We start from the raw sequence: 115,343 nt of genomic DNA, 5'->3' as shown, positions 1-115,343 counted from the left end.
TGTGCCTTAGAACCGCCCTGAAGGTATTTAAGCCTATAAAAACCTTTCGTGTTTTCAACGAAAAGGACCTTTATAGGAATATTTACGAACTGGATTGGCCAAGTATTTTTGATATAGGAAAAACATTTGCGATAGATAGTATTGCGAACTCTCCTGTTTTTGATAATACCATGTTTGTTTCTTTAAAGACCAAGGATGCCATCGTGGACAAGTTTAGGGATATAATGCAGGATCGCCCGAATGTGAAGACCCAGGACCCTGATATTAGGATCAACATACACATTTATAAAAATATATGTACGGTATCCTTGGATAGTTCTGGTAGTTCCCTGCATCAGCGAGGGTATCGGATTTCAACGAACATTGCACCAATCAACGAGGTTTTGGCCGCAGGCTTGCTCTTGCAAAGTGGATGGGACGGTCAAACGGATTTTTTTGACCCTATGTGCGGGAGTGGTACGTTTTTGATCGAGGCGGCGATGATCGCTTGTAATATTCCCGCAAACATTAATCGGGAATCCTATGCTTTTATGAACTGGAAGGATTATGATGCCGAGCTTCACGACAAAATTGTTGATGCCAGTTTAAAAAAGGTGAGGGAATTCCATCATAAAATAATAGGGTACGACAAAGCACCTTCAGCTGTTCGAAAAACCCAAGAGAATGTAGATCATGCCAATTTAACCGAGTATATAAGTGTAAACCGTAAAGACTTTTTTAGGGAGGATAAACCTGTAGAAGGAAAACTGCACATGGTTTTTAATCCCCCTTATGGGGAACGGTTACCCATTGAAATGGAAATTTTCTACGGAAAAATAGGGGATACCCTAAAACAGGTATACGCAGGAACCGAAGCGTGGTTGATCACCTCAAATATGGAGGCATTAAAACATGTAGGTCTAAAACCATCAAGAAAGATAAAAACATTTAACGGTAAATTGGAGGCCCGATTGGTTAAGTATGAAATTTACGAGGGGAGCAAAAAAGCCAAAAAACAAAAAATCGACTAAAGTGCCCATGGGTATAGTATTCTGATTCGTTTCTTTTTTTTAATTGAACGAGTCTGTCGTAGTATTCGCAAAGAGTGGTTGATAAGGTCACTGGTCGGACCAAATCGCAAGTTCGTTGCCCGATGGATCGAAAAAATGGAATCTTCTCCCACCAGGGAATTCAAATATCTCTTTGGAGATGGTGCCGCCTGCCGCAGTAATCTTATTTTGGATGGTTTCCAAATCCTCATGGTAGAGCACGATCAATGCGCCATTGATTATAGGTTGGTCCGTGAGTTCAAAACCACCTGAAATTCCACTTTCGGAGAACGACGTGTAACTGGGGCCATAATCGGTAAACTGCCAACCCAAAGTATCTTTGTAAAAAGTCTTGGTCTTTACCAAATCCAAGGCTTTAAACTCCACATAATCAATTTGGACCTTATTCATCCGATTGTTTTTTTTGTGCCTTTTTTTGTTTGGCCTTTTTGTACAATGGGATAAAGTAGGAAATGGAATAGTTGTAACTTACCCCAAAATTACTGCCTTCGGTAACTTTGTTAAACCCAGGGATCCATAGATTGGGAAACTCTTCGTTTTCTGTATTGGTTATTAAAAACCCCATACGGGCACTCATACCTACAAAAATATTGGCGAACAGTTCAACTTTTGCGCCGGCAACAAACTCCAACCACGTAGCGGAAAGCCCATCAAACTCTCGATTGGGATTTTCTCCGGGCAAAAATTCTGGATTAAAAAATTGATCGGTCTCGTAAAGACTATAATCGTTCAAAGTTTGACTGAAACTTGAAAAGGCCACACGACCTCCTATGGTAATGGCATTGTTCATGCCGTACCAGTTGTCGTAAGTATTTATGTCGATTCCTGCTTTAATATAACTTCCAGATGTTTCGTAATCGTAGAGTAGAGTATTGTTCAGGTTTTCGTCTTGTCTTTTGGTTTCGTTCCCTATTTCTGCGGCCAGATACAATTTGCGGGTAAGCCTAAAATCTCCGACCAGTTCCAATCCGGTGTAATCCTCATCAACAAAAGATAGCACCAATTTGCTCAGGTCCGCACCTACACGGAGGCCATAGGGGTCTTTGTACTGTACGGTGTCCTTTTGCGATAGATCTATCGTTTCACTTTGGGCCAGTGATAAAAATGGCAATAGACCAATAAAAATACTAATGCAATATTTTAACATGGATGTTATCTGTATTTTCTACGTTCGGTTGTACAACGCTGATATCCTGGACCCAGTTGTCGCTGTCCTCGGTCAAGCTAACCTCAATATTGTTATAGTTCACCACAAAGCCACATGCTCGGGAAACAAAAGCCTCACTAAGTTCATAGGTGATTGTTAAAGTATCTATATTTCCCGTTTCCAATTCGGTTTCCGCATCGTCATCAGAATTGGAGATGAGTTGGTACATTGTGGTAACGGCGGTACTTCTTAAAGGTACCGATAGGGAGTCGGGCGAATCCGATCTGTCGTTAAAACTGTCGTTATCCAATATACTGTCTATATCGATGTTTTTTATTCGAATGGATGTTACTTGTTTTGCTTCGGTGGTATCTTCAGCATCAAAAAAACCAATGACCAACAAAGGGGTATCACCTTCTACACAGATATCGTCCTTTTCACACGAGGAAACATAGAAGAGTAAAGATGCAATAAGCAGGATGGGGATTATTTTCTTCATTCCGGTTTTCAATGGATTTTAATTCTGGTGCTAAATCCGTTTTTCCAAAAGTACAACATTTTCAACGTGGTGTGTTTGCGGGAACATATCAACTGGCTGCACTTGTGTGACGGCATACTGTTCTTTCATTAGAGCCAGATCACGTGCTTGGGTTGCGCTATTACAGCTTACGTATACAATTTTTAATGGTGCCACATTCAATAGCTGTTCCACCACCTGTTTATGCATACCGTCACGAGGAGGGTCGGTTATGATCACATCAGGTTGCCCGTGTGCTGCAATAAAATCATCGTTGAACACATTCTTCATATCGCCCACAAAGAAATCCACATTGGATATGTTATTGTGCAGGGCGTTTGCCTTGGCGTCTTCAATAGCCTCTGGTACGGATTCCACACCGACTACTTTTTTTGCATTTTTGGCAACAAACTGTGCAATGGTCCCAGTTCCGGTATATAAATCGTAAACTAGTTCATTACCTGTTAATCCAGCAAAATCCCTTGTAACTTTATAGAGTTCGTATGCTTGCTCCGAGTTGGTCTGATAAAATGACTTGGCATTGATCTTAAATTGTAGGCCTTCCATTTCCTCAAAAATATGATCTCGGCCCGCATAGCAGATCACTTCTTGGTCATAAATAGTGTCGTTGCCTTTGGAATTGATTACGTATTGAAGTGAAGTAATTTCCGGAAACTTATCCTTTAAGTGATCGAGCAATAATACTATGTTTGCTTTATCTTCCTGGAAAAACTGAACAAGAACCATTATTTCACCTGTAGATGATGTTCTGATCATTAATGTTCTTAAAAGGCCTTGCTGTTTTCTTGGATTAAAAAATTCTAGACCATGGGCATTGGCAAAATTCTTCGCCTCCAACCGAATGGCATTGGACGGGTCTCGTTGTAAATGACATTTTTTAATATCCAGAATCTTGTCCCACATGCCCGGAATATGGAATCCCAATGCATTTCTATTTTCGATTTCATTGTCGGAACTGATTTCCTCTTGAGTCAACCAACGACTATCGGAAAATGAGAATTCCATTTTATTGCGATAAAAATATTGCTCTTTGGAGCCCAATATTGGCGATGATACGGGGAGTTCCAAATTCCCAATGCGCTTTAGGTTGTTCTCTACCTCCTTTTGTTTAAAAAACAGCTGATGTTCGTAGCCCATGTGTTGCCATTTACAGCCTCCACAAGTACCGAAATGCTGGCAAACAGGTTCTGTTCTTTTATCGGATAGGGTGTGGAAATTGGTGGCAACTCCCTCAAAATAGGCTTTTCGTTTCTTGGTCGTCATCACGTCCACCACATCTCCGGGAACGGCATTGGTAAGGAAAATCACCCGTCCGTCCGGGGCTTTGCCTACTGATTTTCCTTTTGCTCCCGCATCTACTACCTCTACGTTTTCAAACGTTTTTCTCCTTCTATTTTTACGCATGTCGCAAAAGTAAGCCCTTTTTGGAATTTCACAGAACACTGTATCTTAAATTGCAGGTAAACTTTTGGAGTAACCAGAAATGGACAACCTAATGTCCAAGCAGAGTTTTGCCCAATAATTTGTATTTTGCACCAACTCTCAGGGATGATTTCTCTCCCACGCTGCTTTTTCGAGACTTCGAAAGAATAAAGGTACAGTAGGAATGGTTATTTTATCAATTTTAATCATTTAATGAAATGGCTGTTTTAGAGCATTTAACATCGCAGCAAGCGATAGATTTGGAAAACAAGTACGGGGCACACAATTATCACCCCCTTCCAGTGGTATTGAGCAAAGGGGATGGTGTATATGTGTGGGATGTTGAAGGGAAAAAATATTACGATTTCCTTTCTGCATACTCTGCCGTAAACCAAGGGCACTGTCACCCTAAAATTGTTGGGGCCATGGTGGATCAGGCAAAAACATTGACCTTGACATCCAGGGCATTTTACAACGATATGTTGGGGAAATACGAAAAATATGCGACAGAAACCTTTGGTTTTGACAAGCTATTGCCAATGAACACTGGAGCGGAAGCTGTGGAGACTGCCTTAAAAATTTGTAGAAGATGGGCATACCAGAAGAAAGGTATCCCGGAAAACCAAGCAACCATTGTTGTTTGCGAGAACAATTTTCACGGAAGAACCACAACGATCATCTCATTTTCCAACGACGAGGTGGCCCGTAACGACTACGGTCCGTACACAGAAGGGTTCATAAAGATTGAATATGACAACTTATCCGCATTGGAACAAGCATTGGAAAACAATCCCAATGTTGCGGGCTTTTTAGTGGAGCCTATACAAGGGGAGGCAGGGGTTTATGTGCCTTCCGAAGGATATTTAAAGGAAGCCAAGGCACTTTGTGAAAAATACAACGTACTTTTTATTGCAGATGAAGTTCAAACAGGTATTGCCAGAACAGGAAGGTTGTTGGCAACCTGCGGTAATTGTTCCTGTCCGGACAAGAATTGTAGTGGAACACCGGAAGTAAAACCGGATATTTTGATTTTGGGAAAAGCCTTATCGGGCGGTGTTTATCCTGTTTCGGCAGTTTTGGCCAACGACAGTATAATGGAAGTGATCACCCCGGGAAGCCACGGAAGTACCTTTGGGGGCAACCCTGTTGCTGCAGCCGTGAGTATGGCGGCCTTAGAAGTGGTCAGGGAAGAGAATTTAGCGCAGAATGCCGATGAACTAGGTGAATTGTTCCGTGAAGAGCTGAACAAATTTATCTCCACTTGCGATCTGGTTGTAAAAGTTAGGGGAAAGGGATTGCTCAACGCCATTGTGATCAATGATACAGAAGAGAGTTCCACCGCTTGGGACATTTGTATGGCACTTAAGGAAAATGGCCTGTTGGCCAAACCGACCCATGGGAACATCATCCGGTTCGCACCACCTTTGGTGATGAACAGGGAACAGTTGATGGACTGTGTATCCATTATTATAAAAACGCTGAAAGAATTTTCTAAATAAATCTTATAAATAAAAAAGGGCGGTGATTTCACCGCCCTTTTTATTATGGTAAGTAATTATTATAAAAACTTGTATCCAACGCCAAGGGTCAGGTAATTTCCTCTAACCTTGATGTCTTCACTTCCCGTATAGGAATTATTGATTTGAAACGTATATCTGGCTTCCAGAAAAAAGTCTTCATCAATATCATATCCGATACCACCGGCTAGATCAAATTCAACACTGCTGAAATCGTCCGGAGTGTCCTCAAGAGAGAAAACCAATTGTGGTCCTGCTTGAATATTGAATTTTTCAGAGATTGCAAATTTACCTAGAATAGGAAGAATGATGCCATCAGCTTCATCAACGTTGGCATAAAGAAGTTCGGGCTGAATATTGAAATTTTCAGAAATTTCGAAATCAGCTACTGCACCCAAATAAAATCCGGAATTAGAATCGGATACGGTGATCCCATCTACTTTAACACTCCCTCTGGCGTTAAGGTAGCCAGCTGTAGCACCAAACCTAACTTCTTGAGCTTGGGATGCATAAGTAAATCCAAGTACGGTAATTGCAACTAATAATAGTTTTTTCATGTTTAATTAATGATTATAGTTAAGGCGTAAAGATAGAAATCTTAACCATCGTTAACGCCCATTTGTTATGGAATTAATCCAAAATTTGAAAGGAACTATTTTTAAATATTGAGTACTAACTATTTAGGATACCGCTATTTCTTCCAAACGAATTTGTTTTTTGGATGCGTTAAAGTAGGCTTTGGTGCCAATGGGCAATGTGAAATTTTGTGGTACATGGCCAAAACTCAGACCATAGGCTGCAGGTATGCCCAAAGGTGCGATTCTATCCATTATTACTTCCCTGAGTGTAAAATTGTCCGTGGTTCTTTTACGGTCGCAGCCATTACAAACTCCAAAAACAATGCCTTTGGCCTTTAAAAAGGAATCCACTTGTGTGAGCTGGGTCAGCATTCGGTCCATTCGGTATGGAGCTTCCTCTACATCTTCCAGAAACACAAGTTTGTCGGTAAAGTCTATTTCGTAAGGTGTGCCGATCATGGCAGCGACCAACGATAAGCTTCCGCCCACAAGATCTCCTTCTGCCGTTCCATTGGTTATCGTGTATCGGTAATATTCGCTGTTGCGATATTGTTTTGGGTCTTTTAGAATGGCATTTTTTATAGGTAGGACCTCCTGTGGTTCCATTAGGACCTTTTTCATATAATTTTGGCTGTATTCGTCATCGATCGTGGTCCCGACAGGGCCGTGAAAACATACAAGGCCTGTTTTGTTGTAAATGGTATTGATCAAGGCCGTAATATCACTAAAACCGATTAAAATTTTTGGATTGTTGCGGATAAGGTCGTAATCCAACATATCCAAGATTCGAGTGCAGCCATAGCCGCCCCTTGCGCAAAGTATGGCATCCACGTCCGGGTTGGCAAACATTTCGTTTACATCGTTGGCACGTTCTTCATCGGTGTCGCTAAAATAACCATGGTTACCTTTGATTCTTTCAGTGTAAAAAGTCTTGAAACCCATTTTCTCCAAGACTTCCAATGTAAGGTAAAGTTTTTCGGGTTTCACCGCAAAACCTGGAGCAACAAGCCCGATGGTATCGCCAATTTTTAGTTTTTTGGGTTTTATTTTGGGCAATACAGTAGTTGGTCTCGGCTTACTTGCCCAACTCGTTTGGGGCAGAAGCGAAACGGCTCCTAATGCTGTTACGGACTTTAAAAAGTTTCTTCGTTTGGACATTTTGAATGGGTTATGCTATGTTTTAACAAAAATGAAGAAATTTTGGAAGAAATGTAACAATTATTCGCTGTTTCTTTCGGCCCTGCGTAATTGTCGCTGTATTTTCCTAATGGCGGATTCAATGGATTTTTCGGGTTCTATAATATTATATTCTCCCCAAAAATTTGGATCGGAAAAGCCCGAGGCCTCATCACTGAGTATAATTGATTTTTTAATTCTTTCACGGTACCTTGGTGTTTTTCCCGTTAGGTTATTTTCCCAATCGGTAATGGCCATTTCCGCCATCATGCTGTACATGGAATTAAACCACTTATCTTCCCAGTCTACTTTAAATTCCATAAAAACGCTACCATAGCCATAGTACCATTTGCCATCTTTTTCGCGATAGTCCACACGATAGGAGACCTCGGTGGGCCAAACATCGACTTTTGCCGGTTTTCTGCGCACAAAAAGTTGGGCAGCCTTGTTCCGGTCTGTAATATTCAAAGAAAAAATTGCACTTGTAAGTACTTTGTTTTCAACATCTATGTAAAGTTCACCCTGGTAAAGGGGCTCGGAGATTCCTGGGTGCTGGTCAAATCGAATCACATAGATCACTTTGTCATTTATTCTTGTGGAGCGATCAAATGTAAACTTGTAGTTGGACAGTGCTTCTTCCGAAAAGATATATTGGGGATATTTCATCATATCCACATATAATGTGTTGTATGGCCCACCTTGTAATTTTAGTGCCACGGTGTCCAGTTTACTGTAATCCGTACTTTTTCTGGCTTTATAGAGTTCAACGGCGTCTTCTTTAAAAGAACTGTATGGGGTTTTATAAATATTGACCACAGCTTCAGCCAAAGAAACATTTCTTCTTCTTCGTTTTATGGTTTCCCTATAAAAAGCTGTCATTAAGGTGGGGTCATCAAAATATCGGTTGTCACGGTTTTTAAGTGTTTCTTTTACAAGGGCCAGGGCATCTTTTGGGGCATTAATGTTGATTTCCGAAAGCTGGGTAACCGAAATTTCGAGGGAGATTTCATTTTTTTCTGGCGCCAGATCGGCAATCGGTACTTTTTTGGTTTTATACCCCAAGAACGAAACCACCACATTTTTATCGATGAACTCTTTGGGAACTTTTAAAAGGAAATTTCCCTCTGTATTGGTTATGGTGCTTATGTTGGTGCCCTCTATGGCAAGTGTTGCAAAAACCAACGATTTATTACTGGATTTGTCTTTAACCTCTCCACTGTACTGGTTAAAGTCCATGGTTTGTTGGTTCCCTTGGAAAGCAAAAGAAACCAATGGGGCCAAGAGTGCCAGTGTACAAAGTGCGGAGCACAAGAAAGCGCTGATTTTCTTGCAGATTGCGAGATTCGATGGTTTTAACGGCATAGCTATCTTCTTTTGTATTAAAAATACAAAATTTTAAAGATATGCTCACATAGTTTTTGTCCCTGAATGTGGATGTTCTATGCCGGTAAAAAGCTTGGTTTAATCTACCATGAAGAGGGCATTGGCAAAAAATAGCTTTCCATTTTCCCAGAATCCTCGGAACAACGGATTGTCCACCATATAAATTACTTGTCCACGGCCGTAATTTTCTACGCCATAAATCAAGGTTTCTGAGATTTTTTGCTGCGCTTCTATTCCGGCAAAGCCAGAAAACGGATCTGTATTTTTTTCCAAATAGACCGCATTTCCTCCATCGAGATATTCGTATGCACTGCTTCCTAATTTTAAAGAAAAGTATTCGGACCCATAGCCATACGCCAATGGATTGGAATTGTCCACTTTGGTTTTAAAAATTGCTCCGGTAATGGCTCCTTTCATTCGCTCTCTTTCCCAATCTTTGTAAGGTTGTGGTTCATTTTCGCTTGAGTCTTTCTCAAACTTTTTCTTGGTTACACCAAATCCTTTATCACCATCTAGCGCATCTATGGAGCCACCCATGGCAATGATCTTTCCTCCGTTGCGGACCCAGTTTTTAAGTTTGGATAGTTGGTCCTCACTAAAATGGTTGCCGTAGCGTCCATCGGGCAAGATCAGGATACTATATTCGTCCAGATCCACTCGGTTGGCATATTCATCATCCAGAACGGTAAGTGGGTAATGCAGCTGTTGCTCAAAAAAGTGCCATATTTCACCGAATCGTAGCGTAGATGTCGGACCGCCCGACAATACTGCAATCTTAGGTTTGGTAATCATTTGGATGTATGATGATCCAAAATCTTTTCCAGAATCAACAAAGCCAGTTGAAGCGGCTGTGTATGGTTTTTGATAGTCGGTGATGATGCCCGACATGGATGCCTGAAAATTTGAATCATGCTGATTGTCTCCTTTAGTAACGATCAAAGTTCCCCTATCATAAGATTTACCTTCCAAACTGAAGGGGTGGTCGGCTTTTCGTACTCGGATGCCCTTTTTTAACAAAGCGGACAAGAACCGTGCATCTTTCATACTGTTCCAATCAAAAAGATAAGCGTAGGCATTGGCAGGAGCTCCTATTGTTACGTTCTGAACCACATCGCTTGCCGTATTGCCGGAGACCAATGAGGTGGAGGCAATTGCGTCCAATCCATATGCATACGGTAGGGACCATGCCGTAATATCGTAGGTGAGCGAATCCGATAATTTGGCATCGGGCTCGAACAATACTTTTACCATGGTACCTTTGGGTTGATTTGTGGAAACTACCATGCCATTGTTGTTGATGGCCATGTTTCCGCTTCTTCCCGTTTTGTAATGGTGTCCTTTGTAGGAACCACTGGATACATTGCCATATTCGATTTCGTGTTTGTCCAAAAGGGATTTAAGGGCTTCAAGCTTGTCCTTGTCTCCTTTTAGTACATAACTTTTATACTTAAAATCCTTGTTTTGATAGAACTTTTTGAATTCTTGGTTTAGTTTCTCTGCATTTTGAGAAGAAACCTCAATGGTGGATAGTCCCGTGGTGTGGTGGTGCGCAATTCTGTCCTTTAGGGTAAGGGTGTCGCCAATTGCGGTGACAATTCCAAGTCCGGCCCTTCCACTTCCACCTTGTTCGTAAGTCATCCCAATAGAACCGTTGTACATGGGGTAGGTGTCGCCATAGCTTGGATATAATAGATCAAATACTTCTTTGGTAAAATAGAACCAACCATTGGCATCAAAGTATTTGGCGTGGTTTCTGCCTATGGTCGTCTGAAAATCACGTTGAAAATCGGTAATTACCTCATGGTAGGGTTCTGCTGCTGGTGCAAAATAATACGGACTATTTACGCCTTGTTCGTGAAAATCCACATGAACATGAGGCAACCATTGGTTGAACTTTTTTAATCGCTGTTGGCTCTCTACTTGGGTAAGCCAGGCCCAATCACGGTTAAGGTCGAACATATAGTGGTTACTGCGTCCACTCCACCAACCTTCGTGGTGTTCCTTGCTGTTGGGATCTACTTGGAAAGGGGTGTTTTTATATTGGTTGTACCAGTTGGTGTATCTGTCGCGGCCATCTGGGTTAATACAGGGGTCCATAATAACCACTGTGTTTTCCAAATAATTGCTTTTTTTTGTTAAAAGCTCATAAATCGTCTTCATGGAGGCTTCGGTACTCACACTTTCATTGCCATGAACATTATAGCTCAACCAAACAATGGCTTTGGACGAATTTCCCGAACCTTCTGTATTTTTTAAATGTTCTTTTCTAATGGTTTCCAAGTTGGAAATGTTTTCCGCAGAGGACACATAAGCCAAAATAAGGGGCCTACGTTCGTTGGTTTTTCCATATACTGTGAGCTTGACTCGGTCCGGTTCCGATTCGGCCAAGTACTCGTAGTAATCCACCACTTCGTGATGGCGGGTAAACTGGGTTCCAAGTTCGTACCCCAAAAATTCTGATGGAGACTTTAATTGCTGTGCGGAAACCGAAATGGATACTAAAAGAAGGAGAGAAAATAAAAATCGGATCATGTTTGGGTTAATTAGTTCTCTCAAATCTAATAATAAATTGGTGCAGAATCCTAATTTTATCAATTTGAGCCGACTAAATCTTGTATAAAATTCAATTAACGTATTTTTAGGACGAGTAAAAAAGAAGAGACTTATCTTTGATCACCTCATTTCAGTTTTAATGGAAGTAGAATGTATACCCTTTAAGGAAACCGGTTATTTTTCCCAATTAATTTGTGATTACCTAGAGCAAAAAAAAGAATTAGCACCTTACTACAATAGATTTCCCTTACCCGGTAACTTTAGTGATCAGATTAAAGAAAAATCTGCCAACTACCCAAAAGCCCACAGAAAAGTTTTGGTCGGATCTTTAAACGAGCAATACAAAAATGTGGAGGTTTCCGGCGCAACAAAAAAAAATATCCTAGCTCTCGAAAAGGAAAATTCCTTTACCGTGGTAACCGGTCACCAGTTAAATTTATTTACTGGTCCTTTGTACTTCCTGTATAAAATTGTATCGACGATAAATCTGGCCAAAAAGCTAAATGCACAGTTTCCCGATCATCAATTTGTGCCGGTGTATTGGATGGCAACGGAGGATCACGATTTTGATGAGATCAATTATTTTAATCTACACGGGAAAAAGGTGCTTTGGAACAAAAATGTTTCCGGTGGGGTAGGTAGATTGTCCACAGATGGTCTGGATGAGGTATTCGAGATATTTGCTTCCGAACTTGGTAATTTAGGTTATACGGATAAATTAAAAGAGCTATTCCAAAAGGCTTACCTTGAAAACCAAACCCTGGCCCAAGCTACAAGATACCTCGCCAATGCCTTGTTCGGAGATGAAGGTCTTGTAATTGTGGATGGTGACGATAAAAATTTGAAGAGGTTATTGGTGCCTTATGTCCAAAAGGACATTTTTCAGCATACGCCCTACGAAAAAGTTACCAAGACGATAAAAAACTTGGAGAAAATTTCAGCGGACTACACAATTCAAGTAAACCCGAGGGAAATCAACTATTTTTATCTAAAGGACGATCTTCGGGAACGAATTGTTCTAAAAAAAGGGAAATACCATGTGCTCAATACCCAGTTGGATTTTACCCCAGAGGAGATTTTAAAAGAACTTGAAGAATATCCAGAGCGTTTTTCGCCCAACGTGGTCACTCGTCCATTATATCAGGAGGTTATCCTACCCAACCTTTGTTATATCGGAGGAGGGGGAGAATTGGCTTATTGGTTGGAATTTAAATCCTATTTTGATGAACTGGGAGTGACCTTTCCTATGTTGATGCTGCGGAATTCAGTATTGTTGATAAAAGAAAAACAGTCGGACAAGATTGAAAAGATGGGACTCACGGTAGCTCATTTATTTATGAAACAGCACAGCCTTATCAACAAAAAAATACGAGATATCTCCAATATCGATGTTGATTTTTCGCCGCAAAAAAAGGTGCTGGAGGAACAATTTAAACAAATGTACGAGCTTGCCAACAAAACGGACAAGAGCTTTTTGGGAGCCGTAAAAGCACAGGAGGTAAAACAAAAAAAGGGTTTGGACAAGCTGGAAAAGCGACTTTTACGCGCCCAAAAACGAAAATTAAAAGATCACGTAACGCGATTAACGGAGTTGCAGAATGAGTTATTTCCAAATCAATCGTTGCAAGAAAGGCAGCTCAATTTTTCCGAGATCTATTTAGAAATGGGAGAGGAGCTCATCCTGATGCTACTGAATACTTTAGATCCTTTTTCTCAGAATTTCACCATAATTAAAAACAAGTAATAGCCCTAAATATCTTCCGCGGTAGAACAAAAGCCAATCTTTTTCAAAAAAAGTTTTACGGATCAGGTAGGGTATTTGTCCGGTAGGTTGTTCCTTACATATAAATAGCTATGAAAATTTAAATTTTGAGTTGGTTAACTCATATGTTTAGGTTGGTTTTGATTTTATTGAAAAGCCCCGGAGTGGTTCCCGGGGCTTTTTACATTCTTTATGTTTGGTTCCGATTCAGAACAAATCTTTAAAATGTGATTTTACCTCAAAAAGAGTGGCCTCTTTCATGGTGTCGAATCGAACGTCCGCATGTCCGACACGCTCTTCAGGACCAATGCCAACGCTATAAAAATTACTGGCTTTTGCAGCATCGATACCCTTTTCGGCATCTTCAAAAACAATACACCTTTCCGGCGATAGGCCCATTTTTTCGGAGGCGTACAAGAAAATGTCGGGAGCTGGTTTGCTTCTGGATACACTATTGCCATCACCGATCACATCAAAATAATGGGTAGCATTTAGTTGTTTCAATACCTTTTCTGCATTTTTACTTGCACTGCCGAGGGCAACGCTAAACCCTTCGGACCTAAGGTGTGTTAAAAGTTCTTTGGCACCCGGTAGATAGTCCTCGGGGGTCATGTGATCCAAACTTTCCACGTAAATATCGTTCTTTTGGGTAGCCAGTTCCATAATAGTTTCTTCTTTGAGCGAAACATTGTTGTGGTCCATGATCACTTTAATGGAATCCATTCTGGATATCCCTCTCAATTTTTCGTTGAGATCGCGATCAAATTGCCAATCCATGTCGTCCGACAATTTTTTCCAAGCGGCAAAATGCAGTTCTGCTGTATCCGTGATTACGCCATCCAAATCAAAAATGAATCCCTTAATCATAATCAGTTCTTTTTTACATCGCAAAGAAATAATGAAATCAATTAAGAAAAAAACTATATAAGACTTTGTTTTGTGCAGGAAAAAGCTGGACTGGCGATCAAAGCAGACGGGGTGTTGATAACCCGTTGGAATTACTTCTTTAAAAAACTTGTGGCAAATATCCATTAAAAGATACTTTTGCAACTAAAGCAAATTGCTATTTTTGCCCATGCATAACAACGTACTCATCCTAGACTTTGGTTCCCAGTACACACAATTGATCGCAAGACGCGTCAGGGAACTCAACATTTACTCAGAAATTAAACCGTATAACAAGGTGCCCGAAGATCTGTCGGATTACAAAGCGGTAATATTGTCCGGTTCACCGTCCTCGGTTCGCTCCGAACAGGCCCCTCATCCCGATCTATCGGGAATTAAAGGAAAAAAACCTCTTTTGGGCATTTGCTACGGCGCCCAATATCTGTCCCATTTTCATGGGGGTAACGTGGCCCCTTCCGCTACCCGTGAATATGGGCGGGCCAATTTGTCCTTTATTAAATCCGACGATGATTTTTTGAAAGGAATTGAAGAAGGTAGCCAAGTATGGATGAGCCACTCGGATACCATTAAGGAACTGCCCGAGGGAGCAGTACTTTTGGCCAGCACCCACGATGTGGAAAATGCGGCTTACAAGATTGTAGGGGAGAGCACTTACGGGATACAGTTTCACCCGGAAGTGTACCATTCAACAGATGGAAAAAAGCTATTGGAAAACTTTTTGGTAAATATAGCTGGTCTAAAACAGGACTGGACTCCGGATGCCTTTGTGGAAACCACTGTGGATGAACTAAAGGAGGAAATCGGGGACGAAAAAGTAATATTGGGACTATCCGGCGGTGTAGATTCCAGTGTGGCGGCCATGTTGCTCCACAAGGCCATCGGAGATCATCTATACTGTATATTCGTGAACAATGGCCTCTTGCGTAAAAATGAGTTCGAAAGTGTTTTGGACCAGTACAAGCACATGGGCTTAAATGTAAAGGGAGTGGATGCTTCGGCACGTTTTTTGGATGCTCTTAAGGGCGAGTCGGACCCTGAAAAGAAGAGAAAGATCATCGGAAGGGTCTTTATCGAGGTCTTTGATGATGAATCCCACAAAGTGGAAAATGCAAAATGGTTGGCGCAGGGTACTATTTATCCTGACAGAATTGAATCTGTTTCGGCAAGTGGAGGCCCATCAGCTGTGATCAAAAGCCACCACAATGTTGGAGGATTGCCCGATTATATGAAATTAAAAGTAGTTGAACCCTTAAAAATGTTGTTCAAGGACGAAGTGAGAAGAGTTGGGGCGAGTATGGGAATGTCCAAAGAAATTTTGGGAAGACACCCTTTCCCGGGTCCTGGCTTGGGAATACGTATCTTGGGGGATATTACACCGGAGAAAGTGGCTATTTTACAAGAGGTCGACGCTATTTTTATCGATGGATTAAAAAAATGGGGACTTTATGACAAGGTTTGGCAGGCCGGAGCCATGCTTTTGCCCGTAGATAGTGTAGGGGTCATGGGAGATGAGCGTACCTACGAAAAATGTGTGGCGCTCAGAGCGGTGGAAAGCACCGATGGGATGACCGCCGATTGGGTAAATTTGCCCTACGAATTTTTGCAAAAGACCTCTAACGATATAATAAACAAGGTTAAAGGCGTTAATAGAGTGGTGTACGACATTAGTTCCAAACCACCTGCAACTATAGAATGGGAATGAAAAAATATATGTTACAACTGGTTTTTACCATGGTCCTTTTGTTGGCCATGGTGCCGGTTTCCGCACAAAATTATACCACGCACGCTGTAAAGGATGGAGAGACTCTAAAGAGCATTTCCCAAAAATATCGGGTAACGCCCTATAGTATTTTACAGGCCAATAAAGAAATCAAGAGTGCTTCCGATGTTAAGGAAAACACGATTCTTATTATACCCTTGAACGGAAAAGCGGAAGACACTAAAAACGAGGCCAAACCAGATAAGCCAAAACAAGAAGAGCTGAAGCCGATTCGATTTACACGACACAGGGTAAGAAGAAAGGAAACCCTTTTTGGTCTGACCCAAAAGTATGAGATCACCGAAGAACAATTAAAAAGATATAACACAAGGCTGTATTCGGAAACATTGGACAAGGGAATGGTGCTTCAAATTCCTGTTTTTCCAGAAGTGGACCCCAATGAGGAAAAAGAACTGGATTTCGAAATATACACCGTTCAACCTAAAGAGACACGTTGGAGCATTGCCCACAAATACGGAATTAGTGTCGATAGTTTGTTGGTCTTAAACCCGGAATTGGATAAGAACACCAATTATTTGGCAGCAGGAGAAGAGTTGAAACTGCCGCGCCCCAAAGGGGATAGCCTAAAGGAACAGAAAACAGAGGTTTTTACTTCTTACACGGTACCTCCAAAAATGACACTTTATAGTCTTGGAAGGGAATATGGTATCCCAACGGATTCTATTGTACGCTTGAATCCGGAAATAATGAAAGCCGGAGGCCTAAAAGAGGGAATGGTAGTGCGTTTGCCCAAAAAGAAGTCTCAGGCCGGTATAGTGAACACCGACAACTTTGTTTTTTATGAGGTAAAACCCAAACAGAATATATTTAGAATTACTCAGAACCTTAAGATTACCAGAGAAGAACTGTTCCGTTTGAACCCAGCTTTGGAAAATGGCCTTAAAGCGGGAATGGTACTAAAGTTGCCCAAAGAAAAAGCAGAAGGACTAGAAGTGAAAAATGCCCTAGTGCTGGATAAGATCAATTTGGTGGACAGCATAAATGTGGAAAATAAACCACAGCTGGTTTTTATGCTTCCCTTTCGTTTGGACAAGGTAAACTTGAACGACACCCAAAGAGCGGAAGAATTGATCAAAAACCGAAGGGACCTGGCATTGAGCCTTGGTTTTTACACAGGGGCCATGGTCGCTTTGGATTCCATTAAAAAACTTGGAGTATCGGTCAACGTAAAAACTTACGATACCCAGTTGGACCAAGCTAAAGTAAAAGAAATACTTTTCCGTGAATCCTTAACAGGGGTAGATGCTGTGATAGGACCACTGGCCGCCGGACCTTTGGACGAGGTTGCCGTGCAGGCAAAAACCAAGAATATTCCCGTAGTGGCCCCTATTGCATCGGACAGTAAACTCAGTCACAGCAATGTTTTTTTCTCCGTTCCCAGAGATGCAGTCCTTAGGGATAAAATGCTGGCATATATGGAGAAAATCCATACTGATGAGAATGTGGTCATAATTGCGGACTCTACCCATCAAGTGGCACACGATTCTATTTTGAGCAAGTTTCCTGCTGCCCAAATCGCAAAGGTGATCGATAATAAATCGTTGCACTTGGATAGGTTTTTGATCCAATTGTCCAACGAAAAGGAGAACTGGGTATTTTTGGAAACCGATCAACCCAATATGGTGGCGAGTGTAACATCCATTCTAAACTCTGCCAATACCTCTTCGGTTACAGCAACAAACAACCCGCAAGAAAAGGTTAATGTACGCATGTTCACCACAAGCTTTAACGGGGCATTTGAGCACGAGGCAGTTTCCAAGACACATTTATCCAATTTAAAATTTACCTATCCATCGTTCTACAAGGAATCTGCGGATGATACCTTCACTAGGGCATATATGAAAAAATACAATGGCCTACTACCGGATAGGTATGCCATCCGAGGATTTGATGTGACCATGGACGTGTTATTGAAACTGGCTTACAAAAAGAATTTGTTTGAAACATCAAAATACATTGGGTTAACGGAATATGCAGGCAATGGATTTGATTATCTTAACGACTGGACCTCCGGGTACTTTAACCGCGCCTGTTACATTATGGAGTATGACAACCTTACCATTAAAGAAGTAGAAATCAATGACAGCAAAAGTAACCTATAACGGAAATCTTAGAACTACCTGTGTACACTTACGATCAGGTAGTGAATATATTACCGATGCCCCTGTGGACAACAATGGCAAGGGAGAAGCTTTTTCCCCTACGGATACCGTGGCTACTGGCTTGGCGAACTGTATGATAACAATGATGGGCATAAAAGCCAGGGATTTGGAAATTGATCTAGCAGGTTCTACCGCAGAGGTTACCAAGCATATGGCGGCCAATCCACGGAGAATCTTCAAGATCGAGGTAAAGTTTGATTTGCCCGCATCCATCTCTGAGAAACACCGTAAAATTTTGATGCATACGGCGAATACTTGCCCAGTACATTACAGTTTGCACCCCGATATTGAAAAAGTAATCGATTTTAATTGGATAAACTAGTTGCAATAGGATGTTTTTTTCTGTTTGGTTTTTTGGGTTTTGCACAAGAGATCGAAGAAGGCGTTCTATGGAACAGTAATATTAGGCTCACATGGACCGATTTTAAGGGGAAGGTTCCCCCGGCAGCCGAATCGGCTGCTACCACCGCCAGTGGTATTAGTTATTCCTATTCTGCCAACTTGCTCCACCACGAGGTTAAATTGGATTATGAGGTAAATGCGTTTTTTTATCCTAACGAAAGCTGGTACAAGCCGGAGCTGTGCAATGAAAACACCTTGGCCCACGAGCAATTACATTTTGATATTACCGAACTTTTCGCCCGTAAAATGCGTGAAAAACTACACCGCACCTCTTTCTCTGATGATGTTAAGGGAGAAGTGCGCAAAATTTATCAGGATATTTTAAAGGAACTACAAGAATACCAAGAACAATACGATTGGGAAACCAATTTTTCCAGAAATAGGGAAAAGCAATTAGAATGGAATACCAAGATTGCCTTAGCTTTAAAAGAAAGTGAATCGTAAAAAAATATTTAGGGCAGTAGTCCAAGTTCACTCAGGAACATTACATATTATTATTCTGGAAAAGGCTACACATCACATCTTAGAAAAGCATCTTTAAGCGCTGCAATTTTATCCTCCCATGTCACAATGAATTCTTGAGCCACGTAGCCTGTAAATCCGGTATCATGTATGGCTTTGATAATGGCCGGGTAGTAGAGTTCTTGGGTTTCATCAATTTCGTGCCTGCCTGGAACACCGGCCGTGTGGTAGTGCCCAAAATAGGGATGATAGTTTTGTATACTGCGGATAATATCGCCTTCCTGAATTTGCATGTGGTAGATATCGAACAGCAATTTAAAATTGTCGCTGCCCAAATGTTTGCAAAGCTCCACGCCCCAAAGTGAATTGTCGCACATATAATCTGGATGGTTTACTTGGTTAAAAAGCTCCATCTGAATTATCACGCCGTGTTTTTCCGCCAATGGAATAATTTGTGAAAGGCCGTCCACACAATTTTGAAGACCGACATAATCGTTAATGCCATTTCGGTTTCCACTAAAGCAGATTAGGTTGGTATAGCCCGCTTCCGCAACTTTCGGAATCATTTCGGTGTAATTCTTAATAAGCTGTTCGTGATATTTGGGGTTGTTCCATCCCTCCGTCAAACTTATTTCAGCACCGTTGCACATCGAACAGTGAATGTCATATTTTTTTAAAATGGGCCATCTGTCCGGACCGATCAAATCAATTGCATTTACTCCAAGCTCCTTTAAGGTCTTTAAAAAATCTTCAAAGGGAATATCGCTAAAACACCATTCACAAACACTATGGTTTATATTGTGTTTTAACTTAAATGTTTGGGGCAGTACTTGGTCGGAGGTCATGGCCGAACCAGAGGCCAGGCCGGCAGAGCCAACAGCTGCGGTGGCAATAAAATTTCTACGTTTCATTTTTCGGATTTGTTGAGGGAAAGATAGTATTTTAGGCCTATATATGGAAATGCGTCCCGATACAGAACAGCTTTTGGAAATGGCCCATTATAAAATGCCCTTTGGTAAGTACAAAGGGCGATATTTGGTGGATCTGCCTCTTGCCTATTTGGTATGGTTCAGGCAAAAAGGTTTTCCCAAAGGTAAACTTGGCGACTACCTTAATACCATGCTGACCATTAAGGATAACAACCTGGAACCCATCATCAGAAAACTGCAAAAAGATTTTCCTAAAGAATCTACCTGATTTTTGTCCCGCAATTAGTAACTTTACGCCCCGTAATAGAATGATCAATATGTCAGAGACCAAGTACATTTTCGTTACGGGAGGCGTTACTTCTTCATTGGGAAAAGGAATTATTGCCGCATCCTTGGCCAAACTACTGCAAGCCAGGGGATACCGAACAACCATCCAAAAATTAGATCCATACATAAATGTTGATCCCGGAACATTGAATCCGTACGAACACGGTGAATGCTATGTTACCGACGATGGTGCCGAAACCGATTTGGACCTTGGGCATTATGAGCGTTTTTTGAACGTGCGCACTTCACAGGCCAACAACGTGACCACAGGAAGGATTTACCAAAGCGTAATCGAAAAAGAACGTAGAGGAGAGTTTTTGGGTAAAACGGTGCAGGTGGTCCCCCACATTACCAACGAGATCAAAGAGCGTATCCAAATTTTGGGGAACAGTGGCGACTACGATATCATTATTACCGAAATAGGAGGTACCGTAGGTGATATTGAATCCCTGCCCTATATTGAGGCAGTTAGGCAATTACTTTGGGAACTGGGAGAGCATAATGGTATAGTGATCCATCTTACTTTGGTGCCATTTTTGTCCGCCGCGGGGGAATTAAAGACCAAACCAACACAGCACTCCGTAAAAACTTTGATGGAAAGTGGAATCAAGGCTGATATTTTGGTGTGCCGTACAGAGCATCATATTTCTGAAGACATCAAGGAGAAATTGGCACTTTTCTGCAATGTTAGAAAAGAGGCAGTAATCCAATCCATAGATGCATCCACTATTTACGATGTACCATTGTTGATGCAAGAAGAAGGCTTGGATACCGTAACATTGGAAAAGTTGGCCTTGCCGAACACTACAGAACCAAATCTTGATCAATGGAAGGAGTTTTTGAACAGACATAAAAATCCAAAGGATAAAGTAGTGATCGGATTGATCGGAAAGTATGTGGAACTTCCCGACTCGTACAAATCCATTCAAGAGGCCTTTATCCATGCAGGTGCCGCCAACGAAGTCAAAGTTGAGGTTAAATCCATTCATTCCGAGCATTTGTCCCCAAGCAATGTAGCTCAAAAGTTAAAAGGATTGGACGGTATTTTGGTGGCTCCAGGTTTTGGGGAACGCGGTATAGAGGGAAAGGTAAAGGCGGTAAGATATGCTAGGGAAAACAATATTCCGTTCTTGGGTATTTGTTTGGGAATGCAAATGGCCGTGATCGAATTTGCCCGAACAGTTCTTGGTCTGGAAAAAGCCAATTCAACGGAAATGAACAAGCAAACGCCCGATCCTGTGATCAGTTTAATGGAAGAACAAAAATCCATTACCGATATGGGAGGTACCATGCGTTTGGGAGCTTGGGACTGCCATTTAAAAGAAGGTAGCTTGGTGAAAAGCGTCTATGGAACTTCCGATATAGAGGAAAGGCATAGGCACCGATATGAATTCAACAACCAATATAAGGAACAATTGGAAGCAGCTGGATTGGTCGCATCCGGGCTCAATCCAAAAACAGGATTGGTGGAAGTTGTCGAAATTCCAACACATCCTTGGTTTGTCGGGGTACAGTATCACCCCGAATATAAGAGTACCGTAGCCAGCCCGCACCCTTTGTTTGTTGGGTTTGTAAAAGCGGTATTGGCCCAAAAACAAAAACAAAACAATGCCAGTTTGGCATAAAACCCGGTTTTGGGCATATATTTGCCATTTGATACACGAACAAAAGATTTCTACTAAATAATATTCATGGAAGAAAAGAAGCTGGATATTAAATCCATTATTGGATTTGTACTGATATTTGGGATACTGGTTTTTATGTTTTACCAAAATCAGCCAACACCAGAAGAGTTGGAAGCTCAAAAAGCGGAACAGGCAAAGATCGAAGCTGAGGCAGCCAAGGTCGAAAATGAAGCTCAAAAAGAGCCGGTGCAAAAAGCCAAGGTAATCGATCTTACCGATTCCATTGCGGTGGCGGATTATAAAAATACAGTTGGCGCATTTGGGTTTACCCAAACGGCAGAAGACATTACTACCTTGGAGAACGAGGTTTTATTGCTGAAAATTTCCAATAAGGGAGGCCAGATCGTAGAGGCCAAAATGAAGGACTATGTGACTTTCGACTCCATACCTGTGTATTTGGTGAAGGATGGGAACGCCAATTTTGCGATAAACTTTAGCAGTTCGGATAATAGATCGCTCAGCACAGCTGATTTGTTCTTTGAGCCATCGCTTACCAAGAGCGGCGAGAACCAGGTCTTGTCCATGAAGGCCAAAGTAGCCAATAATCAATATTTGGAGTATAGGTACGAAATGAAGCCAAACGAGTATTTGGTCGATTTTACCATTAGATCACAAGGGTTGAGCGGTGTTTTTAACACAAGTAAACCAGTTACCTTGGAATGGGACCTAAAAGGCATACGACATAATAAAAGTGTTATGTACGAGAACCGGTATACCCGATTGACGTACAATCACGATGAAGGTAACATTAGCAAACTTTCGGAAAGTAGCGATTTTGATGAGGAAACTGAGGAGGATGTAAAATGGTTATCGTACCGCCAACACTTTTTTAGCTCTATTTTGGCAACGGACGACCATTTTAAAACCGCAGCTTTAACTTCTACCAATTTGGTCGAGGAAGAAAGCAAGGAAATACTTTTCACCAAATCTTACAGTACAAAAGCGCCTTTGGAATTTAAAGGAGGGGAGTTGTCCCAAAATATGCATTGGTATTATGGGCCAACCGATGTTAAGGTTTTGGATGACTACAAGGATTTGGGACTGGCGGACTCCATACCCTTTGGTTGGGGTATTTTTGGTTGGATCAACCGATATATCTTTACACCGTTCTATACTTTCTTAAGCTCGTTCCTACCGTATGGTATTGCAATTATTATCATGACCATAGTAGTGCGCTTGGCTCTATCTCCGGTGACGTACAAATCTTATTTGTCGCAAGCCAAAATGAAGGTATTGAAGCCCGAGATTTCGGAAATCAACGAGAAATACAAGGACAACGCCATGAAAAAGCAGCAAGAGACCATGAAGGTCTATAACAAGGCAGGGGTGAGTCCAATGAGTGGTTGTGTGCCAGCCTTGTTACAGTTGCCTATTTTCTACTCCTTGTTCATGTTTTTCCCAACTTCTTTTGCATTAAGACAAAAGCCGTTTTTGTGGGCAGAAGACCTTTCTTCTTACGATACCATTTTTGAGCTACCTTTTACCATACCGTTTTATGGCGATCACGTGAGTTTGTTCCCAATTTTGGCATCCGTAGCGATTTTCTTTTATATGCAGATGACCACTGGACAGAGTATGCAGATGCAACAGCAACCAGGTATGCCGAACATGAAATTTATTATGTACCTATCACCAATTATGATGTTGTTCTTCTTCAACAACTATGCGAGTGGTTTGAGTTTGTACTATTTCATTTCCAATTTGATTACCATCTTTATTATGTTGGCCATCAAAAACTACATTTTGGACGAGGATAAGATCCATGCCCAGATCCAGGAAAACAAAAAGAAACCTAAAAAGGAGAACAAGTTCCAGCGTAAAATGCGCGAGATGATGGAACAGGCAGAGGAGCAGAAAAAAGCTGGCAGAAGATAATCCTCGGTAGTTAGTTGACTCTCTTTTACAAATAAAAAAACTCCCTCAAGAATATCTTGGGGGAGTTTCCATTTATAGGCTTAGTTTGGAAAGATTTGGGACTCCAAAGATGCACGATTATCCACGTTATTAAAATTAAAAGTTGTCAAATAGCCGGTTTCTGTGGGCAGATAATCCTTTGTTGATGTGTCATCGATAAACGGTAAACCTTACTCGATAAAAAGCCCCCTCGATATAGTTCAAGGGGGCTTTTCAGTCAACAATTCATCAAATCAAAAACTAGTTGTTTGTATCGGGGATCAATACAGTGTCCACTGCGTGGATAACACCGTTTATGGCCTGTACATCTACTGCGATTATTCCAATGCCCGTGTTTCCGGCACCGTCGGTAACATCTGCAATATTATCACCGGTACCTGGTAGGTTTATGGTAATGTCATCTCCTTCCAAAGTAGTCGCCATAATGCCATCGGACAAATCTCCAGAACGTACATTGGCAGAGGCTACTACGTGGTGCTGCAGTACGCTGGTCAATAATCCACCATCAATATCTCCCAATTCGTTCCACATATCGTTGCTGTCCAATAGAGCTTGGAAGGCATCGTTGGTCGGAGCAAATACCGTGAATGGCCCAGTCCCGGAAAGTGTGGCAACAAAATCAGGCTGACCCTCTGTTGTCAATGCTGCTTGTAAAGAATCAAAAGTTGGATCGGCCACCGCAAAGGTAACCACTGTTGGGAGGTCAATGACCGCATCAACTGTATGGATCACTCCATTGCTGGCTACGATATCCGCCATTACAACATTGCTTACGCCGTTCAGGGTTACACCATCATCTGTATTGATATAAAGACTCAGGTTCTCATCGGTATCAAATTCAGCGGCAGTGTTAACATAAGAGTTGGACAAACCTGACGAGAATGCAGCAGCTCCTACAATCACGTGGTTGGACAGGATTGCATTAATGTCGTTGGAATTTGGATTGGTAAATGCACTGAATGCATCGTTACCTGGGGCGAATACGGTAAAATCCGTTTCTTCATCAGAAAGCAAATCTGTAAAGGTCGTGTTCCCACCTTCTGTTAGGGCCCCTACCAAAGATGAAAGTCCTGGGTTGGCCACTGCATGGTCAACAATATTTGGTATATCTATTACGGCATCTACAACGTGCACGATTCCGTTCAATGCCTTAACATCCGGCGTTACAACAGAAGATACTCCATTAAAGGTGACACCATCGGAAGTGTCGAAGAACAAACTTACATTTTGATCACCAGCTCCTGTAGCTAAAGTACTGGTATACCCGGAACCAAGTCCAGTTAGATCGGTAGAAGTAATTTCTCCACTTATCACGTGGTTTAACAATACGTTGGTGAGTACCTCTACAGGCACGTCCTCCAATGCTGCACCATCCAAGAATGTGGCAAAGGCATCATCGGTCGGGGCCAATACTGTAAATGGGCCATCCCCGCGAAGCACGGTAGGCAAATCTCCGTTGGCGGCACTTAAGGCAGCAACCAAATTCTGCAAGTTTTCGTTGCCGATCGCCAAATCTGTAATTGGCACAAGGATAATGTCTGCCAACTCATCCAGAATGGCCTGTGGCAATAGAACTTTATCAATAATGTGTACCACACCATTGGATACTTCAACATTGGCAGTGGTTACTTCGGCGTCCACATCGGTAGCGTCACTAATAAATACACCACCAGTAGTGGATACTTGAATAGTTGAGCCTTGTAGGGTGGTTATGGTCTGCCCATCACTCAAGTCTGATGATAGAACGGCAGCATCTGCTACAACGTGATACGTAAGAATCACGGCCAACAGGTCTTGGAGTTGTTGAGAATTAAAATCGTCCAAGGAGTCGAATCCATCCAGTTGGGCCAATAAATCGCTAAAGGCTTGATTGGTTGGGGCAAATACGGTAAATGGTCCTTTACCGCTCAAAGCAGCTACTAAATCGTTGTTTGCACTTTCGTCTGCCTTTTGAAGCGCACTTACCAAAGTACTGAGGTCAGCGGTAGCTTGTGCAGCGTCAACAATGGTTACGGTCGGTTCTACTTCTGGCATTGTTCCCTCGTCGTCGTCCGAGCAGGATACAATGGTCAGCAATAAGAACATTAAAGATAATCGTGTTAGGGTTTTTAATGCTTTCATGTCGGTGTTTTAAAATTGTTTAACGATTTAAAAATATAGTTAAACAAAATATAAACAATATTGTTTAACATTTTTGACTAAAAATTTAACAAAATAAGTTTTGAGCTGGCCTGAGATTAGAAATGGGTCAATAGGTGTTATTAGATATTTATCATTTTAAATGACCATCAATTTGTATTTTTGTAGTCTTAAAATTGAAAAATGAAAAAGGTAGTTGTAGGACTTTCTGGAGGGGTGGATTCCAGCGTGACCGCTTACTTGCTCAAAGAGCAGGGATACGATGTTATTGGCCTGTTCATGAAAAACTGGCATGATGACTCGGTGACCATATCCGAGGAGTGTCCGTGGTTGGAGGATAGCAATGATGCATTGATCGTTGCGGAAAAGTTGGGGATTCCTTTTCAGACGGTAGATTTAAGTGTAGAATACAAGGAGCGTATTGTTGATTATATGTTCAATGAATACGAAAAGGGAAGAACTCCAAATCCAGATGTTTTGTGCAATCGTGAAATTAAATTCGATGTGTTCCTTAACATAGCATTGCAGTTGGGTGCCGATTATGTGGCAACAGGACATTATTGCCGTAAAGGCACCATTAAAAATGAAGACGGTACGGAAACCTACCAATTATTATCGGGCAAGGACCCGAACAAGGACCAATCCTACTTTCTGTGTCAGCTGTCGCAAGAGCAACTATCCAAAACGTTGTTTCCCATCGGAGATCTTTTAAAACCAGAAGTGCGAAAAATTGCTGCGGATAACAACCTTATCACTGCAGATAAAAAAGATTCCCAAGGGTTGTGTTTTATTGGAAAGGTGCATTTGCCGGAATTTTTGCAACAAAAACTGAAACCCAAAAAAGGTGTCATTGTGGAAGTACCTGCCAATGCGGAACAATTTTCGGTCAATACGCCCGAATTTAATAACCAAAGGGATAAACTCATTTTCCAAGCCGAAAAGCCCGTCTACTCAAAAACAGATGGCAAAGTAGTCGGCGAGCACCAAGGAGCACATTACTTTACCATAGGCCAACGTAAAGGATTAAATGTAGGGGGAACAAAAGAACCATTGTTTGTAATAGACACCGATGTGGACAAGAATATAATTTACACCGGTCAGGGCAAATCTCACCCCGGCCTTTATCGAAACACGTTGTTTATTAAGGAGGACGAACTCCATTGGGTACGGCCCGATCTAGCCCTAAAGTTAGATGAGGCCATGGAGGTAAAAGCCCGTATCCGATATCGTCAACCCCTACAGCAAGCTACACTATATAAAGTAGAGAATGGATTGTTTGTGGACTTTAAGGATAAACAATCGGCCATTACCGAAGGACAGTTTGCTGCTTGGTATTTGGATGATGAACTAATAGGTTCTGGTGTCATTTCTTGATCGGAAGCCTAAATTTGATTATTTTGTCGGAAAACAGAATACCTGACTTTATGCAGCATAGAATCACAGAACTTTTCGGAATAGAATATCCCATTGTACAGGGCGGCATGATTTGGGCCAGCGGTTGGCGCTTGGCCTCTGCCGTATCCAATGCAGGAGGACTGGGCCTATTGGGCGCCGGGAGCATGTATCCCGAAGTGTTGGAGGAACATATCATAAAGTGCAAAAAAACGACCGATAAGCCGTTCGGGGTGAATGTGCCCATGTTGTACCCGGATATTGAAAAGTTGATGGACATTATTGTTGAGCAAGGCGTGAAAATTGTTTTTACTTCGGCGGGCAATCCAAAAACATGGACCAAGTTTCTTCAAGATAAAGGGATAACTGTTGTACATGTAGTGAGCAGTGTAAAGTTTGCTCTTAAGGCGCAAGAAGCCGGTGTGGATGCTGTTGTTGCCGAAGGTTTTGAAGCTGGAGGACACAATGGACGGGACGAAACCACTACAATGGTACTTATTCCTTCAGTGAAGGAAAAAATCACAATTCCCCTTATTGCGGCCGGCGGCATAGCTACGGGTAGGGCCATGTTGGCCGCTATGGTTTTGGGTGCCGATGGAGTACAGGTGGGAAGCAGGTTTGTCGCATCGCACGAAGCCTCGTCGCACGAAATGTTCAAACAGATGATTGTACAGGCCAAAGAAGGCGATACCCAACTTACATTAAAGGAGCTGGCACCGGTACGTTTATTAAAAAACAAATTTTTTCAGGACATACAGCAGGCCTATGCCAAAGGTGTAAATATGGAGGAATTGAAGGAATTATTGGGGCGGGCCAGAGCCAAAAAAGGAATGTTCGAGGGTGATATGGATGAGGGCGAACTGGAAATAGGCCAAGTCTCCGGACTTATTGATGCAATTTCGCCTGCAGCACAGATCGTGGCGGATTTAATGGCTGAATTTAACCAAGCAAAAGCGGAAATGTGCCAGTATTAGAGTTTTAGATACACATTTATAGAAACTTTTAATACTTTTATACCGCGCAATGAGAACACTAATCCCCACACTATTCCTTTTTGTGCTCGCTTTACAATGTCATGGGCAAGTGGAGCGGGACAAAGCACTCCATTTTTTGGGAGGTAACCTCTTTGGACTTGCAGGGGCAGGAATCGCCAAACAAGCTTCGGATGGTAATCGGATTTGGACCTTTGTGGGTTCCGTGGCCGGAAGTACATTAATTGGACTTGCAAAAGAAACCGTCGATGCAGGACAAAATAGTAATGGCTGGGATAACGACGATTTGGCGGCGACTATTTTAGGAGGTGTTACCGTTGGTGTAACGATCGACCTATTTTCGAAAAAGGACGACCGGAGAAGATTGCGTGGAAGATATTCCCACATGGACCTTAAAACACCAATAGGACCAATTCTTAAACCACAAACCCAATTCGTTGTTTTGGAAGGAAAACTGCCAGCATTGCAAACATTGGGTATATCCGGACAAGAACTTTCGGTTAAATAATTCCCCTGGCCTTTATTTCCAGATATTTATTGATGGTGTTCACCGTTAATTCCTCGGGCTTGGTCAAAATGGTCTGAACGCCATATTTTTGAAGCTCTTTCTGCATCAACCTTTTTTCCAAGGAAAACTTTTCTGCAATCGTTTTATGATAGATTGCTTGGATGTCTTCCGCATCTTCGGCAATAAGCGATTCCAACTCCGTATTTTCAAAGAAAATAACTACCAAAACATGCTTTTTGGCCATGGCCAATAGATATGGCAACTGCCTTTTAAGACCAGAAATATGTTCAAAATTCGTGTACAGCAAGAGCAGACTGCGTTGGTTCACTTTTCGCTTAACATGGGCATACAACATGCCAAAATCGGAATCTGAAAAATCGGTGGAAATGTTGTATAAGCTCTCCATTATGGTGTTGAGGTGGGTGAGCTTCTGCACGGCAGGGACAAAGGTCTCTATTTTTTTGGAGAAGGTGAGCAACCCTGTTTTGTCGTTCCGTTTAAGGGCGACATTGGAAAACGCCAATGAAGAATTAATGGCATAATCCAACAAGCTCAGTCCGTTAAAAGGCATTTTCATCACCCTTCCAGTGTCTATAATGGAGTAAATGGGCTGTGATCGCTCATCTTGGTACTGATTTACCATTAATTGGTTCTTTTTGGCAGTGGCTTTCCAATTAATGGTCCGTACATCGTCCCCTTTAATGTACTCTTTGATTTGCTCAAACTCTTGGGTATGGCCAATGCGTCTTATTTTTTTAAGCCCAAACTCCGTTAATCGATTGCTAGTGGCCAAAAAGTCGTATTGCTGCATTTGTATGATGGACGGATATACCGGTACCATCTGATCTTTTTGGAACACAAACTTTCTTTTAATTATCCTAAGCGGAGAGGAAGCAAACACAATAAGATTGCCAAACACATATTCTCCGCGCTCAACAGGGCGAAGTAAATATTCAAACAAATGAGGTTCTCCTTTTATTAATTCGGTTTTGTGTTCAAAATCCCTTTTTTGAAACTGAACAGGTAATTCATCGATTATAGAAACGAATGCCTTAAAAGGAAACATGGAAGTCAGTTGAGCCGCCAGTTTGTTCTGGTCGCTATTGGATAATTTCTGCGGTAGATTTCTTTGGGCTCGAATACCATTTTTTGTAGCATACATTAAATAAAGGTCTAGAAAGAATAGAGTCATTAAAAGATATACCAACAACCACGCTATCGGGTAAAGTACAGGAACCCAAAAAGAGATTACAAAACATGCGGATAGAACGGCAATGTACCTAAAGAAGATGTTATGTATGTATAGCGACCGAAAAAATGACATGCCTATCTGGGGATTTCAACGGATTCCACGATCATGGCAATCACATTTTCAGTGGTCATTCCCTCCATTTCTCGCTCTGGGGTTAAAATTACCCTATGATTGAGCACAGGGAGCAATGCTTTTTTTACATCCTCCGGGATTACAAAATCCCGGCCGGAAATAGCGGCAAAGGCCTTCGCGGCCGTTAACGTTGCAATGGATGCTCTGGGAGAAGCGCCCAAATACAAATGTGGATGGGTTCTTGTCAGGTTTATAATGTTGGCGATATAATCCAGAATTTTTTGTTCTACGACCACCTCGTGGATGTTCTTTTTAAACTCCGACAACTTTTCGGGCGACAATACTGCTTTTATTTGATCTTGTGGTTTTTCGCCCTTACGTTCGTGATGGTTCTTGAGTATTGCAATTTCTTCCTCGACCGAAGGATAGCTTACTTTAATCTTAAAAAGAAAGCGGTCCAGTTGCGCTTCGGGAAGAGCGTAGGTACCCTCTTGTTCAATCGGGTTCTGAGTGGCCAGAACCATAAAAGGCTCGCTCATTTTATAGGTGGTGCCATCAACCGTAGCCTGTCTTTCCTCCATGGTCTCAAAAAGGGCGGCCTGGGTTTTGGCGGGAGCACGGTTTATCTCATCGATCAAAATAATATTCGAAAAAATGGGCCCATTTTTAAATTCGAACTCCGTGGTCTTGGCATTGAAAACCGAGGTTCCCAGAATATCGCTGGGCATTAGATCGGGGGTAAACTGAATGCGGTTAAACTCTGTTTTGAGGGTTTTTGCAAAAAGCTTGGCGGTAACCGTTTTTGCAATGCCGGGGACACCCTCGATCAAAGCGTGCCCATCCGCCAATATGGATATGATCAGTAGTTCTATAAAATCTTTTTGCCCAACAATTATGGTGGACAACTCCTTTTTTATCTGCTCTACGGTATTCCTAAGTTCTTCCAAGGGTACCCTGCTGTTAAAGTCCAAGTCGTTTGTTTCGTTATTTTCCATCAACGTTTGCTTTAAATGCTTGTATTTTATTGTTCAGATTTTGTAATTCTATTTCGGTAATATGGTCTTTGGTTCTCAAATTTACGATCAATCCCATTAAGGACCTTACTTCCTCTTCCGTGGAATTGCCACGTATGGCCAGGTGCTTCAAAAATGTTTCATCCTCCAAATTTTGGGTGGAAACATGCAGTTTGGTCCTTAAGTATTCCAAAAAGTACTCAGTTTTATGTTTTGTGATTAATTGTAACTCTCCTTTTTCAAAATACATGTCTGCAATGGTCCGTGTAAACGCCAAGGTCTGATTTTTTAGTGGGGGTACCACGGCAATGGCGCGTTGTTTCCGTTTCCCTTCAAAAACAATATAGATCAATGCGCCGATAAGTGCCAGATAGTAAGCCCATTTAAACTCTTTGGTGTTCAGAAAAAGATACATCGGAGAAGTATAGAAGGATTTACCGGATTTGTGGAAGTTGTCCATAAATATTGGCCCTTTCTTGGGAAGATAGGCCAAAAGCCCGGCGGTGTATTCCAAATTGTTATCCTTTAGGATAAAGTAATTGGTAAATGCTTTGGGAAAGGCGCTCAAAACAATTTCTCCCTTACCGAATGATTGTTTTATGGTATTCACATATTTTTTGATGGTTTCCGTGCTATCGCCTTTAGCCTGTACTTCACCTAAAATTGTGGTTCTCAAGGTATCTATTTGATCAAAACCAGTGGTATAATAATCTTTGGTGTACTTTACTTTTGGACTTTGCAATTTTGGGTTGACCAATTGATAATGAAAAATGGGCTCCAATTGTCCACTATTATATACATTTTGAATATCTAAGTTGAGGGTATCCAACAATTTTCTTTCAAAAGAGTTCGACGCCACAAATAGGTGGTTGCCCTGTTCTACCCATTCCAATAGGGCATTGAGCTCGGCTTCTTCAAAAGAAACGGATTCATTCACAAAAAAATAGGCGCCTTGTACGGAATCAGTGCGGGTCAACAATTCAAAAGGCGGTTTTTGTACTTGCTGAATCCTATTTGGAAAGTATGTTTCCATAAGATCGTTCAGTACGTAGGTGCCGTAAGGAATTTTATGATGGGACACGAACGATGGAAACCAATTTACTTTTTTGGGTTTATTGTATTCCATTACAAAAATGATTCCTAGCGCAAGCCCACCTAGTACTATATAGATCCATCCTTTTTTAGACATTGTTCAATGCATTTTTTAAGGATTTGAAAATGGTTTCGGCTTTGGTATAGCGTTCCCAGTTTAACTCAAACTCGCCGTACCATACATAATCATAAAGAACGGTGGCTCTGCCAAAATCGTCCAACAACGGACTTGTCGATAATTCCTCCAAATAATCATCGTTGGTTTTTTGTTGTTGCCAATCTATCCATTCGTGTTCAGATAATAATTGTAGGATAAACAGGTATTGATATCGAATGGCAAGGCGGTAATTTTTATCGCTCAGGGCATTTTTTATCAATTGTTCAATATCTTCATTTTTAATAATGTGTTCATCTTCCGACAATGAGACCATGTTGGGGTTCTTATTTTTTTTACCCTTGCCCTGTATGTTCGACCTTACAAAAAAGCGGATTACCAAATACAGGAATAGGGCAAGAAGCAAATAGGGGAGAATCTCCAAAAACACGGCCAAATAGCCTTCTGCATTGCCTACACCAAAGATCCACTCAAAAAATCTTCGTAAAAGATTGTAGAACCAGTTGATCACATCCGTGAACCAAGTGCTTTCCGTTTTTACCTCTTCATAATTGAACTTTGAATCATTCTTATAGGTATCCAGGTCACTTTTTTGGAACTGTACAGGGGCAATATCCGATTTATCATACTTAACAAGGGTGTCGTTCTGGGCAAAAAGAATTGTCCAAGAAAAAAGCACGTATGATAAGATCAGTAATTTTTGCATCTATTCCTCCGATGATTTTCCCAGGCTTTCGATGCGTTCAAAAGTACCTGTAAAATTTTTCTTTTCGTTTAGGTTGAAAAATATCAAGGAAGTGGCCACCAAAAAAATGATGTTCATTAAGAATTGGACCAAAGTGCTCAGAATATTTAAAATGAGATAAATGGGGTCGTTAAAAACATTCATACTTTCAGCATCCATTTCTCCGGAAAACACCCCCATTTTTATCCACATATAGATTACACTGGGCAAACTAAAAGCATAGGAGGCAATCGCCACGATAATATAGATCACAAAAAGGGTCGCAAATGTGATCCACCAGTTTTCCTTGATCAGGGTAAAACTATATTGATAGGATTCCATGGCATCTTTTTTAAGAAATACCAGAATGGCAAAAGATATGGAAAGAGGAACGGCTAAATATATTCCTGGAATTACGCAAAGAAAGATGCCGACCATTACCGACAGGCCCACCAAAATCCCCAAGCCGATTAGCGACCAAAAGGAGCCGTACACCCCTTTGTGGATCTCCTCAAAGTTTATGTTTCCTTTATTGTTGATGTACGACTTTATGTAATGTAGCACAGTGCCTTGTGCCAGAACGTAGGCTGCAACGGAACTGAACATTAAAGCCGCTACGGCCAAAACCATAATAATGGGCGAGAATGCCGCGCTGGGGGTGCTCCCAAAGGTGCTTAAACTAAAAATATCTCCTATAGTGTACATGTAGAACCCCATGGAGATCAGCATAACCAAAATATAGGGCCCCACAATTTTTAAAATGGTCCTAAAAAATGTTTTAAACTCGTTTCTAATAAAACCGAAACAGTCCGAAAGAATTTCTCCCAGTTCCCGTTGCTTTTTAAACTCGATATATTTATTGGTTGTTTGCATGTTGGTTTTTTCTATGGATTTGATTTGGATATATAATGTAATAGAATATGATCAATGCTAACGAAGACAGTATAATTAAAATTGCCAACCAGTCCGGCATTTCGGTGTGCCGGGTTACAAACCCTTCCAAGAAGCCGGCCATAATAAAAAAAGGAACGGTGCTCACCATTATTTTAAGGCCATTTTTAACCCCTCTTTTAAACGATTCCAATCGAGTGTAAGTGCCAGGGAATAAGATTCCATTGGCCAAGACCAATCCGGCACAGCCTGCGATAACGATTACTGAAATTTCTATGGTACCGTGGATCCAAATGGTTCTTGCGGATTCCCACAACAATCCTTTCTCGTAGAAAAAGTATTGAAAACTCCCCAACATAATACCGTTCTGCATCATAATATAAAGTGTGCCCACGCCCAAAAAAATCCCAAAGGCAAATGCATATATGGCGACTTTGATGTTGTTTATGGTAATGCCCAAGAACATATTAAAAGCGCCTTGTTCCTTATACACGGCCATTGGGTCGCCTTTTTCAATATTTTCCAGGGTCATGTTTACATAGCCGTTACCTAAAATGGACCGCACAAAGTCACCTTCGTTGGCAGAGGAGAAAGCACCCACAACCGCAAAAAAGGAAAATACCAAGAATGAAATCAGCAATTCCCGATGATGGTTCTTGAACATGGTCGGAAACTCGATTTTCCAAAAATGTACAATACGGTTTCTGGATTCCCGTTTGGTCTTGTAAATTTTCTGATGTGCTTGGGAGGCAAGTGTGTTCAGATAAATCTGCGTGTTGCTGCCCGGGTAAAACGTTTTTGCGTAACTCAGATGATCGGTAATCTCGATATAAAGATCCGAAAGCTCGTCTGGGTGAAGTTGTCCTTTGTGGAGCAGAGCATTTTCAAAAGCGGCCCATTTATCCTTATTTTGCCTTACAAAAGCGGCCTCGCGCATTAAATCTTTTGGTTTAAAAGTAAAGAAACTAATTTATGGAACAATTTCAAATAGAAACGGCCCAAAATATAACCATCAACCAAAACACGTCCCATTTGGGAGAGCGTATGCTGGCTTATATTATAGATAGCTTTATTATTATGGTGTATTTTATTTTGATGATTGTTTTTTTGGTTTCGTTGGATATCGAGATCGAGGATCAATGGGCTTTCTATTTAATACTCAGTTTACCTGCTTTTTTTTATTATTTACTTTTTGAAACCTTGATGGATGGCAAGACCATAGGTAAGAGTGCCATGAAACTAAGAGTGGTCAAGTTGGATGGCTCCAAACCTAACTTTGGAAATTACTTTGTTCGCTGGGCCCTGCGCATTATAGATGTGAGCCTAACCTCTGGAGGAGCTGCCGTACTCACTATTTTGATCAGGGGTAAAGGCCAGCGTATTGGAGATATAGCCGCGGGAACTACAGTGATCAGTGAAAAAAAGCGCATATCCCTGAAGGATACCCTATTACGTGAATTGCCCGAAGATTATAAACCCACCTTTCCGCAAGTAACGGTTTTTAAGGATCAGGAAATGCAGACCATCAAAGAATTGTATGACAAGGCCAAATTGAATGGAAACCATAATATTATTGTTTCTTTGGACCAAAGGATCAAGGAGGTGACGAAGGTACAGACTTTGTTACAACCTATCGAATTTGTGGATGTGGTCATCAAGGATTACAACTATTACACTCAAAAAATGTAAGGATGTTATATCAAACCATTGATATTTTAGGAACCATAGCCTTTGCTATTTCTGGGGTTTTGGTGGCCATGGAAAAACGGTTGGACCTCTTCGGGGTTTTAATTATTGCATTTGTTACGGCCATTGGCGGTGGTACACTTAGGGATTTGCTGATTGGTAATACACCGGTGGGTTGGATGCAGGACCTGACCTATGTAACCACTATTTTTATCTCCGTAGTATTTGCCATTATTTTTGTGAACAAACTTAAGTATTTAAGGCGATCGTTGTTTTTGTTCGATACAATTGGTATCGGACTTTATACCATGGTCGGTGTGGAAAAAGGGTTGGAAGCAGAGTTATTGCCCATTATGTGTGTTTTTCTCGGTACTATGACGGCCTGTTTTGGTGGCGTAACCCGTGACATCCTTTGCAATGAGATTCCTGTTATTTTTAGAAAGGAGATTTATGCCACGGCCTGTATTTTAGGCGGTGCCAGCTATTTCTTGTTTTCCCAGTTCCCGATAAAGGACAGCTACGCTTACATTGCTGCGATTTTGGTTGTGATAATTATTCGCTTGATCGCGGTTGTTTTTGGAGTTAGCTTACCGAGTATCTACAAGAAAGCAGCTTAAAAGATCGTCCCTAACTTTTTAAGAATTTGAATTAATGCTTTTTTAGTGGCATTAACCGTGTCTTAATCTTTTTTACGTTTTTGTTAGTCCTTATCAGGGTTATATAGTTCTACATTGCTTATAGAGCAAACTAAATAACCGATTATTCAATGAGGACATCACGATCACTTAAAATTTTCATGTTCATACTGGTTTCCATTATGGGATTCCATCAATTAATGGCACAGGGATGCGTTGCGATTAGGCATTTCTCATCTTGTGTTGGAAACACTTTGGAAAACAGTTTGTTAGGTCCGGGCGACATACAGGTTGGTAGTAACTATAGGTATTTTAAATCTTTTCGACACTTTAGGGGCACGGAAGAAGAACCCGATAGAGTTTCCAATGAAACAGAGGTTATCAACCATTCGCATTCCTGGGATTTCTTTTTAACCTATGGTATATCGGATAGGTGGTATGCCAGTATAACGATCCCGACCGTAATAAATACCAGGTCGTCCTTGTACGAACATGGTCGAGAAGAGCGTAACACCACATTTTCCAGGGGTTTGGCGGACATTAGAGCAGGTGTGGGCTTTTGGTTGTTTGATCTCGAAAAAAATCAAAATGGAAATTTGGCATTGGGATTGGGTGTAAAGTTGCCTACCGGCAACTACAACGCATCCGATATTTTTTACAACGTGGGACCCAACGATGGGCCACAGGTGAGACCTGTTGATCAAAGTATACAGCCGGGAGATGGTGGTTTTGGAATAACGTTGGATTTTCAGTTTTATCGAAAGATCGGAGAAGGTTTTTTTGCCTATGGGGGTGGTTTTTATCTTTTAAATCCAAGAGAGACCAACGGAACAAGAACTTTTAGGGAAACTTTAAGTCCTATTCTGCAAAATGAAGCAATTATGGCTGTTCCAGATCAATTCTCTGTCCGAGCAGGTGTCAGTCATCTTATAAGTTCCGCCATTTCAGCTTCATTGGGAGCGCGGTACGAAGGTGTTCCGGTAAAAGACCTTATCGGAGGCAACGCGGGTTTTAGAAGGCCGGGAAACGTACTTTCCATTGATCCCGGTATAGCATTTATTAAAGATAACTTTTCATTGAACCTTAATGTTCCGTTCGCAGTGAGAAGAGAGCGGCCCCAAAGTGTGACCGACCTTCAAACACAAGAAGTTACAGGGGAGCCCAGAGCGGGAGATGCTGCTTTTGCGGATTATTTGATCAATGTGGGAGTGTCCTACAGATTCTCCCAAAACAGGGTAAAGGTAAATCCTGAACTAATGAATGAATTCAAGAATTAAATCCCGATCTTTTGAAAATATCGTTTAAAGAAAAATTGCTCGTTGTTTCGGTAGGTCTGATATATTGTTGGTTTGGTGGATTAAAGTTTTTTCCAAATCTAAGTCCTGCCGAAGATTTGGCAAAGAACACCATACATCAGCTTACTTTGGGCCTAATACCGGATCAAGTCTCCATTCTGATTTTGGCCATTGGCGAGGTTACCTTGGGTGTTTTATTGATCGTTGGTTTTATGCGCCAACAAGCTGTAGTTCTATCGTTGATTCATATGGCCTGTACATTTTTGCCTCTTTTCTTTTTTCCTGGGGAAGTTTTTGGTGAAGAGCCGTTATCGCTCACCTTGCTCGGTCAGTACATATTAAAAAACCTGATCATTGTGGCTGCCCTTGTTTCGGTTTATGAAAAAAAGACAACAACGACCAGAAGAATTTTGGAAAAAGAAGTTCCAAAACAAAGTTTGGTGACCAAGGTATGGGTTACAATAAGCAGTTATAAATAAATTTATAATACTTCGGCTTTCAGAATATAAATGTTCTGCCAAGGCCAATCCCCATCACCGACCGGAACATTGTTAATGGCATCCACAACATCCATTCCTTCCACCACACGGCCAAATGGAGTGTAAGATCCATCAAGGTGGTAGGACCCCGGGTTTGTTACCACTATAAAAAATTCGTAGGGCGAAGCCAGTTTGTGTGGGTTGTCCCTTTCACTACTGGGCATGGAAATTGTGCCCCTATGGTGCTTGTGCCCTTTTTTGGCATCGGGCGGTAGTAAATATCTACCGATTTTGCCACGTTTTTTAGCAGTACGCTTATCGTCCGAATTGCCCCCTTGAATTATAAAGTCCTTGACCACTCTATGGAATTGTGTACTATCAAAATAATGTTGTTTGGCCAAATAGATAAAATTTGCCTTATGGTATGGAACATTGTCATACAGCTCTACAGTAAAACTTCCCATGGTCGTGGTAATCCTTACCCTGTTTTTTTTTAAGGTCTTGGCATAGTTAAAAAAGAAATCGATGGCATTTTCCTCCGTTAGCTTGAACGGTTCTTTCTCTTCTTCGACTTTTAGGGAATCCACTGGAGCCTGTGCAAGGCTATCCGTATTTGCAATATTTTCCTGAACTTTGTTGTTTTCTTTTTTTGGTGATTCTCCGCATGAAGCGAGTAAAAGAAATAATAAACTTGTGATTAAAGCCGATTGTCTCAACAGCATGGATTTTAATGAATTTTATCAACTTGCTCTAAAATTAAAAAATCTCCCACTTCCGGGAACGGATTCTCACAATAAAATGTCTCCGGACCTTCGGATTCAGTGGTTAAAACAGAACAAGGTGGAAGATGTAAACCCAAAAAGGGCAGGGGTTATGGCTTTGTTCTATCCGGACGTTGAACAAGAGACCAGGCTTCTTTTAATTCTTAGGAAAGTGTATAAAGGGGTACATTCCAACCAGATCGGATTCCCGGGTGGAAAAGTAGAAATGATTGATAAAGACTTAAGGGATACCGCTCTTCGGGAAACACACGAAGAAGTGGGTGTGCCTCCAAAAGAGATAGAAGTGATCAAGGGATTAAGCGAAGTGTACATACCACCGAGCAATTTTTTGGTAAAACCATATATTGGAGTTTACCCGCAGCCCAAGCCATTTGTAAAGGAAGAGAAAGAAGTAGAGAGTCTGGTAGAGGTCTATTTAAAGGATTTTATGGACGATTCCAACCATATTCAAGAAATATTGAGTACATCCTATGCAAAAAATATCAATGTACCGGCCTTTAAGTTAAATGGTTACACGGTTTGGGGGGCTACCGCCATGATGTTGAGCGAGATCAAAGAACTTTTACGGCAAGTGCTTTAATCGCTATTTTGTAAATTTGCAATCTAATCAACACAGCACATGGGGCTATTCAAGAAGAACCCTTTTGGACATATCTTATTTTTAAAACGATGGTTGATTCGTATCGCTGGTATGATGACGCATCAGCGTTATAAAGGATTTAACACGCTTGAAATCGAAGGATCACAGGTGATTCGTGAACTTCCTGAGAACAATGTACTTTTTGTAAGCAACCATCAAACATATTTTGCCGATGTGGTGGCTATGTTCCATGTTTTTAATGCCAGTTTAAAGGGCAGGGACGATTCCATTAAAAATTTGGGCTATTTATGGAACCCCAAACTCAACATTTATTATGTTGCGGCCAAGGAGACCATGAAAAAGAGTCTCTTGACCAAAATTTTGGCCTACGCAGGCTCCATTAGTATTGAAAGGACTTGGAGAGCAGATGGACAAGATGTGAACCGGCAAGTAAAATTCAGCGACATTTCCAATATCGGGAAAGCGCTGGACGACGGATGGGTAATAACCTTTCCGCAGGGGACCACTACGCCTTGGAAACCATTGCGCAAAGGAACGGCGCATATTATTAAAAAGTACAGACCCATCGTGGTGCCCGTTGTTATAGATGGCTTTCGTAGGTCTTTTGATAAAAAAGGCCTTCGTGTTAAAAAGAAGGGGATTTTGCAGTCCATGCAAATAAAAGAACCTTTGGATATTGATTACGATAACGAATCCATTGCTTCCATTTTGGAAAAATTGGAGTACGCGATTGAGCAACACCCATCATTCCTTAAAGTAATTCCACAAAAAGAGCTTTTGGCCTACGAAGAGGAAAATCAAAAAAGACGTTACAGTTACAAGGGCAAACTGGAAAGTTAGACTTCCAAACGTTTGAGGTCGTTGTAGTTTCTGCGAAGCCTTTTTAATAAAATTCCATAGAGCAGTTTGTAAAACAGCCAGATCAAAAATAGGATTATGGCAGTAAAAACCACGGAAATACCGATTACCATGGCCCAAAATGCCATAGTGTTCCCATCCTGTGAGGCAGCCTCGATAATTTTTTTGCCTTCGGGCCCATAAATCAGTACGCCGTACATATTTATGATTAGATAAGTAGTGAAAATGATGAGGTTGAACCAAACATATTGGGTAACGGTTCGTTTTACTTTTAATATGGTTTTCATCAAATTACGGGACGAATCCGTGAAGGATATCTTTTTGTAATTGTTGTAGAACTTAAGTATAAAATATAGGATTATACCGTAGTTGACCACGTTTAGAACCATAATCACCTTATGAATGTGCATGGCTTTGAGCTCCTCCATGGTCTCCGGTCCGCTAAAAATAATATTGATTCCGGCCCAGAACACAAACTCGATAATGCTGATATAGAAAATCCATTTAACTATGGAGGAGGATTTTTTCTTGATCATCGGATATATCTGCTCATAGGACAACTTGGGAAGGTTCGCTTCCCGTTTTTGCCAATCTTTTTTTAACAGCTCCAGTTCATCCAACATAACTATGGATTTAATATGGTTTTTAATTTTGTTTTCACCCTGCTCATTTTCACTCTTGCATTTACTTCGGATATACCCAGTGTTTCGGCGATCTCCGAATAATCCTTGTCCTCTAGATAAAGAAAAACCAAAGCCTTGTCGATATCGCCAAGTTGTTTTATGGCGTCGTACATCAGTTTTAATTGGCGCTCCTCGGTATCGTCGTAATCGGTAGTCTTTATCTTATAGAGTACCGAATCAAAATCCTGGGTCTTTACCCTTTTTTTTGATTTGCGGTACAACGTTATCGCTGTATTAAGGGCTACGCGGTACATCCATGTACTAAACTTGGAATCCCCTCGAAACTTTGGATATGCTTTCCACAACTGAATCGTGATTTCTTGGAACAGATCATTGTGCGAATCTTTGTCGTTGGTATATAGACTGCATACCTTATGGACAATGTTCTGGTTGTCCTCAAGTTCCGTAACAAATCGATGTTCCAGTTCTTTGTTCACTAAGCGGTTGGTAAGTTTGCTCTACTTAATAGTAGTACAAAAGTAGAATTTGTTACACTTTAAATTGAAAATTTCTATTTACGATAGTCCAAAGCGGGCGGTCTGTTGCCCAACATCGGCACATATGTAAAGTCTTTTCCTCTTCTGTCCTGCAGTTCTTTTTTGGCAGCTTCCACTGTTTTGGTATCTTGAAAAAGGTCCATTGCGGTCAAGGATAGGGTTTTTGCGGCCACCATCATCCCTTTGTGCCCAATGCTCATACCACCTGCCGCAACAGCTTGCCAACTATGGGCGGGAGTACCGGGCACCCAAGTGGCGGCCCCCATTCCCGCGGTGGGTACGGTAAAACTTACATCACCTACATCTGTAGAACCAAAGGCACGTGCCGTTTCGCGGTAAGGTTGCACGGTTTCTACGGTTTTTAGATCAAGACTTGGTTTGCCCAGACTTTTAGAAATTTTTTCGGCGAAGGCTATTTCCTCATCACTATAAGTAAAACCACCAACGGTCGTTAGGTTATCGTGCATTATTTTTTGTAGGGTAAGGTTGGGTAAAAGTTCATGTGTGCCCCCGATCATTTCATATTCCATGGTTGTACCTGTACCCAAGGCAGCACCTTCTGCAGCCTTTACAATTCTATCAAAAATATCTACGACCACATCCCTTGTGTTATGTCTTGCGTAGTAATACACCTCGGCATAGTCGGGCACAACATTTGGAGCTTTGCCCCCATCTGTTATTACGTAATGTATTCTGGCTTCTTGTGGAATATGTTCTCTCATCATGTTGACCATAGCATTCATGGCCTCCACACCGTCCAGGGCAGATCTTCCCATTTGAGGAGCTGCGGCTGCGTGGGCGGAAACACCGTAAAACCTAAATTTGGCAGATTTGTTGGCCAATGCAGCACCTGCACTTGCCGCGTTGGCAGCACTTGGGTGCCAATGTAAGGCTACGTCCACGTCGTTAAAAACACCTTCTCGGACCATGTAGACTTTTCCTGATCCACCCTCTTCTGCAGGGCATCCATAAAATCGAATGGTTCCTTTAATATTGTTGGCTTCCATCCAATCTTTTACAGAAATTGCGGCAGCAGTGGAGGCTGTACCAAATAGATGGTGACCACAGGCATGTCCGGCGGCACCACCTGCCGATTTTTTCTTGGGAACTGCTTCTTGGGATAATCCGGGCAAGGCATCATACTCCCCTAAAATGGCAATTACGGGATAACCGGAACCATATTCCGCCTTAAAAGCCGTTGGAATACCGGCAATACCGGCATCTATGGAGAAACCAGCTTCAGACAAGGTTTTCTGTAAAAGTGCCGAACTTTTTTCTTCTAAATAGCCCATTTCCGCTAGGCCCCAAATTTCGTGGGCTATTTCAATATAGGTTTCAGATTTTGATTCTAATTGGTTAATGACATCCTTTTTCTTTTTTTGAGCATGTACGGCAATTGCGACAAAAAGGAACAATACACCGAAGGGGAGTAATTTTTTCATGGTTGGAAGGTTTTTGAGTTAGCGCTTAAATATACAAAAAAACAGTCCCGAGATGGTATGTGCTGATGCGGAATACGTAAATTTGTAGCTATGTCTAGCATGAACATTCCTCAATCCAGTTTTCCCAGGGTCGTTATCATCGGCGGTGGTTTTGGTGGTATAGCATTGGCCAAAAAACTTAGTAAGAAAGAAGCACAAGTAGTGCTTTTGGATATGCACAATTATCACAACTTTCAACCCTTGCTTTACCAAGTTTCTACGGGTGGATTGGAACCCGATTCCATTGCCTATCCCATTCGAAAAGTATTGCAAGGTTATCCCAATTTCTTTTTTAGGTTGGCAAATGTTGAAGAAATAAAAACGGATACCAAAAGGGTAAAGACCAATATAGGTGAAATCTTCTACGACTATTTGGTTGTGGCGACCGGTTCCGAAACCAATTTTTTTGGGAATAAAGGTATAGAGACCAAAGGAATGGCCATGAAGACGATTCCACAGTCGTTGAACCTGAGAAGTTTGATATTGGAGAATTTTGAGCAAGCTCTACTTACCGATGATCTCCACGAGCGTGATGCTTTAATGAATTTTGTTATTGTGGGTGGTGGACCTACAGGAGTTGAACTGGCAGGGGCATTGGCCGAGATAAAAAAAGGGATACTGCCCAAGGATTATCCCGATCTGGATACACGTAGAGCGCAAATAAATTTGGTACAGGGCGGCGACAGGCTTTTGCCGGCCATGAGCGCAAAAGCTTCACAAAAGGCCGAAAAATTCTTGGAAGAGCTAGGGGTAAATGTTTGGAAAAATATTCGGGTAACCGATTATGATGGCAAACGTGTATCCACCAATACAAAGACTATTTTTGATGCGGAAACCTTGGTTTGGGCCGCTGGGGTTAAAGCTGTTGGTCTTAAAGGTTTGGATGCCGAGGAAATGCTTTGTAGGGGAGAGCGCTTAAGGGTCAACCATTTTCATCAAATTGAGGGCTTGGAAGACGTTTTTGCCATTGGCGACGTGGCCCAAATGGAAAGTGAGGACTATCCCCATGGCCATCCCATGATGGCACAACCTGCCATTCAGCAAGGAAGGAACCTGGGAAACAATTTAGTTCGCCTGCTCGAGGGCAGACCCATGAAGCCTTTTGTGTATAAGGATAAGGGGAGTATGGCCACGGTGGGCAGGAACAAAGCAGTGGTGGATATGCCCAATTTTAAGTTTCAAGGGGTATTTGCCTGGTTTGTGTGGATGTTCGTACACTTATATTTTCTTATCGGTTTTAGGAATAGGGTAGTGGTATTTATCAACTGGGTGTACAATTATGTCCGCTTCGACCGAGAGGCCCGATTGATCATTCGCCCATTTAAAAAACAGAATAGGGTAAAGCGGGATAACTTGATACAGGATTAAAACGATAAAGTAATGTTCCCAGAATATAGGGTTAATTTTAAGCCAATGGTCATGGTAATTTAACCTTCATCTGGTAAATTGGTACAAAACATTTACCATGTATAAACTTGTTTTTTTCTTTTTTTGTGGAATTTCTTTGCTAATCGGCCAGATTTGTATTGCGCAGTATGTTCCACTATCATCTTCCAAATCCATCGAAACACCAATCTATATAGAAGGTTTTACTTATCCAAAATTTGATGAGCTATCTCATTTTGCTTGGTTCAATGTCAATTTAAAAGTATTAAAGGAAACGGAATTGCAAATTATAGGAGATCATTACAGAAGGTATAACGAGGATAGATTTAAGATAGGAGTAGGGTTTAGACAACGATTAAGTGAAAAATCAAGGATTCTGGGTGGCTATCAAAAGGAATGGGATCTCTATAATAGAGGAAGGGGGTATCCAAATCCATTACCTCGTAAAGAGGTGTTCTTTGGTGTGCAACACCAGGTAAAAGAGAATATATTGATGGATGCTAGGTTGGTTCGACCTACCTACGAATCAAATTTCTATAGTATTGGTCTCGAAGGGGTGAAGACTCGACTCGATATGGGAACCCGTATCAAGTTTTGAGAATGTTTACATTCTTGGATGAAACTCATGGAGCACTTCCATCAAGTGTTTCCTGTTAACATGCATGTACACTTCGGTTGTGGTAATGCTCTCGTGCCCCAACATTTGCTGTATGGCCCTTAGGTCAGCACCGTTTTCCAAAAGATGTGTGGCAAACGAATGGCGAAAGGTATGGGGACTGATATTCTTTTTAAGCCCAATCGTTTCGGCAAGTCGCTTTATTATGGTAAAGATCATGGCGCGGGTAAGTTGTTTACCCCTGCGGTTGAGAAATACAAAGTCTTCGTGCTCCTTTTTTATCGGCAAGTGTACACGGATCTCATTACGATAAATATCAATGTATTTTTGGTTCACCTGGCTGATCGGTACAAATCGCTGTTTGTTCCCCTTCCCCGTTACTTTTATAAAATCCTCATCAAAATACAAATCCGAAAGTCTTAGGTTGATGAGTTCCGAGACCCTTAGTCCACACCCGTAAAGGGTTTCCAATATGGCCCTGTTCCTTTCTCCCTCGGGCTTCGACAAATCGATTGCGGCTATCAGTTCATTGATTTCGTCTTCGGAGAGGGTGTCCGGCAGTTTTCTGCCAATTTTTGGTGTTTCTATCAAGTCCATCGGATTATCCTCCCGGTAATCTTCAAAAACCAAATAAATAAAGAAGCCTTTAAGGCCAGAGATAATGCGAGCCTGAGTTCTAGGCGTTACCACCTTGGCGATTTCGTAGATAAATTGTTGAATGGTATCCTTATCGATTTCGATCGCATTTTCAACTATGCCTTGCTCTTCCAGATAGCCCACAAGTTTTTGAATATCCATGGAATAATTGGAAATCGTATTTGGTGATAGTCCCCGCTCGATTTTTAAGTAGTTTTGGTAATCTTTTATCGCTTGATTCCACTTCATATATTCAAATATAAGCACATAATATCTTCAAAATTAATTCCAAGTGCGCATTGGTCAATTCAGAATGCCCTTTGGTCAAACGGGGGCGTTAAAATTGTGTTGGTTTACCTAATTTCCCAACATGGATTGTTATTGTTTGGACAAAAATAAATTTGTGTCGTTGGTCGGAAAAATGGTAAAAGAGGTACTTTTTTAGAGATGATGGCGTTCTGGTGTTAATAAAATTTTAACAATGAAGAATAAGACATATGTACTGGTAATCATCGCTCTGATTACGGTAAGCTTTTCATCTATGGCACAAAGAGTGGATCGAACAAATTTTAAAGCGGGTGTTCATGCAGGGGTACCCTTCGGTGATATTTCCGATTTGGCAAATTTTGAAATAGGTCTGGATTTGGGTTATCATTGGGCACTTTCGGAATTAATAGATGCGGGCTTGTCCACAGGGTTTATGAACGTTTTTGTGAATAACGATACGGTAGATTTTGGCTCGTTTGTGTTAGAAGGGGATTTTCCGAATATCCAATATTTACCGGTTGCAGCCGCATTACGGATATATCCCACTTACGATTTTAAACTGGGAGCCGATGTTGGGTATGCCGTAGGGGTTAACCAAGGGAATTCGGGAGGGCTTTATATACGTCCCATGGTGGGAGTGAATGTAGGTAGGAGCACCGAAGTAAATATATCGTACGTGAAAATTAGTGACGATTACGATTTTTCAATGGCTGCTTTGGGCATCCTGTTTTTGTTTTAATATAAAAAATTGACTGTCATAACCCCAAATCTTACAGTTAACTATATGAATATTAACCATTAATTACACTTAAAAATGAAAAAATTACTTTTTGTTATTGCATTGGTTATGATCGGCAATTTGGCAGTAAAGGCCCAAACCAATTATCGTGCTGCTTTGGGACTGGGAATCGACCTTTACGACGAAGCCACTTTTTTTGGAGCCTCCGGTAAATACTTTTTCTCCGATAACCATGTGGGACAGGCCGATTTGGGGTTCGAGGACAATGCTACCATTGCTACTTTTTTGTACTCTTACCACAAAGGTTTTTTTAGGGCACCTGGCCTGCGTTGGTACGCAGGAGTGGGGCCGAGTATAATTTTCATCAAAAATTCTGATAATATATTTGCCCTGCGCCCTCATTTAGGACTCGATTTTAAGATCGATGGCGTTCCATTGGTGTTGAATTTTGATTGGCGCCCATCCGTTGTTTTGAGCGATGTAGGTGAAAATGAAGTGGCAGCTTTTGGCTTTGGTCTGCAATTTGCATTCGATAATTAAACTATTTTTGGACAAAAGATATTTGAGGACGGGATCATCCCGTCCTTTTCTTTTTATTGTATTTTTGAATTTATGAAGCTAATGATCATTAACGGACCCAACTTAAACCTGTTGGGCAAGCGAGAGCCAAATGTGTATGGGAGCACTACTTTTGAAGACCACTTTGCCCAGTTACAGCAAAAATTTCCTAATGTGGAATTGGAATATTTTCAATCCAATATAGAAGGGGAGCTTATTGGTAAAATCCAAGAAGTAGGTTTCAATTATGATGGGATCATATTAAATGCCGCAGCCTACACGCACACATCCGTTGGTATTGGTGATGCCGTGAAAGCAATAAATGCTCCAGTGGTGGAGGTGCATATTTCCAATACCCATCAACGGGAGGAATATCGCCATGTTTCTTACATATCACCTGTTGCCAAAGGAGTGATCCTAGGCTTTGGATTGCAAAGTTACGATTTGGCGGTTCGGAGCTTTTTAGGCTAACTCTTTTAAATACATCTTATCTGCGTAGAATGTACCAAAGGGTAGGAGCGAAGCAATAAAAAGCATGGTAAACCTTTTAAGGTTCCATTTTCTTTCCCTACAAAAAACTATGGCCACCACTACATATAGAATAAACAATACTCCATGAGCCATACCAACAACTTGGTTTGGTTCAGGAATATCCGCCCAATGCTTTAACGGCATGGTCATTCCGAAAAGGAGTAGATAGGAAATACCTTCTAAAATAGCAGTGGCCCTAAAGATTTTTAGCATAGCTTATAAATGGATTACTTCATCATAAGCATCTGCAACAGCTTCCATAACGGCTTCACTCATGGTCGGGTGCGGGTGTACTGCTTTCAACACTTCATGGCCTGTAGTTTCCAGTTTTCTGGCCACAACAGCTTCTGCGATCATGTCGGTAACGCCAACACCGATCATGTGGCAACCTAGCCACTCTCCATATTTGGCATCGAAAATAACTTTTACAAAACCATCTGGCGTACCAGCTGCTTTGGCCTTACCACTTGCAGAAAATGGGAATTTACCAATTTTAAGGTCGTAGCCCTGTTCCTTGGCCTGCTTTTCTGTTAAACCAACAGAAGCAATTTCTGGGATACAATACGTACAGCCTGGAATATTTCCATAATCCAAAGCTTCAACGTGCATACCGGCAATTTTTTCTACACACAGTATTCCCTCAGCAGAGGCAACGTGGGCCAAGGCCTGTCCGGGAGTAATGTCTCCAATGGCATAATACCCAGGTATATTGGTTTGGTAGTAATCGTTTACCAGAACTTTATCCCTGTCCGTAGCGATACCCACATCTTCCAAGCCAATGTTCTCTATATTTGTTTTGATTCCAACGGCGGATAGAACAATATCGGCCTCAAGGACTTCTTCGCCTTTTTTTGTTTTTACGGTGGCTTTTACGCCATCGCCAGAAGTATCCACTTTGGTTACCTCGGCAGAAGTCTTAATTTTCACCCCTGCTTTTTTGAAGCTGCGCTCCAATTGTTTTGAAATGTCCTCATCTTCAACAGGAACAATGTTCGGCATGTATTCTACAACGGTAACCTCTGTACCCATAGAATGGTAGAAGTAAGCGAACTCCATTCCTATGGCGCCACTACCGACCACGATCATTTTTTTAGGCTGCTTTTTTAGGGACATTGCTTCGCGATACCCTATAACCTTTTCACCATCCTGAGGTAAACTTGGCAACTCACGGCTGCGTGCCCCGGTGGCAATAACAATATGATCTGCAGAATATTCGGCAGTTTCTCCGTTTTCTGTTTTAACCTCGATTTTTTTGCCGGGTTTTACTTTTCCGAATCCATTGATTACCTCAATTTTGTTCTTCTTCATTAGGAACTGAACACCCTTGCTCATTCCATCGGCTACACCGCGGCTTCTCTTAACAACAGCATCAAAATCGTGTCCTACTTCTTTGGCATTTAATCCGTAGTCCTCGGCATGTTTTAAATATTCGAAAACTTGAGCGGATTTTAGAAGGGCCTTGGTCGGGATACATCCCCAATTAAGACAAACGCCTCCTAAACTTTCTTTTTCTACAATAGCTGTTTTGAATCCCAATTGTGACGCTCTGATGGCTGTAACGTATCCACCCGGACCACTTCCCAAAACAATTATATCGAACTTGCTCATTAGATTTTGATTTTAGTTGTTAGATTTTGAAATCTGCCATCGATTGGCAGGTGCAAAAGTACGGAAATCAAACTCCATTTCCCAAGTTGAAAAATGTCAAATATGGGTTTGTTTGTTAAATAGGGGGAAACATCTGTTCGCAGAAAATAGTATTGGTGAAAACTTTAGCCTTTTGCATCAAAATCAATGCTTACCGAATTGATGCAGTACCGTTGCCCGGTGGTTTCTCGAGGGCCATCGTTAAAAACATGTCCCAGATGGCTACCGCAATTGGCGCAAACGGTCTCGGTTCTGATCATGCCATGCGATGTATCCCGGATGTATTCAATGGCGCCTTCAACCGCTTGGTCAAAGGAGGGCCAACCGCATCCACTTTCAAATTTGTGTTCGCTCGTGAACAACTTGGCCTTACATGCCCTGCAGTGATAGTCCCCATTTTCAAAATGAAGGTCGAATTCACCCGTGAAAGGTCTTTCCGTGCCTTTTTGTCGCAAAACATAGAATTCCTCAGGGGTAAGTTGTTGTTTCCACTCCTCTTCGGTCTTGTTTACACTGTATTTTTTGTCCATATGATTTTTAAATCCACAAGTTATTGGTTGTCCGGGATAAAATCAAGGGCCGCACCGTTAATACAATGTCTTTTTCCGGTCGTGTTCCTAGGGCCATCGTTGAACACATGGCCTAGGTGCCCTCCACAAACGGCGCAATGTTCCTCGGTACGGGGCACTCCAATTTTATAATCTGTGTCGTAAGCAACATTACCTTCGATTTCTCGATCAAAGCTGGGCCAACCAGTACCGGAATCAAATTTGTGCTCGCTCCGAAATAGGGGTGTTTGGCAACCGGCACAGACGTAGGTGCCTTCTGCCTTTATGTCCAGTAGTTCACTGGAAAAAGGGTTTTCTGTTGCCGCTTTTCTAAGTACGTAATATTCGATGTCGGTAAGTTCGTTGCGCCATTCGGCATCCGTTTTACTGACTTTAAAAGCGGTTTCGGATTTTTCTTCTTTTTTCTCTTCTTGAGATGTACCCTTGCAACTGGTGAATACGATCAAAACGAGCAATAGCAATTTTTTTCCCATTCTTCTTTTTATTTAGTTGGACGTAAATAACTGGCTGTCCTAACAAAAAGATACAAAAAAGTCCCATGGATTGCCAATGGGACTCTTTATTCTGTAGTAATTATGATCTAGTTGATATCCATTTTCGTAATCTGTTCTTCGTTGATATTGAGGGCAGACATAACGCTTTCCATATTGGAAGCATCAAAATCAGAAGCTTCGGCATATTCGCTCGGTACAAACACAATTCTGAACAATTGGTTGTCCGTAAAGTCGGTACTCAATCCTGATAAATCGAAATTCCCATCTATAAAAAGTTCCAGATCCACAAAGGTGTGGGCAAACACATACTGAATGGTGCCTTGATCTAAGAAATAGTTTTGTGGGATTTGTGTCCATGCATCTGCTGTAGAGCCATCGTTTAGGTCAATTACACCATCATGCCTGTAAACCAAAACGGCGTCCGATTCAAAAACTTCAAAATTGGTCACGTCGGCAAATGTGATCAATGTGCTAAAAAGGTTGTCTTCTGGGATATAACCAAAGTCAACGCCTTCTACTTCCACAACCTGCCCTTGGATTCCGTCCAACCCATCTTGTCCGTCCAATCCATCGAGTCCGTCGAAGCCGGGAGGTCCTTGTGGTCCTTCACAAGCGGCAAAGAATAGTAAAAGAAATGCGCCTAAAATTGTACTAAATTTATTCATGATTTTTGGATTTTTGATTTGTGTTATGTTTTTACTGTTGTTGCAATAAAATCAAAAAGCGTTCCATTTTTAAAAAAATGTTGTTTATACCATCATACCCGATTTCAAAATCGTATTCTTCCGTAAAGATGCGTATTATTGTATAAGTGCAAAACCCTCATATATGTCCAAGGTAGTTCCACATAGTTTTTTTACGGATTTTGATATTGATCTTTTTAAAGGAGGCAAACATTTTCGTCTATACAACAAGTTAGGGTCGCACCTGACCGAGGTAGACGGCAAAAAGGGAACTTATTTTGCGGTTTGGGCACCCACTGCAAAATCCGTGAGCATTGTTGGTGATTTTAATCATTGGACCGTTGGTGAGCATGAACTTTTTGTGCGATGGGACAGTAGTGGAATTTGGGAAGGATTTATACCCGGGGTGGACAAGGGGACCAAGTACAAGTATAAGATTCACTCCAACAACAACGACATTTGGACCGAAAAAGCCGATCCATTTGCCCGGTATTGCGAGCAACCGCCACAAACGGCCTCGTTGGTCTGGGACGATGATTATAAATGGAAAGATAACGACTGGATGGCATCGCGCGAAACCAAGAATAGTCTCGATAGTCCGTTCTCGGTTTATGAGGTACATCTTGGTTCTTGGAAGAAAAAAAATGGTTGGGAGTCCCTGAGCTATTTGGAAATGGCGGAGCAACTGGCCGATTATGTCGAGGAAATGGGCTTTACCCATGTGGAGTTTATGCCGGTTATGGAATATCCATATGATCCGTCTTGGGGGTATCAAATTACAGGTTATTTTGCCCCAACTTCCCGTTTTGGCAAGCCAGAGGATTTTAAAGTTCTTGTGGAGGCGATGCATAAGAGAGGTATAGGTGTTATCATGGATTGGGTGCCATCCCATTTTCCAGAAGACGCCCACGGCCTTGGTTTTTTTGACGGATCCCATCTCTATGAGCACCCAGATAGGAGAAGAGGCTACCATCCGGATTGGAAAAGTTTAATTTTCAACTACGGTCGGAACGAGGTTAGGGCCTTTTTGATCAGTAATGCGATATTTTGGCTCGAGCAATACCATGTGGATGCACTTCGGGTAGATGCCGTGGCATCCATGCTCTATTTGGACTATTCCCGCGAAGATGGTGAATGGGAGCCCAATATGTACGGCAACAATGAGAATTTGGAAGCGTTGTCCTTTTTAAGGGAAATGAACCAAGAGGTTTACGCAAGTTTTAAAGGAGTACAGACCATTGCCGAAGAATCCACTGCCTTTTCTGGAGTTACCAAACCGGTAAATTATGGTGGTCTAGGGTTCGGAATGAAGTGGATGATGGGGTGGATGCACGATACATTGGAGTTTTTTAAGAAAGACCCGGTCCATAGATCTTATGATCTGAATATGATCAGTTTTAGCCTAACCTATGCCTTTACGGAAAACTTTATGTTGCCCTTTTCACACGATGAGGTAGTGTATGGCAAACAATCATTGTTGTATAGGATGCCCGGCGACGAATGGCAGAAATTTGCCAATCTAAGAATGTTGTTTGGGTATATGTTTACGCACCCAGGCGGCAACCTGCTTTTTATGGGAGGAGAGTTTGGCCAATCGTCCGAGTGGAACTTTCAGGAGAGCTTGGACTGGCATTTGACCCAGTACGATTTTCATTCTGGAATCCAAGAAGCGGTAAAAGACCTGAACAAAATGTACAAAAATAATCCAGCGCTGTACGAAAAACAGTTTAGTCCCGAAGGTTTCCAATGGATCGAATACAATGATCGGGAGAACACGGTAATATCTTATATTAGAAAAGGAAACGACCCTAAGGATGACCTAATCGTAATTTGCAACTTTACACCGGTTCCAAGAGAAAATTATAGACTTGGCGTTCCCAAGACCACTACCTTAAAACAAGTTTTTAACAGCGACGATACAAAATACTCTGGTAGTGGTATGGGCAAAAAAACAATGAAACCAACCAAAACCCCTTGGAACGGTCAACAACAATCCGTTTTGGCTACCTTACCACCCTTAAGTGTCGTGGTCTATAAGTAAATGCAACACGAAAACGTTGTAGTTGATTGCTTTTTAAAACATATTTTTCATTATTCACGCAATTGTGTTTTTTTTGTGATTCTCAATCAATTATAGATGATAACCAATACAGAAATAGTAAGGACTGGAAATCAGTTCCCCAACCATATAGTAGATTTTAAACAGGAAAACGATAAGTTTTACTTTACTACCCAGAACGGCGTTATTTTACAGCTTACCATTTTAAGGGATAGCGTGGTGCGCTTCAGGTATGCAACGGAGCATGTTTTTGAGCCCGATTTTTCCTATGCCATTAGCGAAGATGTCAACCTTGGATATAATGAGCTTAAAATCCAGGACGAGGTGCCGGAGTATATCGTAATTACATCCAAAATCAAGATACATATCAACAAGACCAACCTAAAGGTAAAAATCGTTGATATGGCCGATCTGGTGATCTCGGAGGATGAACTCGGTTTTCATTGGGAAGAAAATTTCGATTATGGCGGCAATGTGGTAAAAATGAGCAAAGTTTGCCATGCAGGTGAAAGTTATTACGGAATGGGGGATAAGGCATCGCACACCAACCTTAAGGGAAAACGGGTGAACAACTGGGTTACGGATACCTATGCCTACGGAAAGGACCAAGAACCACTGTACAAATCCATTCCTTTTTACATTGGTCTTAAAGAAAGTAAAGCCTACGGAATATTTTTTGATAACTCTTTTAGTACTTATTTCGATTTCGCTGGCGAACGCAGAAATGTAACAAGCTATTGGGCCGATGGTGGTGAAATGAACTATTACTTTTTCTATGGTCCTAAAATGTGCGATGTAGTGGAATCCTATACCGATTTAACCGGATTGCCAGAACTGCCCCCACTTTGGGCATTGGGGTTTCATCAATCGAAATGGAGCTATTATCCCGAACAAAAGGTCCGGGATATCGCATCCAACTTTCGAAAATTGAACATTCCTTGTGATGCCATTTATCTGGATATCGATTATATGGATGGTTTTAGATGTTTTACATGGGACAAAAACCACTTTCCCGACCCTAAAAAAATGATCGATGATTTAGGTGAAGATGGTTTTAAGGTGGTGACCATGATCGACCCCGGGATCAAGATAGATCGCGATTATTGGGTGTATCAACAAGCTATGGAGAAGGGATATTTTTGTCGCAGGGCAGATGGTCCGCTATTTAAGGGAAAAGTATGGCCCGGTCCCTGTAATTTCCCCGATTTTACCCATCCGGATGTTAGGGAATGGTGGGCCGACCTTTATAAAGAAATGATTGCGGACCTAGGAGTAAGCGGAGTTTGGAACGATATGAACGAACCCGCGATCATGGAGGTCCCCAGCAAAACGGCAAATTTGGACGTACGTCATGATTATGATGGTCATCCTTGCAGCCACAGAAAGGCCCATAATGTCTACGGTATGCAAATGGTTCGCGCTACTTACGAAGGAATAAAAAAATATATGTTCCCCCGCAGACCGTTTGTTCTTACCCGCGCCGCTTATTCCGGAACCCAGAGATATTGCGCTACATGGACCGGCGATAATGTGGCCACTTGGGAACATTTATGGATTGCCAATGTGCAAATGCAACGCATGAGCATGAGCGGGTATTCCTTTGTTGGTTCCGATATTGGTGGATTTGCGGAGCAACCTAATGGGGAACTATTTGCCCGATGGATCCAGCTAGCCGTTTTCCACCCATTTTGCAGGGTACACTCCAGCGGCGATCACGGCGATCAAGAACCTTGGTCCTTCGGAGATGAAATCACCGATATTGTGAGAGAGTTTATTGAACTTAGGTATCAATTATTACCATACCTATATACGATGTTCTATAATTATATCAAGGAAGGTTTTCCCATGCTTCAATCCTTGGTTTTTTATGATCAAGACGATGTGCAGACTCACTTCCGGACCGATGAGTTTATTTTTGGTAAACAATTGTTGGTGTGCCCCGTACAAGAACCGAACTCTTTGGGAAGACGAATGTATTTCCCTAAAGGGAACTGGTATAATTATTGGACGGATGAGATGGTCGAAGGAGGAGTGGAGCGTTGGGTTTCCGCAGAACTAGACCGTATACCACTTTTTGTAAAAGAAGGGGCCATGATACCCAAATATCCTGTTCAACAATATGTGGGGGAAAAGGAGATAGAAAAATTGGCCATAGATGTTTATTTTAAATCGGGAACGGAAAATTCCGAAGTATACGAAGACCATCAAGAAGGCTACGATTACAAAAAGGGCCGATACAGTTTAAGACGATTTAAATTCACGGGCAAGGAGAACGAATTGATCATACAACAGTTTAAGGATGGTAATTATATTACGCCATACCATAACTTTGTAATGACGTTCCACGGATTGCCCTTTGAAATAGACAGTGTGGAACTGGATAATGAGGAAGTTGGACTGGACGAAATCAAACTCAATGGGAACAACACTATTGAAGTAAGCAAGGATTTCACGGAGCTTCATATTTTTGGAAAATAAAATTTTGTAATTTACAGAGAAAACAAGATCGATCAAATGAAAAAGATTTTTCTATTAATTCTGATACTGTTGATAGTGATGGCTTGTAAAACCAACCCGTTTACAGGAAAGAGCACACTCAACTTTTATAGTAATAGCCAAATGTTCCCCATGGCTTTTGCCCAGTATGATGAATTTTTGGGGTCGAACAAAGTGGTAAAGGGTACCTCGGAGGCAGAAATGATCACAAGGGTCGGTCAGCGTATAGCATCGGCAGCGGAACGTTGGCTCAATGCCAATGGTTACCCTGGGTATTTAAAGGATTACCAATGGGAATATAACTTGGTAGAGGACGAAACCGTGAACGCGTGGTGTATGCCGGGCGGTAAAATTGTTTTTTATACGGGAATTTTGCCCATTACCAAAAATGAAACCGGCATAGCTGTGGTAATGGGGCACGAAGTAGCACATGCACTGGCCGATCATGGTGCCCAAAGAATGAGCGCCGGTACCTTGCAGCAAGTCGGTGCCATGGGCGCGGCAATTGCAACCAGTAAAAAATCGCCAGAGGTACAAAATGCTTTTATGCAAGCTTATGGTGTTGGCAGCAATGTGCTGGGCATGTTGCCCTTTAGCCGAAACCATGAGACCGAAGCAGATAGAATTGGACTTCAGATCATGGCCATTGCAGGATATAATCCCGATGAGGCCGCCCAACTTTGGAAACGTATGAAAGAAGCATCCGGAGGTCAGGCGCCCCCCGAGTTTTTAAGTACGCACCCATCCAACGACACCAGGATCAATAATTTGACGGCATGGGCCCCGGCCGCTAAACAAGAGGCAAGAAAATTTGGGGTCACCTCGTTTAAATAATGGGCATTTATCAATTGAAGAGTTTAAAAAAGTCATTCCAAGATGCATGGGAATGACTTTTTATTTTTAAAACAGAAGTATGGCGCAAACATTGGCACTGAAAGGAAGTAAAAAACTGTTGAATGCTTGGGCGTTTTACGATTGGGCGAATTCAGTTTACAGCCTGGTAATTTCCTCGGCCATTTTTCCACTTTTTTACGGTCTGCTGTTTAGGACTGCCGGCATAGAAACGGTCACAATTTTTGGTGGAGAAATAGCTCGTGCACCCTTGATCAGTTATGTTACTTCTTTAGCCTTTGTTTTTATTGCCATAATTACCCCGCTCATTTCCGGGGTAGCCGATTATTTGGGGAACAAAAAAATATTTCTCAAATTCTTCTGCTATTTGGGTGCGGCCTCTTGTATTGGACTGTACTGGTTTTCTTTGGAGCACATTTATTTTGGCCTGGCTTGTTATTTCTTCGGACTTGTCGGTTTTTGGGTCAGTTTTGCCATCAACAATTCCTACCTGCCGGATATTGCATATCCCGAACAACAAGATAGAATCAGTGCAAAAGGATTCTCACTGGGATATATTGGCAGTGTAATTCTTCTTGTTTTTAATCTTGCCATGGTAATGAAACCGGATTTTTTTGGAATTACCGACAACGGAGGGGAAATCGCTGAAATAAAGGCTATGAAATATTCCTTCATTTCGGTTGGTATTTGGTGGATACTCTTTAGTCAGTACACATTTGCCCACCTGCCCAAAGGTTATAAAAGAGAGGGAAAACGAGATCACATTATATTAAATGGTTTTAAGGAGTTAAAGCTGGTTTGGCATCAATTGGGAAAAAATAGGCGTTTAAAACGCTATTTGGGAGCATTCTTTGTGTATAGTATGGCTGTGCAGACCATTATGTTGATCGCCACTTATTTTGGAGAAGAAGAAATTTTGTGGGGTTCGGACAATGAACGTACAACAGGCCTAATTGTAAGTATTTTGCTTATTCAAATTGTAGCCATACTTGGGGCAACGGTAACAGCATGGGCATCAAAGGCTTTTGGAAATATTAGAACTCTCGTAGTGATCAATATTATTTGGGCGATGTTATGCGTGTATGCATATTTTCTTCAGACCCCGATGGATTTTTACATTGCTGCCGGATTGGTCGGTGTGGTGATGGGCGGGATTCAAGCACTTTCCCGTTCCACATACTCCAAATTTTTGCCGGAGACCACGGATACCACATCGTTTTTTAGTTTTTACGATGTCTCCGAAAAAATTGGTATTATAATCGGAACCTTAATGTATGGTATTGTGGCACAGCTTACGGGAAGCATGCGAAATAGCACCATATTTTTGGGCTTGTTCTTTTTGGTTGGGATAATATTACTTTTAAGAGTGGGCAAAAAAACAAAATAGCTTAGTCAGGCGTATTGGGATTTGGATACTATGGATTTTAGTGCATCATACAAAGGTTCGTTATATTGAAAAATTGCTCCTTTTCGAGTATTTTTTGTAGACAAGTGTATCCAGTTTAAACTTGTGGCCAGCGACTTGTTCAAATAATCTGTGGTGTACAATCTACGACGACAAATATGGACGGCCGTAACATCCTCAATGTTGATTTTCTTTTTGTGAAGAATAGATCCAATCAAAATATGTTTGTCAAATATATAAATCTTGGAAGTTGCATTATGGAAGACATAAAAAACACCCAGCAGGGCAACCGATACCAAAATGATACTGATGACCAAATTATCTGAATATCGTAATGAATTCAGGAGTAAACCGGATACAAACAAGACCTGGAGTGTTTGAATTATAAAAAATGGATTCTTGTAGGCGATTACCTTATAAGTATTTTTCATTTTCATAAAATTTGGGGCGTTCGATAAATGATTCATTTAAAACCAAATACGTTCTCAATATAGTAAGAAGCATCGAATTTGAGAATATAAAGAGGTCCTAATATTATTAGGACCTCTTTATTCTTTGATTGATGAAATAAACTCGGTATTATCCTTTGGTAATGTCTCCGGACCCAGAAGCTTTTGATTTTATCTTTTTTGGATTTCCGCGATAATGGATGTCTCCGGAACCTGATACTCTGGCGTCTATGGATTGGTTGGCGGTTACCCGTATGTCCGCAGAACCGGAAACAGTCGCTCTTACAAAATCGGCCTCAAGGTCGTAGGCTTTTATGTCTCCAGACCCCGATACGGAAACCGTAAAGTCCGTTGTACTGCCAGAAAGGTTTATATCTCCGGATCCGGATAAGGAAGCATCCACTTCATCGGCTTCTACCACAAGGCTTACATCGCCGGACCCTGACATGGCAGCACTGAAGTTATTGGCTCTTATGGTAGTTTTTCCTACTAAATCTCCCGATCCAGAAAGACTAACGGCATTAATGGATTCCACAGGAACGGTAACGTAAATGCCACTCTTCCAATTGGAGGGCCTCAGGTTGACACCTTTGGCCACTTTGATCACCAATTTACCGTTTTTAACTTCCGTCTTGATGTATTCCAAAAGGTTGGATTCCCCCTTGAGGGTTAATTCGCCTTCGTTTCCGGAAACCAATTCCACATCGAACCATCCGGCCATGGCCACCTCGTCGTAATCGCCTACGGAACGTTCTATGGTAACCACGTTGCCATTTCCTTTGATTCTTTTTCCCCATTGTGCACTGGCAGAAGAAATAATGCCCAATGCAAGTGTCAGTGTTATTAGTTTTTTCATGATTCTGTGTTTAAAGCTGTTTTGATTTGATTTTAATTTTGATAAAATGAGACGCCGCCGTATTCACTGTTTATGCTCACTCTGTTTCCTGAGTTTGCTTTGCCGTAGTGGCCGCTATAATACTTTTCTGATGATCTTTCTTTGCTGATGTTGATCTCAAAATCATCCTTACCGCTAACACCGGCGTACTCGGTCGTGATTTCAAAATCGAAATAATATCCGGGATCGTACCCAATTTTGATTCCGGTGTAATCTGAACGTATTTCCACATTTCCGGCATCGGGTGCCAATCGGTCTATTCTGATGGAGCCATAGTCGCTGGTAATGGATACATTGCCATGCACATCGCCCAGTTTTACACCAATATAGTCTCCGTTACCGTTCACGTTTTTCACGTTTCTTACATCAATGGAGCCATAATCGCTGGAATATTCCAAATTTTCCATTTCCTCAACGGTTGCATTCGTGTAGTCTGCCTTTACGATTAGGTTTCCGGCTTTTTCAATGGTAAACCCAGAGTAATCTGCAACAATTTCGGCACTGTTGATATAATCAAAGGTAGATTTAGAGGTATAATCGAACCTTAGTTCGTTATTTCGTCCACGAAGTTCCCCAATATCCATTTTCCCATAGTCGCAGCTTATTTTTGCATGGCCATCGATCCTATCCAAGATTATGCTGCCATAGTCGTTGCTAAGGTTAACACTGTTCTTTACGGGCAATTTTATGGTGTAGTTTACCTGCACGCTAACACTTTTGCGTTTTCCCCAGCTCCATCCCCAACTGTTTTTTCTGTCTCCGAACCGGGTATAGGCGGAAACCATACTGGGGCTGTTGTCAAATTCTATATCAATCTCGTCCAAACGTTCTTTTACCCTTTCTTCGTCGTTTCCATTGGTTTTTACATGGACTTCTATTACAACCCGGTTTTCGTTCCAAGAAGTTATGTTAAGGTTCCCGTAGCTGTTGTTTACCTTGAGCAGTGCATCGGGGTTTACGCTGTATTCTTTTTTGATCGTTTTTTCTTTGGTGTACCTGCCGTTCAACTTGTCATTGTCCACATGGGCTCCCGCTACAAGGGGAATCAAAGCCAAGACGAAAAAAATGTATTTAAATGGTAAAGCTTTCATCATTTTGTGAGTTTAAATTTTTAATATTTTCTATTTGGCTCAAAACTTCTTTTAAAAGGTCGATTCTAGTTTGGAAATTGGTGATCATGGCACTAAGTATAATTTTACTGTCGCCACCGTTGATCAGGTCCTGCTGTAGGGATTTATAGTCTTTGTCCAATCGTTCCAGCTGTGTCATGGTGTCATCCACTAGTTGTGCTGTTTCGGGAGTTTTTTCGTCCTGTAGTTCCTTTACTTGTTCCTCGATAAGATTGGCAAAGTAGAACTCCGTCTGTGAAACTTCCGGTGCAATTTCTACAACTTGCTGTTTTATACTGGGGTCTGGACCAAACGTTTTATATCCCAAAACCGCTACAAGGGCGATCGATGCCGCGATGGAAAGATGTTTCCACCAAGAGGGTCTTTTTTTGTTCAGGGCAATAGTGCCCTGGCTTTGGTTCAATTTATCCAAAAACCGTTCTTGGTGCCCATTTTGTGGCTCTGCTACATCGAACTCCCCTTGGAGTCTTTCGAACAAACTATCTAAATTATCCTTCTTCATATCTAAGCATTTACGGTCAACTTTTTTCTAAGGCTCTGTTTGGCCCTGGAAATTGTGGTTCTACAATTAGCATAGCTAATGTTCATTATTTCACTGATTTCTTCGTAATCGTACCCTTCAATTAAATGTAAGGTCAAAGAAACTCTGTAATTGTCTTTCAAACTTTTCATGGTTTCCATCACTTTTTGAGCCTTCAGTTCCGTATAACCATTTTGATCCGAAGCAACTCCATCATTATCTTCGACCTTGTACATTACATCATCCAGATCCACAGCCTGTTTTTTCTGCTGCTTTTTGTAATGATAAATACTGTTATTGATCACAATCCGCTTTAACCATGCCCCAAAGGTGACGTCCCCTTTAAACGTATGCAGTTTGGTAAATGCGCTCAGGAACGATTCCTGCATCACATCTTCAGCCTCTGCCGAGTGTTTTACAATCCTAAAAGCAGTGTTGTACATTGCTTTGTAATAGCGGTTGTAAATCTCTAGCTGTGCATTTTGCTTTCCCTGCATGCACAATTTGAGCAGTGTGTCAATATGTTCATTTTGTTGGCTCAAAAAATGAATGGTTTGTCTTATAGATTACCCAATTTACCAATTGTTACACTTTTTTATTAATATTTGATTTTTAATGGCACAGGAATTGCCTTTTAAAGGATGATAATAAACCTTTAACCAGCTGTAAATATTGATTTTGAGCGGTTTGCAAAGGTTGTAGTGTTGAATAAAAATATGGGTTATTTGTCGATGCTGACAAAATGACCGAAAAGATGATATGGGAGAGATGAAAATTACCAAATTTGACAACATAGATTTACAGGGATTGGATGAGGATGCGGAATTGATACCGTTGCTTACCCCTGAGGACGAAGAACAAATGAATAGGGAGAGCTTGCCGGAAACCTTGCCGGTACTGCCTCTTAGAAATACCGTGTTGTTTCCCGGTGTGGTGATCCCGATTACCGCTGGTAGGGATAAATCCATTAATTTGATCAAAGATGCCAACAACGGCTCCAAGACCATTGGTGTGGTGTCCCAAAAGGACGAAAGTGTGGAAAACCCCGGTCCTGAGGATATCAATACCGTGGGTACCGTGGCCCGAATTTTACGTGTGCTTCAAATGCCGGATGGAAACACAACGGTGATCATACAGGGAAAGAAAAGATTTAAAATCGATGCCGTTCTAACCGAAAAACCATATATCACGGCGAAAGTAAGTGAGGCCATGGAGCAACGGCCGGACGAAAAGAGCACGGAATTCGAGGCGATCATCGACTCTATCAAGGAACTGGCCTTTAAGATCATTAAGGACAACCCAAATATTCCTAGCGAGGCCACCTTTGCCATTAAAAATATTCAGAGTAATTCCTTCTTGATCAATTTTGTGTCTTCCAACCTTAATCTTGCTGTTAACGAAAAACAACAGCTATTGGAAATTCCCGACCTTAAGGAAAGGGCCTTGGCGACATTGAAGTACATGAACATGGAACTTCAAAAGTTGGAACTGCGCAACGATATCCAAAGCAAGGTACGTAGCGATATGGACCAACAACAACGCGAGTATTTTCTTCATCAACAAATGAAGACCATCCAAGAGGAGTTGGGGGGACTGTCTTACGAGGAAGAAGTGGACGAAATGGCCGAAAAGGCCAAAAAGAAAAAATGGGGCAAAAAAGTAAAGGAGCATTTTGAAAAGGAATTGGCCAAAATGCAGCGCATGAACCCCCAAGTGGCGGAGTACTCCATTCAACGTAATTACTTGGACCTTATGTTGGATTTGCCATGGAACGAGTTCTCCAAAGATAAGTTTGACCTAAAACGTGCCCAGCAAATTTTGGACAGAGACCACTATGGTTTGGAAGACGTTAAACGACGAATAATTGAATATTTGGCCGTTCTAAAACTTCGTAACGATATGAAATCGCCCATTCTCTGTTTGTATGGACCTCCCGGTGTTGGTAAAACTTCCCTGGGTAAATCCGTGGCGGAGGCCTTGGGTAGAGAATATGTACGCATGTCCTTGGGCGGACTGCGGGATGAAGCGGAAATTCGCGGACACCGAAAAACCTATATCGGTGCCATGCCCGGTAGGATCATCCAGAGTTTGAAGAAGGCAGGGACATCCAATCCGGTGTTTATTTTGGACGAGATAGATAAATTGGCGAGCAGCCACCAAGGTGATCCCTCATCTGCTATGTTGGAGGTGTTGGATCCCGAACAGAATAGCGAGTTCCATGACAACTTCTTGGAAATGGGCTATGACTTGTCCAAAGTCATGTTCATTGCAACGGCAAATAATTTGTCCACCATTCAGCCTGCATTGCGCGATAGAATGGAGATCATTAACGTTACAGGTTACACTATCGAAGAAAAGGTGGAGATCGCTAAAAGACACTTATTGCCCAAACAATTGGAGGAACATGGCCTTTCCAAAAAAGATTTGAAAATCGGAAAGCGTCAATTGGAGAAGATAGTGGAGGGCTATACTCGGGAATCCGGAGTGCGCAGTTTGGAAAAACAAATAGCCAAAGTAGTGAGGTTTGCCGCAAAATCCATAGCAATGGAAGAAGAGTACAACATAACCATGACCAACGAGGACGTTGAAAAAATATTGGGCCCAGCACGATTGGAGCGTGATAAGTACGAAAACAACGATGTTGCCGGTGTGGTCACAGGGTTGGCCTGGACAAGCGTTGGCGGGGACATTCTGTTCATCGAATCCATACTTTCCAAAGGAAAGGGAGTCATGAACATTACAGGGAATTTGGGTAAAGTAATGAAGGAGTCCGCAACCATTGCCATGGAATATATTAAATCGAACGCGGAGACTTATGGTATTGATCCCACTGTTTTTGACAAGTACAATGTACATATACACGTGCCCGAGGGTGCCACCCCTAAAGATGGTCCAAGTGCCGGTATTACCATGCTAACTTCTTTGGTGTCGCTATTTACACAGCGCAAGGTGAAAAAGAGTTTGGCCATGACAGGTGAGATCACCCTAAGGGGAAAAGTGTTGCCCGTTGGAGGGATAAAAGAGAAGATTTTAGCTGCTAAAAGGGCCAAGATCAAAGAAATTATTCTTTGTGCAGACAACAAAAAGGATATAGAGGAAATTAAGGAAGACTACCTTAAAGGGCTTACATTTCACTACGTAACGGATATGAGCGAAGTGATAGACCTGGCGATCACCAAACAAAAAGTAAAGAACGCCAAGACTCTATAATTGAAAATTTAAAATAGGTAGGAACAGTACATGTATTTCTGCCTATTTTTGATGCATGGGAAAAATTACGATAGCCATAGATGGTTATTCCTCTACAGGAAAAAGCACCATCGCCAAAAGGTTGGCCGCTAGCTTGCAATATATTTATGTGGATACTGGTGCCATGTACCGCGCCGTGACCCTTTATGCCTTAAATCAAGGGCTGATCACCGAAGCAGGAGAGGTAAAACAGGCCGATTTGATTGCCCAACTATCGGAGGTAAAACTAAAATTTGTGCCCAACAGGGAAACTGGACGTTCGGATATGTTTCTGAACAACGTTAATGTTGAACAGGAAATCCGAAAAATGCGGGTTTCAGGTTTTGTAAGCCAAATAGCGGCAATTAAGGAAGTACGGGAGAAGTTGGTGAAAATGCAACAGGAAATGGGCAAGGATAAAGGAGTTGTAATGGATGGTCGTGACATTGGTACCGTTGTTTTTCCCAATGCAGAATTAAAGCTGTTCATGACAGCTTCTCCGGAGACCCGCGCCACACGCCGTTACAAGGAGCTTTTGGTAAAAGGAGAGGAAGTAACTTACGCCGAAGTACTTAAAAATGTTGAGGACCGCGACCGTATCGATTCTACACGAAGTATTTCCCCGTTGACCAAGGCCAAGGATGCCATTGAGTTTGATAATAGTGATATGGGGCTGGAAGAACAATTCGATCGCATTTATTCTTATGCTCAAAGGGTGATTGCCAAGCAAGAGTAAGATAGACGTGTATATGGCTTTAAAACCTATACTTTGTTTTTAATTAGGTATGGCCACCAATGTAGTGAAGGCTTAGGTGGGTATAAAAGGTTATATTTTAATTGTACTCATATAGGTCCAAATAATAAACAGCAATTGTAAAGGAATTCGAAACCACAGATAAGATAACCCATTACCGTCCAATGTGGCATTTTGATAGTCCACTTTGTTCAAAGCGGCAACAATATTGGCAGGCAACATCAGTATCAGAAAAATAATAAGGGCCCAACCAGATATATGCTTAACACGGGGAACAAGAAGACCTATCGCTAGTATAATCTCAAATATTCCGGTTAAGTGAACAAAGGTTTCTTTGTAGGGAATAAACTTGGGTATCATCATGGACATACCTTTGGTAAATGCAAAATGACCAATTGCTGTAAACACGAGCATTATGGACATCGCAATTCTACCCGATAATTTAAAATCATATGTCCTGTTTGTGATTTTGATGATCAATAAAGAGATCGTAAAGCTGAATAAAAGAACAATCAATGGTTTCATAAGAGTATAAATCAATAAAGCACAAAGGTCTGGAACACAGATGTAAAAAAAATGAACCCAAGTTAAGTAATGCGTTTTCGTATTCTGCTCAATGCCTGAGGCGTAACGCCAATGTAGGAAGCAATATATTTTAGGGGTATTTGACGTAATAACCGAGGCCTTCCCATGAATAGGTCCAGATATCTTTCCTCTGCGGATTTGCTTAGAAATGAGAGTTCTCTTTTTGATTTTATCAAAAACATATTTTCGGCCATTCTTCTTCCAATAATATTTCCGTTTTCTGTTTTATCATATACCTCTTGTAGGTCTTTGTGGGAAATCTGCCATAAAACGGACTCTGTCAACGTTTCCATTTCGTATTCGGAAGGAGTTTGGGTCAAAAAGGAATCGTAAGCGGTAACAAATTCGTTTTCGAATAAAAAACCGAAAGTTACATCCGATTCCTCTGTTGGAATATAAAGGCGGATTATCCCTTTGGAGATAAATGATAAATGCTTTTCTATTTTCCCCAACTCCAATATTGTGGAATTCTTGTCAAATTGTACTTTCTTTAATTTTGAGGAGAAAAAATCCCAGTCACCTTCGTTCATTGGGGAAATATGGTCGATATAATCTCTAATTTCGGTCATTCGATTATTTTTTAATTATGCCAGCCAAGAATCGAATCTTCCTTTTAAATGGATATCGGCAACCTCGACCAGATTCGGGTTTAACATGTATTAATGAAGTTCGTATTTTTTTGCAGGATTACCTGAACGGCACTTAGAATTTTTAAAGTACATTTCTTATTGGTATTTTTTTCATCCCGGTAAAGGGTTTTAACAAGTCTTTGTAAATAATGCTGAGGCTTAATGTTTACATTTAACGTTCGAGTTATTCGGGTGTTGGAATGTAGACTTTTGTATGACAGGTAAATTCTGGTGGAAAAAGTTTTTATAATGATGGTTTAAATATTTAAATGAAACCTAAGAATATATATGTACTATGAAAACAAAAAATATCTACACTATTTTGTTTGTGGCTATCTTAATTTTGGGCGGTTGTTATACAAATGATGATGAATTGCTGGTAGCCAAAGAAAATAGTTTTTCAAGCAAAGCTCCAGTAAATCAGTTGGAAACATTTTTGACTCCTCACTACAACCTTCTTCAAATAACCGATATAAATAAGAAAGATGAAGCTGATTTTTCAAATTTGATTATAGGCAGGGAGTTTTGACGTTTTGGTAAATTAACTTAATAACGTAACCTGTTCATTCGCAGTAAAGAAACCCCTTTATATAAAATTCAAAGTTGCTCAGCAACAAACATTGGGTATTTAGCAAAAATCATAAAATATATTCCCTAAAACATAATATGTTTGCGGTAATGAGATATCTCCTCAAACGTATTGTGTTATTTCTGTTTTTTGTCCAAGGAAACTGCAGCTTTGCGCAAGAACCCGTTACCCTACATTTAACGGAAAAGGACGGTGTTCCATGTTTGGAATGTTATACAATTATCAAAGATGGGAGCAACCTGATTTGGCTTGCCGGAAACACAGGTTTGTTCAGTTACAACGGAGAAGCTTTTACGGAACACTCCATTCCTGACCAAAAAGGGCGATCGGTTTTTAATCTTTCGGAAGATCAACAGGGCACCATATGGTGCAATAACCTGCATGGGCAAATTTTAAGGGCCCCCAAAGGTGAACAACTATCTCTTTTTATAGACCTCAATAGCCAATTAAAAGGAAATCTGGCCCAATTGCACCATGTGGACAAAAATCTCGTGGTTAGTTCTTCCCAAGGACTTTTAGTACTTGATAAATCGACCGGAAAAACCATTTTTAAATATAGTTTGGAAGTAATTCACTCTCAAGTAGTGGAGGGGGAGCTATACTTTATTGCACGAACAGGCGAAGTATATCAATTGGCGGATAATGAATTGGTACTATTGCATAAAACCAAATCTGAAAAAAGTATTAGGTACCCATACTTTTTAAAGATACATGGAGAATTGGCTATCAGTTCCATCGAAAACCAACAATTGCAGATTCAAATATTCGGACAAAGGGACCAGTTGCATAAATTTTCAGGGTTTACAGAGCTTGGCAAGGTACGAATCGCTCAGGTTACCTATTTGGAAAATGAAATATGGTTTGCTACCGATCATGGAGTATTGATCTATACCTACCAAAATGGTGATTATCATCTTAAAAATCACATTTTGGAGGAGTTTTTTGTAACCAGCGTTGCTAAGGACAATGATAGCAATTATTGGTTGACCACATTAAGGAATGGAGTTTTTCTTGTTCCGAACATAGCTTTGGCGAAGTTGAGTTTGGAATGGTTGGATGGCAGTATTTCGTCCGTGGTAAACACCAATGACCAATTGATTCTGTCCACGACCAAAGGTGAAATTGTTTTAATGGACCTAAATACCATGAAGGTGGTAGGTTCAATACGTTTGCCGGGCAAAAGTGTCATCAACAAAATCTTTTTTAATCCTTTTACCAATAGGGTAATAGTGAGTACCAACGGGGATGGCTCATATAGCTTAGATCTGGCAACAAAACGTTTGATTCCCCAAAATAGAAAGTACGATGTGAGCAAGGACCTTGTGTTTCTCAACGAACGGGAGTCCATATACTTGACCTACAATAAATCGGTTCTGTACAATAACGCGAAGAGTAAAGAAATCGACTCTATCGTGATTATGCAAAAACGGCCCTATGCCGCAGTTACAGATACTTTGACCAAGGAAACTTACATTGCGTATATAGATGAGCTCGTGCACTACGATGGTCTCTGGAACCCTACTTCTATTTATTATAGAGATCAACCCATATATGTTTCCAATTTAGCGCGAACAGCGGATGGTACCGTTTGGGGTTCCAATCCAAAACATGGGCTGCTCGGAATCAAGAACAAAAAAGTGATCAAGACATTTAACATAAAAGATGGCTTGTTGGGCACCAATATTCAGAATTTGGAGAGCGATGGATATAAGTTATGGATCAACACCCAACATGGAATTCAAGTAGTGGATACCCAAACGGGAGATATAAAAAGCATAACAGGGCGCGATGGTATGCCCAATAGTCTGGTGGATGTAGAGATTACCAAAGATCGTGTTTTCGCTGCTTCTCAAAAAGACTTGTTCATATTCGATAAAAATGTACACACCAGCTTTAAGCAAGCTCGGGTGCCGGACATGTACTTTACCCAAATCAAAATAAATAATAGGGATACAACGGTGCAGAGTACATACAGATTGCCGCACCATCTTAATGCGATTAGCTTTGGGTTCCATACCAACACCTTTAGAAGTCCTGAATTTGTTTTGTACGAATATCAATTGCAGGGTCTGGATACCACTTGGCTTACCACAAATACATCACCTGTTACCTACGAAAGTCTTCCGCCTGGTAATTTTACATTTAATATTAGACCGGTTTCCTCAAGGTTAAAAGGAGAAACACTTTCTGTAGATGTATCCATGGCCCGTCCGTTTTGGTCGACTTGGTGGTTTTTAGCAATTAGTTTTTTGGTGATCGTTATTTCCGTCGGTCTATATTTTAAACATAAAATACGAACCAAGGAAGAGGAAAAACAAAAGGAGCTGGCAAGCTTGATCAAAGATAAACGATTGACCAACCTAAAGTTGGAAAACCTAAGATCGCAGATGAATCCGCATTTTATGTTCAATGCCTTAAATTCCATACAGCTGTACATCATCAATAACGAAAAAGACTTGGCCCGAACATATTTGGTCAAGTTTTCGAGATTGATACGAATCTATTTGGAGCATGGGCAAAAAAATGAGGTAACGCTTGCCGAAGAACTAGAAGCATTAAAACTTTATTTGCAATTGGAAAAAATCCGTTTTGAGGAAAAGTTGGATTATTCCATAAAGGTTGCACCCGAAGTGGATGTGAACGGGACAAAAATTCCATCAATATTTATTCAACCCTATGTGGAAAACGCCATTAAACATGGATTGCGCAGGGCTGCCGAACAAAACAAGCTAAGTATCACCTTTGATCTAAATGATGCCCATACCGATCTGGTTTGTACCATAAAGGACAATGGAATAGGTATAAGAGCATCCGAAGAGCAAAAGAAAAGCCGCGAACACAAACCATTTGCGAACAGGGCCAACATGGAAAGGGTAGAACTGTACAATTTAAAAAGATCAAAAAAAATACAACTGGAAGTTATGGATTTAAAAGTATTGGGCCAGCAAGGTACTTTGGTGATTATTAACATTCCGCTACAAAAAAATGGATGATGAACGCAATAGTAATTGATGACGAAGAAAAGGCAAGAAACCTCCTGTCCCATTTAATTCGGGAGAATTGTCCACAGATTCAAAAATTGGATTTGGCAAAGGATTTGGAAGAGGGTGTGGCACTAATAAAAAAAGAACGGCCGCAACTGGTGTTTTTGGATATTGAGATGCCAAAAGCTTCGGGATTGGAACTATTGGAGCACTTTACAGAACCTGTGGATTTTCAGATAATATTCACCACGGCCTACAGTTCTTATGCCGTGGATGCCTTTAAGCTGAACGCCATAGACTATCTTTTAAAACCGATCGATACCGATGAACTTAAAATTGCGGTTGAAAAAGCGGAAGCTTTGGCCAATAGTGAAGCAATACACTCCAAGATCGAGCACTTACGTACATCCTTAAAGATGATCAGTCTTAACAAAATAGCCCTGGAAGTGCCCAAGGGCATCCTCTTTGTTTCGTACAACGATATTCTTTATTTTGAAGCGGATGGAATGTACACCACTGTATATATGAACAAGGAGAACAATAAGACCATTTGCAAGCCGCTTAAATTTTTTGTGGAGCAATTGGCGGACAACAACTTATTTTTTAAATGCCACAGATCGTATTTGATCAACTTAAAATATGTAGAGGAACTAATCCGTGAGGACGGTGACTTTTTGCTTATGGAGAACAAGAAAAGAATCCCTATATCCAAAAGTAAAAAAGATGAGTTCATAAGTGTGGTGAAAGAAACATTTTGGTAATAAAAAAAGCGACCGTTAGTGGTCGCTTTTTTGTAATCGATAATTGTGGGGCTTAGCTCTTGTATTTTAAGGCTTCTTCTTTTTTTACATAGTAAATGCGCTGATCGTTCATAAGCATATAACTTTTTCCATAGCTGCTGCCATTGTATTTTTGACCTATAAAAAAGCCTTCTCGCTTGTAATTTCCTTCGGGCGTTTTCATTACGGTAATCAATTTAAGTTCTCTTCGCAAGGGAACACCGGTAAGGGCATGTGTAATTATGTTCCAGTCATTGGATTGTATATAGGTATAAACGGGCTGTTCTTTCCACTTGTAGTAAGCGGCTCTTTCCTTTATAAAACGAAGGCCATCTGCCTCCAAGCTGGCATTTTTCATACCTCTGGCCGGTAGGGCGGGAGCATTGGCCAAACTTTGCTCTTCCAAGTGCATCTGCAGCATATCAAAAACCTCAACACTACGCTTTTTTACGTATTCTGGGGTTTGTAGCAAATCCTGAAGATGCGCTAAGTCCCTTCCTATTAACAAGTACTGGTCGTTGCCGATCCATTCGTTGCCATATTTTTGCCCTTTGATAGGTACAACGGGGGGCGCAACTATAAGTACGTCTTTTTCAATAGCGTAGGCACGCTTCATTTTCATGGCTTCGGGTCCTGCAAAATTTGCAAATTCGATGATAAAGGTACCTCGATCAACCAGCTCCTTATATTCTTCCAAGATTACAAAATGGTTCTTGGCCTCATCGGACAAGTGCATGGTACCATTGTAGGCCTTTGGATCATATTCCAAGGAAAAACCACCATAGGCAAACAGGGGGAATTCAGCAAAATGACTACCCACTTGGTCTAGCATTACACTAGATAAATAGTAGGTACCGGATAAGCCTTTCTCATCGGTATAATCTTTTTTATAAAGTGGCCAGGCCTTTACCTTGTTTCTGTTGTGCATAAACACGTATGGCTCCGTAATCTCATAGAGGTTGACCATTTCTTCCTGTTCTTCGGTATGGGAAGCAGGTTCATCGGCATTGGTTGTTTCCGGTGTGTTTTGGTTGGAAATACCGCTCACTGGTTTTGCGGGCGCAGCTGTTTTGGCTTCCTCCTCTTCCTTTCCGTCCAAAGTCTTGTTGAGTTCCTTTTTGGCAGCTTTCTTCAGCTTTTTCATAAACTGGGCCTCAGTGGATTGAACTCCGAATACCATCCCTGTAAGCAACAGCACATAAATTCTTTTCATATTGTTGTAGGTTTATTTTTACCACAAAGTAGGGTTCAAAACAGTACTTATTTCTACGAAACTTTCTTAAACCACCATTTTTTCTTCTAAGCAATAATTGACGATATCATTCAGAAAAAAAATCCATCCATTCAAAAAAAATAACACTGATTGCCGATGGGGCCATTCTAGTTTTGGGCTTTAAACCTTAATTAAATCAAATTAAAAATGAAGCACACCAATCTTACATTTATCTACACGTTGGCAGTAGGATCATTATTTTTTTCTTGTTCCGATGATGCCGAGGATACCGATAACCCGATACCCGAGGCGACTGTTGAAATTACTGCACAAGATGTTACCATAACCATGGATGAAGTAACCCAAATTGAAGACGGTGAATCTTTGGAACTTTCGTTGGCATCGTTGGCCGACTACATTACTGTGGAGGGCGCGGAAGGCGTTGAACCGGTATTCTCGATCAAATCGCAATCTGTTGATGGGGCCTTTGCCATTGAAGGGAACAACCTGATCCTAAACAATAAAACTATCTTGGATTTTGAAACCAACCCAGAATTTACCGCAGTTGTAACGGTGACGGTCGGGGATGAATCCAAGGATTTGAACGTAACCCTTATCTTAAACGATGTCCATGAGGCGACATGGAGCATTGGGCCAATTGAGGTAGGTATGTACGAAAACCCGGAAAACAACGAGCAATTATTGATCGTGGCCATATCAAACTATAATCCTGAGTTGGATGGGGAAGTCACGGTAACTTTAAGCGAACAAAGTCCGGCCAATGCTTTGCGCATGGATGGAAAGGCTTTACTGGTAAACGATGCCAGTCTTTTTGATTTTGAGACTAACCCTACCATTACGGCCAAGTTTACGGTTACAGATGCCAACGGGAGAACTCAAGAAAATGTGATCACCATTTCTTTGATAGATGTGGCAGAGACCAGTTGGACGGCAGAAAACACAGCCTTTACTATAGACGAACACCCCAATAGTGGTACAGTGATCGGCAATATTGCTCCCGCATTGACCGACTCCAACATTGTACTGAGCTATTCCATTTCACAAATTACACCAGATTTATTGGTGATAGATACTAACGGAGATGTAATTGTAAACTATGGTTATTTAATGGATTATGAAACAGGTGACAAGGCAGCTACGGTTACTATTACGGATAATCAGGGCAACTCACAAGACATTTTCATTGTTGTTCACCTAAACAATATACAAGAGCCGCAATGGGGCTTTAATGTTACTTCTCAAGGGAACATTACCGTGAACGAAAACCTGCCCAATGGCAATACTTTAGGTATTTTTTCGCAATACATCGTTGACTACAGGGAGGGCGTACATGGCACCTTAAGCTATTCGCTTGCCAATGAATCCGTGCCCGGGGCATTAGGTGTTACAGGGCAGGGATTTTTACAGGTTAATGATGCATCGGCATTTGATTATGAAACCAATCCAACAATCACTGCTACCTTAAAAGCTACGGATCAAAGGGGTACCACCAATAGTGTTCCCGTTACAATTACTTTAAACGATTTGGGAGAACTTACCTTAAATGATATATCCGTATTTGTTTCATCCAGCAGTAGTCCAGGTGATGTTGCGTTTACGCCGTCCGTGTTTTTGGATGGGGTTAGAATCGCCAATACTGATTTAGCAAGCGATTATGTTGTGACTTTTAGTGATTATAAAATAAACGGGCAAAATACGGCAAGTTCTATTTTGGAACTTAATAATTCCGGGCAAGTTACGTTGTTGAATGTTTTGGGATCCCAAGATAATTTTACGGCAATTATGACCGTTACCAGTGCACAGGACCAAAACATTACCGTTTCTGCCAATGTATTGGTTCGTTTTTAAGTTTTTCCATTGCACAAACAATACAAAAGCCCAAACTTTTATTTAAAAAGTTTGGGCTTTTACTTGTTATTGCTCTTTATTGGTGCTGTAGGATATCCGCATTTGTTCAGTGTCCCAATGTCCGTCGTTGCCCATAATCCCTCTTTTGAGGTCGTCCTCCAAGACTTTTTCCTGTTGCGCCATGGATTCTCTGGCTTGGAAAATATAATCTTTATCGATTTTGGGCAATTGTGACTGGCGCTTTAGCAGTTCTACATCCATTTTGATGAAATTCTGGGCCTGCCTGTGCAAAGTATGTTTTCTAAAACCTAATTGACTTAGAACATCGCTGGCCATCTTTACCGAGGTATCCAAGGATTCACGATATATATTTTCTACCCCAAGGTTCAATAATTTAAAGGCATCGTAACGGTTTTTGGCCCTAACGATCAATTGTACATTTGGGTGTTTGTGCTTTACAAGTTCTACCAGTTTTAACGTGGTATCCGGGTTGTCTATGGCACTTATCAACATATCGGCTTGTCCTATTCCGGCAGATTCCAATAGGTCGATGCGTGTTGCGTCTCCATAATAGACCTCAAACCCCATTCTTCTTAAAAAATCCACCCTGTTCGAATCGGAATCCAAAATAGTGGCCTCAACGCCATGTGCTCTTAAAAACCTTCCAATGGTACTGCCAAAATGTCCAAAACCGACCAAAATGATCTTACTGTTTTTGGCGATATGGTCAATTGGTCGTTTCTCGGATTCCTTGGTGCCCACTTTTGGAAGGACCAAACGTTCGTTTACCATGCTCAAAATAGGGGTGAGTGTCATGGTCAATGCTGTAATAACCAGCATTATATCCATCATTTCTTTACTTAAAATATCCAATTGGAAGGCAAACGAGAGCAAAACAAAGGCAAATTCACCAATTTGTGCAAGCCCAACGGTCAATAACAATCGTTGATCCAATTTTAACTTAAAGACTGCACCTACTATAAAAAGGACCAAGGCTTTTAAAACTATAATGGCCAATAAGAACCCGCCGACGGTTCCTGGGTTTTCTTGGATTACCATAAAGTTTATGGAAGCACCTACGGCCATAAAAAATAATCCCAATAACAAATCCTTAAAGGGTTCCAGAGTGCTTTCGAGTTCGTGTTTAAACTCACTGGTCGCCAAGACCACTCCGCCCAAAAAAGCGCCTAGTGCCGGGCTAAGACCTACAAATTCCATTAAAAAGGATATGCCCGTTACGATCAAAAGGGCAGAGGCGGTCAATAACTCCCTTACCCTTGCAGTGGCCACTTTACGCAAAAGGGGAACAATCAAATACCTACCGGCAACAACGATCATTGCCACCGAAAGGATAATGGCGAGGGTCTGTAGTCCCAATGGCAAATTCTCCAATAAATTGGCACTGCCGGAATGAGTGTCCGTGGCAGCTCCGCTGGCATTATTGGACAATAATGGAAGGACACCCAACATAAAGATGACGATGATATCCTGAAAGAGAAGGATGGAAAAGGAGGATGTTCCGTAAGTGGTTTGGAACAGTCCCTTTTCTTTTAGGGTCTGCAAAGTAATGGCCGTGGATGATAGTGCAACGGCCATGGAAACGGTCAGGGCCACTTTCCATTCGTAACCTACCCAGGTAAAAAACAGATATGATAGCGCAGTGGTAGCCAAAACTTGTAATCCGCCCAAGCCCAAAATGGTCTTTCGCATCTTCCAAAAGTTTTTGGGTTCTATTTCTAGGCCGATCAAAAAAAGCATCATTACCACACCGAACTCGGCAAAATGAAGGATGTCGTCACCTTCTTCACCAACAAATCCCAAAAGAAATGGGCCAATAAGAACCCCGGCCAATAAATATCCCAAAACCGAACTTAGGCCAAGTCGCTTGGCGATAGGCACGCAAATAACCGCTCCGGCAAGAAACACAATGGCTTGAAAAAGTATACTTCCGGTCATAAGGAATTCAGATTTTTTGGTTTAGGGATGTTGTTTAGTAAGGAGCTGTCTTTTTTATTCTCCAAAAGTGAATCGTTCAATAAAGACCTGACCAGATCGGCATATTGGCTGGCATATGTGTTTAAATCGCTTTCCGATAGGTAATGGGTTCCCATAACCGCGAACGGGGGCAAGTATTCCATGCTACAAAGTCTGGCGGTCTGTTCAAAAGGGCGTAAAAACTCATTGACCGTGTACATGTTGGATCCTTGAGCGCAATAGACTTCCTGAGTGCCTCCTGTGGTAATGGCATTCAGACATTTTTTGCCCTGCAGGGCGTTTCCTTTTGGACCATAGGCCCAATTGAACTCCAGTACGAGGTCTATCCATTGCTTGAGCAAGGGTGGGCAACTGTACCAATAAAACGGATGGTGCCAAATAATGATGTCGTGGTTGTTCAAAATTTCTTTTTCCTTTTCCACATCGATCAGAAAATCTGGATAGTTTTCGTACAGATCGTTGAAGGTTACTCCTGGAATATCCTTGACTTGATCTACAAGGGCCTTGTTGGCCTTGGAAGCCTCGAACTTTGGGTGTGCGAATAATATCAATACTTTGGACATACCGCAAAAATAAGCCTAACCAACCAAAGATGACTATATTCGGGTTAATGGTCTGGTATTTTTAATATTTAAATATTATAAAATAAAAAGGGCGGTATTGTTTATGTTACTCCAAAGAGGTATTGAACACCTCGGTCAATATATCTTTTAATTTGTCTTCGTAAATGGGCTTTACAACATAGCCAGTAATCTCTTCAAACTCTTTGGCTTTTTTAATATCGTCTTCACTGTTGGAGGAAGTAACCATGAATATCTTTACTTTTTGGTCTTCCAGTTTTGGCTTTATTTTCTTGAATTCCGATAGAAAACCCCAACCATCCAAATAAGGCATATTGATATCCAAAAGGATAACTTCTGGCAAGTTGACGTTTTCACTTAAACATAAATGCACATATTCCAGCGCCTGTTCACCATCCGTAAAGCTGTTTACGATCAGATCATCAGACAAGCTGTTCAATAGTTTTTTTGTGACGAACAAATAAATCTCGTCATCATCTACCAATAAAATACTCGACTTTTTCATATTAGCTAAATTTTATTTTAAACGTTGTACCAACACCTTCTTCACTCTCTATTTCGATTGTGGCGTTCATGGCCTCCAATTGCGATTTTACTATAAATAGGCCCATACCTTTGCCAGAAACATTACGGTGGAACCTTTTATAAAGCTTGAACATACTATCTCGATGGCGGTCCATATTTATACCGAGCCCGTTATCCCGAACATACAGAACCTTTTGGTTGTTCTCCCATACTGATTCTACAATAAAATGGGATTCGGCATTAGGTTTTCTGTATTTAATGGCATTGGACAACAAATTCTGAAAAATACTCTTCATGTAAAACTTGGAGCATTTAAGAGAGTGCCAGGCGTCCAGTTTATATATGGTCTTAAAGTTGCTGGCCTCGCGGTCCAAAAGGGTTTCAACAAAATCGTTTTCAACATCCTTGAGCAACAACAACAAGTTTACGTTCTCAATTTTAAGCTTTTTATTACTCAATATGGAAACGTAGGTGTGTACATCTTCGGTAAGGGTTTTAATGCTCTCGGAAATGGATCTAAGTTTTGGAAAAAATTCGTCAAAAGATTTTTGATCTTTGGATTTACTTAATAAATCCACCACAATGGACATACTGCTCACCGGTGATTTAAGATTATGTGCCACCACATAGTTGAACTCTTCCAATTGCTGGTTGCGCAACCACAATTTGTTGTTTACTTTTTTGAGCAATAAGTTGGTTGCCTCAAGTTGCACCTTGCCCTTGGCCAATGCATTGTTCTTTTCTTCCAGTTGGACGATAAAATCCAACCGTTCTTTTTGTAGTTGTACATAGTACCATGCGACAAAAAATGCAACTATGGCCGTTAAAATGTTCATAAGTACCAAATTCTTATTGACAACAGATTGTCTGGCATCTATATAAGATTCCGGGACCTCCTGGATGATGGCCCAGTCGTTATCCGTTACAATGTTGGAAGCTTGCTCATAACGGTTCATGCCAACATCTTTTTCAAAACCGATATTCACATTTTTATATAACCAAAGGCTTCCGTTTTCTACAAATACGGTATCTGTTTTAAAAATTAGGCTTTTTAACTCGATTTTTTTCCTGATTATGGAATCCACCTTGCTCATTTTGGCTTGATGGGGAAGAATACTCTTGGAAGCATTGGTTGTGAGAACATTTTTTTGACCATCGATCAAATAAAAGTTGTCTTCGGATAGTCTTGTGTTGATCAAATTAAAAACCTTGGTCATGTTAAAATTGATGACCGCCAATCCTACTTGTTCTTGATTGGTATCAAAAATTGGGGTTACCCCACGAATAACAGGCTTATGGGGTAATTCTAGAATGCCATATTCTCTATTAAGGTCTATGGAAGAAATATAGATCTGTCCTTTTTTAAGCGACAGACCTTTTTGAAAATAATCACGATCTACCTTGCGTTGCAATGGCTTGGGTTTCAGGGTGTATTTGTCAATCCGTTCGTAACGTAAAATCTCGTTCCCATGTAAATCTAAAAATCGTAGTTGGTCGTAAGGATCGTAACCTTGCATAATCCTTATGTATTCTTCGATAAATTTGGTGTCCACCTTATTGCTGTCCAAAGAACCGACGGGTATGGACACATTGGCCCAGTAGGAGGTAATATCTATAAGGACTTCACATTGATCTAATATTTGATAGTTCTTTTTACCGATATCCTTTTGCTGTATCGCCACCAAATTATCAATCAAATTTTGTTTTGCCCAATGCGACCAAACAAGCGAGAAAATCAATAAGGGGATGTACAGTGCCGCAATAACCTTCAAAATTCTACTCCACATAAAGAAAAGTTCCGATTTGATAAATTAAAACACTATTTGTAGGGGGATACATATATAAATCTACAAAATTATTCTGTATTACATATATTGATCGTTGTAATGCATTTGATAACAAAAATTAATCGATCAAGGACTTTCATCCCAATGTGTACAGGGATTGCCGACCTATTCAAATTTGATGGAACACCAAAATTGGTGGGATTTCCAATTACATTCGTCGACACATATTTACCATTCGTCTACAGTAAATGAGTGTTTAATCGCTCTTGAAGATCAAATCTCAGGATAATTGACTTATTTTGACCATCACTTAAATTCCATAACAATGCACATCTTATTCATTGAGGACGACGCTATCGAAACCATGAAGTTTCAGCGAACCCTTTCCAAATTGGAAACCAAGCATACCTTGATCGAAGCTAAAAACGGTGAAGAAGCGTTGGAATATTTGGAGTCTGGCAAATCCTTGCCGGATATTATTTTACTGGATCTGAACATGCCCCGAATGAACGGAATCGAATTCTTGGGCATATTAAAAGAACATAAAAAAATAAAATACTTGCCCACAATAGTGCTTACCACATCCGAAAACCGGGACGATCTATTGGAATGTTACAAAATAGGTATTGCAGGTTATATTATAAAACCCCTCAAATACGAGGATTATGAAACCAAAATACGAAACGTTCTGGAGTATTGGAACATCAACGAACTGGTCAAAGCCTAGTTAAAAACGGCATTTCACAACAAAACTTACTCATTGGGTAAATGTTTTCCTACTTTTGAAACGAATAAGCCAGATTATGAAAGGAATAGTATTTACCGAATTTTTGGAAATGGTGGAAGACCAGTTTGGGTTGGAGACCGTGGATGACATTATCGAAGCGGCCGACTTGCCCTCGGACGGCATTTATACCTCTGTTGGAACCTACGATTTTAACGAAATGGTGGCCCTTCTACAAAGTTTGAGCCAAAAGACCAATATGTCCATAGACGACCTATTGTATGCCTTTGGCCATTATTTGTTCGGAAGTTTGGTAAAGGCGCATCCCGAAGTAATAAAAAGTTATACCTCTCCCATCGGATTGCTTTATTCCATTGAAGATCATATTCATGTGCATGTTCAAAAACTCTATCCCGACGCCGAACTGCCCACTTTTAACATCTTGGATAAAACGGATACATCAATTTCCATGGTATATGTTTCCTCTAGGGGACTATATCGATTGGCTCACGGATTAATAGAAAAATGTTTTGAACATTTTAATACCACCTCCAAAGTTACCTACGAACTTTTAAAAGAGGACGGAACCGAAGTCAAATTTGATGTTGTACAGGATGGCCAAGGATGAGATAGCAATTTTAAAAAGGGCGTTGGAGCGCCAAAAAAGAGCAAGGGCACAGGCCGAGAGGATACTCGAGGAAAAATCCAAGGAACTTTACGATACCGCAGAGCATCTTAAAAGAGCCAATGCGCGGCTGGAGAATCTATTGGACGAAAAAACCGACGAGGTAGATGCCGGATTTTTGAGTATCATTGATTCTTACGTGGTTATGGACCTTGGATTCAACGTGGTCCGAAGCAACGAATCTGCAAAGGATTTTCTTCAGTTCGACAAAGACAGCCCTAAAATCAATCTATCCAGCTATGTACACCCCGATTTTGCGCAATATACAGCAGAATCCGTTCAAACTCTTTTGGATACGGGTGTGCTAAAAAATTATAGATCCAAGATCATACTCCCCAATGGCGAAGAGAAATTTGTACAGATAAATGCAAGTATAATCTACGACCGTAATCGAAATCCCATTGCCGCCCAAGGAATTTTGCGTGATATCACCCAAGAAAAAGATATTGAAAATCTACTGGCAAACCAACGGAAACAATTAAAGGAATCCGAGAACAGGCTGTCCACATTGATCAAGAATTTGGAAATGGCGGTACTCTTGGAGGACGAAAACCGAAATATAGCCCTCACTAATAAAAAATTCTGCGAAATGTTCAGTGTTCCTGCAAACCCTGAAGATATGACAGGAATGGATTGTGGTTGTGCTGCAGAAAAAACTAAAGATCTATTTAAAAACCCAGATCAATTTATGGCCAGGATAGCGGAGATTCTCGAAAATCGGGAGCCGGTACTTGCCGATGAACTGGAAATGGTGGATGGCCGTATTTTGGAACGCGATTACATTCCCGTAATTAGCGATGGTGTTTACAAAGGCCACCTATGGAGTTACAGGGACGTAACGTTGAACAGGACCTTTAAGCGAAACCTCCAAGCCGAAAAGGACAAATACAGTGGAATAATTGCAAATATGAATCTAGGGCTGGTCGAAGTGGATACCAATGATCGTATTCAAATGGTAAACCAGAGTTTTTGCGATATGAGCGGATTTACCGAAGACGAACTCATTGGGAAAAATGCCAGCGACGTACTTTCAGTTCAAGATAAGTCCGTTATTGCGGAAAAGAATGCCAAAAGAATCGAAAACCAATCCGATTCTTATGAAGTAGAAGTTATCAATAAATATAATGAGTTTCGCCATTGGTTGATCAGTGGCGCACCAAGATATGACGAAAAAGGCAAGGTAATAGGTTCTATCGGAATCCATTTGGATATAACCGAACAAAAAAATCTACAACTGGAAAAAGAAAAGTTGTTGGATAAACTGGAGCAGAGCAATGAAAGCCTAAAAGAATATGCCTATGTAGTTTCCCACGACCTAAAATCGCCGCTAAGAAGTATTGAAGCCTTGGCCAGTTGGTTGAAAAATGATTATAGTGAAGCCTTGGGCGAAACCGGCAGGGAATATTTGGGCATGATCCAGGACAAGATAGAATCCATGGAAAACCTGATCAGTGGCATATTGGCCTATTCCACCGCTAATACTTCGGAATTGAACAATACACAAATAGACCTAAACGAGGTAATCTCTGGTATTGTGGACAGCATTTACATTCCAGAAAATGTTAAGGTAGTCGCCCCTGTTCCCTTACCAAATATCATCGCAGATAGGACCAAAATGCATCAATTGTTCCAAAACATTATTTCAAATTCGGTCGTCCATATCGATAAAAAAGTAGGAAAGGTAGAAGTACTGTTTCAAGAAGAATCCGATCATTGGAAATTCCGCATCAAGGATAACGGAGTGGGTATCCCGAAAAAATATCACAAAAAAATATTCGATATTTTTCAGTCTGCCTCAACCGATAAAAAATCAACAGGAATAGGTCTATCCATAGTTAAAAAAATCATCGACAGATATAACGGTTCCGTTTGGGTAGAAAGCGAAGAAGGAATCGGTACCGATTTCCATTTTACCATAGAAAAGCAACCCCTTAAAACCGAACGCCATGAAGATCTTACAAGCGAAAAAACAATCTAATACCAATTTTGAGTTTATCTCGGAAAAAACCGAGCTGAAAGAACCTTTGGTTCTCATTTTTGGTAATAGGTACTTATTGCAAGAGGAAAAACTGTACCAAGAAGTAAGAAACTTGTTTCCCGATGGACATTTGGTGTTTGGGTCAACCTCGGGAGAGATTTTGGGGGAGAAAGTATTGGACGGAACAGTAACATTGACCGCAGTTGAGTTCGAAAAAAGCCATTTTTTGGTAAAAAGCAAGAATGTGGCCGAATTTGATCAGGATGATGCCGATCTGGGCAAAGTTCTGGCATCAGAATTTCCCACCGAAAACTTAAAACATGTGTTTGTGGTTTCGGAAGGAAGCACTGTAAACGGTAGTGAACTTATCGCAGGACTGGAACATGTAGGTAAGGGTAATTTTGGTCTTTCCGGAGGACTCTGTGGGGATGATGACCGCTTTGAGGTCACCCTGTCATCCTATAATGAGCATCCTAAACAAGGAGAGGTTGTGGCTATTGGGTTCTATGGTGATACTTTGGAAATCAGTTGTGCCAACTTTGGCGGATGGACCCCCTTTGGACCAGAACGATTGATTACAAAATCGCGAAAGAACATTTTGTTCGAGCTCGATGGCAAGCCAGCTTTGGATTTGTATAAAAAATATTTGGGCGATAAGGCGAGCGAACTTCCCAAGTCGGCGCTTCTGTACCCACTTAGCGTACAGACCAATGATGAAGAACCTATTGTACGTACCATTTTGAATATAGATGAAGAACATAATGCCATGATATTGGCCGGGGACGTACCCGAAGGTTCCAAAGTACAATTAATGATGGCCACGGTGGACGATATCGCCAATGGGGCAAGGTCCGCGGCCAAACTCGCTGTGGAAGAACGTGAAAACGAATCCCAACTGGCCATATTGATCAGCTGTGTGGGACGAAAACTGGTAATGGATCAACGAACCGAGGAAGAAATCGAGGAAGTAACCCAGGTTATAGGCGAGAATGTGGCGGTATCCGGCTTTTATTCTTATGGGGAAATGGCACCATTTGCAGGTCAGAATACCTGTAAATTACATAACCAAACCATGACTTTGACTTTATTCAGCGAGTAATGCACAGCCTTTTAAAAAGACAGCTTAAAAAGTACCTGCCCGAAACTTACTCGGACAATCGTGATTTGGATCAGCTTTTGGACGCCATTGCCAACTCTTACGAAAATTACGACGAAAAGCTGAGGATGCTACAAAGGGCCACAGCACTAAGTTCGGATGAGTTGTACGATGCCAATAGAGAACTGGAAAAGGAAGCTGCCCGACAGAAACAGGTATTGAACTCGCTTGAAAGCGCACTTTCCGCCCTGCAGGCAAACTTTAAACAACAAGAAGTTCCAAAAAACATTGTGGACAGTGATTTTGATGCAGAAAAATTGGCCCGACAAATCGGGGAATTGGCTCAGCGAGCATCAGAAATGACTACCGAGAAAGATAGACTGCTCAAGAATTTGGCAAGTCAGAATGAATCATTAAACAGTTATGCCCATGTGGTATCCCATGATCTAAAATCACCCATTAGGAACATTAGCGCGCTGATAACCTGGATCGAGGAAGACGAAAAAGATACCCTGTCCGATCAGAGCAAACAAAATCTATCCTTGGCACTTGGGAACTTGGAGAAAATGGACAAGCTCATCACCGGTATACTAAAACATGCCACATTACAGGATAAGAACGCTTCCAACGATATTTTTGAATTGGGCGAAGTGCTTGCCGGTATTCAACAAAGTATTTTTGTACCCAAAAATGTACAGTTTAAGGTTCCTGGGCAGCTGCCCCAGCTGTATTACGATCGCTACAAGATCGAACAGCTTTTCATGAATTTAATGACCAACGCCGTTAAGGCTACCGAAGGCAAGAAACAAGGAACTATCCGGGTCGATTTTAAGGACGAAGGCGACCATTGGTATTTTGCCATTGCGGACAATGGAAAGGGAATACCGGAAAAGCATCAATCGGATATTTTTGATATGTTCCATAAATTGGAGGACGATGCCATGGCAACGGGCATTGGTTTGGCTCTGGTAAAAAAGATAGTATCCCTTTATGAAGGGAATATTTGGGTGGACAGTATTGAGAATATGGGAACTACATTTCATTTTACCCTAAAAAAACAAAACCTATGAGAGAAATCCCAAATCTAGAGTACGTGGACAACCTTGCCGAAGGAGATATGGTCTTTCGTCAAAAATTTATCGGTATATTAAAGGAGGAATTTCCAACGGAACAAGAGGAATACCTGGATACCATAAAAAATGCACTTTTTCGCGAAGCTTCCGAGCATGTGCACAAGATAAAGCATAAATTAAACGTTCTAGGTTTACACAATGCCTACACTTTGGCCGTAAAGCACGAGAAGGAACTGCGAGATGGCGAACAATCGTTTAAAGATGAATTCTTGTCGATTTTAAAAGATGTGGAGCACTACCTAAAAACTATTTAAAATGAATTGTATAATAATTGATGACGAAGCAGCAGCAAGGGCAATTGTGTCACAATTATGCTCAAAGGTTCCTGAAATTAATGTTATGGAAGAGTTTGATAATGCCATCGAGGCCATCAAATTCTTGAACCAATTTAAAGTGGACCTGGTTTTTTTGGACATTCACATGCCGGGCTTCACGGGAATTGATTTTATCCAGACCCTAAAAAATCCTCCAAAAATTGTGATGACCACCTCGGATACCGAATTTGCCATTGCATCTTACGAGTACGAGGCCATTGTGGATTACTTGGTAAAACCCATAACCCAAGAACGTTTTCAAAAATGTATTCAAAAAGTAAAAAATAGTTCAAGCGCCCCATCTTCAACTGCATCGACTGCGAACGAGCAAGAAAATGGCTTGGGCGAAGATTTATATATTAATATAGACCGGAGACTCATAAAACTGAAATTCGCGGAGATTCTGTTGATCGAGGCCAAAGGGGACTACATCAATATTAAAACTGAGTCAAAGGATTATTTGGTGCACACCACCTTAAAAAAAATACTGGAAAAACTGCCAGAGGACAAGTTCTTGCAAATCCATAGATCCTATGTGATCAACTTTAATAAAATTGTGGATATTGAGGACAATAGCGTACTTATTGAAAAAAGTGTGATTCCCATAAGTAGGTCTAACCGACCGGAATTAATGCGTAGGTTGAACCTGTTGTAGGCAATTATCCACACTTTTTTTAAACCTACCTACAGTTTTTTGGTTTTCAGCGCTCCACAAGTAATTACCGACTTAATGTAATATAGCTTTGTAGGAGTACAAACCAAATCTTCATAATTATGAAAAATCGATTAGTATTTACACATATTCGTAAAGCATTACTATCATTACAGTTTGGAGTATTGTATGCTGTCGTAGCTGGTACAGTCCATTATTTTGGATTGATTTAGTAAGAGCAATCGATCGGATAAACTATAAAACGCCCATTTGGGTGTTTTTTTTTGCTTGTCCCTTACTGGTAACCATCCGTCTACAGAAAGTTTTCATTCACCGAGGGAGCCATGATTAAAGGCTTGGAAATCATCAATTTTGTATCATATTCTTAAACCTACGATCATGAAGCAATTTATACTTCTTTTGGCAACATTGTTAACCTTTGGATGGGCAACTGCCCAACAATATGGTTATAAGTATTTGGGAGATTATACATCAGATGGAACCCCCCTTTATTTTGATGGAAAGGATAATGTTTCCCAAGAAACCTTGGATATGATCAGCAATGCCCTTCCCGAAGGATTTCCAGTACCCAACTATAATCCGCAGTATATAACTTCCGGGTACGATACCGATATTATTTTGGATAAAGATGCCGATGTATGGGTAACCTTTGTGGGAGAGGGTGCAGGATATAAAAACGTTCTTGGCTTTTATACTTATGATGTAGATCAACCTCAATTGACTGCTCCCAAAGAAGAAGATATTACCATTATTTTTCCAAATGTCTCCGCAAAATATAGTGGTGGAAGCTTGGAAACTGGACATAAGGTAAAAATTGGAAGATTTAGTGCCGGTACGGGCATTGGTTGGGTATTGTTGGCCAATGGTTGGAAAGGGCAGGTAACTCCAGGACTATGGCAGTTGTTCTCTAATCCCGACTATAATCCAGAAGCTCTTGAATTTCTCAGACATCACAATGTATTGTTGAACGATCCAGATAACGAGCGAATTATTTTGGGTTTTGAGGACATTAGACGGGATTATGCAAGTTGTGACAACGATTTTAACGATGCTCTTTTTTACATCACAGCCAATCCGTATGAGGCCATAAAAACCACCAATTATAATAAAATTACGGACCACGCACCTGTTACCTCCGGAAATGATGGCGGATTGGAAAGTAATGGAGACTTGGCCAGCTTGATCGCAAAAAGAAATTTTGACCGAAACAAGGCCAATACTTTTAAGAACAAGCGTGCCTTGCAAAACAAGTACGACAAGAAGACCTACAAGTCCTTAATGGCCAAATCGGGTAATTTGGATGGTTATTTTCCAAGCACTGGAATGTTTGGCACAGAAACTTCTTATGTTTCAAGCCCTGAGGACCTTTTGGCCATTACCAATGCAGATGAAGTATTCGGAATCGATTATTACCAAGGAACGGATAGGGTTTCTGCCGCTCTGGCACTGAACACCAAAGGAGAGGTGTACAACCATACAAAAACAATCTGTGATCGTCTTAACAATTCCAAACTGAAGGATTTAAGGACCATCGAGCTACAAGGACATAAATTGATCTATTCCGAGTTGGAACGAGCTAATGGCAATGTGGAGTATGCTGTGGTATTTTCGGTGAAAGAGGACGGAGCGGATCGCACAGTTTACAGCCGTTGGAACTTGGCCGAGTACCCTGCCGGGGATTATATGAACTTTCAAGTCTGGGGAAATAGTATGGGACAGGTGAGCACTGTTGTAAACGAGATTCTTGCCAATTTGGGCCAGGAATCTACATTGAAATCCAATGATGGGGAAAATGTATTGCCTACTGTATTCATTCAGAATGGATATTACAAAAACGGAAAATTGCACCTGAATATCATCAACAAAAGCAAGGCTACCTGGTTATTGCTGGATGGAAATTATAAGACCACCGAACAAGAAAACCTTCAGAATTTAAATACCATCATCGACTTAAACGGTGAATGGGAACAGGAGATTACAGTAGAGTCTGGACACTTGTTTGATATGGGACTTTCCATTATAGCCGAAAACTCTTATCAACACGATGCAATTTACTTGGCTGATGGCCCATGGGGTGTGGATTACAATACACAATCCGATAGTGTTGAAGTTTTTGAAGTGGTTGAACACCAAGAATGGGATTTAGATGGACATATTGTGGAAAGGGGAGTAGTGGCCAAGGGAGAAGTTAAGGAGACCATTAACGTATTCCGTAATATTTTGGCCGGTGACCTACAATTGCCAATCGATGATTACCAGTATCTGCACTTCAACATCAAAAACCAGACTCCCGTAGAGATAAGTTTGGTTACCGATGCCACGAGCGAGTGGAGCGAGCGTCTTCGCTATAGCTTGGATGCCAATGCCGAAAAAACGCAATACAGTTTATCGTTTTCAGACTTTGTAAACCACGAAGGAAAAAATATGGACTTTGGACAACTGCGAACCATTGTAATTTCTGTGCAGGGGGACTATCAAAATTATACATCGTTTGAACTGGAAGTGGATCAAATGGCCTTAACGGTTGATGGAGAAATTCAGCAAGAACCTGAAAATGAACAAGAAGACCCTACCACTGACGAAACCAATAGTTTGGATCTTGGCGACGATCTGATCAGCATTTTGGATCCAAATACTGAGCTGGAGCTTAAAAATTACCCGAACCCTTTTGTGGAATACACGGATATATCGTTACCGGAAAAAACCAGTAAAGTGTATGTACATGTCGTGAATTTAAGTGGACAGGTACTTTATGCAGATACCCACGCTCCAACAGGAAACGAGAATACCATACGCTTGGAGCTGGGTCATCTGCCAAAGGGAATATACTTGTATCAAGTTGGAGATGTTACCAATAGCAAGCGGTACAGCGGAAAAATTATACGACAATAAATGCGGTTAAATAGGTTGTTGTTTTTTTGATGAAGGCTCCCCTTTTTAAGGGGAGTTTTTTATTGAATAATACTGGAGGCATTGATTAATTCTTCAAATTGATTAAAAAATCATCTCTAAGGCTTGTTTTAAACAACACCGATTTTCCTTCTGAAGTGATATGATTTTGGTTTGTTTTGGTTTTGAAACTGATTGTTATGACGGAAAATGGTGAATTGAATGTGGAAGCAATACTGATAAAGGAGAATGTTTTTCCCAGTATGAAGCGTAATTAAAAAATAGAGCTTTAAAAACTGATAATTCATTCAGAAACTATTTTTAATAAACTTAGATACAACTCTAACAATTATTCAGAACCAAGAAGAAGTAGATGACTTCTTTTATAGATCAGAACAGATTATTGCGCAATTTCAAAAGGTAGAGGCCTTTGAAAGAATTACTTCTGAAATTGATAGATGCCACGCGAAGTATTTAAATGAATACATTCTTGTCCTCAACCAACTTCAGTATCATAAGGTATTGGAATGGATTGAAAACAATGCCTGCCGGGTAAAAAACGTAAGCCAAAATTGGGGACATCTTGCAGCTAGCTCAAATTTTGATTGGAAATAGGTTGACCATTGAGTCTTATTTCTTTGGATTCCTTGATTAATTGTACAACTGAAGGGGATGTATTAAATTAATACTGACGGATGAGGGAGAACCAACTCAAATTGAAAGAGGATGTTGAATTGAACAGTATTGCCATGCAATTAGATGAATTTTTAAAGACGGACAATGTGCCTAGGTCAAGAAAGGCTGTCAAGCGAATTATCAAAAACCAATTTGGAATAGAAGACTAACTAAAAAACCCGATCATTTATGACCGGGCTTTACTTTTTAGAGAATAGAAATTCTACCTTGAAGCAATGCTCCCATTAAAAAAAGGCTGCTTTTTAAAAAGCCATTTCAGTTGTATGCCCACTTCAGTAAATTGGAAGCCTGCTGCAGTCGCCGAGGCAATGTTGCTATATTTTCCGTACAACCCGCCACTCAATCGTTTGGTAAATTGGTGTTTTAGATTCATTTCTACCCTAAAAATAGAAGTCATATCATCATCTTCCACCTGCTGTAAACCCGTTGCCGCATTGATTCTATAGGTGGAGTTACCGCTAAATTTTCCGCTCACTTCAGCAAAGAATTCCCCGGCCTGGTATTTTTCAGGACTAAAATAGATGGTAGGCACTTGCTCCGCAAAGGCCAAGTACTGGTAGTTGAGTCCAAACTTTAAGTTGGGCTTTCGCAATGCAGTGTAGTACAAAGAAGTAAACAAAAGGTCGCGTTGGTTGTCATCGCTTTGCTCTGTGTGCATAAGCTGTGTGTACCATCCCAATCCAAAATTGGAACCAAGGTTGTAGTTTAAACCATAATGCTGCATTACAATTTCACGCTCTATCAAATCCGTATTAAAATTTTGAACCTCTCGTTGGTATCCAACCTCCAAGTTTTGCAAACGATACGGTTCTATAACCACTTTAGCACTTATAATGGGTTGCGAGTAGCCATTACCATTGAACTGGGCATTGTTGATTCCTGCTAGGCCCACTACTTTCAACTTCGGCAGCATAGCGTAGGTAACTCCAGCGGTTGCGGTATGCGTATGCGCTTTTGCTGAGGTTTCTGAATTTTCTGTTAATCGGTACTGATAATTTACAACGGTTTGCAACTTGGTGGACAATGGCAGGTTCACCGATGTATTGGTGGCATATGCTATGTTATTCCCATTATCAAAACTGTAAGAAGCCGTTTCTTGTACATAAGGGCTATATTGTCCGTTTATTTTTTCAATTAGCCCTTGCGCATCTTTTTGATTTTCAAAAATCGACAAGGTTTTGTTGGTGGCGGCGTATGCCTCTTCTATCCTTCCGAGGGCGAATAGCGCATTGGCCTTTCCTAAATTTCCATCAAAAGATGTACTGTCCGATGCCAGAATAGCGTCATAATGCTGTAGACTGCTCTTAATATTCCCGGTGTACATTCCATGGGTGGCTTTAAGGGCCAACACCCAATTTTTATCACCAAATTGGTTGGAAAGACTATCGATGTATTTTTTGGCAGAAACAAACTTTCGGTTCCAGATCAGGGCTTGGGCGTAGCGTTCAAACGTCTTTTCCTTAAGTTCGTTATCGTTGATCTTGTCTACTTTATTTTTTGATTGGATGGCAACCTTCAAGGCCACTTTATCGTTTTCCCCAATATGCTCGGCCAAGGCAATTCCGTTTAGAGCCACAACAGAGTCTTTTGCAGAAATGGCAAGTCTGCGATAGGACGTTTTTGCACTATCGACCTCTTTGGTAATCAAAAATACATTGGCCAAGTTCAGCAAGGTTTCCCGATCATTTGGAAAATCGTTGAAAATGGATTTTAGTTTGATTTTTGCCTCATCATAATTCTGTGCCTGTACCAAAGTGTTGGCCAACCCAAGGTTCATGTATTTTTTTGAAGTAAGCGCACTTGGATTACCAGGTTGCAATTGCAAAGCTTTTTCTATCCATTGTAAAGCTTCCTTATATTTTTGAAGATTGCTCAACGTATTGGCATAACCTAAAACAGCACCAAATTTGTTGGGGTAATCTTCAACTAGCCCCGCGTACAATTTTTCCGCAGCTTTAAATTGTTTGCCCCATAAAAAGGATTCATAATAGTTGATGCGAACCTCGTAATCATCCGGGTGCTTTTCCAACATACCATTAAATAAGGTATTGGCCTTGTTCGGGTTTCCGTTCAGCCCCACAGCACGCCCGTAGCAGATTTGAGCTGTTTTGTTATCGGGATTATTTTTAAGGAAATCACCAAAAAAGTTTTCAGCTTGGGAGAAGTTCCCTTTTTCCAAAAGTTGAAATCCGGTTTCCATTTCGGACTGGGCCAAAACTCCTTGTATGGCGACCACAAAAATGATGATGTGAATAAAGCGTTTCATAGGTTAAGCTTTTGAGGTTTTTTTGATATGGTAAAGTTAAAACGAGTCTTTCCGCGGCCGAAGGGCGAACCTTACCATTCGTCTACAGCTATCCGTCATCCGTCTACACCGTCCAATTTAAAACGTCAAATCAGTGGATATTTGCTGTAACAAGTCGAATAAATCTTAACCTCAACAACTAAAAATCATGGCTTTACAAATCACCGAATGTAGAAGAGTCTTCTCAGTAAATGGACGATTGGACAGTACCATCATCAAGATTTTTGAAAGACATATGAAAAACTTCATTAAACGAGGTACTACCGTTAAACTTGATTTACAACGAGTTTCGGTAATCGATGATTTGGCAAGTAAGGTATTGATTCAAATGTTTGCCAATGCAGTGCTTTTGGATTGCCATTTCACCATAAATGGATGGTTGCCCAAAAAGGATTTGAAGCAACTGTGTTTAAAAGCCACCTCATAATTTTTTATGCTATGACCGTTCTTAACCTAGTAAAAAACCGAATTTCCCCTCAACAGCTTTTTATGCTGAGTGCCTTATTGGTTAACGGAGGAAACTATATTTATAATTTATTGTTGGGGCGCATTTTGGGTCCAGAAGCCTTTGCGGATGCAGCCTTGTTGGTGACCTTGCTGTTGGTGCTCTCATTTTTGGGAATGACTTTTCAGTTGGTAACAGCAAAATTTGTTGCCACATTACCATCCGATCAATGGGATGTTTTTAGAAATCGAATAGGTGCTTTTGCACTTTTGATTGGATGTTTGTTGGGGGCAATGGTATTTTTCTCAGCCCCAATGCTCCAAAATATTTTGCACACGGAAAACACGGTAATGTTCCGAATTTTTGCAGTGGGTGTTCCTATCTACTTTGTAATGAGCGTAAACCGAGGTCAATATCAAGGGGAAGAATCCTTTGCCAAATTGGCCATCTCCTATCAATTGGAAATGTGGGGCAGATTGGGAATTACCCTATTGGCCTTTTTGGTAATTCGTGACCATTTTGGTGCATTGGTCTCTTTTGGAATTTTGGTTTCCCTGGTGTTTGGATTGTTCCCTTACAAAAAGTTGAGCCTTGCAAAAACAGCAAAAGCTCCTACAGGTTTGGAATGGTCAAAGGTGCGGACTTTTATGTTGATCACGGCCGGCTACGAATTGACCCAGATCATCATCAACAATAGCGATATTATATTGGTGAAACACTTTTTTGAAGCACAAGAAGCAGGTCTTTACGCTTCCTTGGCATTGATCGGCCGCGTGGTGTATTTTGTGGCCTGGATGTTCGTAATGTTGCTCTTGCCCACCGTGGTTCGTCTTAAAAAAGAAGGCAAGCCTACGGGGCATATTTTGTTTAAGTATGTTGGGTATATCGGTTTGCTTTCCACAGCAATAGTAGTAGCTTGTGCCTTGTTCCCAGAGCTTATCATCACCTTACTGTTTGGAGATGCCTATTTGTCCATGGCTTCATTGTTGTGGCAATATGCACTGGCCACATCTTTGTTTGCCGTGGCAAATATTTTTACTTATTACTTTTTATCCTTAGATCATTATAAACCCATTTTGTTTTCAGCAGTGATGGGTGTGTCACAGATAGTTTTGATTGTGTTGTTCCATAGTAGTTTGGCCATGGTGGTCCAACTACAGATTTTGGTAATGTTGGTGTTGCTTGCCGTTCAAATACTCTATTTTTTATCTCATAGGAGATAGGGTTCCCCCATAATAGAGGGCAGGCCTAGGGCTGGAAAGCACATGTTGTTTTCCGGCCCTTTTTTATGGATTTAAACTTATCGTTTCATCTTTTCCATTCGTCTACACTTTTTGTTCAACCGTCCTTTAATCGCCTTTTTTACAGGGTTTTGTGCGGATATTTGTATCACTAAAATCTTATAGAACAAAAACTTAACCTTATGAAACTAGCAATTGTAACAGCGTATCCCCCAAGTAAAGTAACCCTTACCGAATATGGATACCATCTGGTAAAACATTTTAGACTTCAAGAAGAAGTAAGCGAGATTGTATTGCTTACGGACCATACCGAAGCACCAAAAGACCTTTCCTTTGAAGAGGAAGGATGTCCTATAACTGTTAAGGAGTGTTGGAACTTCAACGACCTTAAGAATATGTACAGAGTGGCAAAGGCCATCAGAAAAGAAAAACCAGATGCTGTTTTGTTCAATCTTCAGTTTTTGAAGTTTGGTGACAAAAAGGTTCCTGCCGCTCTTGGACTTTTATTGCCTTTTGTTTGTAAAATGATGCGCATTCCTACCATCTCTTTGTTGCACAATATTTTGGAGCAAGTGGATTTGGAAAATGCAGGAATCACTCAGAACGGATTCCTTAAAAAAATATACAATTTTATTGGTACCACCCTAACACGCTTTGTATTGGCCTCGGATGTACTGGCCGTTACCATCAGCAAGTACAAAACTATTTTGGAAAACAAGTACAAGGTCAATAATGTAGCCCTCGTGCCACATGGCGCCTTCGAAACCCCACCAGCTCCCAACTACGATTTACCAAAAGGCCCTATGCAGGTAATGGCTTTCGGAAAGTTTGGGACCTACAAAAAAGTGGAGCCAATGATCGAAGCCGTTGAATTATTGCGTACAAAATCCGATCTGGATATTGAAATTGTAATCGCTGGGACGGATAGTCCAAACACACCAGGGTACTTGGAGAATGTGCAAGAGACATACAGCCATGTAAAGAATCTAAGATTTACCGGATATGTGGCCGAGGAAGATGTTCCACATATTTTCGGGGACAGTGCCGTAGTGGTTTTTCCTTACACATCTACAACAGGAAGTTCCGGAGTATTGCACCAAGCAGGAAGTTATGGAAAGGCGGTAGTGTTGCCAGATTTGGGAGACTTGGGCATCTTGGTCAGGGAAGAAGGCTACCGAGGCGAATTCTTTGAGCCGGAGAATGTGGAATCTTTATCCAAAGCATTGGAAAGTATTTTGACCAATGAGACGTACAGAACTCACTTGGGGAAAGCAAATTATAAAGCAGCATGTTCGCTGCCCATGTCCAAAATCACCGAAATGTACCTGGATCATTTTAAAGTGATACAGGCAAAAAAAGGATTGTTGCCAACTCCTGCGCAAGAATTACAGGAAATTAACGAGACAAGTATAGCATAGGTTTTTAGGTTAAGTGTGAAAGGGGGATAACTTTAGTTAGTTGTCCCTTTTTCTTTTTTTATGATTGTATGATAGGCGGGTTTCTTCTCACCATTCAGATCTATGAGGCCAAAATGCTTTTGTGGTGCTTTTCGCCAGGGTTTTCTACCCACCACTTGTGTTGGCACGGTTTCAAAATCGTGCAGGGTCCAAATAAAGGAAGGAAGCTGCTCCTCTTCCAAAACAATTTGTATTTCAGACAAATAATTGGCTTGAGCCTCTTTTGAGTTGGAAAACAAATTCCAAATACCGCTGTAACTCGATTTTCCGTATTCTTCCAACACCATCGGCTTTTCCCCGATCGCTTCTTTCAAGGCAGCGACTCGCTCTTTTAGATTTTTTGGTTCTTCGTAATAATGGAAAGAAACAAAATCCACTTGCTCGACCAAGTTTATCGCCGCTTCGGGGGCAAACCATCCAATGGTAATAGGGTGGATGCTATCCTTCTTTTTAATGAGTTGTGCCATTTCCGAAAGCCAACCCAGTACATTTTCCTTGCCACGACTGTCAAAATCGAGGTCAGGTTCGTTTTTTAGGTCCCATCCCAACAAAGCTTCATGATTTTGTAATCGGGAAACTACGGTTTCGGCGTGTCGGTGGGTCAGGGTCCAGTCCATTAGCTCATAATTCCCATAAAAATCGAATAGGGTGACCAAAACTTTCAGGTTGTTATGCTGTGCCAAGTTTAACAATTCTTCAAGCTGGTCAAGATATTCAGTTTTTACCGTAGCAGCCCCGAATGTTTCGTAGGGAACAAATACCCGAACGGAATTTAAACCTAGGGATGTTATGGTCTCAAAATCAGCATTGATGGCCTCGCTGTCAAAATTCTTCCCGAACATATCCCATGGGTTATCCTTTGGATAATAGTTGATTCCCTTTAATGAGTTCACATTGAATGAAACCTCTTCCCTTTGTGCTTGGGCTTCAGGTGGATTTTGAATTTTAACCATTTGCCGAACCCGCCAAAAACCATCTTCCAACATTAAAATTACTTGATAACTATGTGTGGATTTTTGTTGCTGCAGGAATTGCCCGTTAGCAAATATTTTTTCAACCTGAACCACATGGTTATCAGTAAGCACGGCCAATTTCCCATCCAAACTATAAAACTCCAATCGAGGATGATGAGCTAGGGTAGTGGCTTCTATCCGAACTTGATTGTCCAGATTGTTCTTGATCAATTGTTTGAGATGTTCTCTGGCGTCTTCGGTGTAGTAATCTTCAATTCCAAGTACGTCAAAAGTTGATAAGGCAATATTTTTTACATACCAAGCATTGATATAGTCTTTTTCGAGTTCGGTAAGGGCCTGTTGGGATATTTTTCTGCCACGTTGCCCATTGGTTGTCCATACGATTTTAGGTTGATAGGCTTTTTCAATAGCACCGCCAATATGAAGAATGGAAGACTTGTCCGCCCCAGTGTTCAGAAAACTCCAAGCGGCCGCCAAACCATAAATGATACCTGCATTTAAGGCCAAAAAGCTCAATAAGAGCAAGGATCTATATAGGTTTTTCCGAGCCATCATTCAGTTTTATGGTTAACCGATTTTTTAATTCCTGCTACAATTACAAATCCCTTGTGGGTATTCGCATTTATCCCTTCGGGAAGTTCAAATGTTCCCTTTCCTTTTCTTGTGGTACTACTTAAAGTCAGTACTGACTTCCCATCTGAATCTTGCATTTCCAATTGGATGCCCATACCATCGGGAACCCATTGGCCCATATAACTAAGAATAGGTCCAACGCTGATGATTCGGCCATCTTTCGAGCTATCCACCAAATAATCCATTACGGCTGCATCAAAATTCAATTTTAGGCTATTGCTTTGTGATAGTCCGTTGATGTGTGCTTTTACCTTCCACTCCGTTACCACCTCGGGATGGAGCATTTTGCCTGTTGCAACACCGTTCAAGGTAGTGCCGTACGTCTGTAAACTATTGCCAGATGCATCCTCGACCACAAAATTGACCAAGGTTCCATCGGCAACAATATTATTGTTTTGATCCCTAATGGTTGAGCTGGTAAAGGAAACTATCTGATTACCATCTGCATAGCTATGCTGTCTTTCAAAATTGATAGCGAAATCAGCAGCTTTAGTAGGCAGAACGCTAACGGTAAATTCTTTGGATATTTGATTCTCAAGACGAGACCCTATAAAAAGTTCGCCTACGGATGCTTTATTACCCACATAGGCAAATGAAATCATATCCTGTACCAATGTGGTGGTACTTTTTTGATCGGACTTAAACTTTTCCGTTAGTGTGATTTGAGTACTATCTGGCATGGGGTTTCCAAACTTGTCCTGCGGCAAGGATACGATCATGGCTTGGTCTTTTTTATCCGCAAAAATGCTGGTCGGTCCCAAATAGGTTTCCATGGACACGGCCAAGGTAGTACTAGGTCTTATGAAAAAGTCACCTGTAGCGGTTATCGTTTCATTGCCAATTAATTTCCATTGCACCCACCCGCTTTTTTGGGCAACAGTTGCTGGAAGCGAAAATGTTAATGAGGTTTGTGTACTATCCGCAGGTATGGCTATAGTGCCCCAACCATTTTGAATCAATAGGAGCTGGTTCTCTTTTTCTCCATCAAACTGAAGGGTAATGGCTTCGCCGGCTATAAACTCCTTTTGGGTAGTTGTGATTTGAATGGCCTCTACCGTTTTTCCCAAATTGGCATCAACAGGTTTGGAGCAACTGATTGCTCCTAAACATACTAGCCCTATGTATTGCCAAAATTTCATCTATTTGGGATTACCGATATAATTGTTCAACTCCACTTTAAAATAATGGTACCCTTCTCCGGTGTATGGACGCATCATTTCCCATTTAACCGCTTTGTTTCTATCTGAAAAATAGTTGTTGGTGATTTCAGTGTTGGGAGTTCCATTCACGTAACAGTTTTCCAAACCTTCTGCAATCACCTCGATTTCTTTCAAGTCCAACATAGGAATTTCGAAGCTCTGTTTCCGTTGGATACGGATGCCATCCAATGTAAAATGATGATCTACCCACAAAATATCCCCTTGGTCCGAATAGTAGGAAGTCAAAATTTGAGGTATGGTAACCTCTTGGGTACCGTAATTAAATAAGGTCCCCGTTAATAGGTTTTGGTCCAAGTGCCAGTTTTGCAAGGCCACCGATTTATATAGATCAGAAGTGGCCACGTTGCCGGCACATTGCAGGTCAAATGTAACAGGTTGCTCTTCCAGGCTGATCGGGGTAAATTGGTCGGGATCAAAAGTGGGGGGCAGGGTATCCTTTGTGGACGACCACGCAATACCTTCAAAATCTATTCGGAAAGAAGTGGTTTCCTTTGGCATTAGCTTGTGTTTGGCATGGAATTTTACATCGTGCTGTGCCAATTCCTTGTCGTTTTTATTGTACAGCGTGCCTTTTATGGAGACATCCGCAGGTACATTATCGATATTCTGAAGCTCTCCAACAATACTGTAACTGCCCTTATATTTTACCAATTTTGCCGACAATACCTCTAAAATAGGTTGTCGAAGGATATCCTCATGGTAGGTTTGCTGTGTGGTTATCCGTCTACGACCATGGTTGTAATATTGGGTTTGGTTGGACGTGATCAATTGGTTGGGCGGAATATCGTTGTCTACTTTTTTGGGTTTGATGTACCACTGTCCGTTCTTTTTAACGACCGTGTGTTGATAATTGCGGGCCACTTTCTCCAAAGGCGTGATCCATTTGGTGGCCACATCCATTTCTACATAATTTTCAGATACTTTGGTTTCAGTGATGCCGATTGCGTCCAATTTGGCGTAGGAACTCAATAGGCCGTCGGTAACCGAAACTTCCAACATATATTGAGAAAGACTTACTTCTTCTTCTGGGTCTAAATAGGAATGTGCTCTTTCAAATTCTTTAAAATCCAAGGCATCATAATAGGCTTTTACTACATTTTTAGCACTTATTTGGGTGGCATTGTCCAAATAAAAATGATAGATGCTAAAAAGGAAGATACCGATAATACCAATGCCCCAAACTCCATTTACAACGGAAAGTCCTGTGGAAATCCCATTGTATTTAGGTGCATGATGAAAATAATCGTCCACCGGGGCAGCTTTTCCCTTAAGCTTCCAGTACCACGGAATTTGAATATTGATGATAAACGCCAGAATCAAAGTCCCTACAGGAATCAGTCCCCACATCAGTTTCAAGAAATTGGGTACGTCATCTTTGGGAATTACCTTGGGCAAAGGGGAGATGTTGAGACGCTCCCAGACCATAATGCCGTTCTCCAATTGTTGCAGGCGCTGCCATCCGCAGAAATAGAGAATGGGGTCGTAAAACTTATCGTTGGAAAAAATGTATTTCAGATTGTATTTTTCAGGTACGGTCAAAAATTGCTGTAGGGAACCAATGCCCTCCACACCCCTGAACTTTGAGTTTTCCAACCGTTCAATGGCCCTAGTGGTCAGTTCGGGCAACCTACGTGCGGAATGATAGTTGCCATCCACCGTCATGGCATTGGTCTGTGCGGACAGCCATGCCATTTGATCCCCAAAACCGAGCGGTAAATAGCGCCATCTATCGTGCTCATCTTGATTTAGAAAATTAACAATGGGCAGCATGTTTATTTTCTGTGGCTGGGAGGGCCTAAAATAATTTAAGCTCATGGTAAAAATGGCCATGGTAATAAAACTGATGCCCAATCCACCGGCCAAAACATAATGTAGTGGTTTTTTAAAGGCTTTTATCAATTGTTGTCTAAAGTCACCTTCTACCAATCTAAATACAAATTCGCCAAAAATGGGCAGTGCCATAATAGTGGCCCAAAGCGTAAATCTATCCAACGTAAGGATATTGAACGCGGTATCTCCCAATAACATTTTGGGCAAGGGCGTAGTGCCTCCGGTACCCAATAGGGTCAGCATGGAAAAGGACAATCCAAAAAACAATAATCGTTTACTGTAGAATCGATAAAAAAGATAAGGCAATATAAAAAGGAGTACTCCCCATGGGATAAGAAAAAAGACCAAGCCCGAAGAGGTTACCTCCAGAAAATTATCGCGAGATCCATGCGGAATCGGAACCTGTGTAATCGGATTTTTCTTGGAATTGACCCAATACGGCAATATACAGCCTACAATGGCGACTAAAGAACCGCCACCAAATACAACAATGCGCCAAAACAATCTCTTGAACTGTTGCAAAAAAACCTTGAAGGTGATTTTGGTGTTGATGCCCACAGCTTCCTTACAGGCGTCCATAATTACCAACCCTATCAATGGAAAAATAAAAAATACCATACCAAAAATTGGGGTCACATGATGGGAGGTTACAGTAACCGCAATCATGGAAAGCGAGGAAATCAACTTGAACTTTCTGCCGGTCTTTATCCACATGTAGATTTCGGGCAGGGCGTGCATTAAAATGGAAATGCCCATTAAACTGGGCAATTGTCCGAAAATGTGCAAGGTTTCCAAAAACATGGACGAGAAGGCCGCAAGCAGGGCAGTGTATCCTGCGATTTTACGATTGGCCGTAATGACCAAGGCAAAGCGGTATGCTCCGGTGATGAACAAAGCAATGATAAACAAGGCCATGGTAAACAATCCGAACTTTAACCCTCCTACATAGGAAAGCAAAGCCATACACTGGTGAACCAATGGAGGATACCCTTGTACGGTAAACCCGGTGTACCAGCGATAATCCCATGGTTCGAACCAGCTGTTTGCGTAGTGGTCGGCAAAAAATAGGTGTATAAGGGCATCATAGGTGGATTCCAACGTAAAAAAGATGGTTGCCCCGTGAAAAATAAGCCCAAAAACCAGCGCAATGGCCAGTGTTATGTTGGTTTGTTTTTGCATTGATATCTGTCAGAAAATATAACAGTATAAAGGTCTAAATATTGTTGGAAATACGATGAACTATCCATCGGCTCAGCTTTACCATTCGTCTACACTTAATTGATTTCCAACTTTTTTCGGAAATGTAAAACAACGGTTAGTAATAGATTTGCTTCAGAAATTGTTCAAAAACCTAAAACTTAACCTATGAAAATTTTAGCAATAGACGATCAGCAACTAATCCTACTTTCGGTTCAAAGAAAATTAATCGAGTATGGATACAAGGTAAAAACGGCTACTTCTGGAAAAGAAGGAATCCAAATTTTTGAAGCGTTCAACCCTGATTTAGTGATCTTGGACATGAACATGCCGGAAATGTCGGGTTTGGATGTAATCGCCAAAATAAAAGAGATCAATATGAATACGCCGATATTGGTAATGTCGGGAAATGATGATGAGGAAGTAATCCTGAAAGGTTTCGAACTTGGGATTTACGATTATATGAAAAAGCCTATCAGTTTGGACGAAATGGTAGCTCGCGTAAAACGTACTATTGGAGCTCCATTGATCGTGTTCAATCAAAAAGGAAATACAACCCAGAAAATCCAAAAAAACTGCGTAGGTGTAGTAATTCCATGTTACAACGAAGCGGAAAGACTTTCTGGAAAGGAATTTCAGGATTTTGCAAAGAAACATCCAGGTTATCACCTTTGCTTTGTTAATGATGGAAGTACGGACAACACTCTTGAGGTTTTGGAAGAAATAAGAAGAGGTAACGAAGAAGCCATCAGTATTTTCGATTGTAAAGTGAATGGGGGAAAGGCGGAAGCAGTTCGCCAAGGAATGTTGCACTTGGCCAAAGACGACCAATTCGATTACTTAGGTTACTTGGATGCAGATCTCTCTACAGATTTCGCTGATTTTGATGAATTGGTTCGTACCATCGAAGGTTCTAATTTTGATATTGTTAGTGGTTCCCGAATTAGTAGAATGGGGGCCGATATTACCAAGGAATCTGCCAGAAAAATCATTAGCAAGACAATAAACCTGATTATTCAAAAAATCTTGGGTATGCCTTTTAAGGATACTCAATGTGGTGCCAAGGTAATGCGTCCGAATACAGTAAAATCGGTTTTCAACAAACCATTTAAAACAAGATGGTTGTTCGATGTGGAAATTTTTAAAAGAATGGGAAAAACGTATGGAAGGGAAAAAGCAACATCTTTAATTTGTGAGCAGCCTTTAAAAAGATGGATACATGCAGATGGTTCTAAATTGTCCATGAAGGATTCCATCAAGATTCTATGGCAATTGGGTCAGTTGTCCATAAAATACAAATAATTCACACCGATTACGTTGTAAAGAATCTTGTTTAAGATGGATACGACGTTGATTTAGCCATAAAAAAAGAGCCGCATAACTATGCGGCTCTTTTCTGTATTGAAAAGCATTTTATTTGCTTTCCAGGAAATCTTCAAAGGACATAAGTGCTAGTTCTTGTTTTTTTAGATACTTGTCCTTCAATTTGGCAAATTCTTTTTTTGCATTATTGAACCTTTCGGTTATCACCTCAAAGTTTTTAAGTTCTGCAGCAGAAGGTTTATCGTAGCTCGAGGCCACCTTACTGTAAAGGTCGGCCATACGCTCGCGCAATTGTGGCTCGGCGGCACCAACATAGTTGTCGCCGGTAGTAATCACCAAGGTTTCCTTGAGGTTGTTTAACTTTTCCTTGGTTTTTTTATCGCCCTTTGTGGCAGCGTTTTCTACAATTTGGTCCAACTCGTAGACCAAATAGGCGAGCTCTTGGGTCATGTTGTACAACTTCATGGTGGTGGCCTCTTTAAGTTCGCGATCTTTGGCCGATAAAGGCGAATTCTTGTCGTTCACTAAGTTGAACGTATGCTCAAAAGTTTCTTTACCTTTTGTGATAACGGCCTTGTAAGTGCCCGCTGGGACCTGTGGTGCCGTGAAACCTCCGAAGCTAAAGGTTTTTCCTTTTGCTACTTTCGGTGTTTTTCGAGTGTAGTTCCAATTTACCACATTTATTCCTTTGGACTTACCTGGACCTAGCTCTGCAATTTGGTTCCCTTCCATATCTTCGATGACCATCGTCATTTTTCCAAAAGTGTGTCTCTTTTTTAAGTAATATTTAATCTGAACATCTTTTGTTTTGCTATAGCCAACGAATTGTGTCTCTGCTCCAAAATTTCCACCAAACGAGCTGGTTTCGCTTATTTGGGTATCGGGAGTATCGAAAAAATGTAGGTTTTTGGTCAGTACATCGTTGTTTATGCTCCTTAGTGGAGAAATATCATCTATAATTATCACACCTCTTCCATGTGTTCCCATTACTAAATCGTTGGTCTTTTTGTGCAGTTCAATATAGTGGACTGCGACCGAGGGCATATTGTTTGTAAATTTTTTCCAATTTTTTCCGCCGTCCATGGTTATGTACAATCCAAATTCAGTGCCTAAGAACAAAAGATCTGGATTTTCATAATCTTCTTGGATATTTCGAGCAAAGCCGACCACATCATCGGAGATTACGCTTGTCCATGTTTTGCCAAAGTCAGTGGTTTTGTAGGCATACGGTGTCATATCGTTCATGGTATGCCCATCAAATACGGCGTAAGCGGTACCTTTATCAAAAACACTGGCCTCAATGTGATAGCACCATGTATTTTTGGGCAACCCTGGAATGTTGGCCACGGTGTTCGTCCATGTTTTGCCACCATCTTGGGTTACTTGAACATTACCGTCATCCGTGCCCACCCAGATTACATTTTCATCTACAGCGGATTCGGCAATGGTAAAAATGGTAGTATGGTTTTCGGCTCCAGAATTATCCATGGAAAGTCCACCCGAATCTTCTTGATTTTGTTTTGCAGGATCATTTGTGGTAAGGTCCGGAGAAATAATTTGCCAGGTATCTCCCATGTCTTCCGATTTATGAAGGTATTGGCTGCCCATATAAAATCGGTCCGGTTGATGGGTACTGATCGCCATTGGCGCGTTCCAGTTCCATCTTAGTTTTTGGTCTTCGCTTGCGGGAAGGGGTTGAATGGTCTTGGTCAATTGTCGTTCGGTATCGATTCGCCAAACATTTTCAGCTCCCTGCATTTCCGAATAAATAATGGGTTTTGTCGGGTGCTTCAACACACGGAAACCATCTCCGGCTCCAACAGAGTTCCAGTCACGTGCCTCAACTCCACCAGGGGAAGAGGAAGGTCCCCACCAGCTACCATTGTCCTGCAATCCTCCGTATATATTGTAGGGTTCGGCATCGTCCACACTTATGTGATAAAATTGAGAAAGTGGCAAATTTTCGACTATTTCCATAGTTGTGCCACCGTCCCAAGTGCGATAAACTCCACCATCCGTACCTACATACATAATATCGGAATCTTTGATGCTAAATACAATATCATGAATATCGGAGTGCATGTTTCCGAGATTCTTAAAGGTTTTTCCGCCATCTCGTGAGATGGAACCACTAAGACCGCCCTTGACAACAACATCTTCGTTTTGTGGGTCCACAACAATTCTCGAAAAATAGAATGGTCTGACCGTAATTCCAAAGTCGTTGTTCAATTGCTCCCAAGAGGCACCGGCATCGTTACTGCGGTACAAGCCTTTGCGTTCGTCTTTTTCCGCTTCGATAACGGTATAGAGCACTTTGGGATTTGAAGGTGCGACTGCAATGGCCAGTCTGCCCAATTTTCCCTTTGGAAAACCATTGTGGATTTTATTCCAAGTTTTTCCGCCATCGGTAGATTTATAAAGAGCACTTTTATCACCGCCGGACTCAAAGGACCAACCAGTTCTACGAAACTCCCACATGGACGCATAAAGTACATTTGGGTCGGTTGGGTCCATTGCTAGGTCGGCGCAACCGGTTTTTGGGTCTACATATAAAAGCTTCTCCCAAGTGGCACCCCCATCGGAGGATTTAAAAACACCCCGCTCCTCACTATCGCCCCAAAGAGCGCCAAGTACTCCAACATATATTTCTTGCGAGTTGTTCGGATTAACGATAATGTTGGCAATACGTTCGGATTTTTCGAACCCTATTTTGTTCCAGTTGGCACCCCCATCTGTGGTTTTATAGAGTCCATCGCCAACAGAAACGCTGTTTCTGGTCCAAGTTTCGCCGGTTCCAACATAAATGGTCTTATCCGGATCGTTTGGATCCAATGCCACTGCACCTATGGATTGGCAGTAATCGTCGAATATGGGATTGAACGTAGTGCCTGCGTCATTCGATTTCCATACTCCTCCACCGGCGGTACCTGCATAGACGATCCTACTGTTGGTAGGGTGTGCTTCCATGTCGTTGATACGGCCGCTCATTAGGGCGGGTCCAATATGCCTTGCGGACAAGTCTCCGAAAAGGGCCTTTCCATCAATATCATCCAAGGTTTGAGCGTACCCCAAAGAAATAAAGCCGACCGCGAAAACGGTCAATACAAAACGTAGTTTTTTCATGTTGTATAAGGTTAAAAAAAAGGCCCTGAACAAAATAGGGCCTTGAGTTTTGATTTTTATTTTTTCTCGGTCTCGCCTACTTCTTCTGGGAAAGTAAACTCAGCATCATCGATGGTAGGATTGAGTTCGATAGCGTCAATGGTAATGGGTTGTGATTGACCATCTTTTACTCCTTGCGTCATGGAAAAGGCAAAGTACATTCCATCCACCTCTTGATAGTCGCTCATGGTAATTTCGCTAATTTGACCTTTGGCGGGTCCCGATTTAATTTCGGAATGTATGGCAATGGGCACAAAGTTGTCCACATCAAAGAAATAATAAGAAATGTCTTCTTCTTGGTTGCCATCGATCGTAACAGGTTCTTTTACCAATTTTATTTTAAAGGTTTCGGCACCATCAATGGTTTCTTTTCCAAGGAGCTCCACTGTATACCCTTTTTCCTTGTAATCGATAAAGGAATCGGGAAAGTCATTGGTGTTCAATTTAAAATTGGAAGTAGATTCCGCATCGGATTTTTCTGCCTTCATGGTCATGAAATTGTGGCTCCAAAGGGTCTCTCCATCAAAAACTCCTTGTTTGATCGTGTTGCCTTGGAATGTAATCTTTGTCATTTGACGACCATCTTTCAAATTATAGATTTCCAAGGGTATTTCCATTCCGCCCTGGTTTACTTTAGCGGTCATTTTCATTCCTTCAATGCTTTTCCAAGCATCAAGTCCACCGGTATTCTCAAAATAGTTTTCCAATATTTCATCGGCAGTTTGCGCCTGTAGTGGCATAGTCAGGGCAAAAGCAATCAGTGCAATGGTGATTTTTAGTGTTTTCATCTTTAAGTTTTAATGTTTGATAACCATAAGTATTAAAGGTAGGTAAATTGTTACATCATTTGGGAGGACTTTTTATAAAAAAATTAACAGATCGTACAATTTGTCAATAATGTTCGCAACGATTTTTTATAGATGGGTTGTTAGGTGTTCTTACTATCTATCAAAGGGTTGGGTATTTACTGTTCAACGGAAATTGATAGGAATTCTGCCAATGACCATTTCAGATTGACTAGGTATTTAGTAGATTTGGGAAGAAACCAAACTATCTGACTCACTCATGATTCTAAAACAACGACCTTATTATTTTCTGTTTGCCTTTTTATTGACCTGCGCAACCTTTGCTCAGGATTTTGAAGCGTTGCAATACAGAACCATTGGCCCTGCACGGGGTGGAAGGGTAACAACCGTTACCGGAACTCCTATGCAGCCGGGAACTTTTTATTTTGGTGCAACTGGTGCCGGAGTCTGGAAAACCGAAGATTATGGGACCAGCTGGTACAATATTTCCGATGGATTTTTTAAAACTCCTTCGATAGGAGCCATCGAGGTTGCGGCCAATGATCCGAATATTATCTATGTAGGCACAGGTTCGGATGGTATCCGAAGCAACATTATATCCGGTAAGGGGATGTACAAATCCATAGATGCAGGTAAGACCTGGGAACATATTGGATTAGAAAATGCCGGACAGATCGGGGCAGTTGAAATTGATCCGACCAATAGTAATATTGTTTGGGTGGCCGCTATTGGCAATGCATTCCGTTCCAACGAGGAGCGAGGTATTTACAAAACCATCGATGGTGGAAAAACCTGGCAAAAGATGCTTTATGTTTCGGATGAAACAGGATTTGCCGATTTGGAACTGCTGCCCGGTAACCCCAATGTAGTGTACGCGGCCGCTTGGAAAGCTCGCCGTACCCCTTGGACCATAGATTCTGGCGGTAAAAATAGCGAAGGCGGTATATATAAATCCGTAAACGGCGGAAAAGACTGGGAAAAACTGGAAAATGGTCTGCCAAAAGGATTGATCGGAAAAATTGATTTGGCAGTGTCAGCAGTCGATTCCAGAATATTGTATGCCGTGATCGAGGCACCAGATAAGGACAGAGGCTTGTACAAATCCGTGGACCAAGGAAAATCCTTTACCCATGTTTCCGATGATATTAGATTGGTGAACCGACCCTTTTACTACACGAATATAGAATTGGACCCTACCAATCCAGATGTTGTTTTTTCCAATGCCAATCCTTTGATTAAATCGGTTGATGGAGGAAAGACCTGGAAACGTATGAGTGTTCCGCATGGGGATAACCATGATATTTGGCTAAACCCAAATAACCCAGATCTTTTGATCCAATGTAACGATGGTGGCGCCAATGTTTCCCACAACGGAGGAAAAACGTGGTCCACACAATACAATCAGCCAACCGCGGAAATCTATCAAGTGGCCGTGGACGATCAATATCCTTATTGGGTTTACGGGGCGCAGCAGGACAATACGACCATTGCCATTCCGAGTGTGGCACCCTTGGCAACCACAACTCCCAACGAAACCATTATGATGAATGTTGGTGGTTGCGAAACAGGTCCCGTAATCCCAATGCCGGGCAACCACTATATCGTCTACAACAATTGTAAGGGCCGTTTTAGTGTTTACAGTAAAAAAACGGGTCAGAGTCGCGAATATTCCATTGGCGCATCAAATATATATGGGCACAACCCTAAAGACCTTAAATACAGGTTTCAGAGGGTGGCTCCGATCCATGTATCCCCTTACGACCCAGAGGTGGTTTATATGGGGTCGCAGTTCTTGCACAAAACCAATAATGGAGGTAAAAACTGGGAAATTATTTCTCCGGACCTTACCGCCAATGAGCCGGACAAACAGGTGATTTCTGGAAATCCTATCACACGCGATATCACCGGAGAAGAGTATTACAGTACACTTTACTCCATTAAGGAATCCAAAATAAGCCAAGGATTAATTTGGACGGGCTCCAACGATGGGGTGATTTCAATTACTAAAGATGGTGGAAAAACATGGAAGAACATAAGCCCGAAAAAGATGCCCAAAGGGGGCAGGGTAGAGTCCATTGAGCCATCAATTTATAACCCGGCCAAGGCCTACATAGCTGTGGACCGACATTTGTTGGGCGATGAGACCCCTTATATTTATAAAACTGAAAATTATGGGGAAAGCTGGGAGTTGATGACCACAGGCAGCAATGGAATCCCATCGGATCATACGGCTAGGGTTGTCCGAGAAGACCCTATCCGTGAAGGTCTTCTATATGTAGGTACCGAGTACGGTATGTTCATATCGTTTGATGATGGGGAAACATGGAAGAAATTTCAGCAAAACCTACCGGTAACACCAATTACCGATATTACTTTGTTCCGCGGAGACCTTATTTTGAGCACAATGGGGCGCGGCTTTTGGATATTGGATCAGGTTACAGCACTTCGAGATGAAAACATTACACGACTTGACGATACCCCGGTGTTGTTCAAGCCGCACGACACATATAGGTACCAAACACCCTGGGGAGGGGAATTTCCGGAGTACCCTTCGACCAGTGTAACCATAGATTACTATTTGCCATCGGATATCAAAGATGGAGTAAGTCTTCAAATTTTGGGTGCACAGGGAAATGAGGTAGCTACTATTGTTAGTGATTCCAACAAATTAAAGTCGACCACCGAAAAAGTAGAAAACATGAACTTGAGCATGACTTTTGTTTATATGGACGAAAAGTTGGAGACAAAAAAAGGGTTGAATAGATTTGAATGGAATCTCGAACAAAAAGGGCCATGGGCCAAAAATGAGAAGAGAAGGTTTAAAAATGGCCCCATGGTCTTGCCAGGAAAATATACAGCTCGCTTAACCGTCGGGGAACAATCCTTCGAAAAGCAGTTCGAGGTATTGATGGATCCAAAATTGGAAGGCGATGGAGTGTCTTTGGCGAACATGAAAGAACAACAGGAACTACAATTTAAAGTTATCGAATTGCTGTCCGAGGCAAGAATGTTACAGGATAAGGTCGAGAACAAAATCGAGGAACTGAAAATGGCCAAAGCAAGCGAAGATGAACTAAAAAAGTACAAACAGGTCTTGAGCGAACTCAAAAATGCCGAAGGAGCCTACCCCGAAGTGGTCTTGGTGTCTCAAATTACCTATCTCTATTATATTTTGAGCGGTGCCGATAAGCAGCCAGGCCAAGAAGAAAAAGATAGTTATCAGGAACTGTTGGCCCAATTTAATGCCCTTAAACAAAAAGCCGGGCTATAAAATATAAAATCCCCCTAATCTAGGGGGATTTTTAATTGTTGCTCCTTATTGCAGTTCTTCACAATCAAAACCGTTGCTCTGCAATAGCAAGGAAACTACTGATGCCTTTAGCCTTTGGGATTCAACGCGAAGAATATTGTCGCAATCTTCAAGGTCAAAGTTCCAGCAACCTTTTTTCTCTATCAATCTGTTCAAAGATGGGCGAAGCAGTTGTATTTCGTCCTTTTTCTTCACAGATGTTTTAAACACAAGGACCGCCATTCTTACTTAACTACGGTCGTAAAAAAAAGGGGGCTCAACATCCAGGGCTCGCAAATACACATACCCTTGTCCGCGGTGGTGAATCTCATTGTCCACAAAGTATTGCAATTGGGATAGTACGGAACCTTCAAACTGTCCGAACAGCTTCATGTTTTCCTGAAAACGCGCTGCGTTCAGTTGTTTCCACAACGTATTGATTTCTTCTGTGTCCTGGTCCCATTTTTTCAAAAAATCGGCCTTTGTGGACCCATAATCTCTATTTTCGTCCAATTCACTGGTATGGCCAGATACAATTTCAGTGAGCCCGGGAACGGCAATGGCCAAAAGTTCTTTCACCATTGCGGCAAAAGGTCGCATTCCGCCAATACTGTAATTAAAAAACTCTTTTTCCGGGAAAGCTTCAATAACTTTTCGAGTCAGGTTTCGGTGACCCTGATAATGTCCCAAGAACTGTTCTGGAGTTATAACTTGGGCTGTTGTTTGTTCATTAATGGTGTTTTCCATGTAATTGTGATTTAAAGGATTATTGTTTCTTGGAACAAAATTATGAGCGGTAGGTGACAGCCTTATGTCAGTAGTAAAAATCAAAATAAAAAAAGTGTGCTGACAAACTGTTGTCAGTCCCTTTGGATAGTTTTGAAACTTATTATTAAAGAACAAATGAATAAATATGAGCTGGAGGAGACCATCCATCCTTGGATTGAAATCCTATCTTTGGGAGATAGCTCACACAATTTTGGGAATGGATACCGTAAAACGTTTTGATAGGATAGTAGCCATATTGATACAGCTGCAGAGCAAACGAATTGTAAAGGCGCAGGATCTTGCCGAACGATTTGATGTGAGCTTAAGGACCATCTATAGGGATATAAGAACATTGGAAGCTTCCGGGGTTCCCATTATTAGCGAAGCAGGAGTGGGGTATTCGATTATGGAAGGGTATCGATTGCCACCAATAATGTTTACCCGTGAAGAAGCTGGAAGCTTTGTGGCCGCAGAAAAATTAATGAAGCAATTCATGGATAAATCCTTGGGCGCCTATTACGAATCCGCAATGTTCAAGTTAAAATCCATTCTACGGGGTAGGGAAAAAGAGTGGGTGGAGGCATTGGAATCCCAAGTTTCCATTATCCCTGGTCAAGTTTTGTTCAATGATCAAGTACCCAATGCCCTGGAAGTATTGTTCGAGAGTATTGCAGAACGCAAGCAAGTGTTCTTAAGATATGAATCGTTGCGCGAGGAAACGCCTTCGGAACGAAGAATAGAACCTGTTGGGCTTTTTAACGAAAATGGATTTTGGTACATTTTGGGCTATTGCCATCTACGAACCGATTACAGGCACTTTAGAACAGATAGAATCCATAAAATAGCGAGAACTACGTTGGATTTTTTGTTGGAGCATGGTACCATTGCAGAACATCAGAACAAAAAGAAGGAAGTTTCCAAAACCAAAGTAAAGATATTGGTGGACAAAACCGTGGCAAAATACATTCAGGGACAGACCAAACATTACGGTCTAATTTCCGAAGAGACAAAGATAAACGGAGTGGAAATGACGTTTATGACGAGCGATATGGCCAATGGATTTGCCCGTTGGTATCTAATGTTCGGGGATTATGCAAAAATTATTGAGCCCGAGGCATTAAAGGACCGCGTTTTGGAAATATTGGAGAAAAGTAAAAAAAGACTCTCCACATAGATCAGAGTTTAATTACTATGGATTTGTTCACAGACCAAATAGCGCCCGACTTTAATCTACTGCCATATGATGGCACTGTACATTATTTTGGCCCGGTAATGGAAATTGACCGAGCTGACCATTATTTTCAAAAACTTTGGGAATCCATAGCATGGGAACCAGATATTGTGCACTTGTTTGGAAAGCGTATCGTTACCAAACGGAAAGTGGCTTGGTATGGTAGTCGCCCATTTGAATATACATACTCCAACAACACTAAAAAAGCCTTGCAATGGACCAAGGGGCTTTTGGAACTAAAGGAACTTGTCGAAAAGCATACCAAAGAAACCTATAATACCTGTTTGCTTAACTTGTACCATAATGGGGAAGAGGGCATGGGTTGGCACAGCGACGACGAAAAAGAACTTAAACCCGATGGAGCAATAGCCTCTTTAAGTTTTGGAGCCGAAAGAAAGTTTGTTTTTAAACATAAGTCCACAAAAATAAAAGTAGATCTTGTGTTGGATCATGGCAGCTTATTGGTCATGAAAGGATCAACACAAAAATACTGGCAACATCGCTTGCCTCCCACCAAAAAGGTTCATAAGCCTCGAATCAATCTAACATTTAGGAGCATCGAGGTAATGTAAGGCCCTAAATAGTATTAATCATTTGGTAATAGGGATATGCCATATTTATTCAGGAAAGGAAAGTATATTGCGATAAACCGATTGAACTACATCCAATGAAAAATTTCTTTTTTATATTTTCCTTCTTGTTCTCTTGTTTGATGGTATCGAGTCAGACCATCGATGTGATTTCGTATAACATTCGCTACGACAACCCCGATGATACCCCGAACAACTGGGATAACCGTAAAGAGTTTCTCATCGCACAGCTTAACTTTTACCGCCCCGATGTGTTTGGTATACAAGAAGGGTTGATCCATCAGGTAAAAGAAATCGATAGCGAATTGGAAGACTATGCCTATTTTGGTGTAGGGCGTGATTTTGGCGATGAACGTGGTGAACACACGGCCATTTTTTACAATACAAAAACAGTGGCATTGATAGATGAATCTACCTTTTGGCTTTCCACATCGCCCCAAACCCCTTCCAAAGGTTGGGATGCCGCTTTGCCCAGAACATGCACGTACGGCGTTTTTAAAATTAAGAACAGTGGTGCGAGATTTATGGTGTTCAATACACATTTTGACCATAAAGGCGATCGGGCACGAGAAAAAAGTTCCAAACTTATCCTTAAAAAAATAAAAGAACTGAACCCGGAAAATTATCCCGTAGTGGTTACCGGAGACTTTAACTTGGAAAGCAACAGCAAGGGAGTGCAGATAATTTTATCTGAAATGAAGGACAGTTTCGAGGAGGCCGGCAAAAATGCTTTCGGCCCCAAGGGCACCTTTAACGGATTTCGAATTGATAAAGCCGTGGAACGCAGGATCGATTACATTTTTGTCTCGGATGAGTTTAAGATCATTAAAAGCGCAATTTTAAGTGATTCTGACGATGCCCGGTATCCTTCCGACCACCTTCCCGTATTTACTCGACTAAAATTGGAACACTAAACGCATCTGGAAGGTAACCTTTGCCTCCATTTCTTATGTTGTTCCCCTTTGTTATTTGTATTGATTTTAAGTAAGCCCCAAAAAACTAAAAACAATGTTAATTTTTAGGGGGATGTAGCTTAGAGCCGTCCATTGTGTCCCTAAAATTAGTTACCTTCAAAAGGAATTAATCACAATTATGGCATCATTTACATTAAACATCAACGGAAAAAAACAAGAGGTCGATGTGGATCCGTCCACTCCCGTTCTCTGGGTTTTAAGGGACCACCTTAATTTGGTCGGCACTAAATTTGGCTGTGGCATAGCCCAATGTGGCGCATGTACGGTTCATATGGACGGCACTGCGACCAGATCTTGTATGCTAACCGTATCCATGGTCGGCAATTCGGAAATCACCACCATCGAAGGTTTATCGGAAGAAGGTGACCATCCAGTGCAAAAAGCTTGGCTGGAGGTGGATGTGCCTCAATGTGGGTACTGTCAAGCAGGACAAATAATGACTGCTTCCGCACTTTTGGAAAAGAATCCAAACCCAACGGATGAAGAAATAGAAATGGCCATGAACGGAAATATTTGTCGTTGTGGAACCTATACCAGAATCAAAAAAGCCGTAAAGTTGGCTGCTAAATCATAACACTTAAACTAGTATCATGACACTTGTAAAGACCAAAATAGGACGACGCGCCTTTATTCGAAATACGGGATTGGCCGGTGGCGGACTTGTGATAGGGTTTAGCTGGTTGGCTTCGTGTAAAATGACTCCAGAGCAGGTAAATAGCCTGCCAGAAGAGTGGTTCGATCTTAATGGTTTCCTAAAAGTAGGGGACAATGGAATGGTGACCATAATGTCGCCCAACCCAGAAATAGGTCAGAACGTAAAAACATCCATGCCCATGATCATTGCCGAAGAGCTGGATGTTGCATGGAAAGATGTGATTGTTGAACAAGCACCCTTAAATACCGATATTTTTACTAGACAATTGGCCGGGGGCAGTCAATCCATTCGACAAGGATGGGAAAGTTTACGAATGGCCGGAGCTACGGCTCGCCATATGTTGAAAGAAGCTGCCGCGCAAGCTTGGGGCGTTTCCGTAGATGAAATTACCACAAAAGACGGTGTATTGACCCACGAGGGAAGCGGAAATTCAGCAGGATATGGAGAAATGGCCTCTGCGGCCACAAGTATAGAAGTGCCGGAGGAAGTTACATTGAAAGATGCAGGTGACTTTAGCATTATCGGCAGGGACAAGAAAAATGTGGATGGCAAAAAAATAGTTACAGGCCAACCTCTTTTCGGCCTGGATACATATAGGGAAGGTATGCTTACGGCCATGATCGTGCATCCGCCCGCCTTTGGCATGAAATTTAAAAGTATGAATGCCGAATCGGTAATGTCCATGCCAGGGATCAAAGAAGTGTTTCATTTTGAAGCCTACCCCGAAGATGTTGAAAGACAATGGTCGGATGGCGGTGCAATATCCGAATTGGTGGCCATAGTTGGCAATAGCACTTGGGAATGCATGCAGGCAAAAAAAGCACTTAAAGTAGAATGGGAAGAGGTGTCTCCCATGGAAAGCACCGCTTACCATAATGACGAGCTCGCAAAATTGCTGAATAAGGCCCAAGAAGTACCTGCAAGAAAGGATGGCGACGTGGAAGCAGCCTTTAAAAAAGCGGCAAAAATTGTGGAAAGTACCTATTCTGCACCCTACTTGGCGCATAACACCATGGAGCCCATGAACTTTTTTGCGCACGTAACACCAGAAAAAGCCGAACTTCTCGGGCCAATACAAACCCCGGAGTTCTTGGAGAAAACATTGGTTTCTCGATTGGGTATGCCTGTAGAAAAGATAGATGTAATGATGACCAGAATGGGCGGAGGATTCGGCCGTCGGTTGTACGGTACGTTTGCTGTAGAAGCAGCATCCATATCCCAAAGGTTAAATGCACCGGTGAAATTGGTCTATACCCGGGAAGACGATATGACCCAAGGAACGTACCGACCATCGTACAAAGTAAGGTTTAAAGCCGGATTGGACGAAAACGGAAACCTGATAGCTTGGCATGTACGTGGCGCAGGTACCAACGATGATCTTATTTTTGAAAATCGTTTCCCCGCAGGAGCCGTGGACAACTATTTGGCGGAGAAACATAGTTTACAGACCAATGTTACCACAGGGGCGTGGAGAGCACCACGTTCCAATTTTATTGCAGGAGCCGAACAAGCTTTTATGGATGAGGTGGCCGAAGCCGCAGGAAAAGACCCATTGGATTTCCGATTGGAACTATTTGATCGGGCAATAAACAATCCAGTGGGTGATCCGGAGAAGAATGATTATGATCCAGTGCGTTACGCAGGGGTTCTTAAATTGGTGAAAGAGAAAGCCAATTGGGGAACCGATACAGGAAAGGCTCGAGGAGTCTCCGCTTACTACTGTCACAACTCTTATGTGGCACAAGTATTGGAATTGGAAGAAGGTGGTGAGATGCCAAGAGTGGAGAATATTTGGTGCGCCGTTGATTGCGGAATTGTGATAAATCCCATTGCAGCAAAAAACCAAATCGAAGGCGGTATGATCGATGGAATAGGACATTCGACCTATAGTGCATTGACATTTGAAAACGGCAGACCTGAGCAATCCAATTTTGATACCTACCGATTAATGCGCCATTCCGAAGCCCCAAAAAATATTGAGGTACACTTTGTGGACAACGGCATAGATCCAACAGGCTTGGGAGAACCATCCTTGCCTCCCGTAATAGCTGCGTTATCCAATGCATTGTACAAAGCAACAGGAAGACGTTTCTATAGTCAACCTTTTATTAATGATAAACCGCCATTGGTCGGCTGATGATATAGATTCAAAATAAATGTTCAGTAGCTGACCAGTAGAAGTTTTTTACTGGTCAGTTTTTATTTATTTCTTTTTAGAATTTTAAAATTAAAATCCAACATGTTTGTTTTCAATATGTTAAGGGTGTGTAATTTTTTTTCAAAAAACCTTGCCGTATCGGATTTTTAATTATGTTTGCCCCATAAAATGAGTTCACCCAATGTGGACGCATTGCCTATAAGCTTTGAAGACTTTTTTCATGTTCGGGCTTTTGGGGATAAGAAAGTCTACCCAAAAAGCCGTCTTGAGATCAAGACACCGAATATACGGGCTGACTTTCGAAGAACGACATCTTTTTAACCGTGATTTTTCACGGACTCCCTACTTTGTACCGTATACCGTTTTTGAATTTCGTATCTGAGTACCTCCTGTACTTCAGAACCTTTTCTATCTATCAATAATTACATTTTTTTACGAAATTCAAAATGAAAACAAAATACATCGACCTGATCGAGCAGACTTATGATTTCCCACAAGAGGAATTTAAATTAAAAGACAATAAACTTCAATTCCATGGCATAGATCTGAACGATTTGGCGCAACGCTA

The 115,343-nt window shown here is 41.3% G+C and carries 101 protein-coding genes (2 of these 101 cut by a window edge); 54 read left to right on the top strand and 47 right to left on the bottom strand.

Annotated elements, in window-relative coordinates:
• Positions 1 to 1,010, top strand: the 3' portion of a protein-coding gene (locus AB9K32_RS07455; RefSeq protein WP_293296027.1) for a THUMP domain-containing protein. The gene continues 154 nt to the left of window position 1, outside the view; 1,010 of the gene's 1,164 nt are visible here — the last part of the coding sequence; its start codon lies beyond the left edge, outside the window; its stop codon occupies positions 1,008 to 1,010.
• An 87-nt stretch (positions 1,011 to 1,097) separates the two neighbouring features.
• Here AB9K32_RS07455 and AB9K32_RS07450 read toward each other — a convergent pair whose 3' ends face one another.
• The 4 genes from AB9K32_RS07450 to rlmD are packed head-to-tail and all read right to left on the bottom strand — an operon-like array spanning position 1,098 to position 4,138.
• Positions 1,098 to 1,439, bottom strand: a complete 342-nt coding sequence (locus AB9K32_RS07450; protein ID WP_252080124.1) for a VOC family protein — start codon at positions 1,437 to 1,439, stop codon at positions 1,098 to 1,100.
• A complete protein-coding gene (locus AB9K32_RS07445) occupies positions 1,432 to 2,196 on the bottom strand; it encodes a DUF6048 family protein (protein ID WP_369884810.1) in 765 nt (254 codons plus the stop codon). Before AB9K32_RS07445 ends, AB9K32_RS07450 begins: the two co-directional genes overlap by 8 nt.
• Positions 2,177 to 2,695 carry a DUF6452 family protein gene (locus AB9K32_RS07440; RefSeq protein ID WP_224836458.1) on the bottom strand — a complete coding sequence of 173 codons (519 nt, stop codon included), beginning with the start codon at positions 2,693 to 2,695 and terminating at the stop codon, positions 2,177 to 2,179. Before AB9K32_RS07440 ends, AB9K32_RS07445 begins: the two co-directional genes overlap by 20 nt.
• 30 nt (positions 2,696 to 2,725) lie before the next feature.
• Positions 2,726 to 4,138, bottom strand: coding sequence for a 23S rRNA (uracil(1939)-C(5))-methyltransferase RlmD (rlmD, locus tag AB9K32_RS07435; protein ID WP_224836459.1), 1,413 nt, complete (start codon positions 4,136 to 4,138; stop codon positions 2,726 to 2,728).
• A gap of 236 nt (positions 4,139 to 4,374) precedes the next feature.
• Here rlmD and rocD point away from each other — a divergent pair, with 236 nt between their 5' ends.
• Positions 4,375 to 5,655, top strand: coding sequence for an ornithine--oxo-acid transaminase (gene rocD, locus AB9K32_RS07430; RefSeq protein ID WP_224836460.1), 1,281 nt, complete (start codon positions 4,375 to 4,377; stop codon positions 5,653 to 5,655).
• 59 nt (positions 5,656 to 5,714) lie between these two features.
• Here rocD and AB9K32_RS07425 read toward each other — a convergent pair whose 3' ends face one another.
• The 4 genes from AB9K32_RS07425 to AB9K32_RS07410 all read right to left on the bottom strand — a co-directional run bounded on the left by AB9K32_RS07425 (position 5,715) and on the right by AB9K32_RS07410 (position 11,342).
• Positions 5,715 to 6,230 carry a porin family protein gene (locus AB9K32_RS07425; protein ID WP_369884809.1) on the bottom strand — a complete coding sequence of 172 codons (516 nt, stop codon included), beginning with the start codon at positions 6,228 to 6,230 and terminating at the stop codon, positions 5,715 to 5,717.
• A 123-nt stretch (positions 6,231 to 6,353) separates the two neighbouring features.
• A complete protein-coding gene (locus tag AB9K32_RS07420) occupies positions 6,354 to 7,409 on the bottom strand; it encodes an LD-carboxypeptidase (RefSeq protein WP_369884808.1) in 1,056 nt (351 codons plus the stop codon).
• Between the two features lie 60 nt (positions 7,410 to 7,469).
• Positions 7,470 to 8,789: a carboxypeptidase-like regulatory domain-containing protein gene (locus AB9K32_RS07415; RefSeq protein ID WP_369884807.1), complete on the bottom strand. Its 1,320-nt coding sequence runs from the start codon at positions 8,787 to 8,789 to the stop codon at positions 7,470 to 7,472.
• Between the two features lie 99 nt (positions 8,790 to 8,888).
• Positions 8,889 to 11,342: a M14 family metallopeptidase gene (locus AB9K32_RS07410; RefSeq protein WP_369884806.1), complete on the bottom strand. Its 2,454-nt coding sequence runs from the start codon at positions 11,340 to 11,342 to the stop codon at positions 8,889 to 8,891.
• Positions 11,343 to 11,502: 160 nt separating this feature from the next.
• On the opposite strand from AB9K32_RS07410, the gene bshC reads away from it, so the two are divergent.
• Positions 11,503 to 13,107, top strand: a complete 1,605-nt coding sequence (gene bshC / locus AB9K32_RS07405; protein WP_369884805.1) for a bacillithiol biosynthesis cysteine-adding enzyme BshC — start codon at positions 11,503 to 11,505, stop codon at positions 13,105 to 13,107.
• A 225-nt stretch (positions 13,108 to 13,332) separates the two neighbouring features.
• On the opposite strand, the gene pgmB is transcribed toward bshC, so the two are convergent.
• Positions 13,333 to 13,992, bottom strand: a complete 660-nt coding sequence (gene pgmB / locus AB9K32_RS07400; protein ID WP_369884804.1) for a beta-phosphoglucomutase — start codon at positions 13,990 to 13,992, stop codon at positions 13,333 to 13,335.
• Positions 13,993 to 14,200: 208 nt separating this feature from the next.
• On the opposite strand from pgmB, the gene guaA reads away from it, so the two are divergent.
• The 4 genes from guaA to AB9K32_RS07380 are packed head-to-tail and all read left to right on the top strand — an operon-like array spanning position 14,201 to position 18,819.
• The gene (gene guaA, locus AB9K32_RS07395) at positions 14,201 to 15,733 is read left to right on the top strand and encodes a glutamine-hydrolyzing GMP synthase (RefSeq protein WP_369884803.1); all 1,533 of its coding nucleotides are present in this window, start codon (positions 14,201 to 14,203) and stop codon (positions 15,731 to 15,733) included.
• Complete coding sequence (locus tag AB9K32_RS07390) at positions 15,730 to 17,913, top strand: LysM peptidoglycan-binding domain-containing protein (protein WP_252080114.1); 2,184 nt, start codon at positions 15,730 to 15,732, stop codon at positions 17,911 to 17,913. Before guaA ends, AB9K32_RS07390 begins: the two co-directional genes overlap by 4 nt.
• A complete protein-coding gene (locus AB9K32_RS07385) occupies positions 17,891 to 18,295 on the top strand; it encodes an OsmC family protein (RefSeq protein ID WP_369884802.1) in 405 nt (134 codons plus the stop codon). The genes AB9K32_RS07390 and AB9K32_RS07385 overlap by 23 nt, the downstream gene beginning before the upstream one ends.
• Entirely contained in the window at positions 18,283 to 18,819 is a 537-nt protein-coding gene (locus AB9K32_RS07380; RefSeq protein WP_369884801.1) for a DUF922 domain-containing protein, read from the top strand. The genes AB9K32_RS07385 and AB9K32_RS07380 overlap by 13 nt, the downstream gene beginning before the upstream one ends.
• 65 nt (positions 18,820 to 18,884) lie before the next feature.
• Here AB9K32_RS07380 and AB9K32_RS07375 read toward each other — a convergent pair whose 3' ends face one another.
• A complete protein-coding gene (locus AB9K32_RS07375; RefSeq protein ID WP_369884800.1) occupies positions 18,885 to 19,748 on the bottom strand; it encodes a hydroxypyruvate isomerase family protein in 864 nt (287 codons plus the stop codon).
• A 43-nt stretch (positions 19,749 to 19,791) separates the two neighbouring features.
• On the opposite strand from AB9K32_RS07375, the gene AB9K32_RS07370 reads away from it, so the two are divergent.
• The 3 genes from AB9K32_RS07370 (at position 19,792) to yidC (ending at position 23,653) form a co-directional block, all read left to right on the top strand.
• Complete coding sequence (locus AB9K32_RS07370) at positions 19,792 to 20,034, top strand: DUF3820 family protein (RefSeq protein WP_224836473.1); 243 nt, start codon at positions 19,792 to 19,794, stop codon at positions 20,032 to 20,034.
• 49 nt (positions 20,035 to 20,083) lie between these two features.
• A complete protein-coding gene (locus AB9K32_RS07365; protein ID WP_252080109.1) occupies positions 20,084 to 21,718 on the top strand; it encodes a CTP synthase in 1,635 nt (544 codons plus the stop codon).
• A 66-nt stretch (positions 21,719 to 21,784) separates the two neighbouring features.
• Positions 21,785 to 23,653, top strand: a complete 1,869-nt coding sequence (gene yidC / locus AB9K32_RS07360) for a membrane protein insertase YidC (RefSeq protein ID WP_252080107.1) — start codon at positions 21,785 to 21,787, stop codon at positions 23,651 to 23,653.
• A gap of 279 nt (positions 23,654 to 23,932) precedes the next feature.
• On the opposite strand, the gene AB9K32_RS07355 is transcribed toward yidC, so the two are convergent.
• Positions 23,933 to 25,813, bottom strand: a complete 1,881-nt coding sequence (locus tag AB9K32_RS07355) for a fasciclin domain-containing protein (protein ID WP_369884799.1) — start codon at positions 25,811 to 25,813, stop codon at positions 23,933 to 23,935.
• Positions 25,814 to 26,014: 201 nt separating this feature from the next.
• On the opposite strand from AB9K32_RS07355, the gene mnmA reads away from it, so the two are divergent.
• Genes mnmA through AB9K32_RS07340 form a run of 3 tightly spaced genes read left to right on the top strand, consistent with a single transcriptional unit; the run spans position 26,015 to position 28,723 of the window.
• Positions 26,015 to 27,205: a tRNA 2-thiouridine(34) synthase MnmA gene (gene mnmA, locus AB9K32_RS07350; protein ID WP_369884798.1), complete on the top strand. Its 1,191-nt coding sequence runs from the start codon at positions 26,015 to 26,017 to the stop codon at positions 27,203 to 27,205.
• A 50-nt stretch (positions 27,206 to 27,255) separates the two neighbouring features.
• Positions 27,256 to 28,197, top strand: a complete 942-nt coding sequence (locus AB9K32_RS07345; RefSeq protein ID WP_369884797.1) for an NAD(P)H-dependent flavin oxidoreductase — start codon at positions 27,256 to 27,258, stop codon at positions 28,195 to 28,197.
• A gap of 49 nt (positions 28,198 to 28,246) precedes the next feature.
• Positions 28,247 to 28,723, top strand: a complete 477-nt coding sequence (locus tag AB9K32_RS07340) for a hypothetical protein (protein ID WP_224836479.1) — start codon at positions 28,247 to 28,249, stop codon at positions 28,721 to 28,723.
• Here the strand turns inward: AB9K32_RS07340 and AB9K32_RS07335 are convergent.
• The 6 genes from AB9K32_RS07335 to AB9K32_RS07310 are packed head-to-tail and all read right to left on the bottom strand — an operon-like array spanning position 28,716 to position 34,819.
• On the bottom strand, positions 28,716 to 30,047 hold the full coding sequence (locus AB9K32_RS07335) for a DUF58 domain-containing protein (protein WP_369884796.1): 1,332 nt from the start codon (positions 30,045 to 30,047) through the stop codon (positions 28,716 to 28,718). The genes AB9K32_RS07340 and AB9K32_RS07335 overlap by 8 nt on opposite strands.
• 2 nt (positions 30,048 to 30,049) lie before the next feature.
• The gene (locus AB9K32_RS07330; RefSeq protein ID WP_369884795.1) at positions 30,050 to 31,042 is read right to left on the bottom strand and encodes an AAA family ATPase; all 993 of its coding nucleotides are present in this window, start codon (positions 31,040 to 31,042) and stop codon (positions 30,050 to 30,052) included.
• Complete coding sequence (locus tag AB9K32_RS07325; RefSeq protein ID WP_369884794.1) at positions 31,032 to 32,249, bottom strand: DUF4350 domain-containing protein; 1,218 nt, start codon at positions 32,247 to 32,249, stop codon at positions 31,032 to 31,034. The genes AB9K32_RS07330 and AB9K32_RS07325 overlap by 11 nt, the downstream gene beginning before the upstream one ends.
• Positions 32,242 to 32,973, bottom strand: coding sequence for a DUF4129 domain-containing protein (locus AB9K32_RS07320; protein WP_224836483.1), 732 nt, complete (start codon positions 32,971 to 32,973; stop codon positions 32,242 to 32,244). Before AB9K32_RS07320 ends, AB9K32_RS07325 begins: the two co-directional genes overlap by 8 nt.
• Complete coding sequence (locus AB9K32_RS07315; protein ID WP_224836484.1) at positions 32,974 to 33,864, bottom strand: hypothetical protein; 891 nt, start codon at positions 33,862 to 33,864, stop codon at positions 32,974 to 32,976.
• Positions 33,848 to 34,819, bottom strand: a complete 972-nt coding sequence (locus AB9K32_RS07310; protein WP_224836485.1) for a stage II sporulation protein M — start codon at positions 34,817 to 34,819, stop codon at positions 33,848 to 33,850. The genes AB9K32_RS07315 and AB9K32_RS07310 overlap by 17 nt, the downstream gene beginning before the upstream one ends.
• A gap of 35 nt (positions 34,820 to 34,854) precedes the next feature.
• Here AB9K32_RS07310 and AB9K32_RS07305 point away from each other — a divergent pair, with 35 nt between their 5' ends.
• The 4 genes from AB9K32_RS07305 (at position 34,855) to AB9K32_RS07290 (ending at position 37,977) form a co-directional block, all read left to right on the top strand.
• Complete coding sequence (locus AB9K32_RS07305) at positions 34,855 to 35,571, top strand: RDD family protein (protein WP_369884793.1); 717 nt, start codon at positions 34,855 to 34,857, stop codon at positions 35,569 to 35,571.
• 2 nt (positions 35,572 to 35,573) lie between these two features.
• On the top strand, positions 35,574 to 36,185 hold the full coding sequence (locus tag AB9K32_RS07300) for a trimeric intracellular cation channel family protein (protein ID WP_224836487.1): 612 nt from the start codon (positions 35,574 to 35,576) through the stop codon (positions 36,183 to 36,185).
• A gap of 179 nt (positions 36,186 to 36,364) precedes the next feature.
• Positions 36,365 to 37,480, top strand: a complete 1,116-nt coding sequence (locus tag AB9K32_RS07295; protein ID WP_369884792.1) for a hypothetical protein — start codon at positions 36,365 to 36,367, stop codon at positions 37,478 to 37,480.
• A gap of 11 nt (positions 37,481 to 37,491) precedes the next feature.
• The gene (locus AB9K32_RS07290) at positions 37,492 to 37,977 is read left to right on the top strand and encodes a hypothetical protein (protein WP_369884791.1); all 486 of its coding nucleotides are present in this window, start codon (positions 37,492 to 37,494) and stop codon (positions 37,975 to 37,977) included.
• Positions 37,978 to 37,979: 2 nt separating this feature from the next.
• Here AB9K32_RS07290 and AB9K32_RS07285 read toward each other — a convergent pair whose 3' ends face one another.
• A complete protein-coding gene (locus tag AB9K32_RS07285) occupies positions 37,980 to 38,699 on the bottom strand; it encodes a peptidylprolyl isomerase (protein ID WP_369884790.1) in 720 nt (239 codons plus the stop codon).
• Between AB9K32_RS07285 and AB9K32_RS07280 the strand changes: the two genes are divergently transcribed.
• Both AB9K32_RS07280 and AB9K32_RS07275 read left to right on the top strand, forming a co-directional pair.
• Positions 38,698 to 39,339, top strand: coding sequence for a CoA pyrophosphatase (locus tag AB9K32_RS07280; RefSeq protein WP_369884789.1), 642 nt, complete (start codon positions 38,698 to 38,700; stop codon positions 39,337 to 39,339). The genes AB9K32_RS07285 and AB9K32_RS07280 overlap by 2 nt on opposite strands.
• A 39-nt stretch (positions 39,340 to 39,378) precedes the next feature.
• The gene (locus AB9K32_RS07275; RefSeq protein ID WP_224836492.1) at positions 39,379 to 40,200 is read left to right on the top strand and encodes a 1-acyl-sn-glycerol-3-phosphate acyltransferase; all 822 of its coding nucleotides are present in this window, start codon (positions 39,379 to 39,381) and stop codon (positions 40,198 to 40,200) included.
• Here AB9K32_RS07275 and AB9K32_RS07270 read toward each other — a convergent pair.
• From AB9K32_RS07270 to AB9K32_RS07260, 3 genes are all read right to left on the bottom strand, one after another.
• Entirely contained in the window at positions 40,197 to 40,841 is a 645-nt protein-coding gene (locus AB9K32_RS07270) for a hypothetical protein (RefSeq protein ID WP_224836493.1), read from the bottom strand. The genes AB9K32_RS07275 and AB9K32_RS07270 overlap by 4 nt on opposite strands.
• 2 nt (positions 40,842 to 40,843) lie before the next feature.
• On the bottom strand, positions 40,844 to 41,338 hold the full coding sequence (locus AB9K32_RS07265) for an RNA polymerase sigma factor (RefSeq protein WP_224836494.1): 495 nt from the start codon (positions 41,336 to 41,338) through the stop codon (positions 40,844 to 40,846).
• 74 nt (positions 41,339 to 41,412) lie between these two features.
• Positions 41,413 to 42,840, bottom strand: coding sequence for an amidohydrolase (locus AB9K32_RS07260; protein ID WP_369884788.1), 1,428 nt, complete (start codon positions 42,838 to 42,840; stop codon positions 41,413 to 41,415).
• 99 nt (positions 42,841 to 42,939) lie between these two features.
• Between AB9K32_RS07260 and AB9K32_RS07255 the strand changes: the two genes are divergently transcribed.
• Positions 42,940 to 44,247 (top strand): NAD(P)/FAD-dependent oxidoreductase, encoded by a 1,308-nt coding sequence (locus AB9K32_RS07255; RefSeq protein ID WP_369884817.1) that lies wholly within the window; start codon positions 42,940 to 42,942, stop codon positions 44,245 to 44,247.
• A 97-nt stretch (positions 44,248 to 44,344) separates the two neighbouring features.
• A complete protein-coding gene (locus tag AB9K32_RS07250; RefSeq protein WP_369884787.1) occupies positions 44,345 to 44,863 on the top strand; it encodes a hypothetical protein in 519 nt (172 codons plus the stop codon).
• Between the two features lie 6 nt (positions 44,864 to 44,869).
• On the opposite strand, the gene xerD is transcribed toward AB9K32_RS07250, so the two are convergent.
• Positions 44,870 to 45,766, bottom strand: a complete 897-nt coding sequence (gene xerD / locus AB9K32_RS07245) for a site-specific tyrosine recombinase XerD (protein ID WP_369884786.1) — start codon at positions 45,764 to 45,766, stop codon at positions 44,870 to 44,872.
• Between the two features lie 232 nt (positions 45,767 to 45,998).
• Here xerD and AB9K32_RS07240 point away from each other — a divergent pair, with 232 nt between their 5' ends.
• The 3 genes from AB9K32_RS07240 to aroQ all read left to right on the top strand — a co-directional run bounded on the left by AB9K32_RS07240 (position 45,999) and on the right by aroQ (position 47,552).
• A complete protein-coding gene (locus tag AB9K32_RS07240) occupies positions 45,999 to 46,523 on the top strand; it encodes a hypothetical protein (RefSeq protein WP_252080080.1) in 525 nt (174 codons plus the stop codon).
• A 75-nt stretch (positions 46,524 to 46,598) separates the two neighbouring features.
• Entirely contained in the window at positions 46,599 to 47,063 is a 465-nt protein-coding gene (locus AB9K32_RS07235; protein ID WP_252080079.1) for a hypothetical protein, read from the top strand.
• Positions 47,064 to 47,135: 72 nt separating this feature from the next.
• Positions 47,136 to 47,552 (top strand): type II 3-dehydroquinate dehydratase, encoded by a 417-nt coding sequence (aroQ, locus tag AB9K32_RS07230; RefSeq protein WP_293295964.1) that lies wholly within the window; start codon positions 47,136 to 47,138, stop codon positions 47,550 to 47,552.
• Here the strand turns inward: aroQ and AB9K32_RS07225 are convergent.
• The 5 genes from AB9K32_RS07225 to AB9K32_RS07205 form a co-directional block, all read right to left on the bottom strand.
• Positions 47,544 to 47,825 (bottom strand): DUF3817 domain-containing protein, encoded by a 282-nt coding sequence (locus AB9K32_RS07225; protein WP_293295962.1) that lies wholly within the window; start codon positions 47,823 to 47,825, stop codon positions 47,544 to 47,546. The two genes, aroQ and AB9K32_RS07225, sit on opposite strands and share 9 nt — an antisense overlap.
• A gap of 3 nt (positions 47,826 to 47,828) precedes the next feature.
• The gene (lpdA, locus tag AB9K32_RS07220) at positions 47,829 to 49,220 is read right to left on the bottom strand and encodes a dihydrolipoyl dehydrogenase (protein WP_293295960.1); all 1,392 of its coding nucleotides are present in this window, start codon (positions 49,218 to 49,220) and stop codon (positions 47,829 to 47,831) included.
• A 164-nt stretch (positions 49,221 to 49,384) separates the two neighbouring features.
• Complete coding sequence (gene msrB / locus AB9K32_RS07215; RefSeq protein ID WP_224836502.1) at positions 49,385 to 49,789, bottom strand: peptide-methionine (R)-S-oxide reductase MsrB; 405 nt, start codon at positions 49,787 to 49,789, stop codon at positions 49,385 to 49,387.
• A gap of 20 nt (positions 49,790 to 49,809) precedes the next feature.
• Positions 49,810 to 50,301, bottom strand: coding sequence for a peptide-methionine (R)-S-oxide reductase MsrB (gene msrB, locus AB9K32_RS07210; RefSeq protein ID WP_369884785.1), 492 nt, complete (start codon positions 50,299 to 50,301; stop codon positions 49,810 to 49,812).
• 107 nt (positions 50,302 to 50,408) lie between these two features.
• Positions 50,409 to 50,987, bottom strand: coding sequence for a collagen-like protein (locus AB9K32_RS07205; RefSeq protein ID WP_224836504.1), 579 nt, complete (start codon positions 50,985 to 50,987; stop codon positions 50,409 to 50,411).
• Positions 50,988 to 51,150: 163 nt separating this feature from the next.
• Here AB9K32_RS07205 and glgB point away from each other — a divergent pair, with 163 nt between their 5' ends.
• From glgB to AB9K32_RS07185, 4 genes are all read left to right on the top strand, one after another.
• Positions 51,151 to 53,046, top strand: a complete 1,896-nt coding sequence (gene glgB / locus AB9K32_RS07200) for a 1,4-alpha-glucan branching protein GlgB (RefSeq protein ID WP_369884784.1) — start codon at positions 51,151 to 51,153, stop codon at positions 53,044 to 53,046.
• Positions 53,047 to 53,142: 96 nt separating this feature from the next.
• Positions 53,143 to 55,542 (top strand): glycoside hydrolase family 31 protein, encoded by a 2,400-nt coding sequence (locus tag AB9K32_RS07195; RefSeq protein WP_252080073.1) that lies wholly within the window; start codon positions 53,143 to 53,145, stop codon positions 55,540 to 55,542.
• A gap of 36 nt (positions 55,543 to 55,578) precedes the next feature.
• Positions 55,579 to 56,394, top strand: coding sequence for a M48 family metallopeptidase (locus AB9K32_RS07190; RefSeq protein ID WP_224836507.1), 816 nt, complete (start codon positions 55,579 to 55,581; stop codon positions 56,392 to 56,394).
• A gap of 79 nt (positions 56,395 to 56,473) precedes the next feature.
• On the top strand, positions 56,474 to 57,799 hold the full coding sequence (locus AB9K32_RS07185) for an MFS transporter (protein ID WP_369884783.1): 1,326 nt from the start codon (positions 56,474 to 56,476) through the stop codon (positions 57,797 to 57,799).
• Between the two features lie 5 nt (positions 57,800 to 57,804).
• On the opposite strand, the gene AB9K32_RS07180 is transcribed toward AB9K32_RS07185, so the two are convergent.
• The 5 genes from AB9K32_RS07180 to AB9K32_RS07160 form a co-directional block, all read right to left on the bottom strand.
• On the bottom strand, positions 57,805 to 58,248 hold the full coding sequence (locus tag AB9K32_RS07180; RefSeq protein ID WP_252080070.1) for a hypothetical protein: 444 nt from the start codon (positions 58,246 to 58,248) through the stop codon (positions 57,805 to 57,807).
• A 148-nt stretch (positions 58,249 to 58,396) separates the two neighbouring features.
• The gene (locus tag AB9K32_RS07175; protein WP_252080069.1) at positions 58,397 to 59,122 is read right to left on the bottom strand and encodes a head GIN domain-containing protein; all 726 of its coding nucleotides are present in this window, start codon (positions 59,120 to 59,122) and stop codon (positions 58,397 to 58,399) included.
• Between the two features lie 32 nt (positions 59,123 to 59,154).
• Positions 59,155 to 60,252 carry a hypothetical protein gene (locus AB9K32_RS07170; protein ID WP_252081254.1) on the bottom strand — a complete coding sequence of 366 codons (1,098 nt, stop codon included), beginning with the start codon at positions 60,250 to 60,252 and terminating at the stop codon, positions 59,155 to 59,157.
• Entirely contained in the window at positions 60,233 to 60,793 is a 561-nt protein-coding gene (locus AB9K32_RS07165) for a DUF3379 domain-containing protein (RefSeq protein WP_224836511.1), read from the bottom strand. The genes AB9K32_RS07170 and AB9K32_RS07165 overlap by 20 nt, the downstream gene beginning before the upstream one ends.
• 2 nt (positions 60,794 to 60,795) lie before the next feature.
• The gene (locus AB9K32_RS07160) at positions 60,796 to 61,353 is read right to left on the bottom strand and encodes an RNA polymerase sigma factor (RefSeq protein WP_224836512.1); all 558 of its coding nucleotides are present in this window, start codon (positions 61,351 to 61,353) and stop codon (positions 60,796 to 60,798) included.
• 217 nt (positions 61,354 to 61,570) lie between these two features.
• Here AB9K32_RS07160 and lon point away from each other — a divergent pair, with 217 nt between their 5' ends.
• Together lon and cmk are read left to right on the top strand one after the other, a co-directional pair.
• Positions 61,571 to 64,021 carry an endopeptidase La gene (lon, locus tag AB9K32_RS07155; RefSeq protein WP_224836513.1) on the top strand — a complete coding sequence of 817 codons (2,451 nt, stop codon included), beginning with the start codon at positions 61,571 to 61,573 and terminating at the stop codon, positions 64,019 to 64,021.
• Between the two features lie 55 nt (positions 64,022 to 64,076).
• Complete coding sequence (cmk, locus tag AB9K32_RS07150; RefSeq protein ID WP_338195845.1) at positions 64,077 to 64,775, top strand: (d)CMP kinase; 699 nt, start codon at positions 64,077 to 64,079, stop codon at positions 64,773 to 64,775.
• 90 nt (positions 64,776 to 64,865) lie between these two features.
• Here cmk and AB9K32_RS07145 read toward each other — a convergent pair whose 3' ends face one another.
• A complete protein-coding gene (locus tag AB9K32_RS07145; protein ID WP_252080066.1) occupies positions 64,866 to 65,318 on the bottom strand; it encodes a DoxX family protein in 453 nt (150 codons plus the stop codon).
• A 62-nt stretch (positions 65,319 to 65,380) separates the two neighbouring features.
• Entirely contained in the window at positions 65,381 to 65,947 is a 567-nt protein-coding gene (locus tag AB9K32_RS07140) for a Crp/Fnr family transcriptional regulator (protein WP_369884782.1), read from the bottom strand.
• A gap of 355 nt (positions 65,948 to 66,302) precedes the next feature.
• Between AB9K32_RS07140 and AB9K32_RS07135 the strand changes: the two genes are divergently transcribed.
• From AB9K32_RS07135 to AB9K32_RS07125, 3 genes are all read left to right on the top strand, one after another.
• Entirely contained in the window at positions 66,303 to 66,536 is a 234-nt protein-coding gene (locus tag AB9K32_RS07135; protein WP_338195841.1) for a hypothetical protein, read from the top strand.
• A gap of 149 nt (positions 66,537 to 66,685) precedes the next feature.
• A complete protein-coding gene (locus AB9K32_RS07130; RefSeq protein WP_369884781.1) occupies positions 66,686 to 69,589 on the top strand; it encodes a histidine kinase in 2,904 nt (967 codons plus the stop codon).
• On the top strand, positions 69,589 to 70,341 hold the full coding sequence (locus tag AB9K32_RS07125) for a LytTR family DNA-binding domain-containing protein (protein ID WP_293299172.1): 753 nt from the start codon (positions 69,589 to 69,591) through the stop codon (positions 70,339 to 70,341). The genes AB9K32_RS07130 and AB9K32_RS07125 overlap by 1 nt, the downstream gene beginning before the upstream one ends.
• A gap of 52 nt (positions 70,342 to 70,393) precedes the next feature.
• Here the strand turns inward: AB9K32_RS07125 and AB9K32_RS07120 are convergent, their stop codons facing one another.
• The gene (locus tag AB9K32_RS07120) at positions 70,394 to 71,572 is read right to left on the bottom strand and encodes a hypothetical protein (RefSeq protein WP_369884780.1); all 1,179 of its coding nucleotides are present in this window, start codon (positions 71,570 to 71,572) and stop codon (positions 70,394 to 70,396) included.
• 207 nt (positions 71,573 to 71,779) lie between these two features.
• Between AB9K32_RS07120 and AB9K32_RS07115 the strand changes: the two genes are divergently transcribed.
• The gene (locus AB9K32_RS07115; RefSeq protein WP_369884779.1) at positions 71,780 to 73,441 is read left to right on the top strand and encodes a cadherin repeat domain-containing protein; all 1,662 of its coding nucleotides are present in this window, start codon (positions 71,780 to 71,782) and stop codon (positions 73,439 to 73,441) included.
• Positions 73,442 to 73,507: 66 nt separating this feature from the next.
• On the opposite strand, the gene AB9K32_RS07110 is transcribed toward AB9K32_RS07115, so the two are convergent.
• The 4 genes from AB9K32_RS07110 to AB9K32_RS07095 form a co-directional block, all read right to left on the bottom strand.
• Complete coding sequence (locus AB9K32_RS07110; protein ID WP_369884778.1) at positions 73,508 to 75,397, bottom strand: monovalent cation:proton antiporter-2 (CPA2) family protein; 1,890 nt, start codon at positions 75,395 to 75,397, stop codon at positions 73,508 to 73,510.
• Complete coding sequence (locus tag AB9K32_RS07105; protein WP_369884777.1) at positions 75,394 to 75,999, bottom strand: NAD(P)H-dependent oxidoreductase; 606 nt, start codon at positions 75,997 to 75,999, stop codon at positions 75,394 to 75,396. Before AB9K32_RS07105 ends, AB9K32_RS07110 begins: the two co-directional genes overlap by 4 nt.
• A gap of 106 nt (positions 76,000 to 76,105) precedes the next feature.
• Positions 76,106 to 76,522: a response regulator gene (locus tag AB9K32_RS07100; RefSeq protein ID WP_224836524.1), complete on the bottom strand. Its 417-nt coding sequence runs from the start codon at positions 76,520 to 76,522 to the stop codon at positions 76,106 to 76,108.
• A 1-nt stretch (position 76,523) separates the two neighbouring features.
• Positions 76,524 to 78,329, bottom strand: coding sequence for an ATP-binding protein (locus AB9K32_RS07095; protein ID WP_369884776.1), 1,806 nt, complete (start codon positions 78,327 to 78,329; stop codon positions 76,524 to 76,526).
• Between the two features lie 325 nt (positions 78,330 to 78,654).
• On the opposite strand from AB9K32_RS07095, the gene AB9K32_RS07090 reads away from it, so the two are divergent.
• The 9 genes from AB9K32_RS07090 (at position 78,655) to AB9K32_RS07050 (ending at position 88,666) form a co-directional block, all read left to right on the top strand.
• Complete coding sequence (locus tag AB9K32_RS07090; RefSeq protein ID WP_224836526.1) at positions 78,655 to 79,056, top strand: response regulator; 402 nt, start codon at positions 78,655 to 78,657, stop codon at positions 79,054 to 79,056.
• Positions 79,057 to 79,132: 76 nt separating this feature from the next.
• A complete protein-coding gene (locus tag AB9K32_RS07085) occupies positions 79,133 to 79,681 on the top strand; it encodes a heme NO-binding domain-containing protein (protein ID WP_369884775.1) in 549 nt (182 codons plus the stop codon).
• A complete protein-coding gene (locus AB9K32_RS07080) occupies positions 79,668 to 81,716 on the top strand; it encodes a PAS domain S-box protein (RefSeq protein ID WP_369884774.1) in 2,049 nt (682 codons plus the stop codon). Before AB9K32_RS07085 ends, AB9K32_RS07080 begins: the two co-directional genes overlap by 14 nt.
• Positions 81,685 to 82,815, top strand: coding sequence for an FIST signal transduction protein (locus tag AB9K32_RS07075; protein ID WP_224836529.1), 1,131 nt, complete (start codon positions 81,685 to 81,687; stop codon positions 82,813 to 82,815). The genes AB9K32_RS07080 and AB9K32_RS07075 overlap by 32 nt, the downstream gene beginning before the upstream one ends.
• Positions 82,815 to 83,882 (top strand): ATP-binding protein, encoded by a 1,068-nt coding sequence (locus AB9K32_RS07070; RefSeq protein ID WP_369884773.1) that lies wholly within the window; start codon positions 82,815 to 82,817, stop codon positions 83,880 to 83,882. The genes AB9K32_RS07075 and AB9K32_RS07070 overlap by 1 nt, the downstream gene beginning before the upstream one ends.
• The gene (locus tag AB9K32_RS07065) at positions 83,879 to 84,199 is read left to right on the top strand and encodes an Hpt domain-containing protein (RefSeq protein ID WP_224836531.1); all 321 of its coding nucleotides are present in this window, start codon (positions 83,879 to 83,881) and stop codon (positions 84,197 to 84,199) included. The genes AB9K32_RS07070 and AB9K32_RS07065 overlap by 4 nt, the downstream gene beginning before the upstream one ends.
• A 1-nt stretch (position 84,200) precedes the next feature.
• Positions 84,201 to 84,914: a LytTR family DNA-binding domain-containing protein gene (locus AB9K32_RS07060; RefSeq protein ID WP_252080055.1), complete on the top strand. Its 714-nt coding sequence runs from the start codon at positions 84,201 to 84,203 to the stop codon at positions 84,912 to 84,914.
• A gap of 396 nt (positions 84,915 to 85,310) precedes the next feature.
• A complete protein-coding gene (locus AB9K32_RS07055) occupies positions 85,311 to 87,824 on the top strand; it encodes a DUF4114 domain-containing protein (RefSeq protein WP_338195810.1) in 2,514 nt (837 codons plus the stop codon).
• Positions 87,825 to 88,516: 692 nt separating this feature from the next.
• Positions 88,517 to 88,666, top strand: coding sequence for a hypothetical protein (locus AB9K32_RS07050; protein WP_338195808.1), 150 nt, complete (start codon positions 88,517 to 88,519; stop codon positions 88,664 to 88,666).
• 53 nt (positions 88,667 to 88,719) lie between these two features.
• Here the strand turns inward: AB9K32_RS07050 and AB9K32_RS07045 are convergent, their stop codons facing one another.
• On the bottom strand, positions 88,720 to 90,783 hold the full coding sequence (locus AB9K32_RS07045) for a lipopolysaccharide assembly protein LapB (RefSeq protein WP_338195805.1): 2,064 nt from the start codon (positions 90,781 to 90,783) through the stop codon (positions 88,720 to 88,722).
• Positions 90,784 to 90,970: 187 nt separating this feature from the next.
• Here AB9K32_RS07045 and AB9K32_RS07040 point away from each other — a divergent pair, with 187 nt between their 5' ends.
• The 3 genes from AB9K32_RS07040 to AB9K32_RS07030 all read left to right on the top strand — a co-directional run bounded on the left by AB9K32_RS07040 (position 90,971) and on the right by AB9K32_RS07030 (position 93,926).
• Positions 90,971 to 91,249 carry an STAS domain-containing protein gene (locus AB9K32_RS07040; protein WP_338195803.1) on the top strand — a complete coding sequence of 93 codons (279 nt, stop codon included), beginning with the start codon at positions 90,971 to 90,973 and terminating at the stop codon, positions 91,247 to 91,249.
• A gap of 62 nt (positions 91,250 to 91,311) precedes the next feature.
• Positions 91,312 to 92,490 carry a sugar isomerase gene (locus tag AB9K32_RS07035; RefSeq protein WP_338195800.1) on the top strand — a complete coding sequence of 393 codons (1,179 nt, stop codon included), beginning with the start codon at positions 91,312 to 91,314 and terminating at the stop codon, positions 92,488 to 92,490.
• Between the two features lie 200 nt (positions 92,491 to 92,690).
• A complete protein-coding gene (locus AB9K32_RS07030; RefSeq protein WP_369884772.1) occupies positions 92,691 to 93,926 on the top strand; it encodes a glycosyltransferase in 1,236 nt (411 codons plus the stop codon).
• Between the two features lie 32 nt (positions 93,927 to 93,958).
• On the opposite strand, the gene AB9K32_RS07025 is transcribed toward AB9K32_RS07030, so the two are convergent.
• From AB9K32_RS07025 to AB9K32_RS07015, 3 genes are read right to left on the bottom strand one after another with little or no spacing between them, the layout of a single operon-like run.
• Positions 93,959 to 95,491, bottom strand: a complete 1,533-nt coding sequence (locus tag AB9K32_RS07025; RefSeq protein WP_369884771.1) for a cellulase family glycosylhydrolase — start codon at positions 95,489 to 95,491, stop codon at positions 93,959 to 93,961.
• Positions 95,491 to 96,711: a hypothetical protein gene (locus AB9K32_RS07020; RefSeq protein ID WP_369884770.1), complete on the bottom strand. Its 1,221-nt coding sequence runs from the start codon at positions 96,709 to 96,711 to the stop codon at positions 95,491 to 95,493. The genes AB9K32_RS07025 and AB9K32_RS07020 overlap by 1 nt, the downstream gene beginning before the upstream one ends.
• Positions 96,712 to 99,801, bottom strand: coding sequence for a hypothetical protein (locus AB9K32_RS07015; RefSeq protein ID WP_369884769.1), 3,090 nt, complete (start codon positions 99,799 to 99,801; stop codon positions 96,712 to 96,714). It abuts the gene before it with no gap.
• A gap of 186 nt (positions 99,802 to 99,987) precedes the next feature.
• Here AB9K32_RS07015 and AB9K32_RS07010 point away from each other — a divergent pair, with 186 nt between their 5' ends.
• Positions 99,988 to 101,121 carry a response regulator gene (locus AB9K32_RS07010; RefSeq protein ID WP_369884768.1) on the top strand — a complete coding sequence of 378 codons (1,134 nt, stop codon included), beginning with the start codon at positions 99,988 to 99,990 and terminating at the stop codon, positions 101,119 to 101,121.
• A gap of 111 nt (positions 101,122 to 101,232) precedes the next feature.
• Here AB9K32_RS07010 and AB9K32_RS07005 read toward each other — a convergent pair whose 3' ends face one another.
• Together AB9K32_RS07005 and AB9K32_RS07000 are read right to left on the bottom strand one after the other, a co-directional pair.
• On the bottom strand, positions 101,233 to 104,265 hold the full coding sequence (locus AB9K32_RS07005) for a hypothetical protein (RefSeq protein WP_369884767.1): 3,033 nt from the start codon (positions 104,263 to 104,265) through the stop codon (positions 101,233 to 101,235).
• A 56-nt stretch (positions 104,266 to 104,321) separates the two neighbouring features.
• A complete protein-coding gene (locus AB9K32_RS07000; RefSeq protein ID WP_369884766.1) occupies positions 104,322 to 105,092 on the bottom strand; it encodes an outer membrane lipoprotein-sorting protein in 771 nt (256 codons plus the stop codon).
• Positions 105,093 to 105,369: 277 nt separating this feature from the next.
• On the opposite strand from AB9K32_RS07000, the gene AB9K32_RS06995 reads away from it, so the two are divergent.
• A complete protein-coding gene (locus AB9K32_RS06995; protein WP_369884765.1) occupies positions 105,370 to 108,381 on the top strand; it encodes a WD40/YVTN/BNR-like repeat-containing protein in 3,012 nt (1,003 codons plus the stop codon).
• A 45-nt stretch (positions 108,382 to 108,426) separates the two neighbouring features.
• Here the strand turns inward: AB9K32_RS06995 and AB9K32_RS06990 are convergent, their stop codons facing one another.
• On the bottom strand, positions 108,427 to 108,615 hold the full coding sequence (locus AB9K32_RS06990; protein WP_224836546.1) for a hypothetical protein: 189 nt from the start codon (positions 108,613 to 108,615) through the stop codon (positions 108,427 to 108,429).
• Positions 108,616 to 108,648: 33 nt separating this feature from the next.
• A complete protein-coding gene (locus tag AB9K32_RS06985; RefSeq protein ID WP_224836547.1) occupies positions 108,649 to 109,146 on the bottom strand; it encodes a DinB family protein in 498 nt (165 codons plus the stop codon).
• A gap of 238 nt (positions 109,147 to 109,384) precedes the next feature.
• On the opposite strand from AB9K32_RS06985, the gene AB9K32_RS06980 reads away from it, so the two are divergent.
• The 6 genes from AB9K32_RS06980 to AB9K32_RS06955 form a co-directional block, all read left to right on the top strand.
• Positions 109,385 to 110,341: a helix-turn-helix transcriptional regulator gene (locus AB9K32_RS06980; RefSeq protein ID WP_369884816.1), complete on the top strand. Its 957-nt coding sequence runs from the start codon at positions 109,385 to 109,387 to the stop codon at positions 110,339 to 110,341.
• A 17-nt stretch (positions 110,342 to 110,358) separates the two neighbouring features.
• Positions 110,359 to 110,970 carry an alpha-ketoglutarate-dependent dioxygenase AlkB gene (locus AB9K32_RS06975; RefSeq protein ID WP_369884764.1) on the top strand — a complete coding sequence of 204 codons (612 nt, stop codon included), beginning with the start codon at positions 110,359 to 110,361 and terminating at the stop codon, positions 110,968 to 110,970.
• A 95-nt stretch (positions 110,971 to 111,065) separates the two neighbouring features.
• Positions 111,066 to 111,902 (top strand): endonuclease/exonuclease/phosphatase family protein, encoded by an 837-nt coding sequence (locus tag AB9K32_RS06970; protein ID WP_369884763.1) that lies wholly within the window; start codon positions 111,066 to 111,068, stop codon positions 111,900 to 111,902.
• A gap of 178 nt (positions 111,903 to 112,080) precedes the next feature.
• The gene (locus AB9K32_RS06965) at positions 112,081 to 112,536 is read left to right on the top strand and encodes a (2Fe-2S)-binding protein (RefSeq protein ID WP_224836551.1); all 456 of its coding nucleotides are present in this window, start codon (positions 112,081 to 112,083) and stop codon (positions 112,534 to 112,536) included.
• A gap of 16 nt (positions 112,537 to 112,552) precedes the next feature.
• Positions 112,553 to 114,754, top strand: a complete 2,202-nt coding sequence (locus AB9K32_RS06960; RefSeq protein ID WP_369884762.1) for a molybdopterin cofactor-binding domain-containing protein — start codon at positions 112,553 to 112,555, stop codon at positions 114,752 to 114,754.
• 467 nt (positions 114,755 to 115,221) lie between these two features.
• Positions 115,222 to 115,343, top strand: the beginning of a protein-coding gene (locus tag AB9K32_RS06955) for an arginine decarboxylase (protein ID WP_338195771.1). 1,333 nt of this gene lie beyond the right edge of the window; the window shows 122 of its 1,455 coding nt (coding positions 1-122); the start codon lies at positions 115,222 to 115,224; the stop codon falls past the right edge of the window.

It is taken from the genome of Allomuricauda sp. XS_ASV26 (assembly GCF_041224615.1).
Classification (GTDB): domain Bacteria; phylum Bacteroidota; class Bacteroidia; order Flavobacteriales; family Flavobacteriaceae; genus Flagellimonas; species Flagellimonas alginolytica.
Note: the sequence above shows the minus strand (reverse complement) of the source record. Positions and strands in the feature narration are given on the sequence as shown.

Excerpts from the sequence above, each read along its gene's own strand:
- AB9K32_RS07450 (WP_252080124.1), bottom strand. The coding sequence starts at position 1,439 with ATGAATAAGGTCCAAATTGATTATGTGGAGTTTAAAGCCTTGGATTTG.
- AB9K32_RS07445 (WP_369884810.1), bottom strand. The coding sequence starts at position 2,196 with ATGTTAAAATATTGCATTAGTATTTTTATTGGTCTATTGCCATTTTTA.
- AB9K32_RS07440 (WP_224836458.1), bottom strand. The coding sequence starts at position 2,695 with ATGAAGAAAATAATCCCCATCCTGCTTATTGCATCTTTACTCTTCTAT.
- rlmD (WP_224836459.1), bottom strand. The coding sequence starts at position 4,138 with ATGCGTAAAAATAGAAGGAGAAAAACGTTTGAAAACGTAGAGGTAGTA.
- rocD (WP_224836460.1), top strand. The coding sequence starts at position 4,375 with ATGGCTGTTTTAGAGCATTTAACATCGCAGCAAGCGATAGATTTGGAA.
- AB9K32_RS07425 (WP_369884809.1), bottom strand. The coding sequence starts at position 6,230 with ATGAAAAAACTATTATTAGTTGCAATTACCGTACTTGGATTTACTTAT.
- AB9K32_RS07420 (WP_369884808.1), bottom strand. The coding sequence starts at position 7,409 with ATGTCCAAACGAAGAAACTTTTTAAAGTCCGTAACAGCATTAGGAGCC.
- AB9K32_RS07415 (WP_369884807.1), bottom strand. The coding sequence starts at position 8,789 with ATGCCGTTAAAACCATCGAATCTCGCAATCTGCAAGAAAATCAGCGCT.
- AB9K32_RS07410 (WP_369884806.1), bottom strand. The coding sequence starts at position 11,342 with ATGATCCGATTTTTATTTTCTCTCCTTCTTTTAGTATCCATTTCGGTT.
- bshC (WP_369884805.1), top strand. The coding sequence starts at position 11,503 with ATGGAAGTAGAATGTATACCCTTTAAGGAAACCGGTTATTTTTCCCAA.
- pgmB (WP_369884804.1), bottom strand. The coding sequence starts at position 13,992 with ATGATTAAGGGATTCATTTTTGATTTGGATGGCGTAATCACGGATACA.
- guaA (WP_369884803.1), top strand. The coding sequence starts at position 14,201 with ATGCATAACAACGTACTCATCCTAGACTTTGGTTCCCAGTACACACAA.
- AB9K32_RS07390 (WP_252080114.1), top strand. The coding sequence starts at position 15,730 with ATGAAAAAATATATGTTACAACTGGTTTTTACCATGGTCCTTTTGTTG.
- AB9K32_RS07385 (WP_369884802.1), top strand. The coding sequence starts at position 17,891 with ATGACAGCAAAAGTAACCTATAACGGAAATCTTAGAACTACCTGTGTA.
- AB9K32_RS07375 (WP_369884800.1), bottom strand. The coding sequence starts at position 19,748 with ATGAAACGTAGAAATTTTATTGCCACCGCAGCTGTTGGCTCTGCCGGC.
- AB9K32_RS07370 (WP_224836473.1), top strand. The coding sequence starts at position 19,792 with ATGGAAATGCGTCCCGATACAGAACAGCTTTTGGAAATGGCCCATTAT.
- AB9K32_RS07365 (WP_252080109.1), top strand. The coding sequence starts at position 20,084 with ATGTCAGAGACCAAGTACATTTTCGTTACGGGAGGCGTTACTTCTTCA.
- yidC (WP_252080107.1), top strand. The coding sequence starts at position 21,785 with ATGGAAGAAAAGAAGCTGGATATTAAATCCATTATTGGATTTGTACTG.
- AB9K32_RS07355 (WP_369884799.1), bottom strand. The coding sequence starts at position 25,813 with ATGAAAGCATTAAAAACCCTAACACGATTATCTTTAATGTTCTTATTG.
- mnmA (WP_369884798.1), top strand. The coding sequence starts at position 26,015 with ATGAAAAAGGTAGTTGTAGGACTTTCTGGAGGGGTGGATTCCAGCGTG.
- AB9K32_RS07345 (WP_369884797.1), top strand. The coding sequence starts at position 27,256 with ATGCAGCATAGAATCACAGAACTTTTCGGAATAGAATATCCCATTGTA.
- AB9K32_RS07340 (WP_224836479.1), top strand. The coding sequence starts at position 28,247 with ATGAGAACACTAATCCCCACACTATTCCTTTTTGTGCTCGCTTTACAA.
- AB9K32_RS07335 (WP_369884796.1), bottom strand. The coding sequence starts at position 30,047 with ATGTCATTTTTTCGGTCGCTATACATACATAACATCTTCTTTAGGTAC.
- AB9K32_RS07330 (WP_369884795.1), bottom strand. The coding sequence starts at position 31,042 with ATGGAAAATAACGAAACAAACGACTTGGACTTTAACAGCAGGGTACCC.
- AB9K32_RS07325 (WP_369884794.1), bottom strand. The coding sequence starts at position 32,249 with ATGTCTAAAAAAGGATGGATCTATATAGTACTAGGTGGGCTTGCGCTA.
- AB9K32_RS07320 (WP_224836483.1), bottom strand. The coding sequence starts at position 32,973 with ATGCAAAAATTACTGATCTTATCATACGTGCTTTTTTCTTGGACAATT.
- AB9K32_RS07315 (WP_224836484.1), bottom strand. The coding sequence starts at position 33,864 with ATGCAAACAACCAATAAATATATCGAGTTTAAAAAGCAACGGGAACTG.
- AB9K32_RS07310 (WP_224836485.1), bottom strand. The coding sequence starts at position 34,819 with ATGCGCGAGGCCGCTTTTGTAAGGCAAAATAAGGATAAATGGGCCGCT.
- AB9K32_RS07305 (WP_369884793.1), top strand. The coding sequence starts at position 34,855 with ATGGAACAATTTCAAATAGAAACGGCCCAAAATATAACCATCAACCAA.
- AB9K32_RS07300 (WP_224836487.1), top strand. The coding sequence starts at position 35,574 with ATGTTATATCAAACCATTGATATTTTAGGAACCATAGCCTTTGCTATT.
- AB9K32_RS07295 (WP_369884792.1), top strand. The coding sequence starts at position 36,365 with ATGTTCATACTGGTTTCCATTATGGGATTCCATCAATTAATGGCACAG.
- AB9K32_RS07280 (WP_369884789.1), top strand. The coding sequence starts at position 38,698 with ATGGATTTTAATGAATTTTATCAACTTGCTCTAAAATTAAAAAATCTC.
- AB9K32_RS07285 (WP_369884790.1), bottom strand. The coding sequence starts at position 38,699 with ATGCTGTTGAGACAATCGGCTTTAATCACAAGTTTATTATTTCTTTTA.
- AB9K32_RS07275 (WP_224836492.1), top strand. The coding sequence starts at position 39,379 with ATGGGGCTATTCAAGAAGAACCCTTTTGGACATATCTTATTTTTAAAA.
- AB9K32_RS07270 (WP_224836493.1), bottom strand. The coding sequence starts at position 40,841 with ATGTTGGATGAACTGGAGCTGTTAAAAAAAGATTGGCAAAAACGGGAA.
- AB9K32_RS07260 (WP_369884788.1), bottom strand. The coding sequence starts at position 42,840 with ATGAAAAAATTACTCCCCTTCGGTGTATTGTTCCTTTTTGTCGCAATT.
- AB9K32_RS07255 (WP_369884817.1), top strand. The coding sequence starts at position 42,940 with ATGAACATTCCTCAATCCAGTTTTCCCAGGGTCGTTATCATCGGCGGT.
- AB9K32_RS07250 (WP_369884787.1), top strand. The coding sequence starts at position 44,345 with ATGTATAAACTTGTTTTTTTCTTTTTTTGTGGAATTTCTTTGCTAATC.
- xerD (WP_369884786.1), bottom strand. The coding sequence starts at position 45,766 with ATGAAGTGGAATCAAGCGATAAAAGATTACCAAAACTACTTAAAAATC.
- AB9K32_RS07240 (WP_252080080.1), top strand. The coding sequence starts at position 45,999 with ATGAAGAATAAGACATATGTACTGGTAATCATCGCTCTGATTACGGTA.
- AB9K32_RS07235 (WP_252080079.1), top strand. The coding sequence starts at position 46,599 with ATGAAAAAATTACTTTTTGTTATTGCATTGGTTATGATCGGCAATTTG.
- aroQ (WP_293295964.1), top strand. The coding sequence starts at position 47,136 with ATGAAGCTAATGATCATTAACGGACCCAACTTAAACCTGTTGGGCAAG.
- AB9K32_RS07225 (WP_293295962.1), bottom strand. The coding sequence starts at position 47,825 with ATGCTAAAAATCTTTAGGGCCACTGCTATTTTAGAAGGTATTTCCTAT.
- lpdA (WP_293295960.1), bottom strand. The coding sequence starts at position 49,220 with ATGAGCAAGTTCGATATAATTGTTTTGGGAAGTGGTCCGGGTGGATAC.
- msrB (WP_224836502.1), bottom strand. The coding sequence starts at position 49,789 with ATGGACAAAAAATACAGTGTAAACAAGACCGAAGAGGAGTGGAAACAA.
- msrB (WP_369884785.1), bottom strand. The coding sequence starts at position 50,301 with ATGGGAAAAAAATTGCTATTGCTCGTTTTGATCGTATTCACCAGTTGC.
- AB9K32_RS07205 (WP_224836504.1), bottom strand. The coding sequence starts at position 50,987 with ATGAATAAATTTAGTACAATTTTAGGCGCATTTCTTTTACTATTCTTT.
- glgB (WP_369884784.1), top strand. The coding sequence starts at position 51,151 with ATGTCCAAGGTAGTTCCACATAGTTTTTTTACGGATTTTGATATTGAT.
- AB9K32_RS07195 (WP_252080073.1), top strand. The coding sequence starts at position 53,143 with ATGATAACCAATACAGAAATAGTAAGGACTGGAAATCAGTTCCCCAAC.
- AB9K32_RS07190 (WP_224836507.1), top strand. The coding sequence starts at position 55,579 with ATGAAAAAGATTTTTCTATTAATTCTGATACTGTTGATAGTGATGGCT.
- AB9K32_RS07185 (WP_369884783.1), top strand. The coding sequence starts at position 56,474 with ATGGCGCAAACATTGGCACTGAAAGGAAGTAAAAAACTGTTGAATGCT.
- AB9K32_RS07180 (WP_252080070.1), bottom strand. The coding sequence starts at position 58,248 with ATGAAAAATACTTATAAGGTAATCGCCTACAAGAATCCATTTTTTATA.
- AB9K32_RS07175 (WP_252080069.1), bottom strand. The coding sequence starts at position 59,122 with ATGAAAAAACTAATAACACTGACACTTGCATTGGGCATTATTTCTTCT.
- AB9K32_RS07170 (WP_252081254.1), bottom strand. The coding sequence starts at position 60,252 with ATGAAAGCTTTACCATTTAAATACATTTTTTTCGTCTTGGCTTTGATT.
- AB9K32_RS07165 (WP_224836511.1), bottom strand. The coding sequence starts at position 60,793 with ATGAAGAAGGATAATTTAGATAGTTTGTTCGAAAGACTCCAAGGGGAG.
- lon (WP_224836513.1), top strand. The coding sequence starts at position 61,571 with ATGGGAGAGATGAAAATTACCAAATTTGACAACATAGATTTACAGGGA.
- cmk (WP_338195845.1), top strand. The coding sequence starts at position 64,077 with ATGGGAAAAATTACGATAGCCATAGATGGTTATTCCTCTACAGGAAAA.
- AB9K32_RS07145 (WP_252080066.1), bottom strand. The coding sequence starts at position 65,318 with ATGAAACCATTGATTGTTCTTTTATTCAGCTTTACGATCTCTTTATTG.
- AB9K32_RS07140 (WP_369884782.1), bottom strand. The coding sequence starts at position 65,947 with ATGACCGAAATTAGAGATTATATCGACCATATTTCCCCAATGAACGAA.
- AB9K32_RS07135 (WP_338195841.1), top strand. The coding sequence starts at position 66,303 with ATGAAAACAAAAAATATCTACACTATTTTGTTTGTGGCTATCTTAATT.
- AB9K32_RS07130 (WP_369884781.1), top strand. The coding sequence starts at position 66,686 with ATGAGATATCTCCTCAAACGTATTGTGTTATTTCTGTTTTTTGTCCAA.
- AB9K32_RS07125 (WP_293299172.1), top strand. The coding sequence starts at position 69,589 with ATGAACGCAATAGTAATTGATGACGAAGAAAAGGCAAGAAACCTCCTG.
- AB9K32_RS07120 (WP_369884780.1), bottom strand. The coding sequence starts at position 71,572 with ATGAAAAGAATTTATGTGCTGTTGCTTACAGGGATGGTATTCGGAGTT.
- AB9K32_RS07115 (WP_369884779.1), top strand. The coding sequence starts at position 71,780 with ATGAAGCACACCAATCTTACATTTATCTACACGTTGGCAGTAGGATCA.
- AB9K32_RS07110 (WP_369884778.1), bottom strand. The coding sequence starts at position 75,397 with ATGACCGGAAGTATACTTTTTCAAGCCATTGTGTTTCTTGCCGGAGCG.
- AB9K32_RS07105 (WP_369884777.1), bottom strand. The coding sequence starts at position 75,999 with ATGTCCAAAGTATTGATATTATTCGCACACCCAAAGTTCGAGGCTTCC.
- AB9K32_RS07100 (WP_224836524.1), bottom strand. The coding sequence starts at position 76,522 with ATGAAAAAGTCGAGTATTTTATTGGTAGATGATGACGAGATTTATTTG.
- AB9K32_RS07095 (WP_369884776.1), bottom strand. The coding sequence starts at position 78,329 with ATGTGGAGTAGAATTTTGAAGGTTATTGCGGCACTGTACATCCCCTTA.
- AB9K32_RS07090 (WP_224836526.1), top strand. The coding sequence starts at position 78,655 with ATGCACATCTTATTCATTGAGGACGACGCTATCGAAACCATGAAGTTT.
- AB9K32_RS07085 (WP_369884775.1), top strand. The coding sequence starts at position 79,133 with ATGAAAGGAATAGTATTTACCGAATTTTTGGAAATGGTGGAAGACCAG.
- AB9K32_RS07080 (WP_369884774.1), top strand. The coding sequence starts at position 79,668 with ATGGCCAAGGATGAGATAGCAATTTTAAAAAGGGCGTTGGAGCGCCAA.
- AB9K32_RS07075 (WP_224836529.1), top strand. The coding sequence starts at position 81,685 with ATGAAGATCTTACAAGCGAAAAAACAATCTAATACCAATTTTGAGTTT.
- AB9K32_RS07070 (WP_369884773.1), top strand. The coding sequence starts at position 82,815 with ATGCACAGCCTTTTAAAAAGACAGCTTAAAAAGTACCTGCCCGAAACT.
- AB9K32_RS07065 (WP_224836531.1), top strand. The coding sequence starts at position 83,879 with ATGAGAGAAATCCCAAATCTAGAGTACGTGGACAACCTTGCCGAAGGA.
- AB9K32_RS07060 (WP_252080055.1), top strand. The coding sequence starts at position 84,201 with ATGAATTGTATAATAATTGATGACGAAGCAGCAGCAAGGGCAATTGTG.
- AB9K32_RS07055 (WP_338195810.1), top strand. The coding sequence starts at position 85,311 with ATGAAGCAATTTATACTTCTTTTGGCAACATTGTTAACCTTTGGATGG.
- AB9K32_RS07050 (WP_338195808.1), top strand. The coding sequence starts at position 88,517 with ATGAGGGAGAACCAACTCAAATTGAAAGAGGATGTTGAATTGAACAGT.
- AB9K32_RS07045 (WP_338195805.1), bottom strand. The coding sequence starts at position 90,783 with ATGAAACGCTTTATTCACATCATCATTTTTGTGGTCGCCATACAAGGA.
- AB9K32_RS07040 (WP_338195803.1), top strand. The coding sequence starts at position 90,971 with ATGGCTTTACAAATCACCGAATGTAGAAGAGTCTTCTCAGTAAATGGA.
- AB9K32_RS07035 (WP_338195800.1), top strand. The coding sequence starts at position 91,312 with ATGCTGAGTGCCTTATTGGTTAACGGAGGAAACTATATTTATAATTTA.
- AB9K32_RS07030 (WP_369884772.1), top strand. The coding sequence starts at position 92,691 with ATGAAACTAGCAATTGTAACAGCGTATCCCCCAAGTAAAGTAACCCTT.
- AB9K32_RS07025 (WP_369884771.1), bottom strand. The coding sequence starts at position 95,491 with ATGGCTCGGAAAAACCTATATAGATCCTTGCTCTTATTGAGCTTTTTG.
- AB9K32_RS07020 (WP_369884770.1), bottom strand. The coding sequence starts at position 96,711 with ATGAAATTTTGGCAATACATAGGGCTAGTATGTTTAGGAGCAATCAGT.
- AB9K32_RS07015 (WP_369884769.1), bottom strand. The coding sequence starts at position 99,801 with ATGCAAAAACAAACCAACATAACACTGGCCATTGCGCTGGTTTTTGGG.
- AB9K32_RS07010 (WP_369884768.1), top strand. The coding sequence starts at position 99,988 with ATGAAAATTTTAGCAATAGACGATCAGCAACTAATCCTACTTTCGGTT.
- AB9K32_RS07005 (WP_369884767.1), bottom strand. The coding sequence starts at position 104,265 with ATGAAAAAACTACGTTTTGTATTGACCGTTTTCGCGGTCGGCTTTATT.
- AB9K32_RS07000 (WP_369884766.1), bottom strand. The coding sequence starts at position 105,092 with ATGAAAACACTAAAAATCACCATTGCACTGATTGCTTTTGCCCTGACT.
- AB9K32_RS06995 (WP_369884765.1), top strand. The coding sequence starts at position 105,370 with ATGATTCTAAAACAACGACCTTATTATTTTCTGTTTGCCTTTTTATTG.
- AB9K32_RS06985 (WP_224836547.1), bottom strand. The coding sequence starts at position 109,146 with ATGGAAAACACCATTAATGAACAAACAACAGCCCAAGTTATAACTCCA.
- AB9K32_RS06980 (WP_369884816.1), top strand. The coding sequence starts at position 109,385 with ATGGATACCGTAAAACGTTTTGATAGGATAGTAGCCATATTGATACAG.
- AB9K32_RS06975 (WP_369884764.1), top strand. The coding sequence starts at position 110,359 with ATGGATTTGTTCACAGACCAAATAGCGCCCGACTTTAATCTACTGCCA.
- AB9K32_RS06970 (WP_369884763.1), top strand. The coding sequence starts at position 111,066 with ATGAAAAATTTCTTTTTTATATTTTCCTTCTTGTTCTCTTGTTTGATG.
- AB9K32_RS06965 (WP_224836551.1), top strand. The coding sequence starts at position 112,081 with ATGGCATCATTTACATTAAACATCAACGGAAAAAAACAAGAGGTCGAT.
- AB9K32_RS06960 (WP_369884762.1), top strand. The coding sequence starts at position 112,553 with ATGACACTTGTAAAGACCAAAATAGGACGACGCGCCTTTATTCGAAAT.